103 protein-coding genes, 2 tRNA genes and 2 pseudogenes (2 of these 107 only partly in view) are annotated in these 115,343 nt (G+C 57.9%); 48 read left to right on the top strand and 59 right to left on the bottom strand.

Annotated features, from left to right (window positions below; all coding sequences use genetic code 11):
• Positions 1-1,030, bottom strand: partial view of a phosphate ABC transporter permease PstA gene (gene pstA / locus EDC28_RS06905; protein ID WP_123421089.1) — the 5' portion only. Its footprint begins 626 nt before the window's first position; only the first 1,030 of its 1,656 coding nucleotides appear in the window; it begins with the start codon at positions 1,028-1,030; its stop codon lies beyond the left edge, outside the window.
• A 17-nt stretch (positions 1,031-1,047) separates the two neighbouring features.
• Positions 1,048-3,267: an ABC transporter permease subunit gene (locus EDC28_RS06910; RefSeq protein ID WP_244946552.1), complete on the bottom strand. Its 2,220-nt coding sequence runs from the start codon at positions 3,265-3,267 to the stop codon at positions 1,048-1,050.
• Positions 3,268-3,398: 131 nt separating this feature from the next.
• On the opposite strand from EDC28_RS06910, the gene EDC28_RS06915 reads away from it, so the two are divergent.
• From EDC28_RS06915 to ppx, 3 genes are all read left to right on the top strand, one after another.
• Entirely contained in the window at positions 3,399-3,914 is a 516-nt protein-coding gene (locus EDC28_RS06915) for a glycine cleavage system transcriptional repressor (RefSeq protein WP_123421090.1), read from the top strand.
• A gap of 69 nt (positions 3,915-3,983) precedes the next feature.
• Complete coding sequence (gene ppk1 / locus EDC28_RS06920; protein WP_050657209.1) at positions 3,984-6,050, top strand: polyphosphate kinase 1; 2,067 nt, start codon at positions 3,984-3,986, stop codon at positions 6,048-6,050.
• Positions 6,047-7,540 (top strand): exopolyphosphatase, encoded by a 1,494-nt coding sequence (gene ppx / locus EDC28_RS06925; RefSeq protein ID WP_123421091.1) that lies wholly within the window; start codon positions 6,047-6,049, stop codon positions 7,538-7,540. The genes ppk1 and ppx overlap by 4 nt, the downstream gene beginning before the upstream one ends.
• 28 nt (positions 7,541-7,568) lie before the next feature.
• Here the strand turns inward: ppx and EDC28_RS06930 are convergent, their stop codons facing one another.
• Genes EDC28_RS06930 through EDC28_RS06940 form a run of 3 tightly spaced genes read right to left on the bottom strand, consistent with a single transcriptional unit; the run spans position 7,569 to position 10,112 of the window.
• Positions 7,569-8,618: a DUF2955 domain-containing protein gene (locus EDC28_RS06930; RefSeq protein WP_123421092.1), complete on the bottom strand. Its 1,050-nt coding sequence runs from the start codon at positions 8,616-8,618 to the stop codon at positions 7,569-7,571.
• Positions 8,608-9,675, bottom strand: a complete 1,068-nt coding sequence (locus tag EDC28_RS06935; RefSeq protein ID WP_050657206.1) for an HlyD family secretion protein — start codon at positions 9,673-9,675, stop codon at positions 8,608-8,610. Before EDC28_RS06935 ends, EDC28_RS06930 begins: the two co-directional genes overlap by 11 nt.
• A complete protein-coding gene (locus EDC28_RS06940) occupies positions 9,672-10,112 on the bottom strand; it encodes a MarR family transcriptional regulator (RefSeq protein WP_050657205.1) in 441 nt (146 codons plus the stop codon). The genes EDC28_RS06935 and EDC28_RS06940 overlap by 4 nt, the downstream gene beginning before the upstream one ends.
• A 142-nt stretch (positions 10,113-10,254) precedes the next feature.
• Between EDC28_RS06940 and EDC28_RS06945 the strand changes: the two genes are divergently transcribed.
• Positions 10,255-11,025, top strand: coding sequence for an arylamine N-acetyltransferase family protein (locus EDC28_RS06945; RefSeq protein ID WP_123421093.1), 771 nt, complete (start codon positions 10,255-10,257; stop codon positions 11,023-11,025).
• Between the two features lie 25 nt (positions 11,026-11,050).
• Here the strand turns inward: EDC28_RS06945 and EDC28_RS06950 are convergent, their stop codons facing one another.
• From EDC28_RS06950 to EDC28_RS06970, 5 genes are all read right to left on the bottom strand, one after another.
• Positions 11,051-12,022: a PstS family phosphate ABC transporter substrate-binding protein gene (locus tag EDC28_RS06950; protein ID WP_050657203.1), complete on the bottom strand. Its 972-nt coding sequence runs from the start codon at positions 12,020-12,022 to the stop codon at positions 11,051-11,053.
• A 72-nt stretch (positions 12,023-12,094) separates the two neighbouring features.
• Positions 12,095-13,411: a phosphate regulon sensor histidine kinase PhoR gene (gene phoR, locus EDC28_RS06955; RefSeq protein ID WP_123421094.1), complete on the bottom strand. Its 1,317-nt coding sequence runs from the start codon at positions 13,409-13,411 to the stop codon at positions 12,095-12,097.
• 3 nt (positions 13,412-13,414) lie between these two features.
• Positions 13,415-14,104 (bottom strand): phosphate regulon transcriptional regulator PhoB, encoded by a 690-nt coding sequence (phoB, locus tag EDC28_RS06960; RefSeq protein WP_050657201.1) that lies wholly within the window; start codon positions 14,102-14,104, stop codon positions 13,415-13,417.
• Between the two features lie 247 nt (positions 14,105-14,351).
• The gene (locus EDC28_RS06965; protein WP_050657200.1) at positions 14,352-15,341 is read right to left on the bottom strand and encodes a porin; all 990 of its coding nucleotides are present in this window, start codon (positions 15,339-15,341) and stop codon (positions 14,352-14,354) included.
• Positions 15,342-15,527: 186 nt separating this feature from the next.
• The gene (locus EDC28_RS06970) at positions 15,528-16,067 is read right to left on the bottom strand and encodes an O-acetyl-ADP-ribose deacetylase (protein WP_083445693.1); all 540 of its coding nucleotides are present in this window, start codon (positions 16,065-16,067) and stop codon (positions 15,528-15,530) included.
• 148 nt (positions 16,068-16,215) lie between these two features.
• Between EDC28_RS06970 and tal the strand changes: the two genes are divergently transcribed.
• The 3 genes from tal (at position 16,216) to EDC28_RS06985 (ending at position 19,133) form a co-directional block, all read left to right on the top strand.
• A complete protein-coding gene (gene tal / locus EDC28_RS06975) occupies positions 16,216-17,166 on the top strand; it encodes a transaldolase (RefSeq protein WP_050657199.1) in 951 nt (316 codons plus the stop codon).
• Positions 17,167-17,207: 41 nt separating this feature from the next.
• A complete protein-coding gene (pgi, locus tag EDC28_RS06980) occupies positions 17,208-18,860 on the top strand; it encodes a glucose-6-phosphate isomerase (protein WP_123421095.1) in 1,653 nt (550 codons plus the stop codon).
• Positions 18,861-18,944: 84 nt separating this feature from the next.
• Complete coding sequence (locus tag EDC28_RS06985; protein WP_050657197.1) at positions 18,945-19,133, top strand: DUF3545 family protein; 189 nt, start codon at positions 18,945-18,947, stop codon at positions 19,131-19,133.
• Between the two features lie 46 nt (positions 19,134-19,179).
• Here EDC28_RS06985 and EDC28_RS06990 read toward each other — a convergent pair whose 3' ends face one another.
• Together EDC28_RS06990 and ung are read right to left on the bottom strand one after the other, a co-directional pair.
• Complete coding sequence (locus EDC28_RS06990; RefSeq protein ID WP_050657196.1) at positions 19,180-19,713, bottom strand: hemerythrin domain-containing protein; 534 nt, start codon at positions 19,711-19,713, stop codon at positions 19,180-19,182.
• Positions 19,714-19,773: 60 nt separating this feature from the next.
• Positions 19,774-20,436: a uracil-DNA glycosylase gene (gene ung / locus EDC28_RS06995; RefSeq protein WP_123421096.1), complete on the bottom strand. Its 663-nt coding sequence runs from the start codon at positions 20,434-20,436 to the stop codon at positions 19,774-19,776.
• 71 nt (positions 20,437-20,507) lie between these two features.
• Here ung and aceK point away from each other — a divergent pair, with 71 nt between their 5' ends.
• The gene (gene aceK, locus EDC28_RS07000) at positions 20,508-22,136 is read left to right on the top strand and encodes a bifunctional isocitrate dehydrogenase kinase/phosphatase (protein ID WP_170164053.1); all 1,629 of its coding nucleotides are present in this window, start codon (positions 20,508-20,510) and stop codon (positions 22,134-22,136) included.
• 44 nt (positions 22,137-22,180) lie between these two features.
• Positions 22,181-23,800, top strand: a complete 1,620-nt coding sequence (locus EDC28_RS07005; protein WP_280530826.1) for an alkaline phosphatase — start codon at positions 22,181-22,183, stop codon at positions 23,798-23,800.
• On the opposite strand, the gene EDC28_RS07010 is transcribed toward EDC28_RS07005, so the two are convergent.
• Entirely contained in the window at positions 23,762-24,427 is a 666-nt protein-coding gene (locus tag EDC28_RS07010; RefSeq protein WP_244946553.1) for a tRNA/rRNA methyltransferase, read from the bottom strand. The two genes, EDC28_RS07005 and EDC28_RS07010, sit on opposite strands and share 39 nt — an antisense overlap.
• A 79-nt stretch (positions 24,428-24,506) precedes the next feature.
• On the opposite strand from EDC28_RS07010, the gene EDC28_RS07015 reads away from it, so the two are divergent.
• Positions 24,507-24,770: a late competence development ComFB family protein gene (locus EDC28_RS07015; protein ID WP_050657192.1), complete on the top strand. Its 264-nt coding sequence runs from the start codon at positions 24,507-24,509 to the stop codon at positions 24,768-24,770.
• Here the strand turns inward: EDC28_RS07015 and EDC28_RS07020 are convergent.
• Positions 24,764-25,468, bottom strand: a complete 705-nt coding sequence (locus EDC28_RS07020; RefSeq protein WP_123421099.1) for a substrate-binding periplasmic protein — start codon at positions 25,466-25,468, stop codon at positions 24,764-24,766. The genes EDC28_RS07015 and EDC28_RS07020 overlap by 7 nt on opposite strands.
• A gap of 146 nt (positions 25,469-25,614) precedes the next feature.
• Positions 25,615-25,699: transfer RNA gene (locus tag EDC28_RS07025), tRNA-Leu, on the bottom strand.
• Between the two features lie 98 nt (positions 25,700-25,797).
• Here EDC28_RS07025 and EDC28_RS07030 point away from each other — a divergent pair.
• Positions 25,798-26,259, top strand: a complete 462-nt coding sequence (locus EDC28_RS07030; protein ID WP_123421100.1) for an RDD family protein — start codon at positions 25,798-25,800, stop codon at positions 26,257-26,259.
• A gap of 44 nt (positions 26,260-26,303) precedes the next feature.
• Here EDC28_RS07030 and lptG read toward each other — a convergent pair whose 3' ends face one another.
• Complete coding sequence (gene lptG, locus EDC28_RS07035; protein ID WP_050657189.1) at positions 26,304-27,365, bottom strand: LPS export ABC transporter permease LptG; 1,062 nt, start codon at positions 27,363-27,365, stop codon at positions 26,304-26,306.
• Positions 27,362-28,453: an LPS export ABC transporter permease LptF gene (gene lptF, locus EDC28_RS07040; protein WP_123421101.1), complete on the bottom strand. Its 1,092-nt coding sequence runs from the start codon at positions 28,451-28,453 to the stop codon at positions 27,362-27,364. Before lptF ends, lptG begins: the two co-directional genes overlap by 4 nt.
• Positions 28,454-28,685: 232 nt before the next feature.
• On the opposite strand from lptF, the gene pepA reads away from it, so the two are divergent.
• From pepA to EDC28_RS07060, 4 genes are all read left to right on the top strand, one after another.
• Entirely contained in the window at positions 28,686-30,194 is a 1,509-nt protein-coding gene (gene pepA, locus EDC28_RS07045; RefSeq protein WP_050657187.1) for a leucyl aminopeptidase, read from the top strand.
• A gap of 59 nt (positions 30,195-30,253) precedes the next feature.
• Positions 30,254-30,697, top strand: coding sequence for a DNA polymerase III subunit chi (locus EDC28_RS07050; RefSeq protein ID WP_050657186.1), 444 nt, complete (start codon positions 30,254-30,256; stop codon positions 30,695-30,697).
• A 14-nt stretch (positions 30,698-30,711) separates the two neighbouring features.
• Positions 30,712-33,561 carry a valine--tRNA ligase gene (locus tag EDC28_RS07055; RefSeq protein ID WP_123421102.1) on the top strand — a complete coding sequence of 950 codons (2,850 nt, stop codon included), beginning with the start codon at positions 30,712-30,714 and terminating at the stop codon, positions 33,559-33,561.
• Positions 33,562-33,725: 164 nt separating this feature from the next.
• Complete coding sequence (locus EDC28_RS07060) at positions 33,726-35,594, top strand: putative bifunctional diguanylate cyclase/phosphodiesterase (protein ID WP_123421103.1); 1,869 nt, start codon at positions 33,726-33,728, stop codon at positions 35,592-35,594.
• Between the two features lie 26 nt (positions 35,595-35,620).
• Here EDC28_RS07060 and EDC28_RS07065 read toward each other — a convergent pair whose 3' ends face one another.
• The gene (locus EDC28_RS07065) at positions 35,621-35,938 is read right to left on the bottom strand and encodes a DMT family transporter (RefSeq protein WP_123421104.1); all 318 of its coding nucleotides are present in this window, start codon (positions 35,936-35,938) and stop codon (positions 35,621-35,623) included.
• A gap of 80 nt (positions 35,939-36,018) precedes the next feature.
• Between EDC28_RS07065 and EDC28_RS07070 the strand changes: the two genes are divergently transcribed.
• The 5 genes from EDC28_RS07070 (at position 36,019) to EDC28_RS07090 (ending at position 42,644) form a co-directional block, all read left to right on the top strand.
• The gene (locus tag EDC28_RS07070; protein ID WP_123421105.1) at positions 36,019-36,516 is read left to right on the top strand and encodes a MarR family winged helix-turn-helix transcriptional regulator; all 498 of its coding nucleotides are present in this window, start codon (positions 36,019-36,021) and stop codon (positions 36,514-36,516) included.
• A 169-nt stretch (positions 36,517-36,685) separates the two neighbouring features.
• Positions 36,686-38,542: a methyl-accepting chemotaxis protein gene (locus tag EDC28_RS07075; RefSeq protein WP_170164054.1), complete on the top strand. Its 1,857-nt coding sequence runs from the start codon at positions 36,686-36,688 to the stop codon at positions 38,540-38,542.
• 64 nt (positions 38,543-38,606) lie between these two features.
• Complete coding sequence (locus EDC28_RS07080) at positions 38,607-39,794, top strand: MFS transporter (protein ID WP_123421107.1); 1,188 nt, start codon at positions 38,607-38,609, stop codon at positions 39,792-39,794.
• 209 nt (positions 39,795-40,003) lie between these two features.
• Complete coding sequence (locus EDC28_RS07085) at positions 40,004-40,498, top strand: (2Fe-2S)-binding protein (protein ID WP_123421108.1); 495 nt, start codon at positions 40,004-40,006, stop codon at positions 40,496-40,498.
• The gene (locus tag EDC28_RS07090) at positions 40,482-42,644 is read left to right on the top strand and encodes a xanthine dehydrogenase family protein molybdopterin-binding subunit (protein ID WP_123421109.1); all 2,163 of its coding nucleotides are present in this window, start codon (positions 40,482-40,484) and stop codon (positions 42,642-42,644) included. The genes EDC28_RS07085 and EDC28_RS07090 overlap by 17 nt, the downstream gene beginning before the upstream one ends.
• A 566-nt stretch (positions 42,645-43,210) precedes the next feature.
• Here EDC28_RS07090 and EDC28_RS07095 read toward each other — a convergent pair.
• The 17 genes and pseudogenes from EDC28_RS07095 to EDC28_RS07180 all read right to left on the bottom strand — a co-directional run.
• Positions 43,211-43,327: pseudogene (locus EDC28_RS07095) on the bottom strand (IS3 family transposase); the annotation flags it as partial.
• A gap of 117 nt (positions 43,328-43,444) precedes the next feature.
• Entirely contained in the window at positions 43,445-43,747 is a 303-nt protein-coding gene (locus tag EDC28_RS07100; RefSeq protein ID WP_123421110.1) for a hypothetical protein, read from the bottom strand.
• Entirely contained in the window at positions 43,744-44,700 is a 957-nt protein-coding gene (locus EDC28_RS20290) for an RHS repeat-associated core domain-containing protein (protein ID WP_280530827.1), read from the bottom strand. The genes EDC28_RS07100 and EDC28_RS20290 overlap by 4 nt, the downstream gene beginning before the upstream one ends.
• Positions 44,701-45,081: 381 nt before the next feature.
• A complete protein-coding gene (locus EDC28_RS07110) occupies positions 45,082-45,621 on the bottom strand; it encodes a hypothetical protein (RefSeq protein WP_123421111.1) in 540 nt (179 codons plus the stop codon).
• 9 nt (positions 45,622-45,630) lie between these two features.
• Positions 45,631-46,599: an RHS repeat-associated core domain-containing protein gene (locus tag EDC28_RS20295; RefSeq protein WP_280530828.1), complete on the bottom strand. Its 969-nt coding sequence runs from the start codon at positions 46,597-46,599 to the stop codon at positions 45,631-45,633.
• A 216-nt stretch (positions 46,600-46,815) separates the two neighbouring features.
• Entirely contained in the window at positions 46,816-47,229 is a 414-nt protein-coding gene (locus EDC28_RS07120) for a hypothetical protein (RefSeq protein WP_123421112.1), read from the bottom strand.
• Positions 47,230-47,231: 2 nt separating this feature from the next.
• The gene (locus EDC28_RS20300) at positions 47,232-48,188 is read right to left on the bottom strand and encodes an RHS repeat-associated core domain-containing protein (RefSeq protein WP_280530829.1); all 957 of its coding nucleotides are present in this window, start codon (positions 48,186-48,188) and stop codon (positions 47,232-47,234) included.
• 390 nt (positions 48,189-48,578) lie between these two features.
• On the bottom strand, positions 48,579-48,956 hold the full coding sequence (locus tag EDC28_RS07130) for a hypothetical protein (protein WP_123421113.1): 378 nt from the start codon (positions 48,954-48,956) through the stop codon (positions 48,579-48,581).
• Positions 48,957-48,981: 25 nt separating this feature from the next.
• Positions 48,982-49,515 (bottom strand): hypothetical protein, encoded by a 534-nt coding sequence (locus EDC28_RS07135; protein ID WP_123421114.1) that lies wholly within the window; start codon positions 49,513-49,515, stop codon positions 48,982-48,984.
• A gap of 56 nt (positions 49,516-49,571) precedes the next feature.
• Positions 49,572-50,546 carry an IS481 family transposase gene (locus tag EDC28_RS07140; protein ID WP_123421115.1) on the bottom strand — a complete coding sequence of 325 codons (975 nt, stop codon included), beginning with the start codon at positions 50,544-50,546 and terminating at the stop codon, positions 49,572-49,574.
• 323 nt (positions 50,547-50,869) lie between these two features.
• Positions 50,870-51,489: pseudogene (locus tag EDC28_RS20305) on the bottom strand (transposase); the annotation flags it as partial.
• A gap of 46 nt (positions 51,490-51,535) precedes the next feature.
• Complete coding sequence (locus tag EDC28_RS07155; protein WP_123421117.1) at positions 51,536-53,299, bottom strand: ABC transporter ATP-binding protein; 1,764 nt, start codon at positions 53,297-53,299, stop codon at positions 51,536-51,538.
• Complete coding sequence (locus EDC28_RS07160) at positions 53,283-54,437, bottom strand: cytochrome P450 (RefSeq protein ID WP_123421118.1); 1,155 nt, start codon at positions 54,435-54,437, stop codon at positions 53,283-53,285. The genes EDC28_RS07155 and EDC28_RS07160 overlap by 17 nt, the downstream gene beginning before the upstream one ends.
• A gap of 2 nt (positions 54,438-54,439) precedes the next feature.
• A complete protein-coding gene (locus tag EDC28_RS07165; RefSeq protein ID WP_123421119.1) occupies positions 54,440-55,660 on the bottom strand; it encodes a cytochrome P450 in 1,221 nt (406 codons plus the stop codon).
• Positions 55,661-56,557: 897 nt separating this feature from the next.
• Positions 56,558-56,947 carry a ribonuclease E inhibitor RraB gene (rraB, locus tag EDC28_RS07170; RefSeq protein WP_123421120.1) on the bottom strand — a complete coding sequence of 130 codons (390 nt, stop codon included), beginning with the start codon at positions 56,945-56,947 and terminating at the stop codon, positions 56,558-56,560.
• Positions 56,948-56,995: 48 nt separating this feature from the next.
• On the bottom strand, positions 56,996-57,718 hold the full coding sequence (locus tag EDC28_RS07175; protein WP_123421121.1) for a 1-acylglycerol-3-phosphate O-acyltransferase: 723 nt from the start codon (positions 57,716-57,718) through the stop codon (positions 56,996-56,998).
• Between the two features lie 77 nt (positions 57,719-57,795).
• Positions 57,796-58,818, bottom strand: coding sequence for a glycosyltransferase family 9 protein (locus EDC28_RS07180; protein WP_123421122.1), 1,023 nt, complete (start codon positions 58,816-58,818; stop codon positions 57,796-57,798).
• Positions 58,819-58,898: 80 nt separating this feature from the next.
• On the opposite strand from EDC28_RS07180, the gene EDC28_RS07185 reads away from it, so the two are divergent.
• On the top strand, positions 58,899-59,621 hold the full coding sequence (locus EDC28_RS07185; RefSeq protein ID WP_123421123.1) for a 3-deoxy-D-manno-octulosonic acid kinase: 723 nt from the start codon (positions 58,899-58,901) through the stop codon (positions 59,619-59,621).
• Between the two features lie 13 nt (positions 59,622-59,634).
• On the opposite strand, the gene parC is transcribed toward EDC28_RS07185, so the two are convergent.
• The 7 genes from parC to nudF are packed head-to-tail and all read right to left on the bottom strand — an operon-like array spanning position 59,635 to position 68,358.
• Entirely contained in the window at positions 59,635-61,929 is a 2,295-nt protein-coding gene (gene parC / locus EDC28_RS07190; RefSeq protein ID WP_123421124.1) for a DNA topoisomerase IV subunit A, read from the bottom strand.
• Positions 61,930-61,958: 29 nt separating this feature from the next.
• On the bottom strand, positions 61,959-64,004 hold the full coding sequence (locus EDC28_RS07195; protein WP_123421125.1) for a putative bifunctional diguanylate cyclase/phosphodiesterase: 2,046 nt from the start codon (positions 64,002-64,004) through the stop codon (positions 61,959-61,961).
• On the bottom strand, positions 64,001-65,890 hold the full coding sequence (gene parE, locus EDC28_RS07200) for a DNA topoisomerase IV subunit B (RefSeq protein WP_050657168.1): 1,890 nt from the start codon (positions 65,888-65,890) through the stop codon (positions 64,001-64,003). Before parE ends, EDC28_RS07195 begins: the two co-directional genes overlap by 4 nt.
• 55 nt (positions 65,891-65,945) lie before the next feature.
• The gene (locus EDC28_RS07205; protein WP_170164056.1) at positions 65,946-66,515 is read right to left on the bottom strand and encodes a YqiA/YcfP family alpha/beta fold hydrolase; all 570 of its coding nucleotides are present in this window, start codon (positions 66,513-66,515) and stop codon (positions 65,946-65,948) included.
• Positions 66,515-67,300 carry a 3',5'-cyclic-AMP phosphodiesterase gene (cpdA, locus tag EDC28_RS07210; RefSeq protein ID WP_123421127.1) on the bottom strand — a complete coding sequence of 262 codons (786 nt, stop codon included), beginning with the start codon at positions 67,298-67,300 and terminating at the stop codon, positions 66,515-66,517. The genes EDC28_RS07205 and cpdA overlap by 1 nt, the downstream gene beginning before the upstream one ends.
• Before the next feature lie 9 nt (positions 67,301-67,309).
• Positions 67,310-67,756: a DUF1249 domain-containing protein gene (locus tag EDC28_RS07215; protein ID WP_050657165.1), complete on the bottom strand. Its 447-nt coding sequence runs from the start codon at positions 67,754-67,756 to the stop codon at positions 67,310-67,312.
• Positions 67,747-68,358 carry an ADP-ribose diphosphatase gene (nudF, locus tag EDC28_RS07220; RefSeq protein WP_123421128.1) on the bottom strand — a complete coding sequence of 204 codons (612 nt, stop codon included), beginning with the start codon at positions 68,356-68,358 and terminating at the stop codon, positions 67,747-67,749. Before nudF ends, EDC28_RS07215 begins: the two co-directional genes overlap by 10 nt.
• 181 nt (positions 68,359-68,539) lie before the next feature.
• Between nudF and tolC the strand changes: the two genes are divergently transcribed.
• Positions 68,540-69,925, top strand: coding sequence for an outer membrane channel protein TolC (tolC, locus tag EDC28_RS07225; protein ID WP_050657163.1), 1,386 nt, complete (start codon positions 68,540-68,542; stop codon positions 69,923-69,925).
• Positions 69,926-69,966: 41 nt separating this feature from the next.
• Here tolC and waaA read toward each other — a convergent pair whose 3' ends face one another.
• The gene (waaA, locus tag EDC28_RS07230; RefSeq protein WP_123421129.1) at positions 69,967-71,208 is read right to left on the bottom strand and encodes a lipid IV(A) 3-deoxy-D-manno-octulosonic acid transferase; all 1,242 of its coding nucleotides are present in this window, start codon (positions 71,206-71,208) and stop codon (positions 69,967-69,969) included.
• Positions 71,205-72,629 (bottom strand): bifunctional D-glycero-beta-D-manno-heptose-7-phosphate kinase/D-glycero-beta-D-manno-heptose 1-phosphate adenylyltransferase HldE, encoded by a 1,425-nt coding sequence (gene hldE / locus EDC28_RS07235; RefSeq protein WP_050657161.1) that lies wholly within the window; start codon positions 72,627-72,629, stop codon positions 71,205-71,207. Before hldE ends, waaA begins: the two co-directional genes overlap by 4 nt.
• 120 nt (positions 72,630-72,749) lie before the next feature.
• On the opposite strand from hldE, the gene lpxL reads away from it, so the two are divergent.
• Positions 72,750-73,685, top strand: coding sequence for an LpxL/LpxP family Kdo(2)-lipid IV(A) lauroyl/palmitoleoyl acyltransferase (gene lpxL / locus EDC28_RS07240; protein WP_123421130.1), 936 nt, complete (start codon positions 72,750-72,752; stop codon positions 73,683-73,685).
• Here the strand turns inward: lpxL and glnE are convergent.
• Positions 73,679-76,513, bottom strand: coding sequence for a bifunctional [glutamate--ammonia ligase]-adenylyl-L-tyrosine phosphorylase/[glutamate--ammonia-ligase] adenylyltransferase (gene glnE / locus EDC28_RS07245; RefSeq protein ID WP_123421131.1), 2,835 nt, complete (start codon positions 76,511-76,513; stop codon positions 73,679-73,681). The genes lpxL and glnE overlap by 7 nt on opposite strands.
• Before the next feature lie 58 nt (positions 76,514-76,571).
• Between glnE and EDC28_RS07250 the strand changes: the two genes are divergently transcribed.
• The 4 genes from EDC28_RS07250 to EDC28_RS07265 are packed head-to-tail and all read left to right on the top strand — an operon-like array spanning position 76,572 to position 78,723.
• Positions 76,572-77,009 carry a YjfI family protein gene (locus EDC28_RS07250; RefSeq protein WP_123421132.1) on the top strand — a complete coding sequence of 146 codons (438 nt, stop codon included), beginning with the start codon at positions 76,572-76,574 and terminating at the stop codon, positions 77,007-77,009.
• Entirely contained in the window at positions 77,006-77,572 is a 567-nt protein-coding gene (locus tag EDC28_RS07255; protein WP_123421133.1) for a hypothetical protein, read from the top strand. The genes EDC28_RS07250 and EDC28_RS07255 overlap by 4 nt, the downstream gene beginning before the upstream one ends.
• Positions 77,565-77,897 carry a hypothetical protein gene (locus EDC28_RS07260; RefSeq protein ID WP_050657157.1) on the top strand — a complete coding sequence of 111 codons (333 nt, stop codon included), beginning with the start codon at positions 77,565-77,567 and terminating at the stop codon, positions 77,895-77,897. Before EDC28_RS07255 ends, EDC28_RS07260 begins: the two co-directional genes overlap by 8 nt.
• Before the next feature lies 1 nt (position 77,898).
• Positions 77,899-78,723, top strand: a complete 825-nt coding sequence (locus EDC28_RS07265) for an ion transporter (protein ID WP_123421134.1) — start codon at positions 77,899-77,901, stop codon at positions 78,721-78,723.
• Here EDC28_RS07265 and EDC28_RS07270 read toward each other — a convergent pair.
• Complete coding sequence (locus tag EDC28_RS07270; protein WP_123421135.1) at positions 78,641-80,131, bottom strand: CYTH domain-containing protein; 1,491 nt, start codon at positions 80,129-80,131, stop codon at positions 78,641-78,643. The genes EDC28_RS07265 and EDC28_RS07270 overlap by 83 nt on opposite strands.
• 151 nt (positions 80,132-80,282) lie before the next feature.
• On the opposite strand from EDC28_RS07270, the gene EDC28_RS07275 reads away from it, so the two are divergent.
• The 5 genes from EDC28_RS07275 to EDC28_RS07295 all read left to right on the top strand — a co-directional run bounded on the left by EDC28_RS07275 (position 80,283) and on the right by EDC28_RS07295 (position 87,505).
• On the top strand, positions 80,283-80,963 hold the full coding sequence (locus EDC28_RS07275) for a TIGR00153 family protein (RefSeq protein WP_050657154.1): 681 nt from the start codon (positions 80,283-80,285) through the stop codon (positions 80,961-80,963).
• A 12-nt stretch (positions 80,964-80,975) separates the two neighbouring features.
• Positions 80,976-82,244, top strand: a complete 1,269-nt coding sequence (locus tag EDC28_RS07280; RefSeq protein WP_050657153.1) for an inorganic phosphate transporter — start codon at positions 80,976-80,978, stop codon at positions 82,242-82,244.
• A gap of 81 nt (positions 82,245-82,325) precedes the next feature.
• Positions 82,326-82,892, top strand: a complete 567-nt coding sequence (locus EDC28_RS07285; RefSeq protein WP_050657152.1) for a TIGR04211 family SH3 domain-containing protein — start codon at positions 82,326-82,328, stop codon at positions 82,890-82,892.
• A gap of 467 nt (positions 82,893-83,359) precedes the next feature.
• The gene (putA, locus tag EDC28_RS07290; protein WP_123421136.1) at positions 83,360-86,521 is read left to right on the top strand and encodes a bifunctional proline dehydrogenase/L-glutamate gamma-semialdehyde dehydrogenase PutA; all 3,162 of its coding nucleotides are present in this window, start codon (positions 83,360-83,362) and stop codon (positions 86,519-86,521) included.
• Positions 86,522-86,707: 186 nt separating this feature from the next.
• Positions 86,708-87,505 (top strand): phosphatase PAP2 family protein, encoded by a 798-nt coding sequence (locus EDC28_RS07295; RefSeq protein ID WP_244946557.1) that lies wholly within the window; start codon positions 86,708-86,710, stop codon positions 87,503-87,505.
• A 5-nt stretch (positions 87,506-87,510) separates the two neighbouring features.
• Here the strand turns inward: EDC28_RS07295 and EDC28_RS07300 are convergent, their stop codons facing one another.
• Together EDC28_RS07300 and EDC28_RS07305 are read right to left on the bottom strand one after the other, a co-directional pair.
• Positions 87,511-88,107 carry a general secretion pathway protein GspB gene (locus tag EDC28_RS07300; RefSeq protein WP_123421137.1) on the bottom strand — a complete coding sequence of 199 codons (597 nt, stop codon included), beginning with the start codon at positions 88,105-88,107 and terminating at the stop codon, positions 87,511-87,513.
• On the bottom strand, positions 88,104-89,666 hold the full coding sequence (locus tag EDC28_RS07305) for an ExeA family protein (protein WP_123421138.1): 1,563 nt from the start codon (positions 89,664-89,666) through the stop codon (positions 88,104-88,106). The genes EDC28_RS07300 and EDC28_RS07305 overlap by 4 nt, the downstream gene beginning before the upstream one ends.
• Before the next feature lie 89 nt (positions 89,667-89,755).
• Between EDC28_RS07305 and EDC28_RS07310 the strand changes: the two genes are divergently transcribed.
• A complete protein-coding gene (locus EDC28_RS07310) occupies positions 89,756-91,000 on the top strand; it encodes a multifunctional CCA addition/repair protein (protein ID WP_123421139.1) in 1,245 nt (414 codons plus the stop codon).
• Here the strand turns inward: EDC28_RS07310 and EDC28_RS07315 are convergent.
• The 3 genes from EDC28_RS07315 to folB are packed head-to-tail and all read right to left on the bottom strand — an operon-like array spanning position 90,962 to position 92,598.
• Positions 90,962-91,762, bottom strand: coding sequence for an undecaprenyl-diphosphate phosphatase (locus EDC28_RS07315; protein WP_123421140.1), 801 nt, complete (start codon positions 91,760-91,762; stop codon positions 90,962-90,964). The genes EDC28_RS07310 and EDC28_RS07315 overlap by 39 nt on opposite strands.
• A 3-nt stretch (positions 91,763-91,765) precedes the next feature.
• On the bottom strand, positions 91,766-92,248 hold the full coding sequence (folK, locus tag EDC28_RS07320) for a 2-amino-4-hydroxy-6-hydroxymethyldihydropteridine diphosphokinase (protein WP_123421141.1): 483 nt from the start codon (positions 92,246-92,248) through the stop codon (positions 91,766-91,768).
• Complete coding sequence (gene folB / locus EDC28_RS07325) at positions 92,245-92,598, bottom strand: dihydroneopterin aldolase (protein WP_050657145.1); 354 nt, start codon at positions 92,596-92,598, stop codon at positions 92,245-92,247. The genes folK and folB overlap by 4 nt, the downstream gene beginning before the upstream one ends.
• A 108-nt stretch (positions 92,599-92,706) precedes the next feature.
• Between folB and plsY the strand changes: the two genes are divergently transcribed.
• On the top strand, positions 92,707-93,309 hold the full coding sequence (plsY, locus tag EDC28_RS07330) for a glycerol-3-phosphate 1-O-acyltransferase PlsY (protein ID WP_123421142.1): 603 nt from the start codon (positions 92,707-92,709) through the stop codon (positions 93,307-93,309).
• Positions 93,310-93,354: 45 nt separating this feature from the next.
• Here plsY and tsaD read toward each other — a convergent pair whose 3' ends face one another.
• Positions 93,355-94,371 (bottom strand): tRNA (adenosine(37)-N6)-threonylcarbamoyltransferase complex transferase subunit TsaD, encoded by a 1,017-nt coding sequence (tsaD, locus tag EDC28_RS07335; protein ID WP_050657143.1) that lies wholly within the window; start codon positions 94,369-94,371, stop codon positions 93,355-93,357.
• A gap of 181 nt (positions 94,372-94,552) precedes the next feature.
• Between tsaD and rpsU the strand changes: the two genes are divergently transcribed.
• The 4 genes from rpsU to rpoD all read left to right on the top strand — a co-directional run bounded on the left by rpsU (position 94,553) and on the right by rpoD (position 98,988).
• Positions 94,553-94,768 carry a 30S ribosomal protein S21 gene (gene rpsU / locus EDC28_RS07340; RefSeq protein WP_008485630.1) on the top strand — a complete coding sequence of 72 codons (216 nt, stop codon included), beginning with the start codon at positions 94,553-94,555 and terminating at the stop codon, positions 94,766-94,768.
• Between the two features lie 24 nt (positions 94,769-94,792).
• Positions 94,793-95,239, top strand: a complete 447-nt coding sequence (locus EDC28_RS07345) for a GatB/YqeY domain-containing protein (protein ID WP_050657142.1) — start codon at positions 94,793-94,795, stop codon at positions 95,237-95,239.
• A gap of 69 nt (positions 95,240-95,308) precedes the next feature.
• A complete protein-coding gene (dnaG, locus tag EDC28_RS07350; protein WP_050657141.1) occupies positions 95,309-97,060 on the top strand; it encodes a DNA primase in 1,752 nt (583 codons plus the stop codon).
• A gap of 92 nt (positions 97,061-97,152) precedes the next feature.
• A complete protein-coding gene (gene rpoD, locus EDC28_RS07355) occupies positions 97,153-98,988 on the top strand; it encodes an RNA polymerase sigma factor RpoD (RefSeq protein ID WP_050657140.1) in 1,836 nt (611 codons plus the stop codon).
• 41 nt (positions 98,989-99,029) lie between these two features.
• Here the strand turns inward: rpoD and EDC28_RS07360 are convergent, their stop codons facing one another.
• From EDC28_RS07360 to EDC28_RS07370, 3 genes are read right to left on the bottom strand one after another with little or no spacing between them, the layout of a single operon-like run.
• Entirely contained in the window at positions 99,030-99,353 is a 324-nt protein-coding gene (locus tag EDC28_RS07360; RefSeq protein WP_050657139.1) for a cupin domain-containing protein, read from the bottom strand.
• Positions 99,350-100,240 carry a LysO family transporter gene (locus tag EDC28_RS07365; protein ID WP_123421143.1) on the bottom strand — a complete coding sequence of 297 codons (891 nt, stop codon included), beginning with the start codon at positions 100,238-100,240 and terminating at the stop codon, positions 99,350-99,352. Before EDC28_RS07365 ends, EDC28_RS07360 begins: the two co-directional genes overlap by 4 nt.
• Before the next feature lie 44 nt (positions 100,241-100,284).
• Complete coding sequence (locus EDC28_RS07370) at positions 100,285-100,488, bottom strand: hypothetical protein (protein ID WP_050657137.1); 204 nt, start codon at positions 100,486-100,488, stop codon at positions 100,285-100,287.
• Positions 100,489-100,673: 185 nt separating this feature from the next.
• On the opposite strand from EDC28_RS07370, the gene EDC28_RS07375 reads away from it, so the two are divergent.
• From EDC28_RS07375 to EDC28_RS07390, 4 genes are all read left to right on the top strand, one after another.
• Positions 100,674-100,750: transfer RNA gene (locus tag EDC28_RS07375), tRNA-Ile, on the top strand.
• A 482-nt stretch (positions 100,751-101,232) separates the two neighbouring features.
• Positions 101,233-102,105 (top strand): LysR family transcriptional regulator, encoded by an 873-nt coding sequence (locus EDC28_RS07380; protein WP_123421144.1) that lies wholly within the window; start codon positions 101,233-101,235, stop codon positions 102,103-102,105.
• A 197-nt stretch (positions 102,106-102,302) separates the two neighbouring features.
• On the top strand, positions 102,303-102,989 hold the full coding sequence (locus EDC28_RS07385; protein ID WP_050657135.1) for a hydrolase: 687 nt from the start codon (positions 102,303-102,305) through the stop codon (positions 102,987-102,989).
• A gap of 114 nt (positions 102,990-103,103) precedes the next feature.
• Positions 103,104-104,738 carry an MFS transporter gene (locus EDC28_RS07390; RefSeq protein WP_211355721.1) on the top strand — a complete coding sequence of 545 codons (1,635 nt, stop codon included), beginning with the start codon at positions 103,104-103,106 and terminating at the stop codon, positions 104,736-104,738.
• A 25-nt stretch (positions 104,739-104,763) separates the two neighbouring features.
• Here the strand turns inward: EDC28_RS07390 and EDC28_RS07395 are convergent, their stop codons facing one another.
• On the bottom strand, positions 104,764-105,807 hold the full coding sequence (locus tag EDC28_RS07395) for an NAD(P)H-dependent flavin oxidoreductase (RefSeq protein WP_123421146.1): 1,044 nt from the start codon (positions 105,805-105,807) through the stop codon (positions 104,764-104,766).
• A 90-nt stretch (positions 105,808-105,897) separates the two neighbouring features.
• On the opposite strand from EDC28_RS07395, the gene acuR reads away from it, so the two are divergent.
• From acuR to EDC28_RS07425, 6 genes are all read left to right on the top strand, one after another.
• A complete protein-coding gene (gene acuR, locus EDC28_RS07400) occupies positions 105,898-106,539 on the top strand; it encodes an acrylate utilization transcriptional regulator AcuR (protein WP_123421147.1) in 642 nt (213 codons plus the stop codon).
• 1 nt (position 106,540) lies between these two features.
• Positions 106,541-107,524: an acrylyl-CoA reductase (NADPH) gene (gene acuI, locus EDC28_RS07405; RefSeq protein ID WP_123421148.1), complete on the top strand. Its 984-nt coding sequence runs from the start codon at positions 106,541-106,543 to the stop codon at positions 107,522-107,524.
• An 80-nt stretch (positions 107,525-107,604) separates the two neighbouring features.
• A complete protein-coding gene (gene tmpT / locus EDC28_RS07410) occupies positions 107,605-108,240 on the top strand; it encodes a thiopurine S-methyltransferase (RefSeq protein ID WP_123421149.1) in 636 nt (211 codons plus the stop codon).
• 146 nt (positions 108,241-108,386) lie between these two features.
• Positions 108,387-109,187: an SDR family NAD(P)-dependent oxidoreductase gene (locus tag EDC28_RS07415; protein ID WP_123421150.1), complete on the top strand. Its 801-nt coding sequence runs from the start codon at positions 108,387-108,389 to the stop codon at positions 109,185-109,187.
• A gap of 28 nt (positions 109,188-109,215) precedes the next feature.
• Positions 109,216-109,980, top strand: coding sequence for an SDR family oxidoreductase (locus tag EDC28_RS07420; RefSeq protein ID WP_123421151.1), 765 nt, complete (start codon positions 109,216-109,218; stop codon positions 109,978-109,980).
• A gap of 79 nt (positions 109,981-110,059) precedes the next feature.
• A complete protein-coding gene (locus tag EDC28_RS07425; RefSeq protein ID WP_123421152.1) occupies positions 110,060-111,019 on the top strand; it encodes a GlxA family transcriptional regulator in 960 nt (319 codons plus the stop codon).
• Positions 111,020-111,057: 38 nt separating this feature from the next.
• On the opposite strand, the gene fusA is transcribed toward EDC28_RS07425, so the two are convergent.
• The 3 genes from fusA to EDC28_RS07440 all read right to left on the bottom strand — a co-directional run.
• Positions 111,058-113,151 (bottom strand): elongation factor G, encoded by a 2,094-nt coding sequence (gene fusA, locus EDC28_RS07430; protein WP_123421153.1) that lies wholly within the window; start codon positions 113,149-113,151, stop codon positions 111,058-111,060.
• 276 nt (positions 113,152-113,427) lie between these two features.
• Entirely contained in the window at positions 113,428-114,216 is a 789-nt protein-coding gene (gene dsbG / locus EDC28_RS07435) for a thiol:disulfide interchange protein DsbG (RefSeq protein ID WP_050657125.1), read from the bottom strand.
• 170 nt (positions 114,217-114,386) lie between these two features.
• A protein-coding gene (locus EDC28_RS07440) for a hypothetical protein (protein ID WP_123421154.1) crosses the window boundary here: on the bottom strand, positions 114,387-115,343 show its 3' portion. Its footprint extends 663 nt past the window's final position; only the last 957 of its 1,620 coding nucleotides appear in the window; the start codon falls outside the window, past its right edge; it ends in the stop codon at positions 114,387-114,389.

The following is a 115,343-nucleotide window of genomic DNA, read 5'->3' on the forward strand; positions in this document are numbered from 1 at the left end:
CAATACGGATGATTTTGGTGGCGAGGTTTTTGCCGGCGTATTCGTGCAAGTAAATGGCGGCAATGACCCCAAAGGGGGTGACGATAATCGACATCAGCAGCACCATGAACACGGTGCCAAAGATGGCCGGGAACACCCCGCCTTCGGTGTTGGCCTCGCGAGGCGCGTCAGAAACAAAATGCCAGAGCCCGCTGAAGTAGCGGCCAATCTTTTGGCCGGTAGACATGTCGTTGGGGTAGGTTACGCCCAGCACCTTGGCCAGCGGCAGGCGCACCGATTTGCCGCCCATCATCTGCACCGTCACAAAGCTCTTGTCCATGGCGCCGCGAAGGGCAAACAGGGACTTTTCCATGCCCTGATATTGCTGGTGCAGCGCGTCGCGAGCACGGGCGAGCTCGGCTTTGGCGCTGTCATCGAGCTTGCCGTCAAGCACCAGGCGCCGCTCTTTTAAGCGCAGCTTTTCCAACTCGAAGTTCACCCGGCCAATATCGCGGCTTTGCAGGGTTTGGGCCTCGGCGCGTAGCGCATCGACCTTGGCAATCTCATCGGCCAGAGCCGCCTTCAGTGGCTCGCCAGAAATGGTCTTACCATTAATGTCCAGCTGCTCGACAAAGCCATAGAAGTTGCCGTTTTCTTCGCGCTCCAATACCGCAATGCCCTTGGGGTGGCTCTGGGTGATGACGTCCGGCGCCAGCAGGGTGCGAAAATCCAGGCCCAACTGGTCACGGTTACCGGTTTTGATGAGATAACGGGTCACATCAGCGTCAGGGGCAAGGCCCTCAAGCTTGATGCCGCTGTTGCGAAGGCGCTCCACCGGCACCTGCTCACGGTCATAAATCTCCCCTATCACCTGCTGGGCGTTGCCGTCAGCTTGGCGCACTTCGAACTGGTACACATCGGCAGGCCAGAAGTAGGTCAAGCCACGCCAGGCGATAAGCAGCAGCAGCCCGATCACCGAGATAAGGCTGATGCTGACAGCCCCGGCGGTCATCCAGATCCACGGCGAGCCTGATTTGAACCATGTCTTCATACCGGTCCTCTCGACGGTCATAGCGAGCTGTAGCGTTCACGCAGCCGCTGGCGGATAAACTCCGCTACGGTGTTGAACAAAAAGGTAAAGATAAAGAGCACGAAGGCGGCCAGGAACAGCACCCGGTAATGGGAGCTGCCCACTTCCGACTCGCCCATCTCCACGGCGATGTTGGCCGACAAGGTACGCATGCCCTCAAAGATGTTCCAGTCCATGACCGGGGTATTGCCGGTAGCCATCAGTACTATCATGGTCTCGCCCACGGCGCGGCCAAGGCCCATCATCACCGCCGAGAAAATACCGGGGCTGGCGGTAAGCAGCACCACCCGAGTCAGGGTCTGCCAGGGTGTGGCGCCAAGGGCCAGCGAGCCTTGCGTCAGATGCTTGGGCACCGAGAACACCGCGTCTTCGGCGATGGTGAAAATGGTAGGAATAACCGCAAAGCCCATGGCAATACCCACCACCAGGGCGTTGCGTTGGTCAAAGTCCATGCCCAGCACATTGGTGAGATAAAGGCGGGTGTCGCCCCCAAACAGCCAGTGTTCCAGCACCGGGCTGAGCGCCATGGTGCCGTAGCCCACCAACACCAGCGGCGGCACCAGCACCAGGGCATGCCAGCCTTCAGGCACCTTGTGGCGAAGCTTTTTAGGCAAGCGCTGCCACAGCACCGCCACCAGCAGCATGGTAAGCGGCAGCATAATCAACAGCGCAACGATGCCCGGCAGGTGCTCTTCCACCAGCGGCGCCAGCCAAAGGCCGGCCAAAAAGCCGAGGATAACCGTCGGCAGCGCTTCCATGATCTCCACCGTCGGCTTGATAAAGCGGCGCATGCCACCGGACATGAAATAGGCGGTGTAGATGGCGCCCGCCAATGCCAGAGGCGTGGCGAACAGCATGGCGTAAAAGGCGGCCTTGATGGTGCCAAAGGCCAGGGGGGCAAGGCTCAACTTGGGCTCAAAATCGTCAGAGCCAGAGGTGGACTGCCAGACGTAATCCGGGGCTTGATACCCCTCGTACCACACCTTTTGCCACAGCGCCTTGAAGCTCACTTCCGGGTGCTGGTTGTCCACCTTGAAAAAATGCATTTTTTTATCGTCGCTTACCAGCAGGCCGTTGGCCCGAGGCGCGTAAGCCATATCACCGGCGGCGCCCGGCAGGGTGAGATCGGCCAGCTCCACCTCAGAGGTGGCATGAAAAAGCGCCACCTTGCCCTGGCTACCCGCTGCCACAAAACCCTTGCGATTAAACTCCCCCGCCAGCGCCATCACCGGCTGGCCCAGCTTGAAGTCACGAATATGGGCAAAATGTCGGCCGTTGCTCCCGACCACCTCAAACCACTGGCTGATGGTGCCGTTACGGGTACCGGCCAAAATGGAGTTGGCGCCGGACAAAAACGCCAGGGCCGTTACCGGATTTTTGGCATCGGCCAAATCCAGTACCTGAGTCAGAGAGGCGTGCTCGGGGTCGCGAATGTCGTAAACCACCAGCTGCGAGCCGGCTAGGGCGTAAATCTGGCGAAGGTTGGGGTTTACCCGCAGCGCGCTCAGCACCCGGCCATCGGTGGCCAGCTCAAGGCGGCTTTGCTGCCATTCCTTTTCGCCGGTCAAAAAGTTTTCTTCGGCGCTGAGGCGCGTTAACCACAACCGGCCGGTATCGCCAAGGGCGAGGATCACGGCGCCGTCAGAGCGGTATTCAAAGCCCAGGGCTTTTATGGTGCGCCCGGCCGGCAGCACCTCGATGGCATCTTCTCCAAGGGGGTACGCCAAGGCTGGCGTGGTTTGCCGGCCCTTGTCGCCATAGCTGACGTTAAAACTGGGCTTGATAACCATTACGCTGTTGCCGCCGGTGGCAACGGCGTAGCTTTGCTGTACCGGCAAAGTGGCGGCAATGGCCGACACCCTGCCGCCCAAATTGAAGGCTTTGAGGGCTTTACCCGCCTCAGCGCCTTTGACGGCAAAAAAATCCACTTCGCCGGTATCGCTGATACGGTAGCCAAGGCTGTTTTGCTCATCCAAGCCCAGCGCCAAGGTACGGCCAGCACCTTGCTGCCAACTGGCGTCCTGGGTGATTTCGGCGCCTTTGAACAGCGGCAAAATCACGTAAAGCAGGTAAAAGAAGATCAACAACAAGGCAACCAACACCATGACGCCGCCCAGAGTCACGCCATACTTGGCAAGGCGGTCTTTGATAAGACGCCTGCGATTGGCTGACAAGTGCACTGATTGCGCCTGCGACATGGTTACCTCAGGGGAAAAGTGAAGAGCGGAATTATATGGAAGTTTTATGACAGTTACGTTACAAGCCGCTGCCTTTACATAGGGGTGAGTAACTGCTAATCCTTTTTATAACAGTAACATAAGGAATACTTATGCGACACTTGGCTTTGTGTGTTTTCGGTCCCGACAAGCCTGGGATCGTCGAAAAGTTGTCCAGGCTGGTATTTGAGCACCAGGGCAGCTGGTTTGGCGCCAGCCTGGCCCACCTGGCAGGCCGTTTTGCCGGTATTGTCGATGTCAAAATCCCTGAGGAGCATTACATCGCCTTTGCCGCTGCGCTTCAGGATATTGAAGATCTGGATATCCGCATTGCCGAAGGTGGCCTGCTGCCGTCGGCCAGCGCCGATAGCCATGACTGCCAGCTGAGCCTGGTGGCCAATGACCGCACCGGCATCGTCCATGAACTGACCAGCACCCTGTCCAGACTCGGGGTCAATATTGAAGAGATGACCACCAAGTGCCGCCCGGCCCACAATTACGGTGAGCTTTTTATTGCCAAGGCCCGGCTGCGGGTGCCCAAAGATGTGACCCACGAGCAGATCCGCGAGTTGCTGGAAGCCTGCGGCGACGACTGGATGCTGGAGCTGGATGAGCCAAGTGTCACATAACCGTCATATTGGGGACTCCCCTGCCCTCTAGAATGCGGGCAGTCACCAACCTTCAGGGATTTGCTGTTGATGAGCGCTGTCGCCCCCTTTTTTGAAAAAGAACTGTCCTGGCTGTCATTTAATGAACGGGTATTGCAGGAGGCGGCAGACAAGTCGGTTCCCATTGTTGAGCGGATCCGCTTTTTGGGGATCTACTCCAACAACATGGATGAATTCTTCCGGGTGCGGGTAGCCGATGTGCGCCGCCGCGCCCAGCTTCATGAAGAAACCGGCCAAGACCCTGACGCTCTGGTGTTGCTGGCCAAAATTCAGCAAAAGGTGATGGCGCTGCAAAGCCGTTTTGACGAGCTTTACCACGAATGCATGATGGCCCTGGCCCGCTACCACATCGTGCTGGTGAACGAAAAGCAGCTCACCGACGCCCAAAAAGCCTGGGTGGACGACTACTTCCAGCAAAAGATTTTGCGCCACGTGGCCCCCATCATCATCCAAAAAGGGGTGGACCTGGTGGTCAGCCTCAAAGACGACGCCACCTACCTGGTGGTGGACATCAAAAACGGCGACGACAGCCAATACGCCATGGTGGAAGTGCCCGCTACCTCAGTGCCCCGTTTCGTCAAGGTGCCCGACGACAGCCCCCGCCAGCGCACCACCCTCATCTTGCTCGACAACATCTTGCGCCTTTGCCTGACCCAGGTATTTAAGGGCTTCTTCGAATTCGACAGCCTCGCGGCCTACTCCATGAAGATGACCCGCGACGCTGACTACGAGCTGGAAGACGAAATATCCCTGAGCCTTTTGGAGCAAACCAGCCTTGGCCTCAAGCAGCGCCTTACCGCCGAGCCGGTGCGCTTGGTGTACGACCGGGAAATGCCGCAACCGATGCTGGACATGCTGGTAAAGGAGCTTGGCATCTCCAACCTCGACGCCATGGTGCCGGGGGGGCGCTACCATAACTTCAAGGATTTCATCGCTTTCCCCAATGTGGGCCGCAAGTACCTTGAAAGCGACAAGCTGCCGCCGCTTACCAGCCGCGCCTTTGCCAAGCACAATACGGTGTTCGACGCCATCAGCGCCGGCGATGTGCTGGTCTACTACCCCTATTACAAGTTCCGCCACTTTACCGAGTTTGTCCGCCAGGCCGCTTTTGACCCCAAGGTTAAAACCATTCGCATCAACTTCTATCGCCTGGCCCGCAATTCGCGCATCGTCCAATCCCTTATCGACGCGGTCAACAACGGCAAACAGGTGCTGGCAGTGATTGAACTCAGAGCCCGCTTTGACGAAGCGGCCAATATCGAGTGGGCCCGCAAAATGACCGAAGCCGGCATTCGGGTGGCCTTTGGTATTCCGAGCCTGAAAGTGCACTGCAAACTGTGCGTGGTAGGGCGGGAAGAAAACGGCGAGATAAAGCGCTACGCCCATATCGGTACCGGCAACTTCCACGAGAAAACCGCCAAGATCTACACCGATTACAGCCTGTTCACCACTCACCCGGAGCTGACCCAAGAAGCCGAGAACGTCTTCGACTTCATCATCAATTCCTACAAAAGGTTCAAGTTCAATCATCTCCTGGTGTCGCCGGTAAACGCCCGGCGGCGGCTGCTGGCCCTTATCGACCAGGAGATAGACAACGCCAAGAAGGGGCTGCCTGCGTCCATTACCTTCAAGATAAATAACCTGGTGGACAAAGAGATCAACCAACGTCTCTACCACGCCGGCCAGAGCGGAGTGAAAGTGCGGCTGATTGTGCGCGGCATGTGTTCGCTGCGCCCAGGGGTGCCGGGGCTGTCGGAGAACATCCAGGCCATCAGCATTGTTGGCCGCTTCCTCGAACACCCTCGGGTAATGGTGTTTCACAACAACGGCCAGCCCCAGGTGTTTATCAGCTCGGCCGACTTGATGACCCGTAACCTCGACCACCGGGTTGAAGTAGGCACACCCATTCTTGACCCGGTGCTCAGGGACCGTATTCTCGACATGCTTGCCTTACATTTTCGTGACACCACCAAGGCACGGGTCCTGGACATGGACCAACAGAACCAGTACGTGCGGCGCGGCAATCGCCGTAAACTGCAATCCCAGGTGGCCATTTACGAATACCTTAAGCGTGTCGAAGAAGGAGACAACATTTGACCGAAGAGCAGGAAGTGCCGCTGGTTTGCGTGGATTTAGGGTCGAACTCCTTCCATCTACTAAAAGCCAGCCACTTTAAGGGCGCCTTTCGCATCCTCAACAAAGCCAAGGAGCGGGTGCGCCTTGCCGAAGGCTTAAGCGACAACTACGAACTGACCGACGCCGCCATGGCCAGGGGCCTCGATTGCCTGGCCAAGTTTCGCGAAATCATCGGCAACCTGCCGGCCAGCCGGGTCCGCACCGTGGCCACCTACACCCTGCGCCGTGCCTCCAACGGCGACGCCTTTTTAAAAGCCGCCAAGGCCGTGTACCCCTACCCCATCGAGGTGATCTCCGGGGCCGAGGAAGCGCGGCTTATCTATCACGGTGTTTCGCACACCCAGCCGGGCAACGACAGCCGCTTGGTGATGGATATCGGCGGCGGCTCCACCGAATTTATCATCGGCCGTGGCCTTGAAACCCGGCGCCTGGCCAGCCTTGGCATGGGCTGCGTCAGTTTCCAGCAGCGCTATTTTGAAGGCGGTAAACTCAGCGACTCGGCCTTCAATAAAGCCGAAACCGCCGCCGCCCAAGAGCTGGAGACCATCGAGCAAAGCTACAAGGATGAGGGCTGGCAACAGGCCATTGGCTGCTCTGGCACCATCAAGGCGGTGCAGGCCTGCATCCAGGCCAAGTGGCCGGGGGAAAGCGCCATCACCCTGAAAAAGCTCAAGGCGCTGCGTAAGATTTGCCAGCAGGCGGGCGATGTTGCCAAGCTCAAGCTGCCAGCGGTAAACGACGAGCGCATTCAGGTGTTCCCGGCCGGCCTTGCCATCCTGATTGCCTCCTTCAAGGCCCTTAGCATCGAGGCGCTAACCTTCTCCGATGCCGCCCTTCGTGAAGGGCTGATGTTCCAAATGGCGCCAGGGGCCGGCCATCTGGACCCAAGGGACAGAACCACCCTCGCCCTTGCCGCCCAATACCATGTAGACCGGCCCCAGGCGATGCGGGTGCGCAGCAAGGCCACCAGGCTCTTTAGCCAAGTGAAAAAAGACCGCGAGCTTGAAGCCCTGCTGGGCTGGGCCGCCGAGCTGCACGAGGTGGGGCTGCAAATCAACTTTCACGGCATTCAGCGCCACTCTGCCTACATCCTTGAAAACAGCGACCTTATCGGCTTTAACCAGGAGCAGCAGCTACTGCTGGCGACCCTGGTGCGCTATTCCCGAAAAGGCCTCAAGCAGTTTGCCCTGCCCCGCTTCAACCTCTTTAACGACCAGGATGCGATGCTGATGCTAAGGGTGCTGCGCCTGTCGATACTGCTGCATCGGCGCCGCCAAAACCTGCGCCTGCCGGAGCTGACACTGAGCCTCACCGATGACAAAACCCTGGTGCTGAGCTGCCCGGCCATCTGGCTTAAACGCCATGAATTGGTGAGCGCCGACTTACACCAAGAAGTGCTCTACCAGGCCCAGGCCGGTTGGCCACTGGTGATAGACGCCAAGGGCGCTTAAAAAACAAAGCCGGCCATTGCCGGCTTTGTTAATTGCGGGTGAGGTTAAAGCGGTTTAGCAGCCCATCGAGCAAATAGGCGAAGATCATCAGCACCGCCAGGGCACATACCACCGAGGTCAAGCGATAAGCAGTGCCATAAAGGATGTCTTTATCGGGCTGCATATACTGGCCAAAGAGGATGCCTACTGTGGTCAGGGCGCCAAAGCCAAGGCCGGAGCCGGCACGCTCTACTAGGTGCAGCCTGGCCACCATCAGCACGGTGATAAACATGGCCACCGTCACCAGCAGCAGGTGGCTGATAAGGTCGTACATCAACAGCTGCATCACAATCGCCAGGGCGCAGCCATAGGCGACACCTTTACAACGCTTCCAGGCCGCAATCAACGTGCCTTGATAGGTCATGGGAAAAAGCACCAGCATGGTGGCCACCTGGGCCGACAACGAATCTTTAAGATCCAGGGTTTGGAACACCATGAACGACAAGGTGCCAAGAATGGCGCCCATAAAGGTGCGGTGATTTATCTGTGAGGGGGTCAGAGCCTGCCGAGGCGGCATGGGCGCCGGCTCACCTTCGGGGATAAGCCAATAAAGCACTGCGGCCAGCACCACCGACAATATCGAGGCCAGGATGGTGGAAGCCACCATATCCATGATGTTGGTGTCTACGTAGCTCGAAAAGTGCAGCAGCGTCGACAAGGTTACCAGGCCGGTGGCCCCCAGCAAGAAATAGGGGGTACTGGCCATCAAGCGAAAGTGAAAGCAGTAAACCGCAAACACGCCCATGGTCATCAGCACCGGATAGGGCTCAAAGAAGGTGTAAAGAAACCACACCTCCGCCACATTCATAAAGGCACCAATCACAAACTGGGCGGCGATAAGGCGGTCAAACTTGGGCAACATCCCCAGCAGCAGCATCGGGAAGACGGTAAAGAACACCCCATAGGGCCAGCCCATCAGCTTGCAGATGAAAAAGCCGCCGCAACTGCCAAAAGCGATGCGCAGCAACCGGCGCTGCTCGGCGCGGGTTAGCTGGCTTGAGGCGGCGGCAGTCTCTGCCGCCATCGGCTTAGTAGACATAATGGAGCAGGCTCACGATGTTCATTTGCAGCTTTCCAACCCAGCGCAGCAGGCCGCTGTCGGTGCCGGTCAGCATCACCGTGGCGCGCGAGCCGGTGACCAAGGATTGAGGCAGCTTGTTGTCATCGAGCTTCACGTAGATACGGATGCGCTGGGCATCGCGCACCCAGCGGTCGCTGTCGTCGGGTTGGGCCAATTGGCCATTGGGCGACAGCTGGCCCTTTGCAACACCGAGGTCGCGGCTGCTGAGCACCGCCGGGAAAACCTTGCCCGGCAAGGCGTCAAAGACCACCCAGGCCGGCGCATCGGCAGCGACGTCCTTGAGGGTTTTTTCTCGAAAATCGGCAGCAATGCGCTCACGGCCGGTTACCACTAGCGACAACAAAGACTGCTTGGCCTGGGCCTGAATACCGGACACCAGTTGCAGGTTGGATACCACGCCGTCTTCCGGGGCCCGCACCTCGGTGCGAGATAAGTCCAGCCGCGCTTGGTCCAGTTGATTCTGGGCCTGTTGCAGGCGCAGGTTCTGATCGCCTTCGCCGCCCAGATCGATAGCGATGGCCCGGCGTTTTTCCTGGGCGGCCAACAGCTGCGCGGCAGCGGCGTCCACATCAGTGGCCGCTTGGTCTACCTGTTGCTGGCTAACCAGTTTGCGCTGATGCAAGGCGCGCAGCCGTTTGAGTTCACGGCGCTTTTCAAGATCTTCAGCTTTAGCCTCGGTAATGGCGGCATCGGCCTGGGCCAGCTGCGCCTTGAGGTTGTCGTTGGTTTGCTGGGCTTCGCGCAGCGCCAGCTCAGCTTTTTGCACCGCTAGCTGGTAATCGCTCGGGTCGATGCGAAACAGCAGATCGCCGGCTTTGACGGCCTGGTTATTGGTGACATCCACTTCCACCACTTCCCCTGCCACCCTGGGCGCAATGGTCAGCACCGGGCGCTGCACCATGGCATGGGGGGTCATGGGGATGGCCATATCGGCCATCAATACATAAGCAAGCACCAGCAGGAACACCACGCCAGCGCGGCGCATCCAACGGTTAAAATGCTTATCGGCGGTCATGATTTTTCTCCTTCGAGCACGGCTTGGGCATTGCCAATAACAACTTCGAGCATCTGGTGCATGGCTAGGCGCTGTTCACTGGAGAGGCCTTTGAGCAGCAGCTCCCGGCCCTCGGCAGCCACCAGCTCCATTTTGCCCAGCAGCTCTTTACCGGCAGGGGTAAACCAAACGGTGCGGCAGCGGGCGTCATCGGGGGAGGGGCGACGCGCAATCAGGCCGGCTTCTTCAAGCTGCCCAAGGGTGCGCACCAAAGAGGGCTGCTCAACCCCAACGTTGGCCGCCAGCACCGTCTGGGTGCAGCCTTCGCCAACCTTGTCCAGTACCAGCAGCGTGACCCAGCGGGTCTGAGTGAGGCCCAGCTCCGCCATGTAGCGGTCCACCACGGTGCGCCAGATAAGGCCGGCGCGGTTCATCAGCCAACCGAGGTTACGTTCCATAGCCCACTCCAATTGTTTAGCATGCTAAGAATAATAGCATATAGTTAGCAGGCTAAACAATTAGTCAATATGAAACTAAAAAACCGGAACAATCCGAGCCGGGCAAAGCCATTATCATCATGGGGTTAGCGAAGGAGGCCTGATGCTCACACCCACCCAATTACAGCGCTACGTGGCCCGGCTGGGAGTTAGCCCACGCTCATCCTTGGCCGAGCTGCAGCTGGCGCACCTCTATGCCCTGCCCTTTGAGAACCTGGATATCACCTTCAAAAGGCCCATAGTGCTGAGCCATGAGGCCATCCTTGCCAAGCTGCTTGATGAACACCGTGGCGGCTTTTGCTACGAGCTCAACTACGGCTTTTATTGCCTGCTGCTGAGCCTCGGCTTTGAAGCCACCTTGATACAAGCCAGGGTCTTTAATCCAAGCGGCACGCCGGGCACCGACTTCGACCATTTGCTGCTTAAGGTAAAAGAAGGCAGCAAAACGCTGCTGGCCGACGTGGGCTTTGGTGACAGCTTCTTAGCGCCGTTAACGCTCGCCACTGGTGAGCAACAGGACAGGGCCGGCGTTTTTACACTCACCGCCCAACAAGGAAAATGGCTGATGCAAAGAGAAGGTAAAGCCGAGCTGCTGATAGACCCAACGCCCCGGCAACTTCAGGCGTTTCAAGCCATGGCCGACTGGCACCAAAGCGCCGAGGCCTCGCCTTTTACTCGCAAGAGCATTTGCTCAAAGGCAACCGCCACTGGCCGCATTAGCCTGAGTGACAACACCTTGCTGGTGACAAAAGACAAGACACGCCAGCAATGGCCCATTAACAACGAGGGCCAGTACCGCCAACTGCTGGCAGAGCACTTTGGTATCACGCTGCCCTTTGCCGACATCGCCCAGTGGCTGGCCAAGTGGCATTAAAAAAGCCGGGCAAGCCCGGCTTTTCTTACTCGATACCGAGCTTGGTTAATTCCCGCTTGGCAACGACAGCTGGCAGCGGTACGTAACCGTCTTTTTCCACCACTTGCTGGCCGGTCTTGGACAGCACCATTTTCACAAACTCGGCCTGCATTGGATCCAGGGGTTTGTTGGGGTGCTTGTTGACGTAGATATAAAGGAAGCGCGACAGCGGATAGGCCCCTTTAACGGCATTTTGCGGGGTGGCGTCAATGTAGGTTTTACCGCCATCTTTGGACAGCGGCACGGTGCGCACCCCGGAGGTTTTATAACCGATACCGGAGTAACCGATGCCGTTAAGGGAGGTGCTGACCGACTGTACCACTGAGGCAGAGCCGGGCTGCTCGTTCACCGAGCTTTTGAAATCGCCCTTACAGAGCGCTTCTTCCTTGAAGTAACCGTAGGTGCCAGACACCGAGTTACGGCCATAGAGCTGGATGTCCCGCGCGGCCCAGTCGCCGGTCAGGCCCAGTTGGCCCCAACGGTCGATAGTGCCTTCGCCGCAGCGCAGGGTTGAAGAAAACACCCCGTCCACCTGCTCCATGGTCATCCCCTTGATGGGGTTGTCTTTATTGACGTAAACCGCCAGGGCATCAATAGCCACCCGGATCTCGGTAGGCTTGTAGCCATAGCGCTTTTCAAAGGCTTCAATCTCACCCGATTTCATCTGCCGGCTCATGGGGCCGAACTGGGCGGTGCCTTCGGTCAACGCTGGCGGCGCCGTGGAGGAACCGGCAGCCTGGATTTGAATATTGACGTTGGGGTACTGACGCTTGAACTCTTCAGCCCAGAAGGTCATCAGGTTAGCCAGGGTATCGGAGCCCACTGACGACAGATTGCCGGAGATCCCGGACACCTTTTTATAGTCAGGCAGGTTGCGGTCCACGGCGGCAGCAGCGGACAGCGCGAAAGTGCTCAGGGCGGCAAACCCGATAACGCCAACCAGTTGCTTGATTTTCATAGCATCGCTCCTTTGAAGCGGTGTTAATAAAACGTTACCCGTGCAGTATCTGGCGCCTCAATGACACTTAGGTTACCCATTGATGACGCTCTGATGACCACTCACCAGGTCTTTGGGAATATCGAACCAGAAGGTGCTGCCCTTACCCAAAGTGGAGCGGATCTCCAGCCTGGAGCGATGGCGGCTCAGTACGTGCTTAACAATAGACAACCCCAGGCCCGAACCACCGGTATTGCGACTACGGGCCTTATCCACCCGATAGAAACGCTCGGTGATGCGCAGAATATGCTCAGGGGCGATGCCGTCACCGGTATCGGTAACGGAAAAGCGGGCGCGGCCGTCAGGCAGCTTTTTCCAGCTCACCTCGATATTGCCGCCAGCCGGCGTGTAATGAATGGCATTGGCCACCAGGTTGGCAAAGGCCGAGGTCATCTGTTCGCTGTCACCCTGCATGTGCAGGTTGTCGATATCAAAGCGAATGCTGTGCTGCTTATCGCTGTTGAGCGCCTGGCTGTCAGACTCCAGCTTGTGCATCAATGCCGGCACGTCCACATCACGGGGGGTTTCGGTTTCGCCGCGAGCTTCAAGGCGCGACAAAGCCAGCAGCTGCTCAACCAGGCTGTACATGCGCCCTACCTGGTCGGTCATCATCTTGTGGGGTTTGCCCCAGGGGCCGGCATCGAGGCGCGGATCGTCGCCGATCATCTCCAGATACCCACGCAGTACCGTCAGCGGCGTACGCAGCTCATGAGAAACGTTGGCCACAAAATCGCGGCGCATCTGCTCCAATTGCTGCAGGCGGGTCACGTCCCTTGCCACCATCAGGGTTTCGTTGGCGGTATAAGGAATGACGCGGACCTCGACACTGGCCATGGGCTGGGCCGGTGACGGAATAATAAGGGGCTCCTGAAACTGCTGCTTCTTGATATAGGCAACAAATTCCGGGCGGCGCAGCAGGTTGTCGATACGCTGGCCGTTATCGTCAGGCCAACGCACGCCGAGAATATGGGTGGCCAACTTGTTGCACCAGACAATCTCGCGCTCTTCGTTGATCACCACCACCGCGTCAGGCAGGGCTTCGGTACCTTCCCGAAAGCGCTTGAGCAGGCGGCCAAGCTCCTTGCGGCGCTTGAGGTTTTTGCGCTGCAAAAAGTAGACGCCATCAAAGGCGAACTGCCAGGTGCCACTGCCCCTTGGCGGCGTAAACTGGCGGCCGTCCCAAAGCCAGCGCACCAGCAAAAACAGCTGCCAGTAATGCCACAGCACCAGCGCCAGGGCGCCGACGAGCAAAACCAGCAAGGGGGCGCCAACCACCACCCCCACCACGGCCAAAATGGACCCGTACAGCAGCAGGGTCCAGGCAAGACGCCACCAGGAAAAATGGTGCATTAATTACACCCGGCTGGAGAAGCGATAACCGGCGCCGCGTACCGTCTGTACCAGGCGGTCGTGGCCGTGGTTCTCCAACGCTTTACGCAGCCGGCGGATATGCACGTCAACGGTGCGGTCTTCCACATAAACGTTGGTGCCCCAAACGTTGTCCAAGAGCTGCTCACGACTGTACACCCGCTCCGGGTGGGTCATGAAGAAATGCAGCAGCTTGAATTCGGTGGGGCCCATGTCGACGGAGTCTTCATGAGCGGTAACGCGGTGGGATACCGGGTCCAGGCGCAGCCCCTGCACTTCAATGACATCGTCCACGTTGGTGGGTGAAGTGCGGCGCATCACGGCTTTGATCCGCGCCATCAGTTCCTTGGGCGAGAAAGGCTTGGTGATGTAATCATCAGCGCCCACTTCCAGGCCGCGCACCTTGTCTTCTTCTTCACCGCGGGCGGTGATCATGATGATGGGGATCTGACGGGTGTATTCGTTCTGCTTCATGGTTTTGGCCAGTTGCAGGCCGGACCCACCGGGCAGCATCCAGTCCAGCAGCACCAGATCAGGATAGGGCTCCTGAAGCCTGGCCTGGGCCATGGGCAGATCTTCAGCTTCAACCGGCTGATAGCCGTTTTGATCGAGGATAAAGGCCAGCATCTCCCTGATCGGAGCCTCGTCCTCAACTATCAATACACGTCGTGCCATGGGATGATCTCTACTCATTGCAATCGGCTGACATTATTGTGAACTATTGTGACACTTTTATGACCCGATAGCGGCATCGGACCTCTTTAATGCATTTAAGCCACTGATAAATTTAAAAAAGCAGCACATCGCCACAAAACGACAACTCGCCGTTTTTTTGTTCATCAGCACTTAAGCACGGTTAGGGTCCACGGAAAAACGCTAATAAAAAAGGAGGCTTTCGCCTCCTTCTTCATACCGGGGGAGCTTAGAACTTCTGTTCGATGCCCACAGCCAGGTAGTCAGCATCTTCAGCGCCGGATACGGCGGAGAATTTGGTGTAGAAGCCGAATACTTTGGTGGTGTTACCCAGTTTGTAATCGATACCAGCAGAAACGGCGTCTTTGTAAGAAGTGGAGCCCAGGTCATGCAGGTCAGAATCTTGGTACTGCACTTTGAAGGTGGCTTTGTTCAGCTCATAAGCGGCGCTGACCATGAAACCATCGTAGTCTTGGCTGCTGTCGGCAGATTTCTCGCCGCGCTGATACATACCGCCCAGAACGAAATCACCAATCTTGCCTTGAACAGTGGCGCGGGTGGTGTCCCAGCCGGCTACGTCGTTGTCATAGGCCACAGAAGCGAAGTAAGGGGCCTTTTTGAATTTGGCGTCACCGTACATCAGGGCCAGAGAGGCGCCGGACTTGTACTTGGTGCCGTCAGGGCCGTCGCCGTCAACGCGTTGGTCGTCGTTGTCTTGACCAATGTAGGTGATACCGGCTTGGAACAGGCCAATGGAAGGCGTCATATAGGTGATGGAGTCACCCATACGGTTTTCGCCTTTGAACAGGGTCTTGATGTCGCCGTCCAGGTCGTTGAACTGGTCAACGTTGCCTTGAGACTGCTTGAGCATGGTGTCGTTACGGCCTACCAGGGCGGTACCGAAGCTGCCTTTGAGACCTACAAAGGTGTTACGGGCTTTGAACTGGTCTTCGGAGCTGTTGGCGTGGGATTGGTCAGTGGCGTTCACTTCCCATTCCATTTGGTAAACGGCTTCCAGGTCGTCGCTCAGGGCAGCGGCACCTTTCACACCGAAGCGGGAAGCGTTGCTTTTCAGCTCGGTTTGAGAATCGCCTTTGTCGACGTTTTCGAAAGTGACATTCAGTTTACCGTATACGGAAACCGGTACGTCGGCAGCAACGGCGGAACCGGCGAAACCCAGCAGCATGGAAGCAGCAACAGCAGACTTTACAAAGTTCATTTTCTTACCCCAGAAAAGTGTAAAAACACTAAAAAATGCCTCTCGGCGAACGGTGGGCATCTTGGCAAAGCTTTGTGACAGTTTTATTGCTCAAACGGGGCAGAATCGAAAAAATCGCAAACGTTTTTCTAACAGCCCGCGAGTGACGCAGGCTGGGAGGGAGAACAGCAAGGCAGGAAAAGGTTTTTAGGCTATTTGCTGAAGGTTGGCGACACATTGCTGCCAGATACCCGCCTGTTCGGCATCAAAACCCACCAGCCAGATTTGTTTGGACAGCACACATTGCTCAAGGGCGACGTTCAATGCCGTTACCGCCACCTCTGCCGCTTTTCTCGCGGGATATCCATAAACGCCACAACTGATGGCCGGAAAAGCAATGCTGACAATGCCTTCACGGTCAGCCAGCAACAGGCTGTTTTGGTAACATTGCGCCAGCAACTTGGCTTCGTTGTCGCCGCCGCCATGCCAAACCGGGCCCACGGTATGCACCACATACTGACTGGGCAGGTTGAAGCCGGGGCTTAACTTGGCCTCGCCGGTGTTGCAGCCACCCAGGCCGGCACAGTACTGTTTGAGGTCAGGCCCGGCGGCCTTGTGAATGGCGCCATCGACGCCACCTCCCCCCAGCAGGCTGGGATTGGCGGCGTTAACGATGGCATCAACGGGTAATTGGGTAATGTCCCCTTGCCAGACCCGCATAAAAAAAGTGACGTTGCTCGATTTCATTTATTCTCATCCGACCAGTTTAATGAGAAAGCGTTTTCGCCATTTTTATCAGCTGAAATTCTGTCTTACCCTAGCTAAGCTGATTTTTCCAGTTGCCAAAAACGACCTTTTGTAAGAAATTTTCATACATTCCAAGACAGAGGGAAGCATGTCCAATCAATTAGTTCAGCTCAGCGCCTTTACCACCATAGTGGCAGATACCGGCGAAATCGATGCCATCCGCCGCTATGCGCCCCAGGATGCGACCACCAACCCGTCGCTTATCCTCAAGGCGGCCGGTCTGGACGAATACCAGCACTTGGTAACGGATGCCCTCGAGTATGCCCGCGCCCTGGGTGGCGACCAAGCCACGGTAGTAGACAACGCCATGGACAAACTGGCGGTCAACTTCGGGGTTGCCATCCTCGGTATTATCCCTGGCCGCATCTCCACCGAAGTGGATGCCCGCCTCTCCTTCGATACCCAAGGCACCATCGACAAAGCACACAAGCTGATAGCGCTCTACAAGGATGCCGGCATCGAAAAAGACCGCATCCTCATTAAAGTCGCCGCCACCTGGGAAGGTATTCGCGCCGCCGAAGTGCTGGAGCAAGAAGGCATCAACTGTAACCTGACCCTGCTGTTCTCCTTTGCCCAGGCCCGCGCCTGCGCCGAAGCCGGTGTGTACCTGATCTCCCCCTTTGTTGGCCGCATCCTCGACTGGTACAAGGCCAGCACCGGCAAAGACTACGGCGCCGAGGACGACCCGGGCGTGGTATCGGTCAGCCGCATCTACGACTACTTCAAAACCCACGGCTACGGCACCGTGGTGATGGGCGCCTCTTTCCGTAATACCGGGGAAATTCTGGCCCTGGCCGGTTGCGACCGCCTGACCATAGGCCCGGCCCTGCTTGAGCAGCTCGAGCAGAGCGAAGAACCTATCAGCCGCCGCCTGGAACCAGGCACTGAGCGCCAGCCGCGGCCGCAGCCCCTGACCGAAGCCCAATACCGCTGGCAGCACAACGAAGATGCCATGGCGGTGGAGAAACTCTCCGAGGGCATCCGCAAATTTGCCGAGGACCAGCAAAAGCTGGAAGCCTTACTGTTGAAAAAGCTTTGAAGCAAAAAGGGGCGTTAAGCCCCTTACTTTTAGAGGACGCCATGACCGGATTGACCCGTTACCCCAGCAATGACGCACTGGCCAGCCATCTTCACAACCTGCCGGATCTCAAAAGCCTGTTTGCCGCCGACCCTAAACGCGGCGAAACCTTCTCCCTGAGCGCTGCCGGCCTGACCCTCGATTACAGCAAAAACCATCTGACCAGCGAGACCCTGGCCCTCTTTGAAAAGCTGGCTGAAGAGGCGGGCCTTGGGGACAAAATCCAGGCCATGTTCAGTGGTGCCCTTATCAACCACACCGAGGGGCGCGCTGTGCTGCACACCGCCCTTCGCGGCAGCGTGGATGACAGCGTTATCAGCGAAGGCAGCCAGGTCGCCCAAGAGGTGGCCGCTACCCTGGCGCGCATGGCCCGCTTTGTTGAAGCCATCTACAGCGGCCAGTTGCTGGGCTTTACCGGCAAGGCCATTACCGATGTGGTGAGTATCGGTATCGGCGGCTCCTTTCTTGGCCCCAAAATCGTCACCGAGGCGTTAAAGCCGTTCTGGCAGCACAAGGTGAAAGTGCACTATGTGGCCAATATCGACGGCGCTGCCCTTAGCGGCAAACTGGCGGACCTTGACCCTCAAACCACCCTCTTTATTACCGCCTCCAAGTCCTTCGGCACCCAGGAAACCCTCACCAACAGCGAAAGCGCCCGGGATTGGCTTAAAGCCGCCGGCGCCGACTTTAGCGACCTTGCCAAGCACTTTGTGGCGGTCACCGCCAACGTGCCCAAGGCCGAGGCCTTTGGCATCAGCGCCGACAACTGTTTTCCCATGTGGGATTGGGTAGGTGGCCGCTATTCGCTGTGGTCGGCCATCGGCCTGCCCATCGCGCTTGCTATTGGCATGGACAACTTCAAGGCGCTGCTCGGCGGTGCCAACGCCATGGACCAGCACTTTAAAACGGCGCCGCTTAAACAAAACATGCCGATGCTGCTGGCCCTGACCGGCATTGCCTATATCAACTATTTTGGCGCCACCTCCCATGTGCTGCTGCCCTACGATCACGGCCTACGCGCCCTGCCCGGCTACGTGCAGCAGCTGGACATGGAGTCCAATGGCAAGAGCTGCCACAACGATGCCAGCGCCATTGAGCATCTCACCGGGCCTGTTATCTGGGGCGCCGAGGGGACCAACGGCCAGCACGCCTTCCACCAGTTATTGCACCAGGGCAAACAGCTCATTCCGGCCGATTTTATCCTGCCGCTGACCAGCCATTACCCTCTTGGCCGCCACCACGCCATGCTGGCCTCAAATTGCTTTGCCCAAAGCCAAGCGCTGATGGAAGGCAAAAGCCTCGATAAAGCCAAGCAAGAACTGGCTGCCAACGGCCTTGGCGAGGCAGAAATTGCAAAACTGGCGCCCCATAAGGTGATGCCGGGCAACCGCCCCTCCAACACCTTGCTGATGGACAGTGTCAGCCCCGCTACCCTGGGGGCCCTTATCGCCCTTTATGAGCATAAGGTATTGGTTCAAGGGATCTTTTGGGATCTGAACTCCTTTGACCAATGGGGGGTTGAGCTGGGTAAAGTGCTGGGTAATGAGGTGCTTAGCCGCCTGGAAGACGACAGCGCGCTACTGGATCTGGATAGCTCCACCAATGCCCTCATTGCCCGTTTCCGGGCCTTGGCCGCAAAAAGGCGTGAGGGATAACACAACTGCAACAAAAGTGTTTTACTTTTGGCCCGTGCGTGGTAATTAATTGGTCGTCAACAACGCCTTAAAACGGGAGTTTCCATGGAAGATATTCAGGATCTGCAGTTGGCTCTTACCGGTGGGAAGCGTGATGCCAAAGGCCGTGGCGCAAGCAACAAGAAACGGCGATGGCGCGAGATCGAAGACCTCAAAGAGAAATACCGTTTAAAGCGCGAACTCGAAGAAATCGACTGGAACAGCGACTATTCCCTTGACCGCATCGATCTTTAAGTAAAACCCAAACAGCAAAAAGCCCGGCCAGTGCCGGGCTTTTTATTTACTCTTCTTCTTCCTGCTTCAGGCGCTCCCAAAGCGCCCGGTGATCGGCCCTGACCTCGGCGCCAAACAGCGGATCCTTTTGGGCCTTTTCTTCAAGCGTGGTGGCCAGTTGCCGCCAATCGGCTTCAGACAACTCGCCCGCCAACAGCGGGAACAGCTTTTCTTCCTCAAAGGCCAGGTGGGCGCGCTGCTCGCAGACAAAATCCTCCAAGGCGCGCAGCATTTCGTCGCAGGGAACAACGGCGTCCATCAGCACCATCTCTACCCGCTGGCCAAGGCATTGGGTGGCCTCATCCAGTTTGCGGTGCTGGCCGGTCAGCTCGGCCTTGAGCTTGTCGTTATCAATCTTGCCGACCAACTCGTCTTCCTCACTGTGATGCACGCCATCAACATAGTGGTGAAGATAGTCCAGCACATCTTTGAGCAGGTCATAACGCACCTCCTGGCCGGCACGAATGGCCGCCGCTTTGGCGTCCAAGAGCGCCAACAAACGGCGGATGCGATGATGGTCCTGGCGAAGCAAATCCAACATGGGCACAACCTCCTAACGGCTCCCCTAAGGATAGACCCGCCAGGGCCCAAACGCGCCGGCTCAGCTTTGCCAGTCGATGGGTTCAAGGCCCTGGCGCATCAAGATGGCATTGGCCTGGGAGAAGTGCCGGCAGCCAAGAAATCCGCGGTGGGCCGACAGCGGCGACGGGTGCGGCGCACTCAGCACGTGGTGGCGCTGGCGGTCGATCATGGCGCCCTTTTTCTGGGCGTGGCTGCCCCACAGCAAAAATACCAGCCCCTGGCGCTGCTCGTTAAGGGCCGCTATCACGGCGTCGGTAAAGGTTTCCCAGCCCCAGCCGGCGTGGGAGTGGGCATTGCCATCCTGCACCGTGAGCACCGTATTGAGCAGCAGCACCCCTTGCTGGGCCCAGCATTCGAGGTTGCCATGCTCAGGAATGCGGTAGCCGGGAATATCCCCTGCCAGCTCTTTGAACATGTTCTTAAGGGAAGGGGGCGGGGCAATGCCGTCTTTGACCGAAAAACACAGGCCGTGGGCCTGGCCAGGGCCGTGGTAAGGGTCCTGGCCGAGGATAACCACCCGCACCTTGTCAAATTCGGTGTAACGAAAGGCGTTGAAGACCTCGTCTTTTGGGGGATAGATCACTTGGCCGGCGTCCCTGGCTGCCTGTACTCTGGACATCACTGCCTGGAAGTAAGGCTTTTGCTTCTCGCCACCGATGATGTCGCTCCATTCTTTACTCATGGCTCGGCTCCTGTCTCGTTGTGGCGCACATGCTGCCCAAGCTGTCCCCCTGGCGCAAGAAAAGGATGCCAATGAACCCCATCAGTCACACCTTTGGCGCTTACTGGCAGGATTTTCTGCACTTGACCGGCAAAGCCAGCCTCTGTTTTGCCGAGGCCGATTGGCAGGGATTGCAGCAGCTAAGCCGGGCCCGCTTCGAGCGCCATGACGATATCGTTGGCCAGTTGGTGGCGAGCCTAAACGGCAGCCTGCTGGACTGGCCAGCCCTGAAAACAGATTTTGTCGAGTCGCTCAAAGACCACCCGGCCAGGGAGTTGGCGCTGACCTTTTTCAACTCGGTCTACGCCAGATTGCAACCGGGCATGCCTCGACCCTTTAACGGCCGCGAGTTGGCCAAAGTGGCCACCCGGCCTTACCTTCGCCTGCCGATGCAGGGGAATTTAACCGATGTGATGCAAAGGGTGCTGGAAAGCGCCAGCCTGCCGCTACCCATACGCTATCTAGCCAACCAAGCCACCAAGCTTGCCCAGGCGCTAAAGCCGGCTCTTAATCCCCACGACTACCCCTTGCACCTGGACCTGCTCACCGAGCCTTTTTACCGCAACAAGGGATGCTACCTGGTGGGCTGCCTTAACACCGACCAGATGGCGGTACCCTTTGCCATCGCCTTTTTGCAAAAAGACGGCGCCCTCAAAGTGGATGCCCTGCTCCTGCAACGCGATCACCTGTCAGTGCTGTTCGGCTTTGCCCGCTCCGATTTTTTAAGCCTGAGCCCGGCGCCGTCAGCGCAAATCGCCTTTTTAGAAACCCTAATGCCTCACAAGCCGCATTCGGAGCTTTACAATGCCCTGGGCTACTACAAGCACGGTAAAACCCTGCTGGTTACCGAGCTGGAAGATGCCTTGGCCCGCAAGGGCCGCTTTATCACCGCGCCGGGGATACCGGGCCTGGTGATGATGGTGTTTACCCTCGAAGGCCAGGATTTAGTGTTCAAGGTGATCCGCGACCAATTTGGGGATTCCAAAAAAGTCACCCCCCAGCAGGTGGTGGAGCGTTACCACCTGGTGCAGCGCCACGACCGGGTGGGCCGCATGGCAGACACCCAGGAGTTTATCGACCTGCGCCTGCCGCTGGCGCATTTTGACCAGGCTCCCCTGCAAGAGCTGTTGGCCACCTGCGCCGGGCGGGCCCGGATAGAAGGCGACATGCTGCACCTGAGCCACTGTTTTACCGAGCGGCGCATGACCCCCATGAACCTCGCCCTGAAAGAACGCAGCGGCGAATGCAAAGCCATCCTTCGTGAATACGGCCACGCCTTAAAGGACATCGCCACCGCCGGTATTTTCCCCGGTGACATGCTCTTTAAAAACTTCGGGGTCACCCGCCACGGCCGGGTGATTTTCTACGACTACGACGAGCTGTGCCCCTTAGGCGACGTGACTTTTAGAGCTATCCCCAAAAGCGAGTACGAGCAGGATATGCTGAGCGCTGAGCCTTGGTACCCGGTCAACGAAGGGGATGTGTTTCCAGAGGAGTTCCGGCATTTTCTGTGCGCCCGCCAGGACGCGGCCGAGGTATTGGGCCAGGAATTTGCCGAGCTGTTCACTCCCGATTTCTGGTTAAAAGCGCAGGAAAATGCCAAAAAGGGGCAACTGGAAGATTTCTTCCCCTACCCTCAGGCCCTTCGCTTCCCAGGTTAAGTTCCTGCTAGACTGGCCAGATAAAACATCCAAGAGACAAGAAGATGCGTTATTTCATCGCGCTGCTCGCCGCCCTGCTAACGACCCAGCTGCAAGCCAAAGAGCCACGCAATATCATCATCATGATTGGCGATGGCATGGGCCCGGCCTACACCACCGGCTATCGCTACTTTGCCGACGACCCCACCACCCCCAAGGTGGAATCCACCGTCTTCGACCAGATGCTGACCGGCATGGCCAGCACCTACCCTGACGAGCCCGACACCGTGGTCACCGACTCGGCCGCGGCCGCCACCGCCCTTGCCACCGGCCATAAAACCTACAACGGCGCCATTGCCGTTGACCGCCAGAAAGTGGCGCTGTCTTCCATCATGGACATGGCCAAACGGCTGGGCAAAAGCACCGGCATCGCGGTGACTTCGCAGATCAACCACGCCACCCCGGCAGCGTTTTTGGTGCACAACGAAAACCGCTCCAACTACAACGCCATTGCCGATGCCTATTTTGACGACCGCATCGACGGCAAATTTCGCGCCGACGTGATGTTTGGCGGCGGCACCCAGTACTTCAAGCGCCCCGACCGCGATCTGGTGGCCGAATTTGAAGCCGCCGGCTACCACTTTGCCAGCGACAGCGCCAGCCTTGCCGCCCTCAGCCAAGGGCCGGCGCTGGGGCTGTTTGCCGATGTGGGCCTGCCAAGCGCCATCGACGACACCCAGGGTCCGCGCCTCGATGCCATGACCGCCAAAGCGGTGGAGCTTCTAAACCAGAACCCCAAGGGGTTTGTGTTGATGGTGGAAGGCAGCCAGATTGACTGGGCCGGGCACAGCAACGACATCGTCACCGCCATGCACGAGATGAAGGACTTTGCCAAGGCCATCCGCTGGGCCAAGGACTTTGCCGACAGCCGGGACGATACCCTGGTGGTGGTCACCGCCGACCATTCAACCGGTGGCCTGACCCTGGGCGCCGCTGGCAAGTACCAGTGGCGCGCCGATTTTCTGAGAAAGATCCCCAACTCTCCGGGGGTGATAGCGGCCCGCCTGGCGCAAGAATCCGAACCGGCAAAGGCCCTGCCGGCGCTGCTGGGCTTTAACCCCTCCAAAGATGAAACCAGCAACTTGATGGACGCCATGAGCGATGGCCAGGAAGCGCTGGTCAGCGCCATCAAATCCCTTATCGACAAGCGCAGCCTCACCGGCTGGACCACCTCCGGCCACACCGCAGTCGATGTGCCCATCTTCGCTGACGGGGTCGACAAAGACCGCTTTGACGGCTTTATGGATAACACCGAAATTGCCAAGCGGCTCTTTGCCCTGCTGCAACCGGGTGAGCAGCTGATTGGCCAGTTCCAGACCCCGCCAGCGCCAAAAGCCGAAGCCACCAAGGCTCCGGTTGTTGCTACTCCGGCTCCCGCCGCGCCCACGGCCATGCCGCTGCCAAGCACGCCCAAGGCGCAAAGCCCGGCGCCCAAAGCAGACCTGCCAGCGGCCAAGCCGCAAGCAGCACCAGCACCAGCACCAGCACCAGCACCCAAGGACATGCCAGTAAAAGACGAAACGGCGCAACCCGCAGCGCCGGTGTCGGCCGCCGAAGCAACTCCCACCGAGCCCCCTAAAGCCGCCTCAGAGCAGCTTGTTGAGGATAAACAGCAGCAGCTTTAAGTCCCGCTCACCGGCCCGGTGCAGGCTTTCTAATGCCCACTGGGCCGGTATCTCTTCGCCGCCGATATCGGCCTTGGCCAGCACCGCTTCCAGCCGCTGGCGCGCGGTAGCCAACAAGCCGTCGTCCACCTCTGCCGCTTGGGTTTGCTCGGGCAGCTGCTGCAGGCTGTAGGCGTAGAGCATCACCGCCTGGCCAAGATTCAGCGATGGCTGGGTTTGGGATAGAGGCAGGTAAGAGCGCAGCTGGCATTGCTCCAGCTCGTCGTTGGCCAGCCCAGACTCCTCGCAACCAAACACCACCGCCATTCTGGCCACGGCCCCTTGCTGGCGAAGGGCCTGGCTTTTTAGCTCTTGTGGGGTCAGGTATTGGTGCTTGCCGCTTCGCATTCGCGCCGTGGTGCCCACCGCCAGGGTGCAATCGACCAGGGCTTCGCTCAGGGTGTCAAAATCGCGGGCATGGCTTATCAGCTCCTGAGCACCGTGGGCAACCCACTGGGCCTGGGGTTCGAGGTGAGCCTTGGAGCCGACAATGCGCAGATCGCCAAAGCCCATGGTCTTCATGGCTCTGGCCGCCGCACCGATGTTCTCCGGGCGGGCCGGGCGAACCAACACAAAACAAATATCCATCACGCCTCCTTTAGGGCCCCAAAGCTTAATGATTTGCCGGGCACTAAACTAGAGAGAACCACAAGGGGAGTACGCCGCCATGCACCTGAGCGAAGATATTCATAACCTGATGGAACGTATGCTGACCGAAGAACTGACCCAACATCCTCCCGCCATCGGCTCCGAGCAGCTGGCAGACCTTTGCTGCCTGGTTCTCAACAAAGTGCCGCCCCGCTATGTGCGGCACGACGTAGACAACGCCTACTTCACCACCGAGCAGGAAAAGCAGCAGCTTGAGCGCAAGATAAGGGTGGCCATCACTGAGTCGCTGGATTTTCTCACCAGTGGCGACGTGCGCTACTGAGCCTGGGCCAGGGCCTTGAGGCCGCGGTTGAGGATGGCCTGCCAGCGCTGGCCCCGGTCGCCGCGACGAAAATTGACGTAAAGGGCTTTTTTTTCCAGCAGTTGGGGGGAAGCGACCAGCGCCTCTTTGAAGGGCGCCAACTTTTCATCGTGCTCCAGCCAGTAGGCCATGACCTTAAGATCCACCACGGCGCCATCAACCCGGCCGTAGGCCAGTTTCAACAGGTTCTGGCGGTCTGAATCGGCTTGGTCAACCGGTTGCAGGCCTTGCTCCACCGCGTTGTCAAAAAGCGCAGTGTTAAGGTAATCGCGCACCACCCCGATACGGTACTTGTACAGGTCTGCCTGGCGCTTCCAAACAAGAGGGTGGGCCTTTCGATAGGCGATCCCTAAAGGCCCGTACCCCACCACATCGGAACTGATAAAGATCTGATCTCGCTCGCCGTCATGGTATTCGGGGCCATAGGCCACGTAATCGGAGTCTTGATTGACCAATAGCAAAGCCCGTTGCCAAGGCAAGAAGGTAACCTGCAGTTGGTGCCCCTGGGTTGCCAGCGCCGCCCGCAGTTTACTGATCACAGTGCCCTGGCCAGGCAGTTTGCTGCCGGCATAGGGCGGCCATTCCAGGCTGGCCATCTTCATGACATCGGCTTGGGCCAGGGAGCAGGCGAACAGCAGCACAACAATCAGCAAACGCATGGCGGCATTCCTCGGCAAGAGATCTTCAAACTAACCGAAGAAAAAAAGTAAATGAAGTGTAAAGATGTTATGAAGGCATCTTCTGAAGACGTTCTGAAACGAAAAAAGCTCCCTTAGGAGCTTTTTCTAATTACTTGATAATCAAGTGGTGCCTAGGGCCGGACTCGAACCGGCACGGTTTTACCCGGCTGATTTTGAATCAGCTGCGTCTACCAATTTCGCCACCCAGGCAGGTGCAGGGCATTATACGCATTTAGTCTCGCCTTGCAAGCCTTCTTGAATTGGCGAAATTTGCTACAATTCTAAGCGCTTAGCTATCGGAGCACACCATGAAGGGCCACTTTCCAAGAGCCTCGTTCGGGCGTCGTCTGGCCGCCCTCTGTTATGACTACCTGCTGGCCTGCGCCGTGTTTATGCTGGCCCACTTCTTGGGCTTTGCGCTGCTGGCGCTGGCCATCCAGCTCTTCCCTGCCCTGCTGGACGGTTACCCCGACCAAGCAAGCTTCATGCGCGACCAGCCGCTCTACAGTCTTTACCTGCTGTTGTGCGTACTCGGCTTTTTTTTGTGGTTCTGGACCCACGGCGGCCAAACCCTTGGCATGCGCGCCTGGCGCCTTAAACTGCAAAGCCAGCAAGGTGGGCCGGTGAGCCTTAAGCAAGCGCTGCTTAGGGCCCTGTGCGCGCTATTGGGCGCAGGCACCCTAGGGGTGCTGCTTGGTTCGCGGCGCCTGGCGCTGCAAGACAGGGCCAGCCACACCGAAGTGGTGCTGGTGGATACCCCAAAGCCATAACTCGCGGGCAGCAAAAAGGGCGCTTTACGCGCCCTTTTTTGGGTTTATGCCGGCCTTCGCAGCAAATACACCGAAATGCCGATAAACAGCAGCCCCGGCAATATCGCTCCCAGCAGCGGCGGCACCTCGTATACCAGGCTCAAAGGCCCGAAGATCTCGCTTAACAGGAAGAAGCTAAAGCCTGCGATGATGCCAAGGATGATACGGGCGCCCATGGGCACGGTGCGTAGTGGCCCAAACACGAAAGAACAGGCCAGCAGCAGCATCACAGCGAGGTTCAGCGGCGCAAAAATCTTGCGCCAAAACGCCAGCTTATAGCGAGATCCGTCCTGCTTGTTGGCCACCAGATATTCCACGTATTGGGTAAGACCGCGCAGAGACAAGGCTTCGGGTTTGACCGTGACCACACCGAGCTTTTCCGGGGTCAGGTCAGATTTGAGCATCATGGTGGGCCGCGAATCGACCCGGGTGCTGTCTTTATCTATCCAGGTTTCCTGCACCTGGCTAAGCTCCCAGCCGTTTTTAATCCAGCGGGCATGGTCAGCATGCAGCAGCCGTTTCAGTTGCAGGCCGTCAAACTCATACAGGGTGACATCGCCAATTTCGTCGGCCTCCAGCAACTGCTGGATATGCACAAAGCGGTTGCCGTCCCGCGCCCACAGGCCATTGGAATCGGACAGCAAGGTACCCCCCGACATGGCTTGGGTGCGCATGTCCCGGGCGTAACGCTCTGCCCCCGGCGCCACAAACTCGCTCAGCAACACCACCATTATCATCAGCAGGAACATGGTCTTCATGGCCGAGGCGATGATGTTGAACTTGGACATGCCGGAGGCCTGCATCACCGTCAGCTCGGAGTTGCTGGCCATCATGCCAAGACCAATAAGACCGCCCAGCAGCACCCCCATGGGGAAGAACACTTCGAGGTCGCGCGGCATGGAAAACAGCACAAAGATGCCGGCATCGGCCGTGTCATAAAGGCCGCGGCCCACGTATTTGAGCTGGTCGACAAACTTGATAAGCCCAGACAACCCCACCAGTACCGCCAGGCACAGCAAGGTGGTGGTGAGGATCACCCGGCCAATGTACAAATCGATAATTTTCATCGGCTACCCCTCAGCCAGCCACGAATGCGGGTGCCGAGGGTTCGGCCCTTGATGATAAGTGCTATGCCGATAAAGAGTGCACTGGCGTGGATCCACCAAAGCCCCAGGACAATGGGAATTTTACCGTCTTCAAGCGCCCTGTTACCGGCAAGCAGCAACAGCAGATACCCCAGGAACAGGCCAAGGGCGGGCAGCATTTTGGCAAATTTGCCCTGGCGCGGCCCGGTCTGGGCCATAGGCACGGCAATCAAGGACAACAGCAGCACCGCGATAGGCAGTGCCATGCGCCACTGCAGCTCGGCACGGGCATCCACCGAATCGTCTTTGAGCAGCTCGCCAAGAGGCAGCGCCGAGAGTTTACGGTTGCGCTTTTGCACTTCCTGGTCACCAATCTGCATCTTGTAGAGGCCAAAATGCACTTCCTGCAGCGCCGCCTGCCCGGCTTCCCCCTCGTAGCGATAACCCTGGTTGAGCTCCATGGTGTCCATGCCCTTGTCGTTCTGAGACACCACGCCACCTTCGGCCATCAGTACCGAGGGGGAATCGCCAGGACCAGGCAGTTGAGCCACAAACACTTTGTCCAGGTGGCCATCGTCGATGTTTTCGATAAACACCACCGCCCTGTTGTTGGCGGTGCGCTGAAAGCGCCCTTCCTGCAAGGTGGCCAGGCCGCTGCTGGAATGGGCCTTTTCCACCATTTGGTATTCCTGCTCTTTGGCCCAGGGAGCAAACCAGAGGGTGATGGAAGCGGCAATCAAGCTGAACACCAGGGCCACGGTCAGGGTAACCCGCGCTACGTACCACTCGGAGATGCCGCAGGCGTGCAGCACCGTCATTTCATGTTCGGAGTACATCCGGCTGTGGGCCATCAGGATGCCGATAAAGACCGACAACGGCATCACCATCACCAGCAACGACGGCAGGTGCAGGCCGATAACCTGAGCCACGATGGTGCCGGGAATGTCGCCGTCGGCGGCGTCGGAGAGCACCGAGACAAACTCCCGGCTGACGAAGATGGCCATCAGCACCAGCAGCACGGCGATGGTGGACTTGAATGCTTCAGCGAAGAGGTAACGGAAAACTATCAAGAGAATGCCCTGTTTTCGCGAATATTTGCTGTTTTACTAAAATCCGGCCAAATCTTGGAGCTAACACTTGTTTTTGCAAGTTTAAGTAGCTTTAATCGACCTATCAGGCTTTTTGACAAGTCCTGGCGGATAAAATTTCAGGCGTTAACGGGCCCTTTCGTCCCGCTAAATCAATTGCCTGCATTATCCATAGATCCGCCGCCCTTGTCTTTAATGACTCTTAGGAGTGTGCATGGAATTTAGCGTAAAAAGTGGTAGCCCGGAAAAACAGCGCAGCGCCTGCATTGTGGTCGGAGTCTACGAACCCCGCCGCCTTTCCCCCGTTGCCGAACAGCTCGATCGCATCAGCGACGGCTACATCTCCAACTTGCTGCGCCGTGGCGACCTTGAAGGAAAGGTAGGCCAGACCCTGCTGCTGCACCATGTCCCAGGCGTCCTTTCCGAACGGGTGCTGCTGATTGGCTGTGGTAAAGAGCGGGAATTGGACGAGCGCCAGTATCGCCAAATTGTTCAAAAAACCATTTCCACCCTTAACGATACCGGCTCCATGGAAGCGGTGTGTTTCCTGACCGAGCTGCACGTTAAGGGCCGCGACACCTACTGGAAGGTGCGCCAAGCCGTAGAAGCCACCGAAAGCAGCCTCTACAGCTTTACCCAGCTTAAATCCAAGAAGGAAGAACCCCGCCGCCCCCTTCGCAAGCTGACCTTCAACGTGCCGACCCGCCGCGAGCTCTCTTTGGGCGAGAAGGCCATTCGTCACGGCCTGGGCATCACCAAAGGCATGGCCATGTGCCGCAACGTGGCCAACATGCCGCCCAACATCTGTAACCCGGCTTACCTGGCAGAGTCGGCCAAGGAACTGGCCAAGGAACACAGTAAGCTGGCCATCGAAGTGGTGGGCGAAGCGCAGATGGCCGAGATTGGCATGCACTCCTACCTGGCGGTAGGCCGCGGCAGTGCCAACGAATCAATGATGACCATCATGCGCTACAACGGCGCCCCTGACGCCTCTGCCAAACCCATAGTGCTGGTAGGCAAGGGCCTGACCTTCGATGCCGGCGGTATCTCCATCAAGCCCGCCGATGGCATGGACGAGATGAAGTACGACATGGGCGGCGCTGCCGGCGTGCTGGGCACCATGACCGCCCTGGCCGAGCTGGATTTGCCGCTGAACGTGATTGGCGTGCTGGCCGGCTGTGAAAACATGCCCGACGCCAACGCTTATCGCCCCGGCGACATCCTCACCACCCTTTCCGGCCAGACCGTCGAAGTGCTCAACACCGACGCCGAAGGCCGCCTGGTGCTGTGCGACGTGCTTACCTATGTAGAGCGCTTCGAGCCAGAGTGCGTGATTGACACCGCCACCCTCACCGGTGCCTGTGTGATTGCCCTGGGTAAGGTGGCCTCCGGTTTGATGTCTACCCACAATCCGCTGGCCCATGAGCTTATCAACGCCTCCGAGCAATCCGGCGACAAAGCCTGGCGCCTGCCGCTTTTTGACGAGTACCAAGAGCAGCTGGAAAGCCCCTTTGCCGACATGGCCAACATCGGTGGCCGCCCGGCCGGTGCCATCACCGCCGGCGCCTTCCTGAGCCGCTTTACCAAGAAGTACAACTGGGCTCACCTCGATATCGCCGGCACCGCCTGGGTATCGGGCAAGAACAAAGGCTCTACCGGTCGCCCGGTACCGCTTTTGACCCAGTTCCTCTTGAACCGCGCCGGTGAAAAGCCCGAAGATTAAGGGCAATCCCACGGAACCAAGGGCAGCTCTGACTGCCCTTTTTCCTTTTTGGAGTCTCTATGGCTGATGTCACTTTTTGCTCCCTGCCGGACGATAACCTGGTGGAATTTGCCTGCCAGGTGGCCGCGCATTTTTACCAATTGCGCCAACCGGTGCTGATCACCTGCCAGGACAAGGCCCAGGCCGACGCCGTTGACGAAGCGCTGTGGGTAAAGGAGCCGGCGTCCTTTGTGCCCCATAACCTGGCTGACGAAGGCCCCAAAAGCGGCTCACCGGTGGCCATTTACTGGCCCGAAGCGCCCGCCCCCAGAGGCCGTGCGGTGTTGATTAATCTCCATGAAGCCATCCCCCATGTTGCGGTACAATGTGCGCAAATTTTTGAGGCCGTGCCAAACAGCGAGGCACTCAAGGTGGCGGCGCGAACCCGGTTTCGCAGCTACCAACAACAGGGCGCAGCCCCTAAGCACTTGTCACTCGCGGACTTTTTGGCGCAAACCCACTGAGATACAGCAAAACCATGGATAAGACTTACAATCCTTCCGCCATCGAAGAGGCGCTCTACCAGGCCTGGGAAGAAAAAGGCTATTTCAAACCCAGCGGTGCGGCCGGCGCCGACAGCTACTGCATCATGATCCCGCCGCCCAACGTCACCGGCAGCCTGCACATGGGTCATGCATTCCAGCAGACCATCATGGACGCCCTCACCCGCTACCAGCGCATGCAGGGTAAAAATGCTCTCTGGCAAGTGGGCACCGACCATGCCGGTATCGCCACCCAGATGGTGGTGGAGCGTAAACTGGCCGCCGAAGGTGCGCCTGACCGCCACGCCCTTGGCCGCGACAAGTTCATCGACAAAATCTGGCAGTGGAAGGAAGAGTCCGGCGGCACCATCACCCGCCAGATGCGCCGCCTGGGTAATTCCGTGGATTGGGAGCGTGAGCGCTTCACCATGGACGAAGGCCTGTCCAATGCGGTGCTGGAAGTCTTTGTACGCCTGTACGAAGACGACCTTATCTACCGCGGCAAGCGCCTGGTGAACTGGGACCCGAAACTGCACACCGCCATTTCCGACCTGGAAGTAGAAAACAAAGAGCAAAAGGGCCACATGTGGCACCTGCGCTACCCGCTGGCTGACGGCGCCAAGACCGCTGAAGGCAAAGACTATCTGGTGGTGGCCACTACCCGCCCCGAGACCATGCTGGGTGATACCGGTGTCGCCGTTAACCCCGAAGATCCGCGCTACAAGGACCTTATCGGCAAGTTTATCGAGCTGCCGCTGGTAGGGCGCCGCATTCCCATCGTTGGCGACGAACACGCCGACATGGAAAAGGGCACCGGTTGCGTGAAGATCACCCCGGCCCACGACTTTAACGACTACGAAGTCGGCAAGCGCCACGGCCTGCCCATGGTCAATATCCTGACCCTGGACGCCCATATCCGGGTTGAGGCCGAATGCGTGCACACCGACGGCACCGCCAACACCGAGATGGATGGCTCCATTCCGGCCGAGTTCCAGGGCCTAGAGCGCTTTGCCGCCCGTAAGGCCATCGTCGCCAAGTTTGACGCCCTGGGCCTTCTGGAAAAAGTCGACGACCACAACCTCTCGGTGCCTTACGGCGACCGTGGCGGCGTGGTTATCGAGCCCATGCTCACCGATCAGTGGTACGTGCGGGTCGCCCCACTGGCCAAACCCGCTATCGAAGCGGTGGAAGACGGCCGTATCCAGTTTGTGCCCAAGCAGTACGAGAACATGTACTTTGCCTGGATGCGCGACATCCAAGACTGGTGCATCAGCCGCCAGCTGTGGTGGGGCCACCGCATTCCCGCCTGGTACGACGAAACCGGCAAGGTTTATGTGGGCCGTAGCGAAGACGAAGTGCGTGCCAAACACAACCTCGGCAGCGAGGTGGTGCTCAAGCAAGACAACGACGTGCTGGACACCTGGTTCAGCTCGGCCCTTTGGACCTTCTCCACCCTGGGCTGGCCCGAGAAGCTCGAAGACCTCAAAGTCTTCCACCCCACCGACGTGCTGGTGACCGGCTTTGACATCATCTTCTTCTGGGTGGCGCGCATGATCATGATGACCATGCATTTCATCAAGAACGACGATGGCACGCCACAGGTACCCTTCAAGACCGTGTATGTGACCGGCCTTATTCGCGACGACGAAGGCCAGAAGATGTCCAAATCCAAGGGCAACGTCATCGATCCCTTGGACATGATTGACGGCATCAGCCTGCCCGAACTTCTGGAAAAGCGTACCGGCAACATGATGCAGCCGCAGTTGGCCGAGAAGATTGCCAAGCGCACCGAAACCCAGTTCCCCGAGGGTATCGTTGCCCACGGCACCGACGCCCTGCGCTTTACCCTGGCGGCCCTGGCCTCTACCGGCCGCGACATCAACTGGGACATGCGCCGCCTGGAAGGCTACCGCAACTTCTGCAACAAGTTGTGGAACGCCAGCCGCTTTGTGCTGATGAACACCGAAGACAAAGACTGCGGCTTTAACGGCGGCGAGCTGGAGCTGAGCCTGGCCGACCGCTGGGTGCTGGGCCAATTTGAAGAAACCGTCAAAGCGGTGCGCCAAGCCATGGACAGCTACCGCTTCGACTTGGCCGCCAACACCCTGTATGAGTTCACCTGGAACCAGTTCTGCGACTGGTACCTCGAGCTCACCAAGCCGGTGCTGTTCAAAGGCTCAGAAGCCCAGCAGCGCGGCACTCGCCACACCCTGGTGACGGTACTGGAAGCGCTGCTGCGGCTGATGCACCCGGTCATGCCTTACATCACCGAGACCATCTGGCAGCGAGTCAAAGTGCTGGCCGGCATCGATGGCGACACCATCATGCTCCAGCCCTACCCCGAATTTGACGCCGCCAAGGTTAACGCCGATGCCATGGCCGATTTGGAGTGGGTGAAGCAATTTATCGTCGCCATTCGCAACATCCGCGCCGAGATGGACATTGCCCCAAGCAAGCTCCTCGAAGTGTTGCTGGTGAATGTGTCTGAGACCGACCAGCGCCGCCTGGAAGAGAACCTGAGCTTCCTCACCAACATGGCCAAGCTTGAGTCCATCACCGTGGCAAGCGGCGAGCTGCCCCCCACCGTTACCCAACTGGTGGGCGCCATGGAAGTGCGTATTCCCATGGCAGGCCTGATTGACAAGGACGCGGAGCTTGCCCGCCTTGCCAAGCAGCTTGAAAAGGTGGAGCAAGAGCGTGGCCGGGTGGCCGGTAAGCTGGGTAATGAAGGTTTCGTGGCCAAGGCCCCGGAAGCGGTAATTGCCAAAGAGCGTGAAAAGCTCGCCGAGCTTGAGGAAACCCAGGCCAAACTCAAGGCCCAATACGCCAGTATCGAGGCGCTCTAAGCAAATTAAGGCCCGGCTGATAGCACCGGGCCTTTTTATTCGCCATCAGAAATGGCTACATTAATGTAACGACAATAATACTGAGGACGGCCGTGGCCAACACGGATACCTTGCTTGAACACCTTCCTTGTCCTTTAGCCTGGCTGGAACCGGGCGGGACTCTATTGGGTTTCAACCCAGCCTTTGCCGATCTGGTTGAAGACCCACAGCACTTTTTTACCCAAGGCGCCGGCAGCCACTGGCTGGCAAAATGCCAGGACAGCCACTTTTGGCGCGACGCCCTGCCCGGCAAAGGGTTGATGCGGGTGCATGTCAGCCACCTGCCCGACAGCAAGGCCTTTCTCTTTTTTGTCCAACCGGTGGTGGACTTGCACGGCTCGGTGCTGGATCTGCTGGCCCACCCCATTTTCATTCAGTGCCCCGACGGCAGCCTTTTGGCCAGCAACAACAGCTTTGCCAATTTCATGGGCTCCGAGCGCAGCGCCCTTATTGGCCTTGAGGCCAGCCGACTTTTTGGCGGCGACGGCCAGCAAGGTATCGACAGTGGCCGCGAACAGCTGCTTAAAGAAGGCACCCTTGAGCCCATTAAGGTCAGCCGCCCTGATGGCAAAATTTGGTGGATCCAAAAGCGCCTGATCACCCAGAACGACCAGCACCTGGCCATTATCAGCGAGATGTGGGACATCACCCGTCAGCTGCAAATGGAAGCCGAACTCTCTGCCATGCAGTCAGCGGACAAGCTCACCGGTTTGATGTCACGCGACGAGTTTTTGCATCAGCTCGACGAACAGCTCCATGTGGCCAAACGCATCCAGATGAAACTGGGGTTGATGCTGCTGGATCTGAAAAGCTTCCAGCAGATCAACGACGACTTTGGCCACCAGGTGGGGGATTCGCTGCTAAGAGCCGTAGCCCAGCGCATTCAGCAAACCTTGCGGGAAACCGACATCCTGGCCCGCCAAGAAGGCGACCGCTTTGCCATCATGGCGGTGCACCTTAAAAACTCCGAGGCCATGGCCCAGGTGCACCACAAGCTGGCACTGGCCTTTGAGCAACCTTTTGAAATAGACGGTAAACCGGTGCCGATGGGCTTTCGGGCCGGGGTGGCCATTTACCCGGACGATGCCGACAACGCCAACAGCCTCTTTAACAACGCCGAGCTAACCCTGCACCAGCTCAAACGTGATGGCGGCGATGTGCGTTTTTACGACGAGCGCATCGATGCCATGGTGCGCCTGACCCGCGAGTTGGGTAAGGATCTGCGCGGCGCCACCGAGCGGGGCGAGTTTTTCCTGCGCTACCAGCCCATTGTCAGCGCCTACGGCAATAAATTGTTGGGGGTGGAAACCCTGGTCCGCTGGGAACACCCCCAGCACGGCACCCTAGTTCCCCAGGAGTTTGTCTATATCGCCGAGCATGTGGGGCTGATTAACGAACTGGGCGAACACGTGCTGGCAATGCTGACCCGCGATTTGCACCAGTGGCTGGATTACGGGGTCTACAACCTGTGCCTGACCGTGAACATCTCGCCGCAGCAGTTAAAGGGCCAAGGGCTTTTTGACAAGACCCGTGAATTGCTGGCCCAGCTTGGCGGCGCCGATCAGTTCACTCTGGAGCTGGAGCTTAACGAAGCGGCCATTCACAACGATGGCCAGCGCTATGCCCAGCAGCTCCATGAACTGAAAAAAATGGGCCTTAGGCTCTCTATCGACGAGTTCGGCTCCATCAACGGCGCCCTCAATAACCTCACCAAGCTGCCCATCGACACCATCAAGATTGACCGGCACTTTATCGCCAAGTTGGGTAAAGATCCCGATGCCGAGACCCTGGTCAAAGCCATTTTGCGACTGGGTAAGGACTTGGGTATTCGCACCAGCGCCGTGGGAGTTGAAGAGCTGGACCAGCTTAACTTCCTGCGTAACGAGCACTGCGATCAAGTGCAAGGCTTTGCGGTATCCGAGCCCATGGGCAGTGAAGACTTCATCACCTGGTACCACAACTTCAACCTGGTACGAGGCGGCATTCAGCCATAAAAAACGGGAGCATCGGCTCCCGTTTTTTATGACACCAGCTTAAGCCCCACCAGGGACACCACCAGCAGGGTTAAAAAGCCCATCCGCGCCAAGGTGGCCGGATCGTTGAAAAAGCACACCCCCACCAGCGCCGTGCCCAGCGCGCCGATGCCGGTCCAGATGGCATAAGCGGTGCCTACCGGAATGTGCGCCATGGCCTTGGTCAGGCAGTAAAAGCTGGCCGCCCCCAAAGCGATAAACGCCGCCGTAGCCCAGTGCCGGGTAAAGCCCTCGGACAACTTCAGGCAGCTGGCAAAGCCCACTTCAAAGACACCGGCCAAAACAAGAAACCCCCAGGGACCCATAGACACCTCCAACTATCTTCCCAGAAAGATATTTCGCCGTGATAGTATCTTCCTGGAAAGATAAACTCAAGGAGTCTTCCATGGCCCGTGCCCGCGCCGCGTTAAGCGAACTCAAGGACAACTGGCAGAACCATTGGCCCCAGGCCTGCGACAAGGCTGGCGAGCTGGTGGCCGCGCTCTATCGCCTGCAGGAGTATTTCGCCGAGCTCGACGGCGCCGTGTTTGCCCGCTTTAGTCTGCAACCGGCCGAGTTTGAAGTGCTGGCAACCCTGCGCTCGGTAGGCGGCGAACATTGCCTGAGCCCCACCGAGCTTTACCGCTTGATGCTGGTGTCCTCCGGCGGCATGACCAAAATCTTGCTGCGCATGGAAGATAAAGCCCTGATAAGCCGCCCCGCCAACCCCGATGACGGCCGCTCCAAGCGGGTGAAACTCACCGATAAAGGCCTGGCTTTGGTGGAGAGTTGCAACCAGGCCTTGCTGGCTGCCGAAGCCCAAAGCTGCGCTGGCCTTGGCGGGCACCTCCCGGCCCTTAGCCGGCAATTGCAGGACTGGCTTGGCAAATTAGAAAAGCGTTAACCGTCACCAAACTGTCACCTAAGTGTCATCGAGATAACCAGCCTGGCCGCCACAATACGCTCCCGGATGGGTCATGTTCAGACCCTGATAGCAGTTCAAGGGAGTCTTTCGGCCTATGGCTATCCTGCCCACGAGACTTTTCACGCCGTTTGCCCGCCTTGGGCGCCTGGTGCCGAAACTATCCATAACCCAGAAAGTGATGCTGGGTTTTCTGCTGCTGGTACTGTGCCTGCTGGCCAGCAGCCTGGTGACCTTATTGGCAGGGCAACAAATTCGCACCCAAATTCAGGCCATGACCACCAAGGCCACCCCGCTGGTGCTGCAAACCAGCCAACTGTCGGTTGTGCTGCTCAACGCCGACCGCCAGTTAAAGGCGGTGCCGGGTAGCACCGACCCCCATATCGCCATTACCACCATGAACAACTTTGGCGATCTCAAGGCGAGCTTCCACGACACCCTCGATAAGCTCAAAATCCTGGCTAAAGACTCCAAGGACGTATTGGGCCTGCTCGAACCCCTCGCCACCATGGACCAAGACTACTTTGCCCTGGGCCAGGAGCTTGGCGACAAACAGCAGGCGCTGCTCAAGGCCCAGGAGGACATTAATAACGCTCGCCAGCAGTGGCGCCAGGCCCTGCAAGGCGCCAAGCTGGCAAGCGAAATCGCCATCCAGGAAAACATCGACGAAGTGCTGGCTGCCACCGACAGCTTTGCTATCAACAGGCCCAAACAGGCTTTGGATACACTGCTCGCCGGTAACAGCGCCCTGGCGGGCGATGCCCAGCAGCTGATGGATGCCAAAGAGCAGTACCTGACTTTAAAAGACGAAGTGGCCGCCCTTGCCGACCAGACCAGCGGCACCATCGATTACGCCATCGCCGTGATGGGCACCGTCGACCAAACCGCCCATGACCGGGTCGACAGCGGCGCTGCGACCGTCAATCGCTCATTGAGCTTGAGCTTCTGGCTGACCTTGCTGGCCCTTGGCATTTCCTTGCTGCTGGCGGCATTGGTGGCCTGGAGCGTGTACCGCTCCATCAAAAAGCCGCTGGCCGAGCTGTTGTCGGTACAAAGGGCGGCAGCCCGTGGCGATATCACCCAAGAAGTGGCCTTTACCAGCCATAACGAGTTTGGCCTGCTCTCGGCCAGCACCAACCAACTGCTAAGCCACCTTCGCCAGCTGATAAGCCAGCTCAGCGACGGAGCCCGCCAGTTGGGCGAGGTGTCGCAACTGAACCGCGACCAATCCCTTGAGACCCGCCAGGCCCTGGAGCTGCAACGGCGCCAAACCCAGCAGGTCACCACCGCCATGACAGAGATGGAAAAAGCAGTGCAGGAAGTGGCCCAGTCCACCGCCCGTACCTTAAGCCGGGTGATGGAGATGGACAATGCGGTCGGCCAGGGCCAAAAACTGGTGAACGGCAGCAGCGATGCCAGCCACAGCCTGGCTCAGCGCCTGGACAACACCGGCAAGGCCATTGACGACGCGCACAATTATTCCCAGCAGATAGGCAGCGTGCTGGATGTTATTCAAGGAGTGGCGGAGCAGACCAACCTGCTGGCCCTGAACGCCGCCATCGAGGCGGCCCGAGCCGGCGACCATGGCCGCGGCTTTGCGGTGGTGGCCAGTGAAGTCAGAGGCCTTGCCCAGCAAACCTCCGAATCGGCCAAGACCATTCACGGCATGATTGACAGCCTGCAGCAAAGCACCCGCCAGGCAGTCTCCCTGATGAAAGACAGCCAGCAGCAGATGGAAAAGGGGCTGGAACAAAACAGCCGGGCCGCCGAGGCCATGGGGCAGATCCGCGCCCTTATCAGCGATGTCACCGCCAACAGCGAGCACATTGCCTCTGCCGCCACCCAGCAGCAGGCCACCACCGAAGACATCGCCCAGAGCCTCAGCCAAATCGCCCACATCACCGAGCAAAACCACCAGGGCGTGGCGGCGTTCAGTGATTCGAGCCAACGTATCGAAGAGCTTATCCAAGCCCAGGAAGAGTTGGTCAGGCACTTTCAGCACCGCTGAGCGCTTGGGCCGGCAGCGGGGATTTTGGTAGCATAAGCGGTTTTCTCCCCTCCCCGAGCGCAGTATGAGTCAAGCACAGAGCATTCAGGTCCGGCCCCAGGGCACGGGCCTGGCCGAGTTTTCCCTGGCCGTTGGCGGCCTTGCCATCGGCACTGGCGAGTTCGCCGCCATGGGCATCTTGCCAAACCTGGCCCAAGGCATTGGCGTGGATATTCCCACCGCCGGCCACACCATCAGCGCCTATGCCCTGGGCGTGGTGGTAGGGGCGCCGCTCTTTGCCATCCTGGGCGCCCGTATGCCAAGGCGCATGCTGCTGGTGCTGCTGATGTCCATCTTTGCCTTCGGTAACCTGCTGAGCGCCGCCATGAGCCAGTACCTGCCGCTCATTGCCGCTCGTTTCGTGGCGGGCCTACCCCACGGCGCCTACTTTGGGGTGGCCTCGTTGGTGGCCGCTTCCATCGTCCCCCACAGCCAGCGCGCCTCGGCGGTAGGCCGGGTGATGCTCGGGCTCAGCACCGCCAATGTCATTGGCGTGCCCCTTGCCACCTGGGCAGGCCAATGGCTGGGTTGGCGCAGCCTGTTTGTGATAGTAGGGGCCTTGGCAGTGCTGACCGCAGTGATGGTGAGGCTATTTGTGCCACGGGTGGCGGTGGCCGAGGGCGCCAGTGTGCGCAACGAACTGAGCGCCTTTAAAGAAGGGCAAATTTGGCTGACCCTGCTGGCCGCATCTGTAGGCTTTGGCGGTATCTTTGCAGTGTACAGCTACATCACCCCCACCCTCACCGAGGTCACCGGCATCCAAGAAAGCACCGTGCCCTGGCTGCTGTCCCTGTTTGGCCTTGGCAACATTGCCGGCAATATCTTTGGCGGTAAACTGGCTGACCGCTCCCTCAAAGGCACCATTCTCGGCTCCTTTATCTGGAGCGCCGTGGCACTGGGACTCTATGTGTTTGCCGCAAAAGCGCTGTGGAGCGCGGCGCTGCTGGTGTTTTGTATCGGCTGCAGTGTGGCGGTGGTGCCAGCCATGCAAACCCGGCTGATGGACGTGGGCAAAAAGGCCCAGACCCTGTCGGCCGCCCTTAACCATTCGGCCTTTAACATCGGCAATGCCAATGGCGCTTGGCTCGGCGGCCTTGCCATCAGCGCCGGCCTTGGCTGGACCGCCACCGGCTGGGTAGGCGCCCTGCTTGCCCTGGGAGGGCTGTTGATTATCTGGCTGGCCTTTGCCATTGAAAAGCGCAGCAACCCTTGAAAAAAGGCCGTCATCGACGGCCTTTTTGTTAACGAAATTAACTTTACCGCTCGGCCCCAACCGTTGGCCGAAGGGCGCTGTCGGCCAGCCAAACCTTGTGTGATGCTTATTTGAACAACGGCTTTGCCCGCCATACAGCCATAACCACATCCTAAGGCGGGCGCCTTTACCAGCGCGGGGCCCCCTCGCAACCACTCAAGGAGGACGCCGTGGCGTATCAACTTAAGATAAATGGTCAACAGCTTCAGGCCGACGTCGACGCTGACACCCCGCTGCTGTGGGTCCTGAGGGACACCCTCGATATGAAGGGCACCAAGTTCGGCTGCGGCATGTCGCTGTGCGGCGCCTGCACCGTGCATCTTAACGGCAATCCCATCCGTAGCTGCGTGACCCCGGTGGCGGCGGTGGGCGATGGCGCTGTTACCACGGTGGAGGGCATCGGTGACGACGAGCTTGGCCAGCGCATTCAACGCACCTGGAAGAGCCTTGACGTGCCCCAGTGCGGCTATTGCCAGGCCGGGCAGATGATGAGTGCCCTCGCCCTGCTGCGCCAGCATCCCAAACCCACCGACGAACAAATCGACATCGGCATGGGCATGAACCTGTGCCGCTGCAGCACCTACCTTCGTATTCGCCAGGCCATCCACCAGGTAGCCGGTGAACTGGCGCCAGCAAAGGAGAGCGAAGATGCAGCCCATAGCTGAGCAAGGTTTGTCACGGCGCGCCTTTTTAAAGGCGGGGGCTGCCCTTGGCGGCGGCCTGATGGTAAGCCTCTACCTGCCGCCCCTGGCCGCCGCCGGCGCGCCGCAAAAAGCGGCCCTTAACGCTTATATCAGCATCACCCCGGATGGCATGGTCGAAATCATGTCGGTGGCGCCGGAGATAGGCCAAGGGATTAAAACCTCGCTGCCAATGATCATCGCCGATGAACTGGACGCCGACTGGGCCAAGGTCAAAGTGCAGCAAGCGCCATTGGCACCAGAGATTTACGGGCGCCAATCCGCCGGCGGCAGCCGCAGCATGCCCACCCATTTTGACGAGCACCGCCGTATCGGCGCCACCGCCAGGCAGATGCTCAAAGCCGCTGCCGCCAAGCGCTGGCAGGTACCGGTTGCGCAGTGCCATACCGAGCCAGGTGAGGTTGTCCACCAAGCCACGGGCCGCCGCCTGGGTTATGGCCAGTTAGCCAGTGACGCCGCCGCCATGGCGGTGCCAGAGAAGGTAGCTCTTAAAAAACCAGGGGAATTTCGCCTTATCGGCCAATTCACCCCTGGGGTAGACAACGACGACATCGTCAACGGCCGGCCGCTGTTTGGTATCGATGTCACCCTGCCCGGCATGCTCTACGCCGTTTACCAAAAGGGCCCGGTATTCGGGGCCAAAGTGAAAAGCGCCAACCTGGCCGAGTTGCGGCAAATGCCGGGGGTAAAAAAAGCCTTTGTTATTGAAGGAGACGGCGACTTTTATGGCCTGCAAGGCGGGGTAGCCATAGTGGCAAGCAGCTGGTGGCAAGCGCAAAAGGCCCGCCGCGCCCTCAAGGTTGAATGGCATCAAACCCCGGGAGACAACCAAAGCAGCAGCGACTTTGACCGCCAGGCCCAGGCGCTTTGGCAAAAGCCGCCGCAACAAGCCATTGCCCGGCAAGGCGATGTCGTCAAGGCGCTGCGCGAGGCCAGCCTGGTGGTTGAAGCCGATTATCAATATCCCTTCGTTGCCCACGGCCAGCTCGAGCCCATCAACTGCACCGCCCACTGGCAGGGCGGCAAACTGACCTTTTGGGCACCAACCCAAAACCCGGCCGGTGGCCGCCAGCAAGTGGCCAAGGTGCTGGGTATGGCCGAGAGCGACATCACAGTGAACGTGACCCGCATGGGGGGCGGTTTTGGCCGGCGCCTTTTTAACGACTACATGGCCGAAGCCGGCTGGATAGCCCGCGCCCTTGATGGTGCCCCGGTGAAATTGCTGTGGTCCCGCGAGGATGATTTTCAGCACGATTACTACCGCCCAGGCGGCTATCACCGCTTCAAGGCAGCCCTTAACCAGGCCGGAGAGCTAACAGCGCTGAGTGATCACTTTGTCAGCTTCGCCAGTCAAGGCCAGCCGCTGCTGGCCGCCAGCATGGGCGATAACCAGTTCCCGGCTGGTTTTGTCGATAACCTGCGCTATGACAGCTCTCTTATCGAGGCCCAGATCCCCACCGGCTGGCTGCGGGCACCGTCCAGTAACGCCCTGGCCTGGGTGTTTCAGTCCATCCTTGATGAGGCGGCCCATGCCGCCGGTAAAGATCCACTGGCTTTTCAAATGGCGCTGCTGGCGCGCCCGGCCAAGGGCAATACCAGCTTCAACGCCACGCGGATGCAAAGCGTGTTAAAGGCGGTTGCCGAGCGCAGTAGCTGGGGCCGTAAACCGGCTGAGGGCCGGGGCCTTGGGTTTGGCTGCTATTTCAGTCACGCCGGTTACTTTGCCGAAGTGGTGGAGGCCAGCGTTAGCGACGGCCAGGTGGTAGTGCACAAGGTGTGGGCGGTAGGAGACGTTGGCGAGTTTATCGTTAACCCCAGCGGCGCCATGCAGCAGGCTCAGGGCGCCATCATCGAGGGGCTAAGCCAGGCGCTTTACCAGCAGGTGCCGATTGAGGGGGGCGCGCAAGTGAGTAACTTCCATCAGCACCGGTTGATGAGCATGCCCCAGGTGCCAGAAATTGACGTGCATTTCCTGCCCTCAAGTTACCCTACCACCGGCCTGGGGGAGCCGGCGCTGCCGCCGGTGTTACCAGCCCTATGTAACGCCCTCTTTGCCGCCACCGGTAAACGCATCCGCCGCTTGCCCATCGACCCCGGGCAATTGAGCTAGTCCTCTGAAAAAGGCCGTCAATGACGGCCTTTTTTATACCAAGGTATTAACAGCACACCACTGGATATAACAATGCCCAACCCCACGTATGACAGACAACCAGGCTTACCCCTTATAGGATTGATTCAACACTGGATGTTAAGGGCTCCAGCGTTTTCAGAGACATTCTTTGCTGCTTGTCTCATCTGCCCCTGCGACGCCCCTCGGGTTGCCACGGACGTTGATTGGTTATCACTTATCCGCATTTCCATCAGGTCTTGGTCGTTTTCCATCTCGACGCCTGGCTTCTCCCCCGAGCCAGGTTTTTTTTGCCCAAAATTTGCCACCTCAAACCAAACGTCTCACTCATGGCGGCCATTTCCCGAAAAGCAATAAATGGCGTTTTTATGCCCCAGAGCCGAGTTCCGCACAAAGCACCCTGAATATGTGCCAAGCCGTTTTCTTTTTGAGCAATCCTTGTCTTTACTCAGTTGCGATGTGAAGGAACGGGCGCAGTAGGCGCAAGACCTGCCCGCCAACAATGACAACCTGTAAATCGCCCCGGATTTCCTAGACACTTTCCAGGCCAGTAAATGTCGCTTCTCAAACTCTACCTGTGACGACTGGTTGTTGAAGCCATGCTGGCGTTTTGCTTTGTAAAACATCTCGATATAGTCGAACACATCAGCGCGAGCGGCCTGACGGCGCTGCCCTCCCACATACACCCCGCTGACCGCCCCTGCGCAGCTCTACTGGTTTAGGCTGTGTGGGGCGCTGACTTTGCTCAAAATTTCCGCACGGCCCCTGATTTCACAAAAAAACTAAACGCCAGGAACGTTTGACAAATAATAATAAGGACCATTTACCTTGAATTCTACGTCTTCAATAGTTAAACCCAACAATTCATCCTTTTTTATCACAACGGATGTGTCAGAGTCATAGAGATTGTCTGATTTTATCAGATAGACATCCGTTCTTTCTTTTATGAATGAAATCTCATCCTTTAGCATGGTGAGAGCCTCTTCTCTATCTACACTCTCTGAGTCAACAATATCTGTTAGAATATCCCAGATACCGCTTTCTTCATGTGCCCCGGTAACAATTGCTTCTTTTACGCCACTCATAAATCTGGATTCCCATGCAGTGGAATTCTAACCTTTTCATTTCCCTGAGTGAGCTTTATATACGGCCCACCATGCATATCCTTACCGCCATCATAACCACGATTAATTTGAAAACTATTCCCCTTCCCATCGAAGTAACGGATGCCATTCCCATCCTTTAACGGCTTTTTAGTCCAGCCCATATCCAAATATTTCTTGTCAGCTATCCGCTCCACCTCCGAAAGCTTCGCTCCTCGAAGACTTCCTACATCGTCTAGTGAACGGATAACACCTTTAGCCCCTCTCATTCCCGCAACTTTCGCTACGCCTTTCTCTGTTAGACCCACAACCCCTTCAGCTAAGGCCCTGGCACCAGTGACAGCAATAACCCCATCTGTCGCGGCAGCTCCTTCGGAGCCGAAATAATTGCTCACTGGAGTAAACGGCTGCACAGGTTCAATAGGATCAACTATACCTGCTAGATCGGTAAAATTAAGAACAAGGTTTAATGCATCCACTCCCATATTAGCAACATTATTACCGACTCCAGAGAAAAATGACTGCCATATATCTCCAGTAGTTAGGTTATGAACAGGGATTATACTATTGGCGCTACCACCTGTTCCAACTCCCATGTTTTGCGCGATTTCTCCCTGCCCTTGCAAATCACTCGTTTGTTTAGGAAGTTGAGTTAGTCTCGAAGACTTTGGAGAGGCCCCATTGCTCACTGGCCCCTTTTTCTTACCTTGGGGGTCCTTACCGTCGGAGTTGATGTAAGCCACTTGGCAACCGGCAGCATCATGCCCTTTGACGTTGGTACCTGTTGAGCAATACCCCGTCGGATCAGTGCCTGCCAAGGGGTTATTCATCACATAGCTGTAGGGATTGATGCTCTGGGTGCTGGTGGGGCTTTGGATCAGCGGGTCCACACTTAAGAACCGGCCCAGGTTGTAGTCGTACACCCGGCCGTTCATATGAACTTGTCGAGATTAGGGCAACGCCACATTGTGAAAGACTCAAACAGGGTGATTTGCTTTAGAAACCTGCACAACTGCGCAAGATAAACCAGCACAGCCGTCCATCCTGTGCAGCACCGCCACTTGACGGCGCTGCCCTCGCCCGCACAGCCTGCTGGCCAGCCCTGCACACTTCTACGGGTTTAGGTGCGCAGTACGCTGGTGGCCCGGTTCATCAAAAACATCCACAAAGCCGGCGAGACTTCTATCCTGAATTACGTACAGTCATCGCTGATTGGTCTGCTCAAGACCATCCCCTGCACGAGCGTGGAGGGATTATGCCACCAAGGGGCAATCCTCTCTGCGCAGCGCTAATTGAGAATAGAGTTTTTCTTACTTTCATAAACTAGGCTTCCCATCAATTACGCTACATGCTCCATCATAAAGCGTAATTACATTCTTAGAAATCAAGGTAATATACTTGTGGGACCCGTCAACAAATCTATACTCGAAAGGAATGACAAATAAACTAATGATATATTCATCATTTAAACCAATTTCGTACTTCCTCACTAAGTCCAAACGAAAAGTGTATATCTTTCCAGGTGAAAATTTGAAAATACCTTTACCATTACTAATGGGATGAACAGGTTTCAGTCTGGCTTTCTCTATGGATGTAATCTCGCCTCTTCTTAACTTTGATTCACTTTCTTTGCTTAGCACGATGTATGAATTCCAAGAAAAATCTCCGTCTATTCCTAAAGCTCCATAGTCAAGGCTAATGTCAGAGTCATAATTATTAGTCAAAGAAATTGTTGGTTTATCACCATCACATCCCATTTCTACAGAGAATGGATATATTAAATCTTCGTCTGCCTTAATACCCAGTGAAATTGTAAGAAAGACAAAAATCATTCCTTTTTTAATCAATGAGCTCATTTATAATCCTCACCTTTTAAAGGTATAATCGTCACCTTTAATAGCATTAACGAATTGGTAAACATTTCTCTTGAGAACATCTCTAGAAACATTCTGAGACCTCCAATAAGGATAAGTTCCATCTCCCTCTCGCCCGATACGAGAGAGCTGCACTAGATTTTGCCGATTCACACCAAAATTACTAAAGCCATTCTGGTCATGATTAAGTCCAATTTTATGACCAACCTCATGCAACACTGTATAACCTATATTGTAATGTTCACTATGTCTAAAAAATGCGTCAGAAAGTCCAATCCCCTGAGAAGTTGACTCACCATAGTCGCCAGCGTTATCTGCAACTTTATAGCGATAAAAATAAGATCTGTTATCGAGAAGTCCATTCATAAAGGTAATTGCCCCCCTGAACTGCTCAATCAGGTCCTTAGCGGCCTCACCAAAGTCATCTCTACCATAACCGTACATGAATGCCAGTCTACTGTATCCGTCAGATTCAGGAGAAGACAATGCTTCTACTGTTGATTTCGCTTCACCTATATGGCGATTTAGTTTTTCCTGTATTACGCTCCAATCACTATCACTAACAGGTGACCTGAGTTTAGGATCACTTTCTCCCCCCTCTCCAAACTTCGCAGCTGAACCTTTCTCCGCGACTTGCTTTTGTCCACCTATTTCACTCGTTTGTTTAGGAAGTTGAGTTAGGCTCGAAGGCTTTGGAGAGGCCCCATTGCTCACTGGCCCCTTTTTCTTACCTTGGGGGTCCTTACCGTCGGAGTTGATGTAAGCCACTTGGCAACCGGCAGCATCATGCCCTTTGACGTTAGTACCTGTTGAGCAATACCCCGTCGGATCTGTGCCTGCCAAGGGGTTATTCATCACATAGCTATAAGGGTTGATGCTCTGGGTGCTGGTGGGACTTTGGATCATCGGATCTACGCTCAGGAAACGGCCCAGGTTGTAGTCGTACACCCGGCCGTTCATATGAACTTGTCGAGATTAGGGCAACGCCACATTGTGAAAGACTCAAACAGGGTGATTTGCTTTAGAAACCTGCACAACTGCGCAAGATAAACCAGCACAGCCGTCCATCCTGTGCAGCACCGTCACTTGACGGCGCTGCCCCCAACCACACAGCCTGCTGGCCACGCTTGCGCAGCTCAGCTGGTTTGAACTACGCAGGGTGCTGAAAATTAGCAATCAAGTAGATCGCTGATCTCTCTGCTGTAAGCTCAATGCCATTTTCAGTAATTCTTCGCTTGGATGGAATATAGAGTAATAGTCAGAATCTAACTTCTGCTTTAGCCAAATCACCAAGTCATCTTTCTCCTGAGGCGCATCGCTCCAGCCAAGAGCCTTTCCAAGATAGAAAATATTAATTATTCTTCTTTCGGAAAGGGCATTTGGCAATTCACCATCAACTTTAACTAACAAATTGACATAGAAACTATCACTCATATTATCTTGTTCGAAAGAAAGCGCTATACTATCCCCCTCAACCATGACACTCTCATGCATCCACTCTCCATATGTCTCACTGGAGACGCGTAGTTTATATTTAGCCACAAGCTCGCCAAACAATAACGTAATGAAATCGATAAGTTTGTAAGACATAGTCACTCCTTAAGCCTCGCTCCTACCCTTAAGCTATAACTTCTTTTCCTTGTTTCATCTCTTTCGAGTTTATAAAAATCACTTGGGTTTCTAATGCGGGTAGGGTCGTAACCTACATCATATATAATCATATCTCTATCCATAACGCTATTTATCCATTGACGGTTAAACTCAAGAGAACTGGGCATGTCATTTTTGGGAAGAAGCCCTTTAGGCCATACATCTGTTATCACTTCAACATTCATTCCCGAGCGCTTTAAAGCATTTACCATTACAGAGGCCCTTTTCTGAGTCTCTCCAATTACCGCAACGGGCATTTTATTTCTATTATCAAGATCCGAATCAATTCTCATTTTTCCAAGAGCTTCATCTTCACCTTCATTAAGGCTTTTTGAATATACCGCCGCAGCGATCGCAGCCCAAACAGGGTTAAAAGTCAGCACATTTTCCGCAGCTCCACTCGCAGCAGTTTCTGCTATCGCAGCGGTAGCTGAGGCGGCGCGACTAAGTGGAAGGGCTAAGGTGGTCGCTGCCAATGCATCTTTTTGATTTAAAGTACCTGAGCTGCTCCCTTCACTATTCTGTCCAGCTCCTCCCTGCTGCGCGATTTGCTTTTGTCCACCTATTTCATTCGTGGTGACCTGTGCTTTGGATAAGGCTGATACCGCTGAAGAGACCCCATTGGATATCACCTGGACCACAGCCTGCTGTTGCTTGCGCGTCCCTCCCGTGAGATGGATCTTAAGGGTGCCGCCATCCTGTGTCGTAGTTGCCTTCACATTGCTACAAATATGCGACCCTGTAGCAGCCGCGCAATATCCCGTCGGATCTGTGCCTGCCAGGGGGTTGTTCATCACATAGCTATAGGGATTGATGCTCTGGGTGCTGGTGGGGCTTTGGATCAGCGGGTCCACACTTAAGAACCGGCCCAGGTTGTAGTCGTACACCCGGCCGTTCATATGAACTTGTCGAGATTAGGGCAACGCCACATTGTGAAAGACTCAAACAGGGTGATTTGCTTTAGAAACCAGCTCAACTGCGCAAGATAAACCAGCACAGCCGTCCATTCCGTGCAGCACCGTCAGTTGACGGCGCTGCCCTCCCTCCCCCCCCTCGCTGGCCGCCCCTGCGCAGCTCTACTGGTGTGGGCTACATGGAGTGCTGGTGGAATTATCCATTTTTTGCAATAAACGGCAGAAGAAATTGTGGTATGGCATACTTTGTACGGACACAGATTAGAACGCGAAGGGTCAGCTGACTACGCTTTCAGCCAATAGTCCCCTGCAAGCCTAGCCCCCTCATTACTTGGGTTTATATAACTATCTTAGATATGCTTCTCCATTCATATGTTAGAACTGACTACAGGAAATCAATCTACGAACTAATGTTTTATCAGCCGCCCTATCCAATTCTAGCCAATAAAAGGACATTCTTTCTCTGACTTCAGTGTTATCGAAAAAGAACTTCCTTGCTCGATCTAGTTGAACGTCATTAATAATATCCAAGTCGCTGGCTTCTTCGATCGAACTTATCAACAACAATGAGAGTGCACTTTGTAACTCAAAATCTAAACCTTTAGACTCGAGAGCATTAAGGATCTCATCTATTTTTTTGGGATCGGCCAATTCAAATTCCCAATCTTGCTCTTTACCTGTGGCAGGAAGACCCAATAGTCGGTTGATAAAAATTTCGGCATTCGCAGTCGGACCATAAAACTCTCTAGACATAATCAAAGCTCCGGATACGCTGTTTTTACGCCTTTACCACTTGGTACAAGACGTATAGTCGATGCTGGGGAAAAGTACCATCAGGCATAATCATGCGAGCAGGAAACCCCTTTGGTGAAGGTACCGACATCGGCCCATTTTTTAATTTCACCAGATTATCTTGAATTAGTTTCGCTGCAGCTTGGTTATCTAAAAACTGCCCCATAGGCTTCCCGGATCCTGCAGCGCGTTTCATTAAAAACTCCGTCGCATCTTCTCCATGACTCGTAAATGTGTGACCGAACTTTGATTTGGACAGTATTATTACATTCCCAGCATCATCTGAGACTGCAGCCCCTCTCATTCCAGCAACTTTCGCTACGCCTTTCTCTGTTAGACCCACAACCCCTTCAGCTAAGGCCCTGGCACCAGTGACAGCAATAACCCCATCTGTCGCGGCAGCTCCTTCGGAGCCGAAATAATTGCTCACTGGAGTAAACGGCTGCACAGGTTCAATAGAATCAACTATACCTGCTAGATCTGTAAAATTAAGAACAAGGTTTAATGCATCCACTCCCATATTAGCAACATTATTACCGACTCCAGAGAAAAATGACTGCCATATATCTCCAGTAGTTAGGTGTCAGGTCCCGAACGATTGACTGGTCTTATCCGAAATAACGCGGGTGACTCTTGGTAATACGCTTTGAGCTTATCCAGCGGTGTCATATGACTCAACGCTTTCTGTGGAATGAATTGATTGTATAGCCGCTGGTAGCGCTCAAGGGTGGCCGCCAAATCCTCGGCTGATGCGAAACGGTTTTCTTTCAGCAACACGGCGATACGGCCATTGAAACGCTCAACCATGCCGTTGGTCTGCGGGTGGCGAGGTTTGATGAGGCGGTGCTCTATCTGTTGGTCGGCACACACTTGGTCAAACCCATGCTCGCCAGTGGGCTCCCGCTGGCCGGTGGCGCAGAAGCGGTCAGTGAACTCCTTGCCGTTGTCGGTCAGCACGATACGCACTTTGAAGGGGGCCTGGCGGGTAAGATGGCTCAGGAAGCGGCTGGCCGAAGCAGCGGTCTTGTCTTTCATAACCTCCAGGTACACCCAGCGGGTGGCCCGGTCAATGGCGACAAACAGGTATTTGCGGCGCGTTTCATCGGGCATCTGCGGCAGGTATTTCACGTCGACATGGACGTAGCCAGGTTCGTAGTCCTTGAACGACTTGGGGGATGACTTGGGCTCGGTGTCCGGCAGCAGCGCCTTGAGGTTGCCGACGCCGTTACGGCGCAAACAACGGTCCAGTGCCGACCGGGATAGCTCAGGGAAGATGAAGCGACGCACCACGGTCAGCAAGTCGTCGAGCGGCAAGAGCAGTGTCTTACGCAGCTCGACGATAAGCCATTCCTGTACCGGGTTGAGATGGGTTTGCAGGTTGTGGGCGGTGTGCGACCGGTCCTGCGCGCTATCGCGGTGCTTCCAGCGCCGGATGGTGGTTTCAGACACCCCCAGCTCCTTGGCCAAGGCCGCGACCGACTGGGTCGATTGTTGGATGTATTGTCGGACCTTGGGCGTGGTGGCCGCGTTAGCGTGCAATTTGATGTTCAACGAGCTGTTCCCTGAGTTGGTCAATAAAGCGTTCTAACCATCGGCATGATTTAAGCAGACGATGGCTACGGTTTTCTAACCAATCATCAGGGACCCAGCAGTTATATAAGAGCAAATCCGTTTACTCACTTTTATTCATCCTAGTTAAGTTGCAGCACTCGTCTGGCTGAGTAAGTTTAAAGAGACCGCATAAAGCCCACGAAAGGTGTAACGCATAAGTTACATTTAAGATAATAACTTCACTAGCATTATTTCGAATTAAGCCAGTTAATTGGATCGCTCAGGGGCATTGTTTCCTAAATCCGACAAGGAAACGCAGGCCCTTAAAGGGTTGGCCGCCCTTTAAGGGCCTGGCGAACTGGCATACCTAAGGTCAGCATTTTGTTCATGACCTTAACCCCGGCCAAAGCCTCTACCACTTGGCCATTGAAGTCGCGCAGATCCAGCTTCGGACTGATGAGCTGCTTGTATCGCGACATGGCTGTTTCCGTTTTTAAGCGTTGGTAATAGCCGCTTTCCCTTTCCCTTTCCTACTCGGCCAGTTGCTCGGCTTTCAGCGTCGCCACAGCCTCGTTCCTCGGATGCCCTTCCTCCCAGAGCCCAGCTGTTTTGCGGGGCGGGATACTGGCTTTGGCGCCTTTTTTTTGCAGCTGCCGCTGGCAGGCTTTGCTGTCGTAAACCCCGTCGGCGCTGACTTGTTCGATACGGCGGCGCAGTGGATTGAGCAGTCCGGGCAGTACCTCGCTATAACCGACGTTTTCTAGGCTGACTTCGGCGGCGATAGCCTCATGGGTCTGCGCATCTGCGGCCCGGTGGTGATATCAATCACCAGGTGGGCAACGGGGCCCTTGCTAGGCAGGCGATAGTGAATCTTGACCGTCTTGGCACGTTTGCTGATGCAGCTGTAACTGGGCAAGGTCAGCGGTAGCTCCATCAATTGGAACCGGGGAAAAGATCAGAGGCACTGCAAAAGTGCTTCGGCTCAGGCATTAACTCTGGGCTGCCAACAAGGTTTGATACAGTCCTTCTTGGCGAGCCAACTCATCATGGGAGCCTGCTTGCCCAATTTTACCGTCGTCCAATACGTAGATGACATCAGCGTGGCGAAGACTACTCAGGCGATGGCTGATCATCAGCACGGTACGTCCTTCTAAAAGCGGGGCCATATTGGCCAGCAAACGTTGCTCGGTCACCGCATCAAGAGCTGACATAGCTTCGTCCAAAATCACCATCGGTGCCGGGCTCAGCATCATACGTGCCAGCATCAATCTTTGACGCTGCCCTCCCGACAATCGGATCCCGCCACGGCCAACCTGGGTATTCAGCCCCTGCGCCATAGCAGCCACCAGTTCTTCTAACTCAGCCAGCTTTAACACCTGCCACAGTTGATTGTCAGCAACTGCTGGCCCCCCGGCGGTTAGATTGTCGCGGATAGATGCGTTGAAAAACACCGGTTGCTGGACCAATGTCACGGCTTGTTCCCGCAGAGAATGGCGGCCGATATCCTCAATGGGTGCCCCATCCAGAAGGATGTGCCCCCCTTGATGGGGGTAAAGACCCAGAATGAGGTTAACCAAGGTTGACTTCCCTCCTCCGGAAAGAGCCACCAGACCAATTTTTTGCCCCGGTTCTAAGGTCATGGAAACTCGGTCAAGCACCTTGGTCTGTCCAGGGTAAGCAAACGACAGCTCCTCTAGACGAATGTGCATGGGTCCGGAGCGGCCCGCCATACCGGCCTCTTCATCTTCAACCGGCATCGCCATGATTTCATTAAGCCTCGCTCTGGCAGCCTCAGCCTGGTGATAGGCATACTGCATGCCCAGTAGCTCCTGAAGCGGCGTCATCATGAACCAAAGATAGGCAAAAACGGCAAACATCTGACCGATACTGAGGTCGGAAAACAGCACTGTCAGCATTGCCAAGGTACGGAAAATATCAAAGCCTATCATGTATACCGCATGGGTCAGTTGGTATACCGCTTCACTCTTCCATCGCGCATCGGTGGCTCGCCGCCGCAATTGCCTAATAAGCCAAACCACTCGAGGGAAGAACCCCCTTTCCTGACGGTTGGCCTTTATTTGCACAACGGCGTCCAGCGTTTCAACCATCCCCTGCTGCATATCTTCAAAGGCTTGGTTTTCCTGCTGTTTAAGTGCACCAACCTGCTTACCCAACATGCGGGCCAAGATGATCATGGCCGGATTGAGCAACAATAAGACCAGCGCTAATTGCCAATGAATACAGAGTAAAATAGCCAATACACCAGCCAGGGTCAGCACATTGATAACCAGCCGGGAAAGGGCTGGCCCAATGAAATGATCCAAAGTCTCTACATCCATCGTCAGCCGAGAAGAAACCGCTGCCGTTCCCAGGTTTTCATAAGCTGACAGCTCAGCACGAGACAATTGCCTAACCAGCCGTACCCGTAATTGGCTTGATACCGCTTTAGCTATCCGGCTGAATAAGTTGGTCTGACAGACATCCGCGGCAAGACCGATAAGGCGCATCACCACCACCACAGCCAACAACACCAGAATAATAAAAACAGGGCTCAGCAGGTTTGCCGGGAAAAGTTTACCAAGTAATGCACTGACCCAACCTGGCTTATGTAGCAGCACTTCATCCACCAGCACCGGCATCATCAGCGGCAAAGGCACACTCAACAAGACAGACAGCAAGGCAAAACCATGTGCTGCTATCAAGGTGCGACGGTGTCTTAGCAGTTGTCTGCCAATGTCATGCCAGCTGAGCATGGTTGTGTTCCGTCTTGGCTGAGAGAGTCAACGTAAAAGATGGGGGAGCCAATGCCGCCTGGGCAAGAGGGCGCTCGCCTGAGTATTCGCAGGAGAGATGGTAATTTCCCAAAATGATATCCAGAAGCTCGGAAACCAACTCCAGAGTCAAATTGGATGCCACGCACTTATGTTCCCCCCACCCAAAGGCAAGTAAACGCTGGCGATTGCTATTATCCTGCCAGCGCTCCGGTAAGAAGCGGTCGGCGTCAGGCCAGTGCTTGGGGTTTCGTTGAACAGAGTAGGGGCATGCGATCACCACGCTGTTGTTGCTGACCTTATGGCCCGAAGGCAATTGATGGTCCTTTGCAGGCATCCTGGCCAGATTCCAGGCCACAGGCCAAAGTCGCAGCGCCTCAAGCACTAGCCACTGGGAAGGAAGTTTAGCTTTTTCGGGGGCTTCGCTGACCAGATGCAGACACCAGCTCAGGCAAAAACCCAGAGAACCGGTAGTGGCAAAAAGAAAAGACAGAAAAATATCTGCAAGTTCGGTATCGCTGATCCCGTGGTCCGCAGCTCCAACTAAAGCGGACATTACATCCTGACACTCCACCAGTCCTCGGCGTCGCGCGCGGATCTCCTTTTTTAACAGCCGATAGTTGCGCTGGCGATATAGCCAGCGACGCCAGCCTCCGTGCTCAAGCCGTTTGCCGGATAGCACTGAGCGATGAACGATTTCATCAAGACAATTTTTTAGGGTTTTATCACCCCGAGCATCCAACAATGCCGGCTCGAAAAGTGAGAACATAAACAAGTTGGAGATATCCGGCCAACTGTGCCGTCCCTGTAACTGCTCCTTGACCCTTTCTGGTAGCAGCCGCCTTGTTGCATTAAGGTGCTGTTGAAGAAACTTTACAGCTCCTCTGGCCATGTCCACCTGACGGCTGCGCGGCTGTAACAAGCCTCGACTGGTAAAAAAGAAATCAGAGTGAGGGTGATAATTTTCATCTTTGTTGGCCAGCACGGCCTTAGCATCGTCTAGGTCGGTCAGGTAATAATTTTGTTCAGGAAATTCAATAATGTCACTTCCGGCATCCAGTCCCAGGTCCAGAAAATGATAAGGGTCTTTAAAAAGGGCATCTGAAGGTTCAAATTTCACGGCTATTGACTCTCCGTCCTAGGGACCACCTTTCCTTTGAAATCCATCGGAGTCGGTAAGGCCGTCATCACAATATGGGGGCGACTTCGTTCATCAACCTCAATAGAAAAATCCTTGGTTAATAGGTATCCGAGCAGCAACATCTGCACCGTACCCAACTGTGCCCCTACACAATGCTTGGGCGCCCAGCCAAAAGGCACATAAGTACCAGATACCAATTGTTGGCGCTCAAGCCACCGCTCTGGTTTAAAGATGTCAGGATCCGGCCAGTATTGAGGATTACGATGAATAAAGTAGGGGCTCATAATCACACTGGCATCTAAAGACATCTGCTGGCCAGCGACATCCAAAGCCTTACGGGCATTTCGAAAAACAACAGGTACATTCCACATACGCAGGACTTCACGAACAAAGGCCATCAAATCACTTGAAACTGTCATGGGAGACTGACAGAAGTCGTCAATACTGACCCCATCCAATTGCTCACGAATACGCACCATCCATTCAGGACGACGAGAAAGTTCGAAGGCCAAGCACCCAAGAGCTGCCCCGGGAGGACCGTTAACGGCGGTGTGTACCGTTACCATGGCGTCTACCGCTCTATCCATTCCCAGCCGCGGCAAAAGTTGTACAACGGTTTGCAATAAATCTGGCCGCTGCTCTTCTTTACTGCGTCGCTTAATTGCTCGGCGAAACACAGAAGCCGCGCGCATACTGCGCCAAGCCATCAGCCAGCGTTGGCGAGCAGACACAGACGTTTTTTCTGCCAGTAAAAATGATAACTTATTCTTTTGGTCGGCTTCGATAAGTTGACGTTCTTCGCCAGAGAGATCATTTACTAGTGAGGGTAATAAGCTGCCAACCGTCATCCATTGAATAAGATCAGAAAAGTCAGTTTCGGCCTCCAAAGACGCCACTTCCCAGAAATGGCTCATCCTCTCATACAGCTCTTTCAAGGCAGGCGCCGTGTTCTGATTTTTCAGCACATCTATCCAACCCGATCGGATCTCTTGCCAGCTCACCACTGATGAGCTACGCCTGCGTAAAATATCGATAAGCCGATCAGGTAAAGTCAGGTCTTGATAGTTTTTTTGACTAAACTCTTTGGCCGCCGTAGCTGAGAAAATACAATGTGTATTAGGCCCAAGCGAGAAATTTTCGTCACCGCTATGACAGCGTTTCTTTAATGCAGTTATATCTTCATTTTCTTTTGGCAGCGTCATAAGTAATGCTCAGTAAAAGGATAAAATGGGCGCCAAATCAATTGGCACCCATTGGCTTCTTAAACCATGCTATTACATGTGATGATAAAGCATCCAAAACCAGCTAGGGTTTTTGCTATAGCACACGGCTTGATTACGCAGACCGAGGGTGCGCATTACAGCGTTTTTCATTTTCTTCATAACGAACGTCTCCATGTATGATAAGAAAGTACCTACAATCCAACGGTACCGATTCACTCTATCTCAACCATTTAATTTGTCCAACAATAAAATCTTGCAAAACAAAAAATAAAATTGAGTTAGAATTAGGAATAAAACACCCACTTCACAATTAGCAAGTGTTAACTAAATTAGAAATCTAAAGCCTATCAGCACAATAATATAAAACTACCACCAACACTCATTGTCAGAGTAAAACCTTGGTAAAAATAGATGGTCATGAGTATCTCTGTCGTTCAGGCAGCAGTATTTAGTTTTTATCATGCTACTACTTACATGTGATGGTACATCACCCAACGCCAGCTATTGGGATAGCCTCGACCACCACAACCTAATGCACTAGAACGCAGGCCAAGCTTACGCAGAACGGCATTCTTCATTTTCTTCATCGTTAACATCTCCATGTTATTGCTTAATAAAATAAGCACCGACTTCAAAACAAGTGCCAGTTCACGCTACCCCCTAAAACCGAGCTATTCAACAGTAAAAAAATACAGGTACTACAAAAATGTTACCTCGGTCAAAAATAAGAATTAACTGATGTAACATCAGCTCCCTCCTTACTTTGCAAAAAGCCCTATTTAACTGGCGTTGATGGCGGATAGATACGAACAAGGCTTAGCTTTAACTGCCAACAAAAAAGCCGGCTTACGCCGGCCTTTTTTGTGAGATGAGAGGTTACTCGTCTTCGTCTTCTTCTTCGTAGTCTTCGTCGACTTCTTCACCGAAGTAGGTGCCCCAGCCGTCGTAGTCGACGCCGAAGCGGTCGGCGAGCTTCATCAGGGTGTCGGTGTCTTCGTTGAGTTCTTCGAGCACCAGCGGGCCTTCGCGGACGGCGTCGAAGCAGAACAGGATATTGCGCCCTTCGCGCATTTCTTCGGCATCGGTAACGTCAAAGCCCAGTTTGAACACCTCTACCGCCAGCTTCTCCAATTTGTCGAAATTGGCGCAGGCAAAGTGGTGTTCCACCACGAATTCGTCATTCAGATCGGCACCGTCTTCAATGAGGGTATCGACAATATCCTGGTTGTCCTGATGTTGGGCTTCCAGGCGGGCGGCAAGGGACATAACGACCTCCAATAGCAAGTGGCGATAGCCTAGCACGAAATGGTGTTGTTACTCGCTGCCCTTTTGGGCCACGGCGCCATTGAGTTCGCCAAGGGTCTGGCTCATCAGTTGGTAGCAGCGCTCGGTCAGTTCCCGGGCATCACTTTTATTCAGATTTTGGGTCTCGATGACAGGCAGGTAACGCACCACCACCTCGCCGTTATTCCACTTGTTCAGGCGAATATTATCGAGGCTCGATACGGCGATGGGCACAATGGGTACGCCAGCGGCGATGGCGGTGTGAAAGGCGCCGGTTTTAAAGGGCAGCAGGCCGCGGCCATAGCTGCGGGTGCCTTCAGGGAACAGCCATACCGACAGATGCTCTTCGCGGATGCGCTTGGCGGTCTGGTCGATGGTGCCTTTGGCCTTGGAGCTGTTCTTGCGGTCAATGAGGATATTGCCGGTCAGCCAGTAAAGGGGGCCGAAAAAGGGGATCCACACCAGGCTTTTTTTACCCACGGTAACGGTGCCGGGGCGCACCGCTTTGGAGGCGGTAAACAGATCCCAGGTACTTTGGTGGTTACCGATGAAAACGGCGTTGCCCTTGGGCAGATGCTCACTTCCTTCCACCTTGATTTTGATGCCCAGCATCGGCGCAAAAGACGCAAACAGGTGTGAAAAGCGGTAAACGTGGTTGGCATGGAAGGGCCGGAGCAGGCAGAACAGTGAGCCCAGCACACAAACCAGCAGGAAGAAAACGGCCAACAACAGCAGACGTAACAAGGCGAGCATGGCGATACCTGTTTATAGAGCGGCTGGCATTATAACGGCTGCGCCCGGTAGCGCACCTCCGATCAGCGAACAATTGTTCACTTAATCAATAAGGGCTTGAGCCGGCCTATTACTTCGTCGACGCCGATACCGGCCATCAGGTGGTCGCCCTTGGCCCGTTGGCCCCAGGGCAGCTCGGTCCAGGGCTTGGCGGTTTGGGCAAGGATATTGGCGTCGTAGCGATTCACCACCAGTTTTTGGTGGTTGTAAGGGCCGGTGCGCCGGGGGTTAGAGTGGGCATAGAGCCCCACTGTGGGCACCTTCTGGCTAGACGCCATATGGGTTGGGCCAGTGTCGGGGGCCAGTACCGCACTGGCGCGCCCTAAAATCGCCCACAAGGTTTTAAGGTCGGTCTGGCCGGTGAGGTTGACCAGCTTCTCGCTGGCTTCTTCCTCTATGGCTTTGCCTAGGGCCAGCTCAGCCGGCGCCGGGCCGCCACAAAGCAGCACCCGAATGCCCTCGCCCACCGCCCAGTCGGCCACCGCCGCGTAACGCTCGGCTAGCCAGGCCCGCTGGGGCTTGGAGGCGCTGTGGCAAATCACCAGGGTCTTTTTGCCGTCGGGAATGAGTTCCTTGGCCTTTTCCAGCGCCTGCTGCGGCACCGGCAATTGCCAGTTGGGCCTGGGGTCGTCAATGCCGAGGTAACGGGCAAATTCGAGGAAGTTATCCAGTACATGGTACCCCTCGGGCCTGGCGATGCTTTCGCGGGTAAAAAGCCACTGGCCTTCCCCGGCGCGGCTGCGGTCAAAACCGATGCGCCGCTCGGCCTTGATACCGGTGCTGAGCAAGGAAGCGCGCAGGGCAATTTGCATGTGCAGCAAGGCGTCAAAACGGCGGCCTTTAAGCTGCTGCCATACCGCCTTCATGCCTTTGAAACCGGCCTTTTTGTCAAATACCACCAGCTCCACACCATCAAGACCCGCCATCAACTGCGCTTCTGCCTTACCCAATACCCAGGTAATGGCGCACTCGGGCCAACGGGCTTTAAGCACATTGACCAGGGCCAGGGCATGGCAGACATCACCGATAGCGGAAAGGCGCAGGATACAGACGGATTTCATGGGGGCTCCCTAAAGACGCGGCCATTATGCAGGGCTAAATTGCTGATGTACAATGGCCGCCTGCGTTTTTGAGGGCCTTTATGGACAGCCAACACCAGCTCTGGAGCCGCCGCCATTTTCTGCTGCACGACAGGGCGCTGATGCCCCTGGCCGGGCCCGACGAATTCTCCCCCAAATACTGGCAGGACCGAGACGCCGTCACCGGCACCTCCAATGGCCGCGGCACTACCTACTTTGTTCGCCAAGACCAGCAAAACTGGGTGCTGCGCCACTACCGCCGTGGCGGCATGGTGGGCAAGCTGGTCAAAGACAGCTACCTCTACACCGGTATCGAGCGCACCCGCCCGGTGGCCGAATTTCGGCTGCTGGCCAAGCTCCACCAAATGGGGCTGCCGGTACCCAAACCGGTGGCGGCCCATGTGGAGCGCCTTGGTATCCGTTATCGCGGCGACATCCTTATCGAGCAAATACCTGGCGCCCGGGATTTAGTGGCCTGGCTCAAAGAAAAGGCGCTCTCAGCTCAGCAGTGGCAAGCCGTCGGTGCGCTGGTGCGCCGCTTTCACGATGCCGGGGTCTATCATGCTGACCTCAACGCCCACAACATCCTGATGGCAGAAGATGGCCAGCTGTGGCTTATCGATTTTGATCGCGGCACCTGCCGGGCCGATGGGGTCTGGAAGGAAGACAACCTGGCAAGGCTGCTGCGCTCCTTTAACAAAGAGCAAGGCAAGCTGCCCGGCTTTCACTGGCAAGCCCAGCAAGACTGGCAGGCCCTGATGGCCGGTTACGAAAAAGGCGCCTGACGGCGCCTTTTTTTTACTCTTCTTCCGAACCCTGCGGCTCGCTCTGGCTGCTGCCAGGGGCGCTCACTTGTACCTCGTCTACCCGTTGCAGGCCACGGGGCAGCTTGGCGCCGCGGCGGCCTCGCTCACCCAGGTAGTGCTCGAGATCGTCGGGCTTGAGGGTCAGCTTGCGCTTGCCGGCATAGGCCACCAGGCTGTCGCCGGGGCGCAGCACGGTCAGCTGGCGCACCACTTCTTCGCGGCTGGCGGCCCGGGCCGAGGGAATGGAGATGATCTTATTGCCCTTGCCCTTGGCCAGCGCCGGTAAATCGGCCAGCGGGAACAGCAACATCCGCCCCTCGTTGGTGATAGCCAAGACCCTGGCATCTTCGGCAGCCTTGCCGATGGCCACCGGCGGCAGCAACTTGGCGCCGGTGGGCAGGCTCACCAGTGCCTTACCGGCTTTTTGGCGACTGACCATGTCGCTGAATTTGCAGACAAAACCGTAACCAGCGTCGGAGGCCATCAAGAACAGGTCGTTATCCTCGCCCAGCAACACCTGGTCGAAGGTCTCCCCTGCCACCGGGTTAAAGCGGGTGGTCAGCGGCTCGCCCTGAGAACGGGCCGACGGCAGCGCAAAGGCGTCGCAGGCAAAGCTGCGCCCGGAGCTGTCGATAAACACTACCGGCTGGTTGCTCTTGCCGCGCGCCGCCGCCTTGAAGCCGTCGCCGGATTTGTAACTTAAATTCTCGGGCTCGATGTCGTGGCCCTTGGCGGTGCGGGCCCAGCCATTGGTGGAGAGCACCACGGTCACCGCTTCGGTGGGCATCAGCTCTTTTTCGCTAAGGGCCTTGGCTTCGCTGCGCACCACCAGTGGTGAGCGGCGGTCGTCACCGTAGGTTTTGGCGTCCGCTTCCAGTTCTTTCTTGATAAGGGCCTTGAGTGCCTTTTCAGAGCCCAGCAGGCGGTTCAGCTCGTCACGCTCTTTGGCCAGCTCATCCTGCTCGCCGCGGATTTTCATCTCTTCGAGCTTGGCCAAGTGGCGCAGTTTCAGCTCAAGGATGGCTTCGGCCTGGGTAGCGGAGAGGCCAAAGCGGGTCATCAGCGCCGGCTTTGGCTGGTCTTCGGTGCGGATGATGTGAATGACGTCATCGATATTGAGAAAGGCAATCAACAGGCCGGCCAGCACATGCAGGCGGGCTTCCACTTTGTCAAGGCGATATTGCAGGCGGCGGGTTACCACCCCGGTGCGATATTGCAGCCATTCGCCCAGCATCACATTGAGCGGTTTGACCTGGGGCCGGCCATCGAGGCCGATGACGTTGAGGTTGACCCGGTAGCTCTTCTCAAGGTCGGTGGTGGCAAAAAGGTGCGCCATCACCGCGTCCAAATCGACCCGGTTGGACTTGGGCACGATCACCAGCCGCACCGGGTTTTCGTGGTCGGACTCATCGCGAAGGTCGGCCACCATCGGCAGCTTCTTGGCCTGCATCTGGGCAGCGATTTGTTCCAAAATTTTGCCGGAGCTGGCCTGGTGCGGCAGCGCCGTGACCACCACTTCGCCGTCGGCCACTTCATACTTGGCGCGCATCTTCACGCTGCCACGGCCGGTCTCGTAGAGTTTTTTAAGGTCATCGCCGGGGGTGATTATCTCAGCCTCGGTGGGGTAATCAGGCCCCGGCACGAAACTCATCAGCTCTTCTACGGTGGCCTTGGGGTGGGCCAGCAGGTGCACACAGGCCGCCGTCAGCTCCCGCGCGTTATGGGGCGGAATATCGGTCGCCATGCCCACGGCAATGCCGGTGGTGCCGTTGATCAGCACATGAGGCAGGCGCGCCGGCAACACCGCCGGCTCGTCCAGGGTGCCGTCGAAGTTGGGTACCCAGTCCACCGTGCCCTGCCCCAGCTCAGACAGCAGCACCTCGGAGAATTTCGCCAGCCGCGATTCGGTGTAACGCATGGCGGCGAAGGATTTGGGGTCGTCCGGCGCCCCCCAGTTACCCTGGCCGTCTACCAGCGGGTAGCGGTAGGAAAAGGGCTGAGCCATCAGCACCATGGCTTCGTAGCAGGCGCTGTCGCCGTGGGGGTGGTATTTACCCAGCACGTCACCGACGGTACGGGCCGATTTCTTGTACTTGGCGGCCGCGCTCAGGCCCAGCTCGCTCATGGCATAGACGATGCGGCGCTGCACCGGCTTGAGGCCGTCACCCAGGTGCGGCAAGGCGCGGTCCTGGATAACGTACATGGAATAGTTCAAATAGGCCGATTCGGTGAAGCGGCGCAGGGGCATGCGTTCGATGCCGTCGAGACTCGCTGCGATGTCATCCATGGGCTTATCCGGTTATATTAATCAATAGGTTACGCTACGGCCATGTCGGGCCAGAGCACGTCTGCCGCCTGGGGCTTGCCGAACAGGTAGCCCTGCATGAAGCTGACCTGCAGGATATCCAGCAGCTCGGCCACTTCTTCGTCTTCGACAAATTCGGCAATGGTGCGGTAGCCAAAATGGCTGGCGATCTCCACCAGGGCGCGCACGAAAATGGAGTCGGCATCCTGGCTGGCAAGGCCGCGAATAAAGGAGCCGTCAATCTTGATGAAATCCACCGGCAGGGTCTTGAGGGTATGAAAGGACGAGTACCCTACCCCGAAGTCGTCCAGCGCAAAATGGCAACCAATGGCCTTGAGCTGCTGGATGGAACGGCGCGCCTGTTCGAGGTTGGTTAGCGCCGCCGTTTCGGTGATCTCGATAATCAGCTTGTGCGCCAGCTGCGACTTTTGCTGCAGTTCTTCGGCTATCTGGGCCATGGCGTCCAGCTCCCCAAAGGTCTTGGGCGAGAGGTTGACCGAGAACCGCACCCGGTCATCGACCGGCAGCCTTTCCATCAATGCCAGCAGGCTTCTAAAGACCCATAAGTCCAGCTCGGCGGTGCGGCCGGTCTGCTCGGCGGCGCGGATAAAATCCACCGGCGACACCCAGGCGCCGTCCCGGTCACGGGTGCGCAGCAAGGTCTCAAAATGGGCCACATCGCGGGTTTCGGTGTCAACGATGGGCTGGAAGTACAAACACAGGTTACTGGCGTTGATACCGTGCTTGGACTTTTCCAGCCAGTAAAGGTGGCGGCCAAGCTCTTGCTCGCTGCCCTGGCCGGTAGCCCGCACAAAGCGGTTCTTACCCAGCTCCTTGGCCTTGTACATGGCCACGTCCACCCGGGCCATCACTTCTTCGAGGTCGTCGCCGTCTTGTGGCAGCCGCGCCACACCAATGGAAACCGACGGCGAGTGCAGCTGGCCACCGCCGCTCACCCGCACTTCACGAAGGGCGCGAAACAGCTTGGCCAGCAGCGCTTCTTCACCGGCCTCAGAGAGCCCCGGAATAAGCACCGCAAACTCGTCGCCACCCACCCGGCACACACTGGCACTCTCAGGCATCAGTTGTTGTAGCACCTTAGCTACTCGCACCAAGAGGCGGTCGCCCACTTTATGGCCGGCCACGTCGTTGACGAATTTAAAGTCGTCGAGATCCATAAACAGCAGGGTCATCACCCGACGGCTTTTCAGATAGCCCTGCAGTTCGTTCTCAAAGCGGCGCCGGTTCATCAGGTTGGTGAGCACATCGTGGCTGGCCAGCCATTCCAGTTCGTCGGCGCGGCGCTGTAGCTGGCTTTCCATGTTCTCAAGCTGCAACGACATCTCTTCGAGGCGCTGGGCCAGCAAGGTGGGCTCGTCCAGCAGCTTTTGCTGGCGGCCGATGGCGCGCAGGCGAATACGAAAACCTTCGTAGGCACCGCGCGCCAAGAGCGGCAGGGCATCACTGATGGCGCTAAGCCGCTCCAAGGGGCGGCTTAGCAGCAAGTAAAAGAGCCCCAAACACACCAGCAACCCCAATAGGCCGGGGACAAGTGAGGTCAGCAGCGCCTGGTCTTTTTCGCCAAGAAGGGATTGGGCATCCAGCACTCCCAGCAACGTCAGATCGCCACTTTTTAGCATCGGGATATACCAATACCCACTCACATCACAAACCGCATGGCCAAGGCATTGGTGGCTAAGACGGGGCTTGATGTCAGCCGTGCTTTGCAGCACGGCCACACTGCCTTGGTCTTTGACCACCATCAGCGGCAGGTTGACCTGCTGGCTAAGGGCTCTTAAAGACAGTCGGCGCTCGCCGCTTTGCACCCGGCAGCCGTCGGCGCAATTTAAAGTAGCGTTGGCGTATTGCTGGCGGTCAAGGCGGTAGAGCACATCGCTCTGGGTGTACTGGCCGGCCATGTCGCGAATTTTGCCATAGAGGTTATCGAGGCTGCGCTGATGCACCGCCACAAAGCCGGCAAAAATAAGCACCAGCATGCAGAACACCGGCACCAGCAGCTGCCAGCGCAGGCTTAACATGGCACCTTGTGGTTTCACGCCAGCTCCGCCTGGTGGCCGTTGGCTTCGAGCCACTCTTTGCGATCGCCAGAGCGCTTCTTGGCCAGCAGCATGTCCATCAAGGCCAGGGTTTGTTCGGCGTCATCCACGGTCAGCTGCACCAAGCGGCGGGTGGCAGGGTCCATGGTGGTTTCGCGCAGTTGCAGCGGGTTCATCTCACCCAAGCCCTTAAAGCGGGTGACCTGCGGCTTACCGCGCCGGCCTTCACCGCTCAGGCGGTCGAGCACACCTTGCTTTTCTTGCTCATCAAGGGCGTAGAACACATCTTTGCCCAAGTCGATACGAAACAGCGGCGGCATGGCTACATAGACATGGCCGTTATCCACCAGCGGCCTAAAGTGGCGCAGGAACAGCGCGCACAGCAAGGTGGCAATGTGCAGGCCGTCAGAGTCGGCATCGGCGAGAATGCAGACCTTGCCGTAGCGAAGCCCGTCCATCGCCGCAGAATCCGGGTCCATGCCGATGGCCACCGAGATGTCGTGCACTTCCTGGCTGGCAAGGATCTCCCCGGAGTCCACTTCCCAGGTGTTGAGGATTTTACCGCGAAGCGGCATCACCGCCTGAAAATCCCGGTCGCGGGCCTGCTTGGCGCTGCCGCCGGCCGAGTCCCCTTCCACCAAAAATAGCTCGGTGCGGGCCGGATCGTCGCTGGTGCAATCGGTGAGTTTGCCCGGCAGGGCCGGGCCTGAGGTGACCTTCTTACGGGCCACCTTCTTGGCGCTGCGGGTACGGCGCTGAGCATTGGAGATAAAGTGCTCGGCCAGCATCTCCGCCACTTCGGTGTTGGAGTTCAGCCACAGGCTGAAGCTGTCCTTGACCACCCCGGACACAAAACTGGCGCACTGGCGCGAGGACAAGCGCTCTTTGGTCTGGCCGGCGAACTGCGGGTCCTGCATCTTGACGCTAAGCACGAAGGCGCAGCGCTCCCAGACATCTTCCGGGGTTAATTTCAGGCCACGGGGCAAAAGGTTACGAAATTCGCAAAACTCGCGCATGGCCTCCAGCAGCCCCTGACGCAAGCCATTAACGTGGGTACCGCCCTGGGCGGTGGGGATGAGGTTAACGTAGGATTCCTGGGTCAGCTCGCCGCCTTCATGCAGCCACAATACCGCCCAGTCCACCGCTTCGGTAGTCGCCGCCAGGCTGCCCACAAAAGGCGCCTCGGGGAGTTTGGGCCATTCGGCCACGGCGTCACTCAAGTAATCTTCCAGGCCCCGCTCGAAATGCCATTCAACGCTTTCTTTGTTGACCCTGTCGTCGAACTTGATGGTCAGTCCCGGGCACAGTACCGCCTTGGCTTTGAGAATGTGCTTGAGGCGATTGACCGAAAAGCGGGGCGAGTCAAAATAGCTGGTATCAGGCCAAAAACGCACCCGGGTGCCGGTGTTGCGCTTGCCGACGGTGCCCACCACGGTCAAGTCTTCGACTTTGGCGCCGTGTTCAAAAGCGATGGTGTATTCCTGGCCGTCGCGCTTGATGGCCACTTCCACCCGGCTGGACAGCGCGTTAACCACCGAAATGCCCACCCCGTGCAAACCGCCGGAGAACTGGTAGTTCTTGCTGGAAAACTTACCGCCAGCATGGAGTTTACAGAGGATCAGCTCCACCCCCGGCACGCCTTTTTCCGGGTGGATATCCACCGGCATACCGCGGCCGTCGTCGATGACCTCCAAAGACTGGTCTTCGTGCAGTATCACCTCCACCTTGCTGGCGTGCCCGGCCAGGGCTTCGTCGACGGAGTTGTCGATAACTTCCTGACCAAGGTGGTTGGGCCTGGTGGTGTCGGTGTACATGCCGGGGCGGCGTTTTACCGGTTCCAGGCCTTCGAGGACTTCCAGATCTTGTGAGGTGTACTGATTGCTCATGACAGGGCTAATTAAGCTGAGTTAGAGGCAATGGTCTTCATTGCCAGAAAACTTGTCAACACAAGTCTAAAAAGGCGGCCATCTGGCCCAGGTGCTTATCCAGGTCAGTAAAGGCATGGTCGCCGCCGGCTTCAATGGTCTGGCGCGCCCCTTGGTAGTGGTCGCGGGCCTGGCGCCAGTCGAGTACTTCATCCCCTTCTTTTTGCAACAGCCACAATCGCTCGGGGTGGCTGAGCACCGGTACAAAAAGGGCCAACAATTCGGCCATGTGCCGGTGGCTAACCTCAAAGGTTTCGCCGGTATAGGGGTTGACCTGGGGGCCGAGGTAATCGGCAAGCAGCTCAAAGGGCCGGACCGCCGGGTTCACCAGCACCGCTTTAAGACCATGGCGCTCGGCAAGATAGGTGGCATAAAAGCCGCCGAGGGAGCTGCCAATCAGGGCCTTGGGGCCGGGGTGGGCAGCGATGTCGGCGTCCAACAGGGCCATGGCGCTGGCCGGGGCAAAATGCAGGGTTGGCAACACCAGCTCAGTGCCGGGGCAATGTTTGGTTACATAATGGCTCACCACCCGAGCCTTGTCGGACTGGGGCGAAGAGTTGAAGCCGTGCAGGTAATAGAGCCGCATCAGTAGCCGCTGGCGTGTTTGTCCACCGCAAACTGCTCTGGCGCCACCCGCAGCACCCGGGTTTCAATGTTGCCGTCTGGCAGCAACTTGAGCTGGCGACAGCCTGGCCCTAGGGCGTCCACGGCAAAATCCTGGCTGTTGGGCATGAACTGCACACAGGTCGAAGGGGTAGCCAGCAGCCGGACATCTCCGGCCAGGCGGTCCACTTCCTGGTGGATGTGGCCAAAGAGTACGGCCTTGGCCTTGGGCAATTTCGCCATACGCGCCAGCAACGCCTCGCCGTTTTTCAGCTGGTGCTGGTCAAGCCAGGTCGAGCCGCAGGGCAAGGGGTGATGGTGCACCACCACCAGGGTGTGCAGGTCGTCGTTGGCCGCTTCGTCAATCAAGGCCAGTTCGGCGTCGGTCAACCAGCCGCTCACCTTGCCTGGGTCATGGGAATTGAGCAACAACACTTGCCAGTGCTTACTGCGCAAACGTTTTACGGGCTCGCCAAAAACAGCGTTCATGGCGGCAGGGTCGTCATGGTTGCCGGGAATAGCAAACCAGGGACGGCCAGCCAGTGCGTCTTTAAGCAACTGATAGGTTTGCGGCTGGTGATCCTGCGCCAGATCGCCGGTCAACAACCAGGCGTCAGCCCCCTCATCCAACAACTGCTGAGCCGCAGCAAAACTCTGCCAGGTGGGAATGCCCATCAGGGCGCCACTGTCGTCTTTAAAAAGATGGGGATCGGTCAGAACCCAAAAGCTCAGGATGTCCTTTTCAGGAACGAGGGTCTGCAGGTTCAAGTAAGGCCTCTATTGCAAGCTGGCAAGAAAATCTGAACTGCTCCTCCCGTCCTTGAGACACAGCTTGAGCCACTCGGTAAGAAACAGATTAACCTGCATTTTTTCGTCAGGGAGATGCATCTTATCATTGGGGTATGGGTAGCGGGGTGCCAGGCGTGAAAAGTGCTGGCTTGCGCACACTTCAGCCATCCGTACATCGTGGTAGAGACGCACCATCATCAGCGCCTTCAAATAATGCGGCAGCCCGCCCTGCTGTTCGATAGAGATGGTGGAGGTGTAAGGGAAATCTTCGTCCAGGCGCAGCCGATAACGCTGGCTGTGGCCAACCTGGTAGGACACGCTGTCACCCACGTTATTGAGCCGCCGCGCCAGCTTCATCAGCGCCGCATAGTTGTGCTCGCAGGTGGTGTGCAAGGCCCGCAAACTGGGCCGGTAGCCTTTCTTCTTTACCGCCATAAGGCGCGCAGTTCCTCAACATGGAGCGCCAGCCATTGCAGTCCTATGACACTGGCGGCGTTGTCTATTTGGCCTTGCTCCAACATGGCCAGGGCTTGTTGCCGGGGCAGGCGGCAAACGGCGATGTCTTCGCCTTCGTCATCCAGACCATGAATGCCTTGCGCCTTACTGGCGTCGACTTCCACGGCAAAGATATGCAAACGCTCGGTAGTCCCGCCTGGCGAGGCCAGGTAACTCAGCACCGGCTTGACGCGGCCGACGGTCAATCCCGATTCCTCGGCGGTTTCCCGCACCGCCACTTCTTCTGGCGACTCCCCTTCCTCTATGATCCCAGCCACCAGTTCGTAGAGCCAGGGGTCCTGGGATGTTGCCATGGCGCCAATGCGAAACTGGCGCAGCAGCACCACTTCGTCGGTGCGGGGATCGTAAGGCAGTGCCACGGCAGCATGACCCCGTTCGAACACTTCACGGGTCAGCCAAGGGCTCCAGCCGCCGTCGAATTTCCGGTGGCGCAAAACGTAGCGCATCATGGTAAAAAAGCCCCGGTAAAGCGGCTGTTTTTCCTTTATTTCGACATCGGCTGCGGTGAAATTCTGGTGCATGTGATCCCTCGTTCAGGCCGGCAGTTTGCGCGCTCCGCAACGAACTGTGATGCGAGTAACACATTGTTACCCGCAACCGTGCCCAATTTATAATCTGTTACACTTGCGACTTGATGTGAAATCAGTCCCTTAATTACTGTTCCAGCCATTGTCGCCGTTGCGGACATGAGGAAGCAAACGAATGAAGCGTACCCTTTTGAGTCTACTGGTCAGTGCCGGTTTTGTAGCACAAGCTCAGGCTGTAAATCTGGTAGAAGTGTATCAGCAGGCTCTGCAACATGACCCGGTATTGCAACAGGCCGATGCCCAGCGCAAAGTGGCCATGTCCGGGGTGGACATCAGCAAAGCCGATCTGTTGCCGCAGTTGACTGGTCAGCTCGATTATCAGTTCCAACCCAAATACGAATCCGTGACCAGCTCGGCCGATGCTAACGGTAACCTGGCCATGGTCAAACAAAAAGGCGACACCAAGTCCTGGGGCGCCACCCTGAACCTGCAACAGTTGATTTTCGACCGTGGTGTGTGGGTCAAGCTGGACCAAGCCGAAAAGACCGCTGCCCAGACTGAAGTCAGCTACGGCTCTGCCCGCCAGGACCTTATCAACCGTGTGGCCAACGCCTATTTTACCGTGCTGCAAGCCCAGGACACCCTGGCCTTCCGTAAAGCCGAGCAAAAAGCCATCGAGCGTCAGCTGGAGCAAACCAAGCAGCGTTTTGCCGTGGGCCTGACCGCCATCACCGATGTGCACGAAGCCCAGGCGCAATACGATGCCTCCGTTGCCAACGTGATCAACGCCCAGAACACCCTGGACAACAGCTACGAAGGCCTGACCGAGATCACCGGTGTTAACTACACCAACCTGGACGTGCTCAACACCAACAAGTTTGACCCCAACCTGCCACAGGGTGCGGTCAACGATTGGGTGAAACGCGCCGAGGACAACAACCTCAGCCTGCAAGCCCAGCGCATGAGCGTGGATATAGCCCGCGACCAAATCAAATATGCCCAGTCCGGCCACTACCCCACCGTCAACCTGACCGGCAGCTACGGCACCAGCAAGACCGACGTCAACCTGGACGAGCCGGTTAACCGCGACTTGGACCAGCCGTCACTGAACAATGCCAGCATCGGCATCGGTGTCAGCGTACCTATCTTCTCCGGTTTCCGTACCTCCAGCCAGGTCGAACAGGCCCAGAGCCAGTTCCTGATCAGCTCCGAGGAACTGGAGCGTATCCACCGCCAAGTGGTGCGTAACGTGCGCAACACCTACAACAACGTCAAAGCCAGCCTGTCGTCGGTAAAAGCCTACGAGCAGTCGGTCATTTCCAGCCAGTCTGCGCTGGAAGCCACCGAAGCCGGTTTTGAAGTGGGTACTCGTACCATCGTTGACGTACTCAACTCCAACCAGAACCTGTATCAGGCCAAACAGCAGCTGGCCCAGGCCCGCTACAACTTTATCCTGAACAACCTGGCCCTGAAGCAGTACGACGGCACCCTGGCCGATTCCGATCTGGACATGATCAACCGCATCCTGAGCCCGGCCGCCGAAGCGCCCAAGCCGCAATAACGGTTGCTTGAAAAGAAAAGGCCCTCAGATGAGGGCCTTTTTTATGCTAGCAGTTCGAGGCTGCGGCGGATGGCGCCGCTGTTGGCCTCCAGCACCTTGAGCCCAGCCTGGCCGGCGGCCTGGCGCTTGGCAGGGTCTGCAAAAAGGGCGGCAAGGGCCGGGGCCAGCTCGTTGGCGCTCACCACCTGGCAATTGCCGGCTGCCACCAGGGCGTCGGTGATGTCCTTGAAGTTAAAATACACCGGGCCGGTCAGGGTAGGCAGGGCAAAGGCCGCCGGCTCCAACAGGTTATGGCCGCCAACATTGACAAAAGAGCCCGCCACCACCGCCACCTGGGCGGCGGCCAGCAGGGTCATCATCTCGCCCATGGTGTCACAAAGATACACAGCGGTTGCCAGGCCAACCGGCTGCTCGCGGCTGCGCCGGGCCGCCTGCCAGTCTTGGCGCTCAAGGAGCTTAGCCACCTCATCAAAACGTTGCGGATGACGGGGCACCAACAGCAACAAGGCCTCGGGATACTGCTCCCGAAGGGCCTTGTGAGCGGCCAGCATCAGGGTGTCTTCCCCCTGGTGGGTAGAGGCCGCTATCCACACCGGCCGCTCGCCAAACCCTTCGGCGAGGGCCTGCCCGGCAGCGCGCTGCTCGTGGCTGACCTCCAAATCGAATTTCACCGAGCCGGTAACCGTCAGTTTGCTGGCTGGCAGGCCCAAGGCTTTAAAGCGCGCCGCCTCTTCAGCGGTTTGCGCCAGCACCTTATCCAGGCCCAGCATTAGGCCACGGGAGAGCCCTGCAAAACGGCGGTAGCGCTTGGCAGAGCTGGCCGACAAGCGGGCATTGACTAGCTTGACCGGGATATCACGGCGGCGGCAAAAGGCCAGCCAGTTAGGCCACAGCTCGGTCTCCATCACCCACAAGGCTTTGGGTTTAACCCGGCGAAAGAACAGCCACACGCAGGGCCAGAAATCATAAGGGGCATAGCAGTGAACGAGCTTGTCGCCAAAGGCGGCCTTGAGGCGGTCATAACCGGTGCGGGAGCTGGTGGTGAGCAGCAGCCGCGCCTTGGGGTATTGCAACCGCCAGGCCTTGATAAGGGCGATGGCGGCCATGGACTCGCCGACACTGACCGCGTGCACCCACAGGTCTACCTCGCCGATGCGCGGCCCAAAACCGAAGTGCTCAAAGGCGCGCCCTGCAAAATCCGGCTTACGCCCTGGCCAATACAGCCAGAGCACAATCAGCGGAAACAGGCATAGCAAAGCGAGGTTATAAAGGAAACGGCTCATTTGCTTTTAATGCGGTTGATGATGGCGGTGGTGGACACCCCGTCTTCAAACCCCAGCACCCGAACCTCGCCGCCGTTGGCAATCACTTCCTTACCACCGGCGATATCTTCCGGCTTGTAATCGCCGCCTTTGACCAAAAGATTGGGCAGCACTCGGGCGATAAGCCGCTGGGGGGTGTCTTCGCCGAAATCCACCACCCAGTCTACGGCGCCAAGGGCCGCCAACACCGCCATACGCCGCTCCAGGTTGTTGACCGGCCGGCCGTCGCCTTTGAGGCGGCGCACCGAGTCGTCGTTGTTGACCGCCACGATCAGCCGGTCGCCCTGGGCTCTGGCCTGCTGCAAGTAACTAACATGGCCGGCGTGAAGGATGTCAAAGCAGCCGTTGGTCATCACCACTTTTTCGCCGCGGCGCTGGGCATCGCGCACCGCCAGCACCAGTTGGTCTTCGCTCAGGGCGCCAAAGCCCAATTCGCGCTCCTGGCCCAAGATGGCGGCCAGCTCAACGGTGGAAACGGTGGAGGTACCCACTTTGCCCACCACAATACCGGCGGCAAGGTTGGCCAGGGCGCAAGATTCGGCCAGGGTGCAACCGGCAGAAAGGGCCGAGGCCAAGGTGGAGATCACGGTATCTCCGGCGCCGGTTACATCGAACACTTCCTTGGCGGTAGCCGGCAGATGCACCGGCGCCTGGCCTTTTTGCAGCAAGGTCATGCCGTGCTCGGAGCGAGTGACCAGCATGGCCTCCAGTTCAAAACGCTCGATAAGCTCCAGCCCTTTACTGACCAGGGTGTCTTCGTCAGCGCAGTGCCCCACCACCGCTTCAAACTCGCTGAGGTTGGGGGTGAGCAAGGTGGCGCCGCGGTAGCGGCCAAAATCGGTGCCTTTAGGGTCGACCAACACCGGCTTGCCGGCCAGCCGCGCTTCACTTATCAGATGCTCAACATCAGCCAAGGCGCCTTTGGCGTAATCGGACAGCACCACCACATCGCACTGGCCTAGGGCTTTGGCGAAAGGGGCGCGCAGCAGGGCGGCGTTTTCGGCGCTAAAGGCGTCTTCAAAATCGAGACGCAGCAGCTGCTGGTGGCGCGACAGCACCCGCAGCTTGGTGATGGTGGGGTGGGTGTCTACCGTTACCAGTTCGCTCTGTACCCCAACACCAGCCAGGCTGTCTTTGAGGGTCTGGGCCGGCTCGTCGTTACCCACTAGCCCTTGCAACAGGGTTTTGCCCCCCAGGGCCGCCACGTTCAGGGCCACGTTGGCAGCGCCACCGGGCCTGTCTTCACGCTGTTCTACCTTCACCACCGGCACCGGCGCTTCCGGGGAGATGCGCTTGGTGGCGCCATGCCAATAGCGGTCCAGCATCACATCACCGACCACCAGCACTTTGGCCTTTTCGAAAGCGGGCAAATTCAGTTTCATTGGGGGCTTGCTTCCTCTGACTCAGTTGGCGGCGATCTTACCATAGCAATTGCCCCCTACAGAGCCTTCCGCTTTGGGGTAAACTTGCCGCCTGTTGCTCGAAGGAAGGAGGCTCAGCCCTTGGCAATCAACAAAATCGAAGCCCCGCGTTTTTCCGCCCGGCTGCTCCATCCCCGCTACTGGCTTACCTGGCTGGGGGTGATAGTGATGTACCTGCTGTCCTGGCTGCCCTACCGGCTGCAGGTTGCCCTGGGTAAGGGCCTTGGCCGCCTTTTGGGAAAAATCTTGAAAAAGCGGGCGCGCATTGCCAAGCGCAACTTAGCGCTGTGCTTTCCCGAGCAAAGCGAAGACGAGCGCCAGCGGCTGCTGGTAGCCAACTTCGAGGCAACCGGGGTGGCGATGCTGGAAACCGGCATGGCCTGGTGGTGGCCCCAGTGGCGCATTAAAAAGCACATGCAGGTGGAGAACTTCCAATACGTGCAAGAAGTGCTGGACCGGGGCCAGGGCGTGATCCTGATGGCCATGCACTTTGTGACCCTGGAGATAGGCGCCCGGATGTTCGGCACCTTGCAGCCGGGGGTGGGCTTTTATCGCCCCCACAACAACGCGCTGATGGAGTACCTGCAATACCACGGCCGGGTGCGCTCCAATAAATACCTGGTGGACAAGCGCGATGTGCGCGGCATGGTTCAGGCCCTTCGCCAGGGCGATGTGGTGTGGTACGCCCCCGACCAGGACTACGGCCGCCGCCGCGCCGTGTTCGTGCCCTTTTTCGCGGTGCCGGACGCCGCCACCGTTACCGCCACCTCCATGTTTGCCAAACAGGGCAAGGCCAAAGTGGTGCCCTTCGTGCAGACCCGCCTGGCAGACGGCTCCGGCTACAAGCTGAGCTTCTCCCCGGCCCTTAATACCCTGCCAAGCGGCGACGAGGTGCAAGACACCAAGCTGGTGAACCATATCGTGGCCCGGGAGATTTTAAAGCAGCCGGAGCAATACATGTGGGTGCACCGGCGCTTTAAAACCCGCCCCAACGAGGACGACCCCTCCTACTACTGAGCCTCGCCCATTGTCTTATCCCAGAGCGCGCCCACAAAGGCGCGCTCTTCGCTAAAGCAGCTGTCTTCTACCAATCGGCCGCCTTCGTCCAGGCTCTGGCGATGCTGCTGTTGGCGAAGCGCCACGTAAATCTCGGCCAGGCGCTCGGCAGTGGCGTCATCTATCACTTGGCTTTGGCTGAGGGCCTCGAGCTGGCGGATGTTGTCGCTGTAGCGCAGCAGCGCCGGCTCGGCGCTCGCCAACAACCAGTACTGCACCAAAAACTCGATATCGGTAATGCCGCCCCTGCCCTGCTTGAGGTCAAAAAGGCCCTTGCCGGATTTATCCAGGTGGCCGCGCATCTTCTGGCGCATGGCCCGCACTTCTTCTTTGAGGGCTTGCGCGTCCCGCGCCTTGCCAAGGGCCTTGAGGCGAATACCGGCAAAACGCTCGCGAAGGGCGCTATCCCCCAGCACTGGCCGGGCCCTGACCAGCGCCTGATGCTCCCAAAGCCAGGCTTCGTTGAGCTGGTAATCTTCAAAGCTCTCCATGGTGCTCACCAACAATCCCGAGGCCCCCGAGGGGCGCAGCCGCATGTCGATTTCGTAGAGCACGCCGCTTAAGGTGCGGGCGGTGAGCCAGTGGCTGAGCCGCTGTACCAACTTAAAGAAGAACTCTTTGACGGTGATGGCCCTTGGCCCCGGGGTTTCGCTGTCGGCCTGCTCGGCGCCAAGGTCGGTTAAAAACACGATATCCAGATCCGAGCTGTAGCCCAGTTCTAGGCCGCCGAGCTTACCGTAGGCCACCACCAAGATACCGGGGTGCTCCGGGCTCAGCCCCGGCGGCTCGCCGTGGCGTTTAACCAAGTCTTGCCAGGCCAGGGGCAGACAAGCGGCCAACAGGGTTTCGGCCAGGATGCTCAAGTGATCGCTCACCTTCATCAACGGCAGCACCCCGGTGACATCGGCGGCGGCAATGCGCAGGGTTTGCGCCGCCTTGAACTGGCGCAGCGCCTCCATCTGCCCTTCCAAGTCCCCCGGCTCGATGCGCAGCATAAAGCGGCGCAGCTCTGAGCCGTAATCTTCCAGGGCCAGCGGCGCATAGAGGTGGCGCGGGTCGATAAGCTCGTCCAGCAAGATGGGCATCTGGGTGAGGCTGTCGCTGATAAAAGCGGACTCCCCCATCAGCTTAATAAGCTGGGCCCGGGCGCCGGGGTTTTCCACCAGCAGCTCCAGGTAGGCGGTGCGGCTGGCGATTTGTTCGAGCAGCTTGCCAAGGCGGCTTAGGGTGCGCACCCCTTGGGGTTGGTCTTTTAGGCCCAGCAGCAGTTGGGGCAGCAGTTTTTCGAGCTGTTTGCGGCCCCGCTCGCCCATGCTGCGCTTTTCAAGGCTGTCTTTGAGCGACACAAAAACAGTGGCCAGGGCCTCGGGCTCGGCCAGGCCCTCTTCGCTCAGGCTGCCGGCCACCTCGTCTACCGACCAGTCGGCCTCCATCAAGGAGCGCAGGCCGCCGGGGAGGTCGTCCTCGGGGTTGTCTTCGCTCACCACCTCCCGAAACAGGCTGTGCACCAGTTGCAGGTGGTGCTCAAGGCGGGCCATAAAGACGCCAAAACTGCCAAAGCCCTGCATGGCGGCAAGGCGGGCCTGGTTGAGAGCATCGTCTGGCAGGGTCTGGGTTTGCTCGTCGTTGATGGCTTGCAGGTTGTTCTCGCTGGTGCGAAGGAACAGATAAGCCTCGGCCAGCGCTTGGGCCTCAGTCTCGCTCATCACCCCCAGCCCCGGCAGCATGGCCAGGGCTGCCAGCAACGAAGGCGTACGCAGTTTGGGCTCGCGGCCGCCACGAATCAGCTGGAACACCTGCACCAGGAATTCCACCTCCCGGATCCCGCCCTGCCCCAGCTTGATGTTGCCCTTAAGGCCGCGGCGCCGCACTTCGGCCTCGATAAGCCGCTTCATATCGCGCAGCGAATGGATGGCCGAGTAGTCGAGGTAACGGCGATAGACAAAGGGCCGCAGCAGCTGCGACAGCTCCTCTTCATAGCCAAAGCCGCCGCCCATCAACCGCCCTTTGACCATGGCGTAGCGTTCCCACTCGCGGCCCTGGGACTGGTAGTAATCTTCCAGCGCGTCAAAGGACATCACCAGCGGCCCCGAATCACCAAAGGGGCGCAGGCGCATATCCACCCGGTAGACAAAGCCGTCGGTGGTGACCGCATCCAAAAGCGCGATCAGCCGCTGGCCAAGGCGGGCAAAAAACTCGTGGTTGTCTATCTCTTTGCGCCCGCCTTCGGTGACCCCGCTGCGGGGGTAGATGAAGATAAGGTCGATATCGGAAGAAAAGTTCAGCTCGCCGCCGCCCAGCTTGCCCATGCCCAGCACCAGCAGCGGCACCGCCTTGCCTTCGCTGTCCCGCGGGGTGCCCCGGCTTTGGCAAAGGTCTTGATACGCCCAGTTGCGGGCACAATCGATAAGCCCCTCAGCAAGCTTTGACAGCGCCGCCAGCCGCGCCTGTTCGCTGATGTCCTGGTTGGCCCCCAACAGCGCCAAAGCGCAGAGATAGCGGTGGCGAAAAAGCCGCAGCTCACGCTGCACCACCGATTCATTGGCACCTTCGTCCAAAGGCGGTTGCCAGGGGCCGTCCGCCAGGCTTTGCTCACTTTGGGCCAGCAGCCAGGGCAGCCAGTCGGGGTGGCGCAGCAGCTGGCTGAGCAAGAAGTCGGAACAGGCCAGGCCCTGGCGCAACCGCTCCAGGCGCGCCTCGTCCAGCCCTTCCAGGCAATGGGGGTGACGTTCGATAAGGTTGGTCAGGGCTTTGTCGGCCTGGCCGGTCAGGAGGTGCTCGGTAGACATATTATGTCAAATTTGGTAGACAAAGGACCTCAAGAGCATAAAACCCAAAGGCCCCTCTGTGCCAGCACCGCAGCCCGTTACCACCGATATTATCGCGCGCCACCTCAACGGCTTAGGCCGCGCCAGCCACACCGGCTACAGTTTTGACTGCCTGCCCATCAGTGGCGAGGTAGAGGTGTTGCAAATCGTGGTGCAGGGCCGCGAAGAGCTGCCGGTATTTTTGTCGGTGGCCGACGATCAAGTGCTGGTAATGAGCTTTTTGTGGGACGAAAGCGAAGTGCTGGCCGAGCGGCGCCTGGCCATGCTGGAGACCATGCTCGAGCTCAATATCCCCATGCCGCTGTCCGCTTTTGCCAAGATGGGCGAGCGCTTCGTGATCTTCGGGGCGCTGTCGGTGCATTCAAGCCTTTTTGATATCGAGCACGAGCTGGTGGTGCTGTCGGACAACACCCTGGACATCCTCGATGACATGAGCCACTTCCTGGAGGCGGTATGACGCTTTTAAAGGATCTGCTGGCCAGCGACATCAAGGGCGACGCCAAAAGCCTTAACCTGCAATTGGAAGACACCCGCCAGCGCCTGGCGCAGCTGCAAGACCAGGCTCCCCATTGGCAAGCCCGCCTGGACACCATCGCCAGCGACCACGCCCAGTGCCAGCAGGCGGCAGTGGAGCAGGAAGCGGCCCTTCGCGCGGTGCTGGCCAAAGGCGATATGGAAGCGGCCCAGCGCGGCGCCGAGCTGCTGGCCAACCTGGAAAACCAGTTATTGCTTATCGCCAGCCGCCGCCAGGCCATTGAAGAAGAACAGCGCCTTTACCGGCAATTGGAGCGGCAACTGGTGGACCTTCGCCGCCAGCTCAGCCTGGTAAGCGCCGCCCGGGAACTGGCCCGCATGCAGCACACCCTGGACCCGCTCCTTAAACGCCAGGGCACCAGCACAAAGGCTGCCCTCAAGGCCATTCGCCAGCGCGAAGCCCGCACCGATGCCGAGGCCAAAGTACCGGCCCCCAGCTCTGCCGCTACGGTATTGGCCCGACTCAAGGGATTGCCTGATGAGTAAGAAGCTGGAGCAAAAATGGGCCTCGTCCATTGCCGCCATGAAAGCGGTGCAGGTGGCCTTTGATCTGGACAGTAAGCTCCAGTACGCCATTCGCCTGGCCGCCCTTGAAGAAGGCCTGAGCCCGTCGGACCAAATTCGCGCCATGCTTGATCTCCCAGTCACCACCCGCCCCAAACGGCCTCGCCTGACCGTGACCTTAAGCGGCGACGACTACCTGCGCCTTGGCGAGCGTTACGGGCTGCTGCCGGACGATCAATTGGAAATTAAGAAAAGGGTCATGCAAGAATTGGCCGAACAGGCAGATGCGTTACTAAAGGACGACTAGCGTGAAACCCGAACTGAGGGTACTGGCCCCCACCCCCATCGAACTGGCGATGATGATCCTCTCGGTCGTGGCCGTGGCGGTGGTACTGGTGTTGCAGTTTGCGCCCCTCGACAGGGACGAGCGGGAATTGCTGCTGCTGATGGACACCGTCATCTGCGTGATATTCCTGACCCGCTTTGCCATTGGCCTGGTAAAGGCCCAGGACAAATGGGCCTATGTGCGTGCCCACTGGATAGATGTGCTGTCCAGTATCCCGGCGGTAGATGTGCTGCGCTACGGCAGGCTGTTCCAAGTGCTGCGGGTACTTAGGGTACTGCGCATGGCCAATCAGGTGATCCAGCAGCTGTTAAAAGAGAGTACCCATGCGGTGCTGGCCACCATATTGGTGACCCTGGTGGTGGTGATAGGAGGCAGCTCCATCGCCATTTTGCTGGCCGAGAGCAACAACCCCGCCTCCAATATCCACACCGCCGAAGACGCCATCTGGTGGTCGCTGGTGACTATTTCCACCGTCGGCTATGGCGATTACTACCCGGTCAGCACCGCCGGGCGCATCATCAGCGCCCTGGTGATCGTCACCGGGGTATCAATTTTCGGGGGATTGAGCGGTTTAATGGCGGCCCGGCTGACCCGCAGCGGCGAAACCGAAGAGCTGCACCACAGAACGGTGCAGCATAAGCTCGACAGTCTTGAGCAGCAGGTGCAATTGCTGAGCGAGCAGCTTGGCGCGCTCAGCGACCAACTCAAGGCCAGTAAATCGGCTGATCCAGCCCCAGCTGACGAGACTGATCCATCGCCACCACCAACGACTGGCGCTTGCGATTAAGCCAGGCTTCCAGCTGCTCTTCGTCCTCGTCGGACAAATCCAGGCGGCCAGCCAGCTGCCCCAGCCCTTCCAGGCGGCGCGCTTCTTCCAGACCGAACAGGAAATCCTGCCACAGCTCCAGCGCCGCCATGGCCAGGCCGTCCTGATAAAGGCCGGCGAAAGTGCGGCAGCACGTGAGGTAGCGCAGTACCCGCCCTTCCTGGTCCACATATTGCGCCAGACTCATACCCCGGGTCAGGTGCCGCTTGATGTCGGCAAAGGCCTTGGCAAGGTGGGTATCGGCAAACCATTTGATGGGTTTGTCGAGCTCGGCAAGAGCCGAGGCGTCAAGCTTTACTCGCCACTCTTTGAGCGCCACAAACTTCAGAGCTGAAAGTTTCAGGCGATTGGCGCGCTCGCCAGCCAGCAGCTGGGTAAAGAAGGCCAGGTTCGGCAGCACCTGTTGGCGGGCATTGGCCTGCTCCAAAAGCTCATCGCTGATGCTGAGCTTTCGAAAGCCGCTGCCTTTGCTGCCCAGCACCTTGGCAATGCGCACCTGGGCTTGGGCCTGGGCCAGCTGGTCGGCCAGCCATTGGCATTCTTGGCGCAGCTCGCTTGAGGCCTTGCGCGGCACCAGGCCGCCAAAGAGGCTCAATACCTGGCGCAAGTACTGCAAGGCCTCGCTGATGGCCAGCAATGCCTGCCAGCCCGGTTGCAGCAAAAACGCATCTTCGGCTTGCTGCCACTGGCTGATGGCGCAGGCCAGCGCTTGTTGCAGCACGTCGTCGTTGCTCATTTGCCGGTCAACAGCGGGCACCGGGGCATCCATGTCGAGACTGCCCTGGCCCTTGGCCAGCCAGTTGCCTCGCGCCGCCTTGGACAGGCCAAAGCACTGCACGCCGTCGCGCAGCAAGCCGCTGGCAAAATCAAACAGGGCTTTGAGGTCCTCGCCCTGCATTTCCAGCTCGAGCTCGCGGATCGGCAGGCAGCGCTCGCCGGCGCACACTTCGCCCTGGTCCCAGCAGAACTCCACCTGGCCGCTTGCCACCAGGGTTTTCTGGCGGGCAAAGTCGGTGGAGAACACCGGCACCAGCGCTTGCGCCAGGGCATTCAAATCGGTGCCCTGGGGCCAGACCTCGGCCGGGAAAGCGTGTAAGTCCGGCTTGTCGCCGTCGATGGGCAGGTTATATTCAGGTCTGGCAGAGAGCGCCGAGCCCGAATTGCCGGCCAGCTTGAGGGTTTGCTCCCGCTGGCCGTCCACTTCGCGGATGCGAAGGCCCATGCGCCAGCCGGCCAACAGACCGTCAGCGGTGTCAAAGTAGGTGTTTTTGAGGTGGCGACTGGCCGCCTCACCGAGAAGGGGCGCAAGCCAGCTGTCGGTGTCGACCTGGCTTGCTACGCGTAATTTAAGTTCAGTTTCGATGGCCATCGTGGCTTTTGGTTGACAGGTGTCGGGCTGATTATAACGGCCATAGCCGCAAAAAAAACGCCATTACCGTTTTATTACAGCAGACCTTTGCGCTATTCTTCGCGCCGCATTGGCCTGATGCCGACATTATCGTCAAATATGAGGGGCAACCATGCCTGCAAACAGTATCTTAGGTCTTTTCGCCAAATCGCCGATCCGGCCCCTGCAGCAACACATGGACAAGGTCCACGAGTGCTGCCAGAAATTGTTGCCATTCTTTGAGGCGGTCCTCGCCGACGACTGGCACCAAGCCGGGGAATTGCGCAACCTTATCAGCCAGCTTGAAAAAGAAGCCGACGCACTGAAGCGGGAGATCCGCCTGACGCTGCCGTCCGGCCTGTTCATGCCGGTTGAACGTACCGACCTGCTGGAACTGGTCAAAGAGCAAGACCGTATCGCCAACAAGGCCAAGGACATTGCCGGCCGGGTGCTGGGTCGTAAGCTCAAGATCCCTTCCATCTTCGCTGAAGAATTCGGCGCCTACCTTTCCCGTTGCCTGGACGCAACAGCGCTTGCCGCCAAGGCCATCAACGAACTGGACGAGTTACTCGAGACCGGTTTCCGTGGCCGAGAGGTTGAGCTGGTCAATCGGATGATCAACGAGCTCGATGACATCGAGCACGATACCGACGAGTTGCAGATCCGCCTGCGTCGCCAACTGCTGGCGATTGAGAAGGATCTGAACCCGATCGACGTCATGTTCCTTTACTCCATCCTCGAATGGGTTGGCGACCTGGCCGACCGAGCGGAGGGCGTGGGGTCACGCTTGGAGCTGCTCCTGGCGCGCAGCTAACAGGAAACAAACATGGATATCATCGCTAACTACGGTACCGTTCTGGTGCTGCTTGCGGCTTTTGTCGGCTTTTTGATGGCATGGGGTATTGGTGCCAACGACGTAGCCAACGCCATGGGTACCTCTGTGGGCACCCGTTCTCTGACCGTAAAACAAGCCATCATCATTGCCATGGTGTTCGAGTTTGCCGGGGCCTACCTGGCCGGCGGCGAAGTCACCTCCACCATTCGCAAGGGCATTATCGATTCCAGCGCCTTTGTCGGCCACGCCGACGTGTTGGTGCTGGGGATGATAGCTTCCCTGCTGGCTGCCGGGATCTGGCTGATTGTGGCGTCCCACTACGGCTGGCCGGTGTCCACCACCCACTCCATCATCGGTGCCATCATCGGCTTTGCCACCGTGGCCCTTGGCAGTGATGCGGTGCAGTGGGGCAAGACCCTGGGCATTGTCGGCTCCTGGATCATCACCCCCGCCATCTCCGGCCTGATTGCCTACTTTATCTTCGTCAGCGTGCAGCGCTTTATCTTCGACACCGAAGATCCGCTGAAAAACGCCAAGCGCTTCGTGCCGGTGTACATGTTCCTGACCGCTTTCGTCATCAGCCTGGTCACCCTGAAAAAGGGCTTGTCCCACATCGGCTTGCACTTGAGCAACGGCGAAGACTGGCTCTACTCCTTCCTTGCCTCTTTGGTGGTGATGATTGGCGGCTACCTCTTTATCGGCCGCAAGCAGTATAACCCCTCCGACGACAAGGACATGGGTTTTGCCAACGTTGAGAAGGTGTTCGCCATTCTGATGGTACTGACCGCCTGCGCCATGGCCTTTGCCCACGGCTCCAACGACGTGGCCAACGCCATTGGCCCGCTGTCGGCGGTGGTGAGCGTGGTGGAAGCGGGCGGCGTGATCGCCTCCAAATCCTCTATCGCCTGGTGGATCTTGCCCCTTGGCGGCTTCGGTATCGTACTGGGCCTGGCGGTGATGGGTAAAAAGGTGATGGCAACCGTCGGCACCGGCATTACCCATCTCACCCCCAGCCGCGGTTTTGCCGCCCAGTTTGCCACCGCCACCACTGTGGTACTGGCTTCAGGCACCGGCCTGCCCATCTCCACCACCCAAACCCTGGTAGGGGCCATCATGGGTGTGGGCCTGGCCCGCGGTATCGCTGCCCTTAACCTGTCGGTTATCCGCAACATCGTGGTGTCTTGGGTCGTTACCCTGCCGGCCGGGGCTTTGCTGTCCATCATCATCTTCTGGATCCTCGAAGCACTGATCCTCTCCTGAACATCAAAGGCCATGGCACTTGCCATGGCCTTTTTTGCTATCTAGGATTGTGCGGCGACTTTTATTCGGATAATCAACACAATGCTAAAGCGTGCGCTGCTTCTGCTGCTGGTTTTGACACCAGGGCTTTCCTTTGCCGATCCTGCCTACGTCAGTGAAGACGTTTATATTTTCCTGCACTCCGGTCCGTCCCGCGATTACCGCATCATCGGTTCAATCAACGCCGGTACCGAGCTCAAAGTGCTGGACCACAGCGGTGACTTCACCAAGGTGGAAGACGATCAGGGCCGTGACGGCTGGGTGGAAAGCCAGTTCGTAACCACCACCCCGTCGTTCAGGGTCACCATTCCCAAACTCCAGGCCTCCCTTAAGGCTGCCCAGGACAAAATCACCGAGCTGTCTTCCGGCCACGAGGCGCTTGCCAGCACCCTGGACAACCTCAAGCAGGACAAAGTGCAGCTGACCCAACAAGTGCAGGAACAACAGGCCACCATCAGCCAGTTGCAAAGCCAGGTGAAAGGCATGGACCAAAGCAACCTGATGCGTTGGTTCATGTATGGCGGCGGCGTGGCCGGTGCCGGTTTGCTGCTGGGGTTGGTGCTGCCGCACCTGGTGCCCCGCAAGAAACGCAAGGACATGTGGGTTTAATATATTGCCCCCAAATAAAAAGGCCGCGTATCGCGGCCTTTTTATTTGTATACCGAATGCAAACATTAAAATAAAAAACCAAAAAATACGCATTAAAACCCAAATATAACCACATCCACCAAAGCATCTTTCCTGCCATAACACCCGCCACAGGCGGCACTTGTCATTTTAGAGCCCACGCTCTAGTCATGCAGCCCCCCCGCATAGCCAACAAGCCTTATTTTTGCTGCCTTAACAGCACAATCATTCGCACTGTAAACAGTTAGCCATCAATGATAGAAGGGAGCGGTAAAGGGGCGTTTTGTGAGCCAATCTTCAGTGCTTTCACGCGCTGCTCAAATGCGGTGAAAAGGGGATTTTCATGCACCGTGTATATTGTATACTCTGCGCCGTCCTGCCCGCCGAGGGTGGAAATTTCATCAGCCTTTGGCTCACAACAGAGCCCTGTAGCAAAGGTGTCTAGCCCTATGTTCAATCCAAGCCAGGTGATTGCACCGGATTACCAGCTGCCCAGCCTCGATGTGCTGCGCCAAGCCATTACCGACAACTACGCGGTAGATGAAGAAAGCTACCTGACCGAGCTGTTAAAGCTGGTGCCAAGCGCCGAAGAGCAGGTACAGGCCACCTCCAAGGAAACCGAGCGGCTGGTGACCAAGATCCGTGCCCATCACGACAACGGCGACGGTATCCAGGCCTTCTTGCAGCAATACAGCCTGGACACCCAAGAAGGCATCATCCTGATGTGCCTGGCAGAGGCGCTGCTGCGCATTCCAGACCCTGACACCGCCGACGCCCTCATCAAGGACAAGCTGTCCGGCGCCGACTGGGCCAGGCACTTTAATCAGTCCGAATCTTTGCTGGTGAATGCTTCCACCTGGGGCCTGATGCTGACCGGCAAAGTGATCACCATGGACCGCCGCATCGACGGCAGCCCGGCAAGCCTCTTGAACCGCATGGTCAATCGCCTGGGCGAGCCGGTGGTGCGTAAGGCCATGTACGCGGCCATGAAGATCATGGGCAAGCAGTTCGTGCTGGGGCGCACCATCAAGGAAGCCCTGAAGAACTCGCAAAAGTCCCGTAAGCTGGGCTACACCCACTCCTACGACATGCTGGGCGAAGCGGCCCTGACCGCCAAGGACGCCCGAAAGTATTTTGACGACTACGCCAGCGCCATTGCCGCCCTGGGCAGCGCCGAATACGACGAAAGCAAAGCCCCCCGCCCCACCATCTCCATCAAGCTCTCGGCCCTGCACCCGCGCTACGACGTGCAGAACGTCGATAGGGTACGTACCGAGATGGTGGAGATTGTTCGCCAACTGGTCGAAAAAGCCCGCGCCGCCAACATCGGCCTGCAAATTGATGCCGAAGAAGCCGACCGCCTGGAGATCTCCCTGGATATCTTTGAAGCGGTCTATCGCAGCGATGCTGCCAAGGGCTGGGGCAATTTCGGCCTGGTGGTACAGGCCTTTTCCAAGCGTGCCCTGCCGGTACTGAACTGGCTGGCCCGCCTTGGCCAAGAGCAAGGGGACCTTATCCCGGTGCGACTGGTAAAAGGCGCTTACTGGGATACCGAGATCAAGCTGTGCCAGGCCGCCGGCCTCAGTGGCTACCCGGTTTATACCCGTAAAGCCAGCACCGACGCCTCCTACCTGGCCTGTGCCCGCTTCTTGCTGAGCGAGCACACCAAAGGCGTGATTTACCCGCAGTTTGCGTCCCACAACGCCCACACCGTCACCGCCATCAAGGCCATGGCCGCTGGCCGGCCTTTTGAATACCAGCGGCTGTGGGGCATGGGCGACGAGCTGTACGACACTGTGCTGGAAGAAAACCCCGGCCAGTCGGTCCGTATCTACGCGCCGGTGGGCAGCCACAAAGACTTGCTGCCCTACCTGGTGCGCCGCCTATTGGAAAACGGCGCCAACAGCTCCTTTGTACACAAGTTGGTGGACCCGAAAACCCCGGTCTCGAGCCTGGCCACCCACCCGCTGAAAACCCTGGCCGAGGCCCCGAGCCTGGCCAACCACAAAATTCCGATGCCCGCGGCCATTTACGGCACCCGCAAGAATTCCGGAGGCACCAACTTGCATATCCAGTCTGAAGCCAAGCCTTTCTTCGACGCCCTGGCGCCCTTTAAAAACCACCAATGGCAAGCCGGCCCCATTATCGGCGGCAAGGTACAAAGCGGCGAGCCGCAGCAGGTGGTATCGCCCCATAACCACAGCGATGTGGTAGGCACCGTCGGTTTTGCCGGCGCCGCCCAGGCCAAAGAAGCCATCACGCTGGCCAAGGCCGCCTTCCCGGCCTGGCGCAACAGCAACGTCGAAGTGCGGGCCAAGGCCCTGGAGACCTTCGCCGATGTGATGGAAGAGCACCAAGCTGAGCTGATCGCCCTGGTTGCCCGTGAAGCTGGCCGGATCCTGCAAGACGGCATCGACGAAGTGCGCGAAGCCGTGGATTTCTGCCGCTACTACGCCCAGCAGGCCCGCAAGATGTTCAACGGCGCCGAAGTGCTGCCCGGACCCACCGGCGAGCTCAACGAGCTGTACGTGCAAGGCAAGGGCGTGTTCGTTTGCATCAGCCCCTGGAACTTCCCGCTGGCCATCTTTGTTGGCCAGGTAGCGGCGGCCCTGGCCACCGGTAACACCGTGATTGCCAAGCCGGCCGAGCAAACCTGCCTAGTGGCGTTTCGCGCCATCGAATTGGCCCTCAAAGCGGGTGTGCCAAGCGACGTGCTGCACTTCCTGCCCGGTGACGGCGCCGGTGTCGGCGCAGCCCTGACCAGTGACGACCGTATCGCTGGCGTGGTGTTTACCGGCTCTACTGCTACCGCCAAAGCCATCAACAAGGCCCTGGCCGACCACGACGGTGCCATCAAGACCCTGATCGCCGAAACCGGTGGCCAGAACGCCATGATCGTCGACTCCACCGCCCTGCCCGAGCAGGTGGTGAACGATGTCATTGGCTCTTCCTTTACCTCCGCCGGCCAGCGCTGCTCAGCCCTTAGGGTCCTGTACGTGCAAGCCGACGTGGCCGACCGCATTCTGGAGCTGCTAAAAGGCGCCATGCAGGAGCTGGTGGTAGGGGACCCTTGGGATTACAAAACCGACATCGGCGCCGTTATCGACAACGATGCCAAGGCCCAGTTGGAAGCCCACCTCGAAGCGCTCAAAGACCTTGCCAAGCCCATCGCCACCACCCCCATGGGTGAAGCCACCCGCAACGGCTCTTTTGTCACCCCGACCGCGGTTGAAATAAGCAGCATCGACCAGCTGACCAAAGAGAATTTCGGCCCCATCCTGCACGTGGTGCGCTTCAAGGCCGACGAACTGGACAGCGTAATAGACGCCATCAACGCCACCGGCTATGGCCTGACCCTCGGCGTACACAGCCGCAACGAAGGCCTGGCCTTGGAAATCGCCGACAAGGCCAACGTGGGTAACTGCTACATCAACCGTAACCAGATAGGCGCCATGGTCGGCACCCAGCCCTTCGGCGGCCAGGGCCTGTCCGGCACCGGCCCCAAAGCCGGCGGCCCGCACTACCTGTTCCGGTTTGTCACCGAGAAGACCCGCACCAACAACATCACCGCCGTGGGTGGTAACGCCACCCTGCTGACCCTGGGCGACTAAGGGCGCAAGCAAGGCAAAAGCCGCAGCAACCGCTGCGGCTTTTTTATTTCAGCCCTCTTCACTCAGGGCGGTTATTACTGTCATGACCCCGGCATAGCGGTATATTTCAGGACGATGACAGCGCTCGTTCACACTCAAGACAGCCGCCTTAATAAAACATTAAGGTTTTGCCGTACTTGGTATTCGATGATGCGCCCTGCTCCTTTTGACGCCCACTGGCGTCTGCGTCCACTTTTGACGCTCAACATCCTTTCCCTGCTGCTGCTCGCTTCCTGGCTCTGGCCCGTTACTCGGGCTTTGTGGGACAACTTTGACGATCAGCTCTTTACCCTGCTCAACAGCCCCTTGCAGCATTCCCACTCCTACGCCCTGGTATGGGCGCTAGGTAGCATCAGGCCCATGGACATTGCCGTGGGCTTGGTAATGATGTGGTTTTTGGTGCGCCGGGATCTGGTATTTAGCGCCCTGCACCTTCGCAAGGCCCTGTTTGGCTTTTTAATTTTGCTGGCGCTGCTGCTGGTCACCCGGATGCTGTTCACCTCGGTGTCCTACAAGCTCGGCTGGGAGCACGCCAGCCCGTCGCTGATAGAATCTCACGCGGTGCGCCTGACCGAACTCTTCCCCGATTGGGAAAAGGTGGCCCTCAAAGACAGCGCCGGCCATAGCTTCCCGGGGGATCACGCCTCGGTGGTGCTGCTGTGGGCGCTCTTTTTAAGCTTCTTTGCCCGGGGCTGGAAGCTCGCCCTGGTGTGGGCCCTGACGGCACTTTTCATGCTGCCAAGGCTGGTGGCCGGAGCCCATTGGGGCTCGGATGATTTTGTCGGCGGGCTCTTTATCAGCCTGATGTCCATCGCCTGGGGCTGTTACACCCCCTTCCTGGCGCGGGCAGAGGCCTTGGTGGAGCGCCTGGCGGCGCCGCTGATGAACCGCCTTGGTAAGCTGCCGCTACTGACCCGCAGCCGGCTCTTTAACCCGCAGCCTTAACTCCGTTAATCGGCGGTCTTGGTATTGGCTGGCCCCTGGGCGCTGTTGTCCAGGGGCCAGTTGGTAAGGGCATTTAGCCAGATTATCTTGCCGTCAAAGCGCACCTTGGCGCTGTCCGGCCCTATCTCCAGCACATCAATCTGCTCATAGCTCTCCCCCTGGTGCAGTTTGCGGCCGTTAAATTTCACCCAGCGCTCAGAGGGATCAGAGGCGTAAAAATGCCCGGTGTAAAAGATATGGTCAGCCTTGATACCGCGAGATACAGGCGCGGCATCGTCCTTTAACACCGGCGCCGGAGCCGGCTTTTGGGCATTGATAAAGAAAGGGTCCTGGCTGATGGCCGGCTCTCGCACCCGCACCATGGGGGCGGTGGAGTCGTTGCTGGGCGCTGGCGCCCCCTTGGGGGTGATGGCCTTGGGCACAGTTAACACCGGCTCCAGGGCCGACAGACTCAGCCAGGACGCCAGCGCCAAGGCCAGCAGCACCACCAGGGTCAAGGCGCGGCGCCACCACAGGCGCGTGTCGGCGATAAAGCCCCCTTCAATAGCGGCAGGGGCTGGCTGCGGCTGGCGCCGGGCCAGGGCTTTGGCAAGCAGGCTCATAACACGGGTCCGGGCGCCCCTAGGGCGCGGTTAAGGCGTACCAGGGTGTTCTCGCCAGCCAGGCCATCGGCCTTGAGGCCCGACTGGCGCTGGAAGCTGCGCACCCGGTTTTGCATGGCGTCGTCATAACGCTGGGTATTTTGGGGCTGGTCGTGCAGCACCTGGCTTAAGGCGCCGTCGAGCCAAGCCACCAGATCGCCCTGATTACCGGGCACCAAGGCGTTGTCAAATTGCGGCGGTGGGCGCCACAGCAAAATGGCGTTGCCGCGATAATGCAGGTCTAGCCAATGGCTGGTCACCGACACCGTTTTGTTGCTGAGCACCAGTTGGTAATCCTTGCCGGCCTTGGTAAGAGCGGCAAAAAAGCGCTCGCCGCTGTCATCCAGCAGCTCCAGCACCGCCGGGCGGCCAAGGGCTACCAATTCCCGCCAGGGGCCTTCCTGGCGCAGGCAACGAAAGCCAAGGCGCTGGGCCTGGGTGCAGGGCTCGCCGTCCGGGGCCTGCATGCCCCAGGCGGCAAAAAGCGCGTCAAAGGCGGCCAGGGAAATACGGTCTCGGGCCGCCGGCACAATATCGGCAACGGCAGCCACATCAGCGCTGGCCTTGGTAGCGGGCGCCGCAACCGGTGCGCTTGGGGCCGGCCCACTGTGCTGGCCTTGCTGCATCCAGGGATAGGCGGCCATGGCACCGGCTCCTGCCAGGGCCAATAGCGCCCAGGGCCACCAAGGCATGGGACTTTTGGCCGGGCGCAGCTCCTGGCCAATGATCTCCCGAGCCGCTTCGTCCATCATTCGCGCGTCTACTTTGTCTTGCTGGGCGCCGTAGGCCCCCATCATGGCCCTGTCGCACAGCAGGTTCATCAGCCGCGGAATGCCGCCGCTGTGTTTGTGCAGGCGGCTGACAGCGGCGCGGGTAAAAAGCGGACGCTCACGCCCGGCAATGCGCAGGCGGTGCAGCACATACTGGGCGCAGTCCTTGCGGCTTAGCGGCAGCAGGTGGTAGCGGGCGGTAATGCGCTGCGAGAGCTGGCGAAGCTCCTGGCGGCGCAGTAGCTGATTAAGCTCGGGCTGGCCGATAAGGATGATTTTCAGAAGCTTTTGGGTATCGGTTTCAAGGTTGGTCAAGAGCCTGAGCTGTTCGAGTACCGACACCTTGAGGTGCTGGGCTTCGTCCACCAGCAGCACCGTTTGCCGACCTTGCTGGTGGTTTTGCAGCAAGAATGCCTGAATCACGTCGGTCAACTGCTTGAGGCTCGGCTGCTCGGGATAGGGGATCTTGAGCTCGTCGCACAAGGTGGCCAGCAGCTCGCTTTCGGTGAGCATGGGGTTGAGCACGAAGGCAAGATCAGTCAGTTCGGGCAGCTCTTTGAGCAGGCGGCGCGACACCGTGGTTTTGCCGGTGCCCACTTCCCCGGTCAGCAGCACAAAGCCGCCGGTATCGCGCAGGCCAAACTTCAAATGCGCCAGGGCCTCGCGGTGGCGCTCGCTCATATAAAGGAAGTGTGGGTTCGGCGCGATGGAGAACGGGTTTTCCGTCAGCCCAAAGAAAGATTCGTACATGGCTCGTCTGTTGTGCAGTTTTCCGCCCATATGGTTACGCGCCAGTGCTGCTTTGGCAAGGTATAATGGCCGCTCAAGCAGGAGGATTTGTGAACTGTTATCTGGTTGGCGGCGCTGTCCGCGATGAGCTGTTGGGTTTTGAGGTCCATGACCGCGATTGGGTGGTGGTAGGCGAAACGATCGAGGCCATGAAAAAAAACGGCTTCGAGCAGGTTGGCCGGGATTTCCCGGTGTTCTTGCACCCCAAGACCCATGAAGAGTATGCCCTGGCCCGCACCGAGCGTAAAAAAGGCAGCGGCTATACCGGCTTTGAAGTGTCGGCCAGCCCCGATGTCACCTTGGAAGAAGACCTGATCCGCCGCGACTTGACCATCAACGCCATGGCCAAAGCCGAAGACGGCACCCTGATTGACCCTTACGGCGGCAAGCGCGACTTGGATAACCGGCTGCTGCGCCATGTCTCAGACGCTTTTGTCGAAGACCCTGTGCGGGTGCTGCGCCTGGCCCGTTTTGCCGCCCGCTTTGCCCATCTGGGCTTTACCGTGGCACCAGAGACCCAGGCACTGCTGCAAACCATGGCCGCTTCCGGCGAGCTGGACGCCCTGACCCCAGAGCGGGTGTGGAAGGAGCTGGAAAAGGCCCTTAACACCCCCTCGCCCCAGGTGTTTTTTGAGGTACTGCGCGCCTGTGGCGCCCTTGAAGTGCTGTTTGTGGAACTGGCCAACCTCTTTGGGGTGCCGGCCCCGGAAAAGTGGCACCCGGAGGTAGATACCGGCATTCACACCCTGCTGGTGCTGGCCCAGGCCGCCAAGCTCACCACTGACATCGAAGTGCGCTTTGCCGCCCTGTGCCACGACTTTGGCAAGGGTCTGACCCCGCCGGAAAAATGGCCCAGCCACCATGGTCATGGCCAGAGCGGCCTGCCCCTTATCAAAAGTTTTTGCGAGCGGTTTCGGGTGCCCAATGGCTGCCGGGATTTGGCGCTATTGGTCTCCGACCTCCACTGCCAGGTACACACCGCTTTTGAGCTGAGGGCCGCTACCCTTATCCGGCTCTTTGACAAGTTGGACGCCTGGCGAAAGCCCGAGCGGGTCGAAAAGCTGGTGCTGGCCTGCATTGCCGATATCCGCGGCCGCACCGGTTTTGAGCAGCACCCCTACCCCCAGGCCGACTGGGTCAGACGGTGCTTTAATGCGGCAAGAACGGTGGATGTAAAAGCCATAGTGGCGCAGGGCCTCAAAGGCCCTGCGGTAGGTGAGGCGGTAAACCGCGCCCGTATCGAGAAGGTGCAGGCCTTAAAAGACGCCGAGAAACACAAAAAGGCCGATGCCTAAGGCCAGGCGATACAGCACGAACGGCAACATACCAAGGCGCGACAAAATCTTTAAAAACCAGTGAATACAGGCCAGGGCGCTGGCAAAGGAAATGGCCGTACCCAGGGCAATTTCATTCCAATCGACCATAGCCCCGGCCTTGACCATCTTCAGGCCCTCGTAGCCACCCGCCATGACGATGACCGGAATGGACATCAAAAACGAAAAGCGCGCCGCCGCCACCCGATTCAGGCCCAGCATCAAGGCGGCGGTCATGGTCACCCCTGAGCGGGAGGTGCCAGGGATCAGCGCCAGCGCCTGGGCAAGGCCGATGAGGATGGCGTCTTTCCAACTGGCCTGATGCTCATCCTTATTGCCCTTGGCCCTGGCATCGCTCCACCACAGCAACAAGCCAAAGAGGATGGTGGTGCTGGCAATCACATAGGCCGAACGGCCGTATTGTTCGATGAGATCTGACGCCAAGAGCCCAAAGGCGCCAGCCGGGATGGTGGCCACGATGATTTGCCAGGCCAGGCGGCTGTCTTGGTCGCGCCGGCCGGTAAAAGACTGCACCCAGGCCACTAGCATGCGGCCCACGTCCTGGCGAAAATACCACACCACCGCCAACAAGGTGCCCACGTGCACCGCCACGTCAAAGCCCACGCCTTGGTCCTGCCAGCCCAGCAACTGGGACGGCAAAATCAGGTGGGCAGAGGATGAAATGGGCAAAAACTCAGTGAGGCCCTGCAATAACGCCAGGACAATAATTTCAATAAAACTCAAGACTTATTCCTCGAATGGCACTTTCCACAGGGGTTGGTTCTTGTCGAACCCCTGCCATAGGCTCTTGTAGCTGTGATTGGTTCCCGGCAAGCTTTCATCCGGTACCAGTTCGGCCAGGGGCCAGAGCACAAAGGCGAGTTTGAGGATATCGGGCCTTGGCAGCACGGTGGGTTCCAAGCAAACCCGGTCGCCGAAGGTCAAAAGGTCGATATCCAGGGTGCGGGGGGCGTATTTCTTGGCGTTCTCGGGGCGGCCGTGGGCAAATTCCACGTCTTTTATCCAGGCCAGCACGGCCTCTACTGGCCAGTCGGTCCAGGCCTTTACTGCCATGTTCAAAAAATTGGTGCCGTTAAACCCCACCGGCTCGGCCTCGAACACCGGCGAGCACTGAATATCGCCAAAGGCATCGCGCAGGGCCTTGAGCCCGGCCCGCAAATGCAGCTCCGGGGTGACATTGGAGCCGAGACTAAAGAGCATCGGCGTCATGCGCGGCGCTCGATGATCAGCCCCACATTGCGGGCATTGGGCACGGCGCCGGGTTTGGAGAGCTTCATCTTCAGCCAGCTGACGCCAAATTGGCTCAGCAACTGCTCGGCGATGCGCTCGGCCAGGGTCTCAATCAGTTCGAATTGGTGGGTTTCGGCAAATTGGCTAATAAAAGCGCTGATTTTCCCGTAACATAAGGCCTGACCGTAGTCATCGCCCCTGGCCGCGGCCTGAATGTCGGTAGCCAGTTCCAAGTCAAACACCAGCTTGCGCTTGTGGGTCTTTTCCCAGTCGAAAATACCAATGACGGCATAGACTTCCAGGCCTTCTATAAAAATGCGATCGGTCACAGGTCGGTTCTCGTTTAGGTGCCAGCCCTGTTAAGCTTTGGGCCTGCTGGTGTGACAACGGCAGCCGAGTTTACCTTATCGATTAAACGGAAAAAACTAAGCCCTATCATGATAGCCACTGCCGTACTGATGACCCTGCTTGCCTACCTGATGGGATCAGTCTCCAGTGCCGTGATCGTTTGCCGCCTCTTTGCCCTACCCGACCCGCGCCAGCACGGCTCCGGCAACCCCGGCGCCACCAATGTGTTGCGCCTGGGCGGCAAAGGCGCTGCCGCCATGGTGCTGGTAAGCGATGTGCTCAAGGGCACTATTCCGGTGTGGACCAGTTATTTCCTGGGTATCGAGGCCATCTGGCTAGGGGTTATCGCCATTGCCGCCTGCCTTGGCCATATCTTCCCCATTTTCTTTCATTTTCGTGGCGGTAAAGGCGTGGCAACCGCCTTTGGCGCCATGCTGCCCATTGGCTTGAGCCTCGCCGGGCTGCAAATTCTCACTTGGCTGCTGCTGGTGATTTTGACGCGGCTCTCTTCCCTGGCGGCCATTCTCACCGCCGGGCTGTCGCCGCTCTTTACCTGGTTTATCAAGCCAGCCTATGTGATCCCGGTGGCCATGTTGTCGCTGCTGATTATCATCCGCCACAAGGACAACCTGCGCCGCTTGTGGAACGGCACCGAGCCCAAGATGAAGTTTCGCCGCTCCAAGCCCCAATAAAGGTAAAAAGTGAGGAATAACAAAAGGCGGCCTGAGCCGCCTTTTTTAGTCGATGCTCGCCAGGGACTCGAGGGACCAGCGCGGCTGGGCTTTTACCCCCAATTCACGGCTGCCTTCTTTGGCCAGGCGCAGGGCACCTGCTAGCGCGATCATGGCGCCGTTGTCGGTGCAGAACTCGGGGCGGGCGTAAAACACCTCACCTTTTCTGCCAGCCATCAGCTTTTCCAGGGCGGCGCGCAGGCGCTTATTGGCACTGACACCACCGGCGATAACGATGCGGTTATAGCCGGTTTCCTTGAGCGCGCGGCGGCATTTGATAACCAGGGTATCCACCACCGCTTCTTCAAAGGCGCGGGCGATATCGGCCTGGGTCTGCGCGTCGTCCCCTTCGCTGCGAATAACATTAGCGGCGGCAGTTTTAAGGCCGGAGAAGCTAAAATCCAGGCCCGGCCTGTCGGTCATGGGCCGCGGAAAGGTAAAGCGCTCAGGATTGCCTTTTTCAGCCAGCATCGCCAAACGCGGGCCGCCGGGGTAATCAAGGCCCAAGAGCTTGGCGGTTTTATCAAAGGCTTCACCGGCAGCGTCATCGATAGACTCGCCAAGGATGCGGTATTTACCTATGCCCTCTACCGCCACCAACTGGGTGTGGCCACCGGAGACCAGCAACGCCACAAAAGGAAATTCGGGCGGGCGCTCTTCAAGCATGGGCGCCAGCAGGTGCCCTTCCATGTGGTGTACGCCAATGGCCGGAATGTTCCAGCCGTAAGCCAGGCTTTTACCTATGGTGGCCCCTACCAGCAAGGCGCCAACCAGCCCTGGGCCAGCGGTGTAAGCCACGCCGTCGAGGTCTTCACCGTTAAGCCCCACCTCGTGCAGCGCTTCTTTTATCAGTGGCAGGGTTTTACGCACATGGTCGCGAGACGCCAGCTCAGGCACCACACCGCCGTAATCGGCGTGCAGCTTTACCTGGCTATAGAGCCGGTGGGCCAGCAAGCCTTGCTCGGTGTCGTAGATGGCAATGCCGGTTTCGTCACAGGAGGTTTCGATACCTAAAACGCGCATGGGGAGCCTCGCAACCACAGGGGGCCGCTATCTTACCCATAGCCAGACCCCATCTCCACCTTTATGGTGACATATCGGCTTTACATTGCCCTTTGGGCTACGTTAGAATTCCGCACCATTTTTAGTCATATGTGGTCATTTTGCAGACCACCTAACCGTATAACCCCTGAGGTGATGGTACATGCCGGTAATCAAAGTACGTGAGAACGAACCTTTCGACGTAGCCCTGCGTCGTTTCAAGCGCTCCTGTGAAAAAGCAGGCGTGCTGGCCGAGTGCCGCAAGCGCGAATTCTACGAGAAGCCCACCACTGAGCGTAAGCGCAAGAAAGCTGCTGCCGTTAAGCGTCACGCCAAGAAACTGGCTCGCGAAAACGCTCGTCGCGTTCGTCTGTACTAATTCGTTCAGGCATCCGGAGCCGTTATGAGTCTCAGAGAGCAACTCACCGACGCGCAAAAAGATGCTATGCGTGCCAAGGACAAACCGCGCCTTGGCACGTTGCGCCTCGCCCTTTCCGCCATTAAACAGGTAGAAGTGGATGAGCGTCGCGAACTGAGTGACGACGATATCATTGCCATCATCACCAAGATGATTAAGCAACGCCGTGACTCCATCTCCCAGTATGAAGCTGCAGGCCGCCAAGAACTGGCCGATGCCGAAGCTGGCGAGATAACAGTTCTGCAGGATTTCCTGCCTAAGCAGCTCAGCAGCGACGAAGTCGCCGCGCTGATTGACCAAGCCATCAGCGAAACCGGTGCCAACGGCCCGGCGGACATGGGCAAGGTCATGGGGTGGCTCAAGCCCAAGCTGCAAGGCCGTGCCGAGATGGGCCCCATCAGCGGCCAGGTCAAGGCCAAATTAAGCGCCTGACAATTCTGATACGGGTGATAGGATAACTCCTTCACCCGATCCCTTATTTTTCGCGCTGGCTGGAGCATCATGGCTGGAACCATTCCCCGTGATTTCATCGACGATCTGTTGGCCAGAACCGACATCGTTGAGCTAGTCAGTAGCCGCGTCAAACTCAAGAAAGCCGGTAAGAACTACAGCGCTTGCTGCCCTTTTCACAGCGAAAAGACGCCGTCTTTCTCGGTCAGCCCGCAAAAACAGTTTTATTACTGTTTTGGCTGCGGTGCCAAAGGCGATGCCATCAAGTTTGTCGAAGAGTTCGACCGCATCAACTTTGCCGAAGCCGTCGAAGAGCTGGCCGCCATGCACGGCCTGGAAGTGCCCCGCGAAGCCCAGGGCCCGCAGCGTAATGCCAAGGCCCAGGAGCGCCGGGAAGATGCCTACGCCCTGATGCAAAGCATCCAGCACCAGTATTACCAGAATTTAAAAGAGCACCCGGCGGCAGTGGATTACCTCAAGGGCCGCGGTTTGTCGGGAGATATCGTCAAGCAGTTCGGTATCGGCTTTGTGCCCGACGAATGGGACAGCGTCCTGAAAAAGTTCGGCACCAGCTTTGAGCGCCAACAGCTGCTGATGGACACCGGCATGCTGGTGCAAAACGACAGCGGCCGCCGTTATGACCGCTTTCGTGACCGGGTCATGTTCCCCATTCGTGACCGCCGCGGCCGTACCATCGCCTTTGGTGGCCGGGTGCTGGGAGACGGCACCCCAAAATACTTAAACTCGCCGGAAACCCGTATCTACCACAAGGGCTCCGAGCTGTACGGCCTGTATGAAGCCCGCCAGGCGAACCGCGATTTGGAGCGGTTGGTGGTGGTGGAAGGTTATATGGACGTGGTGGCGCTGTTTCAGGCTGGCATCACCTATGCGGTGGCAAGCCTTGGCACCTCCACCACCAGCGACCAGCTCGAACTGCTGTTTCGCTCCAGCCCAGAAGTGATTTGCTGTTACGACGGTGACCGCGCTGGCCGCGAGGCGGCCTGGCGCGCCATGGAAAACGCCCTGCCGCTGCTGCGCGACGGCCGCACCTTGAAGTTTATTTTCTTGGCCGATGGCGAAGATCCCGACTCCATGGTGCGAAAAGAAGGCAAAGCCGCCTTTGAAGCGGCCTTGGCCGGTGCCCTGCCCTTGTCGCAGTTTCTGTTTCAGGAGTTGGAAAAAAGCATCGACATGAGCAGCCCTGACAGCCGCTCGCGCTTGGCAGAAAAGGCAGTGCCGCTACTCGATAGGCTGCCAGACTCGGTCTATCGGGTGATGCTGCGTGAAAACCTGGCCAAGCGCCTGGGGGTAGCCGAGGAACAATTAGAACGTTTTGTGGCCAAAACCCCTGCCAACGCGGCCGGGGCCGCCAACAAAGCCAGAGGCAAGGCTGGAAGGCCGCCACTGATGCGGCTGACCATCGCCATTTTGGTGCAACACCCGGCCTTGGCCAACGATTTACCTGATATGGATTTTCGTGCATTACGTCTGCCCGGGGCAGAGGTATTGGACGAAGCGGTGCGGGTTATAAAGGAAGGCAGTATCCCAACAACGGGTCAATTACTGCGCAGGCTTGAAAATAGCCAACATGCCCCCATCTATAACAAGCTGGCAGAACTTGACCTTTCTGCCGTCGAAGACAATCTGGCCCCGGAACTACTTGGCGCCGTTGAGCGCCTATTGAACGAATCGCTTGAGATTCGCTACCAAGAGCTTGTTGCCAAGCAAGACAGGAAACAGGCTACAGAAGAAGAAATTCAAGAACTTATGGCATTGATTTCGGCGAAGGCCGGGATTGATTGACACACAGACTGTGCTAGCAGTGAGCAGTACGACTCGCTATACTGTCGTATTCACTTTTTGGCATGGCTATTCAACCTGAGCGGATGATGTCTATGGAGCAAACCCCACAGTCGCAGCTTAAACTTCTGGTCGCTAAAGGTAAAGAACAGGGCTACCTGACTTATGCCGAAGTGAACGACCATCTGCCGGACGACATCGTCGATTCCGATCAGATAGAAGACATCATACAGATGATCAATGACATGGGTATCCAGGTGTTCGAAAGCGCACCTGACGCCGATACCCTGATGATGTCTGAAGATTCTACCGACGAAGATGCCGTCGAAGCTGCTGCCCAAGCTCTGGCCACCGTTGAAAGCGAACTGGGCCGCACTACCGACCCGGTGCGCATGTATATGCGCGAAATGGGTACCGTTGAACTGCTGACCCGTGAAGGCGAAATCGACATCGCCAAGCGTATCGAAGATGGTATCAACCAGGTACAGAGCTCCGTTGCCGAATACCCTGAAGCCATCACCTACCTGCTCGATCAATACGACCGAGTAGAAGCAGGCGAAGCGCGTCTGTCCGACATTATTGCCGGCTTCATCGATCCTAACGCTGTTGAAGATGCGGCACCGACCGCGACCCATGTCGGTTCTGAACTGACTCAGGATCAGCAGAACGAAGAGGAAGACGACGAGGAAGAAGAAGAGGACAACTCCGAGGACGACAACAGCCTCGACCCGGAGCTGGCCCGTGAAAAATTCGCCGCATTGCGCGCCCAGTACGAGACCGCCCGTGTTGCCATCAAGGCCAAGGGCCGTGCTTCTGACGAAGCCCGAGACGAAGTACTGAAACTGGCGGAGATCTTCAAAGAATTCCGTCTGGTGCCCAAGCAGTTTGACCGTCTGGTTGCCGAGATGCGCGACATGATGGACCGCGTCCGTACTCAGGAGCGGTTGATCATGAAACTGGCGGTGGACGATTCCAAAATGCCCCGCAAGGTGTTTATCAAAACCTTCCCGGGCAACGAGTCCAACATGGGCTGGCTGGACGGCCACCTGGAAGCGGCCAAGCCGTATTCCGACACCATGAAAGCCATCGAAGAAGATCTGCGCCGCTGCGTACAGAAGCTGCAACAGATCGAGCAGGAAACCGGCCTGACCATCGAGTCCATCAAGGACATCAACCGCCGCATGAGCATTGGCGAAGCCAAAGCCCGTCGTGCCAAGAAAGAGATGGTGGAAGCCAACTTGCGTCTGGTTATTTCTATCGCCAAGAAATACACCAACCGCGGCCTACAATTCCTGGATCTCATTCAGGAAGGCAACATCGGCCTGATGAAGGCGGTGGACAAGTTCGAATACCGTCGCGGCTACAAGTTCTCAACCTACGCCACTTGGTGGATCCGTCAGGCCATTACCCGCTCCATCGCGGACCAGGCCCGCACCATCCGTATCCCGGTGCACATGATTGAGACCATTAACAAGCTCAACCGTATTTCCCGCCAAATGCTGCAGGAAATGGGCCGCGAGCCCACCCCGGAAGAGCTGGCCATTCGCATGGCTATGCCGGAAGACAAAATCCGCAAGGTGCTGAAGATCGCCAAAGAGCCGATCTCCATGGAAACTCCCATCGGTGACGATGAAGATTCGCATCTGGGGGATTTCATCGAGGACAACACCCTCGAGCTGCCGGCGGACGCGGCCACCAGCGAAAGCCTCAAGTTTGCCACTCAGGAAGTGCTGTCCAGCCTCACCCCCCGTGAAGCCAAGGTACTGCGCATGCGGTTCGGTATCGATATGAACACCGACCACACCCTGGAAGAAGTGGGCAAGCAGTTTGACGTTACCCGTGAGCGTATCCGTCAAATCGAGGCCAAGGCCCTGCGTAAACTGCGCCACCCTTCTCGCTCCGAGATTTTGCGCAGCTTCCTCGACGAATAAGCTCAGCGCTTAACAAAAACGGCACCCTAGGGTGCCGTTTTTTATGGCAGGTAAAACACCGCCAACCAGATGGTGGGGGCGTCAGGGCAGGTCCAGTTCACCCTATGCTTGCAACCGGGCGGTAGCTCGATATAGTCGCCCGCCCCCAATCTCACGGCGCTGCCGTTTTCAAACCCCAGCTCCGCCTCGCCTGCCAGCACCAACACCCATTCCCCTTCGCTTTGCTCGTACCAAAAGCCGTCCGGCGAGCTTTGGCCGTGGGAGACAATACGCTCGACGCGCATATCGCTGCGCCTTAGCAGGGTTTCAAAGACTTCGCCGTCAAAGGCATCGGGCAGCGGCGTAAACAGGTTAGCTTTATTCATGCCAAGAGTATGGCCATCAATACCGGGGTTGCCAGGCTCAGCATAAAGCCCGAGACAATGGCCACCGGCACGGCGCTGGCGCCGCCACTTTTTTGGATAACCGGCAGGGAAAAATCCATGGCGGTAGCCCCGGCATAACCAATGGCCAGCGGCAAAGCCCGCTGCATCAGGGTGGGGATCAGGGCCAGGGCTACCAGTTCGCGGAAAAGGTCCACAAAGAAACTGGTGGCGCCCCACAGCGGCCCCAGAGCATCGCTCACCAGGATGCCCGACAAGCTGTACCAGCCAAAGCCGCTCACCACCCCCATGGCATGGCGCACCGGCAACCCTAGCCAAGGGGCCAGCAGGGCACCGGCCAGTAAAGTGCTGGCAAAGACTGTCAAAGCGATAAAGACGCCAAGGCGATTTAAGAACAGCTGGCGCAGGCTCATGCCGGCGGCGCGCAGCTGCATACCGATGAGCAGCAGCAGCAGGACCAGCGCAGCCTCGGAAAAAAGGTGGGCGTTAACGGGTAACACCAGGCCCAGCAAGGTACCTGCCGCCACAGTGCCAATCAGGATGCCAGAGTCCTTAAAGACGCTGGCCCAGGCAATGGGCTGGCGCTCCCCTTGTCGGCCATGGTCGTGAAAAAGCTTGGACAGTCCCCACAGCCCCAGCACATTGGCAGCGGTGATGGCAGCAAAGATACCGGCGGTGGTACCGGCCATTTTCATTAAAGCTGGCCCCAGGTTGTCGATAGCCGCCAACCCCATGCCCATGAAAAATAAGATGAAATAAACGAGGTAGCTGACAGCCTGGTTCACCCGGGCCATCCAGGATGCATTCAAAACAGGTACAGCGTAGCCCACCAGCAGGGGCACCAGGATCACAAGCAGGGAGGCAAACATGGATAACTCAGAGACGGCAATAAAGGCCGCAGGTTATCACCTTTTTACATGCTCAGCATGGCCCGGTGCGCTTGGCGCCGTAGGGTTCTGACACGCCCCTGCAAGCCAAGGGCAGCGCGTCCTGCCAGGCTGCCGGTGGCGGCTGCCATCAACGCCAGATTGCGCACTATCACCGACCCCAGCACCACCAGGGACAAAACCAGGGCAAAAGCCGCCTGCAGCGATGCCAAAACGAAACGGATAACCATGACCTTGTCTCCGGTCGAAAAACGATGCGCCTAGGATTACCGATTTGAATACACACATCTAACGGAGAAAACCGAACAGCATGTTCGCCATGCTTAATTCTTCGCCAAACCCTTCAATCCCTTGGGTTTTGGCCCGGTCAAGGTGATGACAAGCCAAGTCCAAACCCCTTATACTCCCCAGCCACGGCCCCTTAGCTCAGTTGGTTAGAGCAGTCGACTCATAATCGATTGGTCGCCTGTTCAAGTCAGGCAGGGGCCACCAGATACCAAAAGGGCTAGCCGGTTTTGCCGCTAGCCCTTTTTTGCGTTTGTGAGGCAGTATTGCCAAGCCTCTCTCAACATGCCAAGCTCGCTCCGGCAATCTTGCCATTCCAGTTCCCCCCGCATCCTCTATTCCAGGCACTCGTTTTTGCACGACCGGCCTATACCAAAGGCTTATCCCTGACCTTTTTTCAGTGCTGCTTCACCAGAGCAACGACCTTTTTCTCAACGGTATTTACGAAGCGCGATAACGGCTGAAAGCCTTGCCATTAGCGACTTCCAGCCACATTGACTGTTTTTAATGCCAGGGGCTTAAAACAGACATTTTTGGACCAAAAGGCGTTTTTTATACCTAGGCATAGTTTCTGCATTTTTGACGGTGTTTTAACTTTATACCAAGCGACATCAGTGGTTTGCCGCGCACTTTCAGAGGGTATTTTGCCCCTCGCTTATCAGTACATTGGCAAGAGTTCAGGAGGAATTATGGACAGGTTAACAGCTATGGAGTCCTTCCAGGCGGTGGTTGACGCCGGAAGTTTCAGTGGCGCTGCCCTGCGCCTGCATCTTTCCAAGGCCGTGGTCAGCAAGAGGGTCTCTTCCCTTGAACGCCACCTTGGGGTGCAGTTGCTGAACCGTAACACCCGCCAGGTGTGTGTCACCAGCCAAGGTGCGGCATTTTATAACTACTGCAGCAACATTGTTCGCGATTTCAACCAGGCCAGCGAGACCCTGCGCCAAGGCCAAGACAAACCCGAAGGTGAGCTGAAACTGGCCATTCCCCTGTGCGTTGCCAAGCTGCTGCAACCGATTTTGATGGATTTTATCAACCATTACCCCGATATCCATCTCAAGCTTCACCAAGCCAGCCGCCAGCTTAACCCCATTGCCGATGGCTATGACATGGCCTTATGTGTGGGCCGCCTAGATGATTGCAACCTAGTGGCCAGACGCCTGGCCAGCCTTGAGCGTTGCTTTTGCGCCTCACCGGCCTACGCCAAGGGCAAAAATGCCGTTATCGGCTTTGAACAACTCAAATTCCAACGCTTCCTGGCCCTGCGCCAAGAGCCCAAGTGGGAAGTCATGCAATCTCATGACAACAGCGCCCAGGAGCTGCCCACCGTTTTTACCGCCGACAGCTACGAAATGCTGATGGGCGCCGCGCTGGACGGCCAGGGCATTGCCTTGATGCCTCGCAGCCTCATCCAACCCTATCTGGACAGCGGCCAACTGGTTGAGCAACACCTGCCCACCCTTGAGCCTCTGCCCATCGAGATCTTCGCGGTGTGGCCACCCAACCTGGGTATGCCGGTACGCCAACGCCTACTGATTGAGCACCTCGTCGACAATCTGGGGTGATGACTTAAAACTACCCCAAATGATCACCCGAAAGGGTCTACCTTGTGGAGACAATCAGTCTCCACAAGGGTCGCTTAAAGACCGCTCCAATTACATTACACTGCTCAAAATCAAACGATAGTAACTATTACTATCACTATGAAAACTGATGCTTCTTCAAGCGACTAGGCATCAAACATCACTTAGGAGCAACACAAATGGCCGATCCCAAACTCGAAGTACTGACCCCTGATAATTGCCAAATGATCTTTATTGATCATCAGCCGCAAATGGCTTTTGGCGTCCAGTCTATCGACCGCCAAGTGCTCAAAAACAACACTGTCGCCCTGGCCAAGGCCGCCAAGGTGTTTGGTATTCCTACCATCATCACCACCGTTGAAACCGAAAGCTTCTCCGGCCACACCTATCCTGAGCTGCTGGACGTATTCCCTGACAACAAGCTGCTCGAGCGTACTTCCATGAACTCCTGGGACGACCAGAAAGTACGTGACGCCCTGGCTGCCAACGGCAAGAAGAAAGTGGTCGTTGCCGGCCTTTGGACCGAAGTGTGTAACAACAGCTTTGCCCTGTGCGCCATGCTCGAAGGCGATTACGAGATCTACATGGTGGCTGACGCCTCCGGCGGTACCTCCCTGGCCGCTCACGACTACGCCATGCAGCGCATGGTGCAAGCTGGCGTGGTGCCGGTAACCTGGCAACAGGTCATGCTGGAATGGCAACGTGACTGGGCCCACCGCGACACCTACGACGCCGTTATGGCCATCGTCAAGGAGCACTCTGGTGCCTACGGTATGGGCGTTGATTACGCTTACACCATGGTGCACGGCGCCCCTGAGCGTACCAAAGTCGAGCACCAGATCCTGGCTGCCGTACCGGCCAAGTAACAGTAAAAAAGGGGCCACCGGCCCCTTTTTTACTCAGCCATTTGGGACCCGGCCAGCGCCGGGCCTTGCCGTTTTAAGGCGAAGTGAGTTTTCGGCACAAGGATACACCCCGACATGTCTTCATCTCCCCCAACCTCTACCCAGGCCTCGCCATCGGCGATGGCGCCCTTTTCACATGCCAGTTTTACGGTACTGTGGCTGGCCACGGTGCTGTCCAACGTCGGCACCTGGATGCACGACGTAGGGGCTGGCTGGTTGATGAGCTCCATGGCACCATCGCCGCTGATGGTGGCCTTGGTGCAAACGGCCACCAGCCTGCCACTGTTCCTGTTTGCGCTGCCGGCCGGGGCACTGGCCGATATCCTCGATAAACGTAAATTACTGCTGTCGGTGCAATGTGTGCTGGCTGTTACCGCATTGTCTTTGGGTTACGTGGTGTACACCGGACTTATCACCCCCACCCTACTGCTGCTGTTTACCTTTGTGATGGGGGTAGGCGCCGCGCTGACGGCCCCGGCCTGGCAGGCCATAGTGCCAAGCCTGGTACCCAAGCCGGTACTGCAACAGGCAGTCGCTATCAACAGTGTGGGCATCAACATTAGCCGCGCCATTGGCCCTGCCCTTGGTGGCCTTATTATTGGCATCTCCGTGGCCATGCCATTTTTCAGTAACGGCCTGAGCTTTTTGATGGTGATCCTGGCACTGCTGTGGTGGAAGCCACCGCAAAAACCAGAACGCCTGTTGCCCAATGAAGATTTATGGGGCGCGGTAAGAGCCGGTGTGCGTTACGCGCTGCACAGTGCGCCCTTGAAGGCCACCATGGCCCGGGCCTTGGGCTTCTTCCTGTTTGCCAGTGCCTACTGGGCGCTGCTGCCGCTCATCGCCCGCACCGTGCTCAAAGGTGATGCCTCGCTGTACGGCATGATGATGGGAGCCGTTGGGGTTGGCGCGGTGTCTGGCGCCTTTATCATGCCCTATTTCAAAGCCAAGCTCGGCGCCGACAAACTGGTGGCCCTTGGCACCATCGGCACCGCCAGCGCGATGCTGATCCTCGCCGCCGGTTTTGGCCACCTGGTTGCCATCGCCGTCTGTTTGCTGGCCGGGGTATCCTGGATCTTTGTGCTTACCAGCCTTAACGTTTCGGCCCAGGTGGCGCTGCCCGAGTGGGTAAGGGCCAGAGGCCTTGCCATCTTCGTGACCGTGTTCTTCGGCGCCATGAGCGCTGGCAGTATTATCTGGGGTCAGCTCTCCACCAAGGTAGGCATTCCCATGGCACTGACCATCGCCGCCTGCGGCGCCTTGCTGGCCATTCCTCTTACCTGGCGCAACAAGTTACAAATGGGTGCGAGCCTCGACTTGGCGCCGTCCATGCACTGGCCAGAGCCGGTAGTGGAAGCCCAGGTGAATGAAGACCAAGGCCCGGTAATGATCACCGTCGAATACCTTATCGACCCGGCCAAAGGCGCCGATTTTTGCCGCGCCGCCCAAGACCTTCGCCGCCATCGCCAACGCGACGGCGCCTATGCCTGGGGATTGTTCGAAGATACCGCCAAGCCTGGCCGCTACCTGGAGTATTTTCTGGTGCAATCCTGGCTTGAACATCTTCGCCAACACCACAGGGCAACCCGCGCCGACCAAGACCTGCAAAAGAACATGCTGGCCTTTCACATTGGCGAGCAACCGCCATTGGTTGAGCACTTTGTGGCACCTAAACCGGTTATGCCCAAAGGCGCTAAAGAATCGACCTAAAAAAAGCGGCCTCAGGGCCGCTTTTTCATAACTCGCTCATCAATAGCGCGATCAGTTCGGCGGCCGGCAGGGCGCGGGCCAAAGGCGCCCCCTGCCCGGCCCATTGCACCGCAAAATCTTCGCTTCCGGCAGCCTTGGCGGCCGCTACCAGGGCTTTGCCGGCGTCATAGGCGATGGGGTAATCCGGCAGCGCGGGCGCTAAATCATCAAGCGGCTGGTAAAAGCGGTTAGGTAGGCCCCGGGCCGGGCGGCCGGAGATATTGCTGGTAATGGCGGTGTGCAGGGCGCGCTCGCTTTTCAGGGCGGCGCGGTAGGCGTCGTTAGCGGCCGATTCGGGGCAAAGAATAAAGGCGGTGCCCAACTGCACCCCTTGCGCGCCAAGCGCCATGGCGGCGCGAATACCGGCGCCATCCATAATGCCGCCAGCGGCAAACACCGGCAGCTGGCAGGTCTGAGCCAGCTGCCTGACCAGCGCCAGGGTGCCGATTTCGTCGTCATCAACAGGGTTAAATACGCCCCGGTGGCCGCCGGCTTCTACCCCTTGGGCAACGATGGCATCGATACCGGCCGCTTCAATCTGCTTGGCTTCCGCCAGGTTGGTGGCAGTGGCCAGCAAGGTGATGCCGGCCTTCTTCAGGGCGTCGATGGCCGTTTGCGGCGGCAGGCCAAAGTGAAAGCTCACCACCGCCGGCTTTTCTTCCAGCAGCATGGCGAGCATATCCTCGTCGCCTACAAAGCTTTGATAAATCTCGCTAATAGCCGTTGGCGCCTTGGCGCCCAATTCGCTAAAGAAGGGGGCCAGGTGCGCCAGCCAGGCCGCCTCACGCAGCGGGTCGGCCTGGGCCGGCTGGTGGCAAAACAGGTTGAGGTTAAAAGGCTTGTCGGTGAGTGCTCGTACCTCGGCGATTTGCGCCCTGGCCTGCTCGGCGGTGCTGGCACCGGCGCCAATGCTGCCAAGGCCGCCGGCGTTGGATACCGCCGCCGCCAGCCGGGCCGTCGACACCCCCACCATGGGCGCTTGGATAATGGGCACTGTCATACCGAGACGCGACAACAACTGGGACTTCATGGCACCTCCTGTTTGGCTTTCATGCCTGCCAGATAACCGGCAGGGCTTTTACCTTGCCATTTAATAGACGGTTAGTCTAAATTAATTTAGATGGAAAATACCAACCAACCCAAACGCCGGGGCCGCCCGCCCCGCCAGGACCGAAGCCCCGAGCAAATCAAAGCCGAACTGCTAAGGGCCGGTATCGAAACCTATACCAGCCAGGGGTTTAGCGCCACCGGCCTTGACGCCATCTTGCGTTCGGTAGCCGTGCCCAAAGGCTCCTTCTACTACTACTTTGCCAGCAAGGAGGCCTTTGGCCTGGCGGTGCTGGACAGCTACGACGCCTTCTTTTGCCACCTGCTGGATAAATGCCTGACCAACCCTGCCCGCCCGGCCCTTGCAAGGCTCACCGATTTTGCCGAACAGGCCAAAGCCGGCATGGCCAGGTACCACTTTGAGCGCGGCTGCCTAGTGGGCAACCTCGGCCAGGAGATCACCTTGTTGCCGGCGCCTTTTCGTGAGCGCCTAGAAGCGGTGCTGACCGGCTGGCAGCGCCGCCTGGCCCAGTGCCTGGAACGTGCCAAGGCAGAAGACGCCTTGGCCCAAAGCGCCGACACCCTGGAACTTGCCGCCTTTTTCTGGATAGGCTGGGAGGGCGCCGTACTGCGCGCTCGCCTAAGCCGCTCGGCGGCCCCTTTAGACACCTTTATCAACGGCTTTATGGCCGGCCTGCCCTACCAACGGAGTTAACATGTTCAACGCATTGGTTGTCGAAAAAGACCCGCAAGGTTACCGCTGCAATCTGCAAAGCCTGGACGAAAGCGCCCTGCCCCAAGGGGACGTGCAGGTGGATATCAGCCACAGCACCCTCAACTACAAAGACGCCCTGGCCATTTGTGGCACCAGCCCGGTGGTGCGCCGCTTTCCCATGGTGCCGGGCATCGACTTTGCAGGCACCGTCAGCCACAGCCAACACCCGGATTTCAAGGCCGGCGACAAGGTGGTGCTGAACGGCTGGGGGGTTGGCGAGCAGCACTGGGGCGGGCTTTCCCAAAAAGCCTCGGTGAGCGGCGACTGGCTGGTACCGCTGCCCGAGGCCTTTAATAGCCGCCAGGCTATGGCCATCGGCACCGCCGGTTACACCGCCATGCTTTGCATCCTGGCCCTTGAGCGCCATGGCCTAACCCCAAACAAGGGTGAAGTGCTGGTGACCGGCGCCAACGGCGGTGTGGGTAGCGTCGCCATCGCCCTTTTGGCCAAGCTCGGTTATCAGGTTACCGCCGCCACCGGCCGCCCGGCACTGGCCGAAGGCTTAAAGGCCCTTGGCGCCAGCCATATCATCGACAGGCGCGAGCTTAGCGAGCCCGGCAAGCCCCTGGCCAAAGAGCGTTTTGCTGCGGTGGTGGACTCGGTGGGCAGCCACACCCTCGCCAACGCCTGCGCCGCCACCCAAAGCGACGGCCTGGTGGCGGCTTGTGGTCTGGCCCAAGGCATGGATCTGCCCGCCACCGTGGCGCCCTTTATCCTGCGCGGGGTGAGCCTTTTAGGTATCAACAGCGTCACCCGCCCCAAAGCCGAGCGCCTGGTTGCCTGGCAGCGGCTGGCAAGGGACTTAGACCCTGCCAAGCTTGCCGCCATCACCGAAGAAATCACTCTTGGCGAAGCGATCAGCAAGGCTCAGGCCCTGCTCGATGGCAAGGTTCGTGGCCGGCTGGTGGTGGACGTAAACCGCTGACACTTTTTCTGCCACGCCTTAACCGCCGGGCGGCCTTAACTGGTAGCCTTGGCGGCTCTGACAATGTTTGCGAGGCCACCATGGAAGCAGATTTTTGGCACCAAAAATGGGCCAAAGGCGAGACCGGGTTTCACCAGAATGATGTCAACCCGCTGCTGGCCGCCCACTTTGACCAGGTTAAGCCCCCTGCCGGCAGCCGCCTGTTCGTGCCCCTTTGCGGCAAGACCCGCGACATCGCCTGGCTGCTGGCAAAAGGCTACCCAGTGGCTGGCGCCGAGCTGAGCGAGACCGCCGTCAAAGCGCTGTTTGACGACCTTAAACTGGCACCAACTGTGTCGCGCCACGGCGCCCTGAGTCACTACCAGGGGCCGATGCTGGATGTATGGGTGGGGGATATTTTCGCCCTCACCCCGGCGCTACTTGGCCAGGTGGACTGGGTGTACGACAGGGCCGCGCTGGTGGCCATGCCCGCTGCCATGCGCGCCGATTACGTTCGCCAGTTAAAGGCGCTGAGCGCTGGCGCCCCGCAGCTGCTGATCACCATGGAATACGACCAAAACGCGCTCAAGGGCCCGCCCTTTGCAGTAATGCCCCAAGAAGTGGCCAGCCACTACGGCGCCAGCCATCGGCTCACCCTGCTCACCCAAGAGCCCTTGGCCGGCGGCTTTAAAGGGGTCGAGGCCAGCGAAGCGCTCTGGCAACTTGCCAAGCCCTGATAAGAAAAGCCCGGCTAAGCCGGGCTTTTCTTGCTTCGGACACAAGATGTCTGAAATCCTGACCATAAACGACATTTCGGACATCCCACTCCCTCCTATGATGAAAGCCTGAACTGCACACACCGCATTTAATCAGGAGAAACATCATGAGTAACAAAGAGTTGGGAACTGCTGTCATCACTGGTGCCTCGTCCGGTATCGGCGCCATCTACGCCGACCGCCTGGCCAAACGTGGCTACAACCTGATCCTGGTTGCCCGCAGCCGCGACCGCCTCAATGCCCTGGCCAAACGCATCAGCGATGAGACCGGCCAAAGCGTCGAGGTGATAGCGGCCGATCTGGCCAACCCTGCCGACCTTCATGCCGTGGAAGACGCCCTGCGCCAGGACGCCAGCATTACCCTGCAGGTCAACAACGCCGGGGTCGGTACCCACACTCCGCTTCTTGATAGCGATATCGAGCAGATGGACAACATGATCGCCCTTAACGTCACCGCGCTGACCCGTCTCACCTACGCCGTTGCGCCGGGGCTCGCCAAGCGGGGCAAAGGCGCCATCATCAACATTTCTTCTATCGTCAGCATCGGCCCCGAGATCCTCAACGGCGTATACGGCGGCTCTAAAGCTTATGTCCATGCCTTCAGCACTTCGTTGCACCATGAGCTGGGCGGCAAAGGCGTGCAGGTGCAGGCAGTGCTGCCCGGCGCCACCGCCACCGATTTCTGGGCGACCGGCGGCCTGCCGGTAGAGCACCTTGACCCGCAAATCGTGATGAGCGCCGAGGCCATGGTGGATGCCGCGCTGGTGGGCTTTGACCGTAACGAGCGGGTGACCATTCCTTCCCTGCACGACGCCGCCCTGTGGGACGCCTATGAGCAGGCCCGCCAGGCCATGTTGCCAAACCTCGGCAGCAACAGCCCTGCCAGCCGTTACACCGACACTCACTGATTTTCTTAACTTATCGAGAGGCGCACTCATGAATATGTCAGGCAACACTATCTTTATCACCGGTGGCACCTCCGGCATTGGCCGGGCACTGGCCGAGCAATTCCACCAGGCCGGTAATCAGGTGATCATCTCCGGGCGCCGCAAGGCCTTGCTGCAAGAGGTCACCGCCGCCAACCCGGGAATGGACTATGTGGAACTGGACGTTACCGATCCGGCCCAGATAACGGCGGTGGCAAAAGATCTCATCACCCGTTACCCCAAGCTCAATGTGGTGCTGAACAACGCCGGTACCATGCCTTTTGATGACCCATCCAAAGGAGAGTTTGACGACGAGCAGCTGGTTACCATGGTGGATACCAACCTGCTGGGCCCGGCCCGCATCAGCGCCGCCTTTATCGAGCACCTCAAAACCCAGCCCCAGGCTTACCTTATCAACAACAGCTCGGTGCTGGCATTCCTGCCCCTGGCCAACAACGCCTTGTACTCGGCCACCAAGGCTGCCGTGCATTCCTACACCCTGTCCCAGCGTTTTGCCCTGCGAGACAGCTCGGTGCAGGTGATTGAGATAGCGCCGCCCTGGGTGGATACCGACCTGATTTACAAAAGCGGCGACCCGCGCGCCATGCCGCTGGACGCTTTTATCCGTGAAACCCTGGCTGGCCTTGCCGAGGGCAACATCGAGGTGCTGGTGCAAAGCATCGCCCCCATCCGCGATAACCCGGGCAGTAACGAACATGCGCTGATTAACCAGTTCAACCAGTCCCTGGTGGATAACCCCATCCCCTTGCAATAACCCGTTCTTGGCCACACAAGGTGGCCAAGGTTTTGCCCCTCGTATAGGGTGGTAGCAACTTGGCTCAGGAAAGACAGACATGCACAAGGTGGGTTTTATCGTCGAGCCGGGGTTTCAAATCCTCTCGCTCTCGGCCCAGGCGGTTTTTGAATATGCCAACAAGGTTGCCGGCGAGCCTTTCTACCAGATAAGCCTTTATTCCCTTGAAGGGGGCAGCGTTGCCTCGTCCCTGGGATTTGGAGTAGACACCCAACCCCTTGGCACAAGGGATGTGCAGGCCGATACCTGGATAGTTACCGGCGTAAACGACCCACTGAACCTGCCTGCCAGCCCGCAAACTTTGGTGTTTTTGCAGCGGGTCAGCGGCCAGACCCGGCGCCTGGCCGCCATCTGTACCGGCGCTTATTTTCTGGCCCAGGCCGGGCTGCTTGACGGGCGCCGCGCCACCACCCACTGGGCCTTAGCTGACATCATGCAACAGCAATTCCCCAAGATTGCTGTAGATGCCAACCGCATCTACATCAGCGACGGCCATATCTGGACTTCAGCCGGCATGACTGCTGGCCTGGATATGGCCCTGGCCATGGTGGAAAAAGACCTTGGCAACGATGTGGCACGCTCGGTGGCCCACAAGCTGGTGATGAATCAAAAACGGGCCGGCGGCCAAAGCCAGCATTCACAGATGCTGGCTCTTTCCCCAAAATCGGACCGCATTCAAAGCGCCCTCGATTACGCCCGCAACCACCTGCGCCAACCTTTGACGGTGGACGACTTGGCGGCAGCGGTGCATTTAAGTCCTCGCCAGTTCAGCCGTATTTTCAAGGAGGAAACCGGCAAGACACCGGCCAAAGGCATTGAGCTGCTGCGCCTGGAAGCGGCGCGGCTGATGATAGAAAAAAGCCGCCACAGCCTGGATGTGGTGGCCCGGGAGACCGGTTTTCGGGACCGGCGCCATATGCGGGAAGTGTTTGTGCGCAGTTTTGGCCTCTCGCCACAGTTGCTGCGTCAGCAGGCAAGGGCCGAGCCCATCGCCGGATAAAAAAAGGGGTAAGGGCTCTGCCCTTACCCCTTTTGGTTTTAGCCTTTCAGCACCTCATCCAGCACCTGCTGGGGCGCACCGGCATAGTGCTTGAACTCCATGCTGAAGGTGGCGCGGCCCTGGGTTAAGGAGCGCAGCGAGGTGGAATAGCCGAACATCTCCGACAATGGCACCAGCGCCTTGATTTGCTTGGTGCCGCCGGGAATATCGTCCATGCCCTGCATCACCCCGCGCCGGGAAGTGAGATCGCCAATCACGTTGCCCATAAACTCCTCGGGGGTCTCCACTTCCACGTCCATTATTGGCTCCAGCAGTACTGGTCTTGCCTTGCGCATACCGTCTTTAAAGGCCATGGAGGCGGCGGTACGGAACGCATTCTCGTTGGAGTCCACGTCGTGGTAGGAGCCGTCCACCAGGGTGACTTTGACATCCACCACCGGAAAGCCCGCCAGCACACCGGTGCCAAGGGTTTCCTGAATGCCTTTGTCTACCGCCGGGATGTATTCCCGCGGCACCACCCCGCCCTTGATGGCGTCCACAAACTGGTAGCCGCCACCTTCGGGTAAAGGCTCGATATTGAGCACCACATGGCCGTATTGGCCGCGCCCGCCCGATTGTTTGACAAACTTGCCTTCCACGTCGGCCACCGGCGCCTGGATGGTCTCGCGATACGCTACCTGCGGCTTACCAACGTTGGCCTCGACGCCGAACTCGCGGCGCATCCTGTCAACGATGATATCCAGGTGCAGCTCGCCCATACCGGCAATGATGGTCTGGCCCGATTCCTCGTCGGTATAGACCCGAAAGGACGGGTCTTCCTGGGCCAGGCGGCCAAGGGCCAAGCCCATTTTCTCCTGGTCGGTCTTGGTCTTGGGCTCGATGGCCTGGGCAATAACCGGCTCGGGGAAGGTCATTTTCTCAAGCACAATCAGTTTGTTGGGGTCACTTAGGGTGTCCCCCGTGGTAACGCTTTTGAGGCCCACGGCGGCGGCAATTTCCCCGGCGTGCACTTCTTTTATCTCCTGGCGGCTGTTGGCGTGCATCTGCAGGATGCGCCCCAAACGCTCGCGCTGGCCCTTGGTGGGGTTGAACACCGTGTCGCCGGTTTTGGCGACCCCGGAGTACACCCTAAAGAAGGTCAGCTGGCCGACAAAAGGGTCGGTCATGATTTTAAAGGCCAGCGCCGAGAAGGGCTCGTCGTCACTGGGGTGGCGCTCGGCTTCCACATCGTCCATGTCGTGGCCGTTGATGGCCGGCACGTCCAGCGGCGACGGCAGGTATTCCACCACCGCGTCCAAAAGCGCCTGCACGCCACGGTTTTTATAGGCGCTGCCCGCCAGCATCGGCACGATCTCATTGTTGATGGTGCGCGCCCTGAGCCCGGCTTTGATTTCGGCTTCACTAAGGGCCTCACCGGCCAGGTATTTGTCCAACAGCGCCGCCGAGCCTTCGGCAGCGGCCTCTACCATCTGCTCGCGCCAGTGCTCGGCATCGGCCAGCATCTCGGCAGGGATGTCCTGGTAGCTGAAAGTCACGCCCTGGCTGGCATCGTCCCAGTAGATGGCCTGCATCTTCACCAAGTCGATAACGCCATGAAACTCGTCCTCGGCCCCCAGGGGCAGTTGGATGGGCACGGCCTGGCCTTTTAGGCGCTCGGCTATCTGCTTTTGCACCCTTAAAAAGTTGGCACCGATGCGGTCCATCTTGTTGACAAAGGCAATGCGCGGCACCCGGTATTTATTGGCCTGGCGCCAGACGGTTTCTGATTGCGGCTGCACGCCGCCCACGGCGTCGTACACCATCACCGCGCCGTCCAGTACCCGCATGGAGCGCTCCACCTCGATGGTGAAATCCACGTGGCCGGGGGTGTCGATGATGTTGATGCGGTGCTCGGCAAAATTACCGGCCATGCCCTTCCACGCCGTGGTGGTGGCCGCCGAAGTAATGGTGATGCCGCGTTCCTGTTCCTGGGCCATCCAGTCCATGACGGCGGAGCCTTCGTGCACTTCGCCTATCTTGTGACTGATCCCGGTGTAAAACAGAATGCGCTCTGTGGTGGTGGTTTTACCGGCATCAATGTGAGCACTGATACCGATGTTCCTGTATCGCTCGATAGGGATCTTGCGGGTCATGGTATGTCTCCAGGTTAGGAATGCACGGTGCCAAGCTTTGAGTATTCTCCAGCCCGTGGCACGGCGCCTGCTTATTTGCAAAGCAGAAGGTATGCCTCTGTTTTTGCACTAACAACTGCCCATAACCGAAAGCTGCGTTGCCTTTTAGGGTAGTAATGGCTGCAAGCGGCGCCGCAGCTCACTTGGCGGGGTGTGAGGGTTTTACGCTATTGTCACTATCGTTTTAAAAGTCTTGCCAAACAGGTACAAAAAAGCCCGGCGCTGCCGGGCTTTGGGTTATTTGCCTTTGGGCATCGGGCCGCCCATCACCTCTTCCATCAGCGGCCCTTGCGGGGCGCCGGAGAGCAGGCCGATGGAGCCGTCCGGTTTTTGATAGAAGATGGCCGGGGTGGCGCTCAGGCCCAGCTCCTGCATCAGCTCGGCATTGGCCTGCACCTTGTCGTGGGCAGACTGGGGCACCTTGCTGGCATCCAGTTGGTTTTTGCCTTCGCCGCGGTAGTTTTGCTCGTGCTTGGCCAGCAGCGCCGCAGGATCTTTGGAAGCAAGAATAACCGCCGCTTCGTCCGGGCTGTTGCGGGTGATGATACCCACCATCACGTGGCGAATTTGTACCTTGCCGGCATCCACCCAGGGGCGGGCTTCCTTCCAGAATTTGTGGCAGTAGGGGCATTCCGGGTCGTCGAACATGTAGATGATGCGCGGCGCATCTTCCTTGCCGTCACGTACCCAGCCGCTTTCGGGGAGCTTTTTCCAGGCCGCTTCATTGCGGGGGCCGTTAACCAGTTTGTCCAGGGGCGCTGAGGTCAAGTCCTTGCCGTTTTCATCCAGCATATTACCCACTACCACATGCTTGCCGTCGGACGTGAGATACACCGCGATGGGCTGGCCCTGTACGGTACCGGCATAACCGGTGAGGCCGCCGGGGGCGGCAAAGGTGCCCACCACTTCCAGGCCGCGCTCGGTCAGGGCCTTAACGGGGGCTGGCAGTTCGCTGGTACTGGCCGCCATGGCCTGTCCCACAAAGAGGGCGGATAACAAGGCCACAGGGGCGCTTTTAAAGACCATACAGGCTCCTTTTGGTCGTCATGGCTGGCCAGGTTCGGGGCCAGGGCTTACCTCCAAGACCGTTGCCCGAGAGGTTTTATTGCAAAGCTGACTACTTTGCCCTAAACCCGGTCCACAAAAAAGCCGCACTATCGTGCGGCATTATCTGTCAGGCCCTTCGGGGCTGCTTTTTACTTGTCGGTATCCAAAGAACCGAGGATGGACCAGGCAAAATCGAGGCGCAGCACGCCGTCAAAAGTGGTGTCGTCCAGGCTCATGTAATAGTCGGTGCCGTAAGGCCGCTCCCGGTTGGCCCCGTTATTGGCCTGGTAGTCGGTGCTGGGGGAATACAGGGCCAGGTTGTGGCAGGTCATGCAGTTGGTTTGCACCCCGTACTGGTTCATCTGCACCGCGCTGGGCGACTTGGTCACGGCTTTCAAAATTTGGAATACGCCAGGGTCAAAGCCTGCTTCCAGGTGGGGGTTATAGGCGATAACCGACTCCCCTTCACTGGCGCCGCCGTTAATGGGCTGGGCCGGTGACACCATCTGATAGGCAAGGCTCATGGCGTAGTGGCCGGCGGCTTCATCCAGCTCCTTGGGCCGCAGCTTGGCAATGGCATCTGAGCTTGGCAGTTTCGGGCTGTTGGCATCGGCCGACCACCAGAAGGTTTGCCAGGCCCAGCGTTTTATCTCGCGGGTGGTGACATGCATGCCCACCAGAATGGCGATGTCCCCGGCCTTGGCGGTCAGCCCAAACTGGCTGTTGAGGTAAGCGGCGTCGTCCTTGCTGATGGTCTGGTGGATGAAGTTATTGAGATAAAAGGTATTGCTGGCGTTGGGGTTGGCGCAGGTCGGGTCGATGCTGTTGCCGCCCTTGCCGGTGCCTTTGACCGCCACATAAACGCAGTTAGCCCAATCACTTTCGGGGAAGGCGCGGGCCGGGTCTGGGGTGCCGGGCCAGCCGGGGAAGGTGTAGATACCGTCTACCACCTTGCTTTGGGTGATCACCTTATACACCGGCTTGATGGTGATGGCGTTGGCCGGGAAGTTGGGGATCTCCTTATAGCCCTCTTTGATGTAGTTCTTCAGGGTGCTGGCATAAAAGAGCTTGTTGGATACCGCATGACTGGACGCCGGCGGGTTGTA

It is taken from the genome of Gallaecimonas pentaromativorans (genome assembly GCF_003751625.1).
Lineage (GTDB): Bacteria > Pseudomonadota > Gammaproteobacteria > Enterobacterales > Gallaecimonadaceae > Gallaecimonas > Gallaecimonas pentaromativorans.

Coding starts and splice junctions, on each gene's coding strand:
- tmpT (WP_123421149.1), top strand. CDS start 107,605: ATGGAAGCAGATTTTTGGCACCAAAAATGGGCCAAAGGCGAGACCGGG.
- EDC28_RS07345 (WP_050657142.1), top strand. CDS start 94,793: ATGAGTCTCAGAGAGCAACTCACCGACGCGCAAAAAGATGCTATGCGT.
- EDC28_RS06945 (WP_123421093.1), top strand. CDS start 10,255: ATGCTCACACCCACCCAATTACAGCGCTACGTGGCCCGGCTGGGAGTT.
- nudF (WP_123421128.1), bottom strand. CDS start 68,358: ATGCACCAGAATTTCACCGCAGCCGATGTCGAAATAAAGGAAAAACAG.
- EDC28_RS07305 (WP_123421138.1), bottom strand. CDS start 89,666: ATGTACGAATCTTTCTTTGGGCTGACGGAAAACCCGTTCTCCATCGCG.
- EDC28_RS07395 (WP_123421146.1), bottom strand. CDS start 105,807: ATGAAGTCCCAGTTGTTGTCGCGTCTCGGTATGACAGTGCCCATTATC.
- tolC (WP_050657163.1), top strand. CDS start 68,540: ATGAAGCGTACCCTTTTGAGTCTACTGGTCAGTGCCGGTTTTGTAGCA.
- EDC28_RS07065 (WP_123421104.1), bottom strand. CDS start 35,938: ATGGGTCCCTGGGGGTTTCTTGTTTTGGCCGGTGTCTTTGAAGTGGGC.
- hldE (WP_050657161.1), bottom strand. CDS start 72,629: ATGAAACTGAATTTGCCCGCTTTCGAAAAGGCCAAAGTGCTGGTGGTC.
- EDC28_RS07205 (WP_170164056.1), bottom strand. CDS start 66,515: ATGCGGCTCTATTACCTGCACGGCTTCAACTCTTCGCCCCAGTCCGAC.
- ppk1 (WP_050657209.1), top strand. CDS start 3,984: ATGAGCGCTGTCGCCCCCTTTTTTGAAAAAGAACTGTCCTGGCTGTCA.
- EDC28_RS07215 (WP_050657165.1), bottom strand. CDS start 67,756: ATGGCGGTAAAGAAGAAAGGCTACCGGCCCAGTTTGCGGGCCTTGCAC.
- waaA (WP_123421129.1), bottom strand. CDS start 71,208: ATGAGCCGTTTCCTTTATAACCTCGCTTTGCTATGCCTGTTTCCGCTG.
- EDC28_RS07135 (WP_123421114.1), bottom strand. CDS start 49,515: ATGGGAGTGGATGCATTAAACCTTGTTCTTAATTTTACAGATCTAGCA.
- pepA (WP_050657187.1), top strand. CDS start 28,686: ATGGAATTTAGCGTAAAAAGTGGTAGCCCGGAAAAACAGCGCAGCGCC.
- EDC28_RS07295 (WP_244946557.1), top strand. CDS start 86,708: ATGATGCGCCCTGCTCCTTTTGACGCCCACTGGCGTCTGCGTCCACTT.
- EDC28_RS07270 (WP_123421135.1), bottom strand. CDS start 80,131: ATGGCCATCGAAACTGAACTTAAATTACGCGTAGCAAGCCAGGTCGAC.
- EDC28_RS07130 (WP_123421113.1), bottom strand. CDS start 48,956: ATGTCTAGAGAGTTTTATGGTCCGACTGCGAATGCCGAAATTTTTATC.
- putA (WP_123421136.1), top strand. CDS start 83,360: ATGTTCAATCCAAGCCAGGTGATTGCACCGGATTACCAGCTGCCCAGC.
- EDC28_RS07415 (WP_123421150.1), top strand. CDS start 108,387: ATGAGTAACAAAGAGTTGGGAACTGCTGTCATCACTGGTGCCTCGTCC.
- EDC28_RS07175 (WP_123421121.1), bottom strand. CDS start 57,718: ATGCTCGCCTTGTTACGTCTGCTGTTGTTGGCCGTTTTCTTCCTGCTG.
- EDC28_RS07165 (WP_123421119.1), bottom strand. CDS start 55,660: ATGACGCTGCCAAAAGAAAATGAAGATATAACTGCATTAAAGAAACGC.
- EDC28_RS07100 (WP_123421110.1), bottom strand. CDS start 43,747: ATGAGTGGCGTAAAAGAAGCAATTGTTACCGGGGCACATGAAGAAAGC.
- folK (WP_123421141.1), bottom strand. CDS start 92,248: ATGACGCCGATGCTCTTTAGTCTCGGCTCCAATGTCACCCCGGAGCTG.
- EDC28_RS07090 (WP_123421109.1), top strand. CDS start 40,482: ATGCAGCCCATAGCTGAGCAAGGTTTGTCACGGCGCGCCTTTTTAAAG.
- acuI (WP_123421148.1), top strand. CDS start 106,541: ATGTTCAACGCATTGGTTGTCGAAAAAGACCCGCAAGGTTACCGCTGC.
- rpoD (WP_050657140.1), top strand. CDS start 97,153: ATGGAGCAAACCCCACAGTCGCAGCTTAAACTTCTGGTCGCTAAAGGT.
- EDC28_RS07260 (WP_050657157.1), top strand. CDS start 77,565: ATGAGTAAGAAGCTGGAGCAAAAATGGGCCTCGTCCATTGCCGCCATG.
- EDC28_RS07360 (WP_050657139.1), bottom strand. CDS start 99,353: ATGAATAAAGCTAACCTGTTTACGCCGCTGCCCGATGCCTTTGACGGC.
- EDC28_RS07020 (WP_123421099.1), bottom strand. CDS start 25,468: ATGCGTTTGCTGATTGTTGTGCTGCTGTTCGCCTGCTCCCTGGCCCAA.
- EDC28_RS20290 (WP_280530827.1), bottom strand. CDS start 44,700: ATGAACGGCCGGGTGTACGACTACAACCTGGGCCGGTTCTTAAGTGTG.
- EDC28_RS07420 (WP_123421151.1), top strand. CDS start 109,216: ATGAATATGTCAGGCAACACTATCTTTATCACCGGTGGCACCTCCGGC.
- EDC28_RS06950 (WP_050657203.1), bottom strand. CDS start 12,022: ATGAAAATCAAGCAACTGGTTGGCGTTATCGGGTTTGCCGCCCTGAGC.
- pgi (WP_123421095.1), top strand. CDS start 17,208: ATGACCGGATTGACCCGTTACCCCAGCAATGACGCACTGGCCAGCCAT.
- EDC28_RS07015 (WP_050657192.1), top strand. CDS start 24,507: ATGCACCTGAGCGAAGATATTCATAACCTGATGGAACGTATGCTGACC.
- EDC28_RS07030 (WP_123421100.1), top strand. CDS start 25,798: ATGAAGGGCCACTTTCCAAGAGCCTCGTTCGGGCGTCGTCTGGCCGCC.
- EDC28_RS06910 (WP_244946552.1), bottom strand. CDS start 3,267: ATGTCGCAGGCGCAATCAGTGCACTTGTCAGCCAATCGCAGGCGTCTT.
- tsaD (WP_050657143.1), bottom strand. CDS start 94,371: ATGCGCGTTTTAGGTATCGAAACCTCCTGTGACGAAACCGGCATTGCC.
- EDC28_RS07070 (WP_123421105.1), top strand. CDS start 36,019: ATGGCCCGTGCCCGCGCCGCGTTAAGCGAACTCAAGGACAACTGGCAG.
- EDC28_RS07005 (WP_280530826.1), top strand. CDS start 22,181: ATGCGTTATTTCATCGCGCTGCTCGCCGCCCTGCTAACGACCCAGCTG.
- EDC28_RS07285 (WP_050657152.1), top strand. CDS start 82,326: ATGCTAAAGCGTGCGCTGCTTCTGCTGCTGGTTTTGACACCAGGGCTT.
- EDC28_RS07380 (WP_123421144.1), top strand. CDS start 101,233: ATGGACAGGTTAACAGCTATGGAGTCCTTCCAGGCGGTGGTTGACGCC.
- ung (WP_123421096.1), bottom strand. CDS start 20,436: ATGAGTAAAGAATGGAGCGACATCATCGGTGGCGAGAAGCAAAAGCCT.
- EDC28_RS06965 (WP_050657200.1), bottom strand. CDS start 15,341: ATGAACTTTGTAAAGTCTGCTGTTGCTGCTTCCATGCTGCTGGGTTTC.
- EDC28_RS07180 (WP_123421122.1), bottom strand. CDS start 58,818: ATGAAATCCGTCTGTATCCTGCGCCTTTCCGCTATCGGTGATGTCTGC.
- EDC28_RS07365 (WP_123421143.1), bottom strand. CDS start 100,240: ATGTTTGCCTCCCTGCTTGTGATCCTGGTGCCCCTGCTGGTGGGCTAC.
- EDC28_RS06935 (WP_050657206.1), bottom strand. CDS start 9,675: ATGACCGCCGATAAGCATTTTAACCGTTGGATGCGCCGCGCTGGCGTG.
- tal (WP_050657199.1), top strand. CDS start 16,216: ATGTCCAATCAATTAGTTCAGCTCAGCGCCTTTACCACCATAGTGGCA.
- rpsU (WP_008485630.1), top strand. CDS start 94,553: ATGCCGGTAATCAAAGTACGTGAGAACGAACCTTTCGACGTAGCCCTG.
- dnaG (WP_050657141.1), top strand. CDS start 95,309: ATGGCTGGAACCATTCCCCGTGATTTCATCGACGATCTGTTGGCCAGA.
- EDC28_RS07155 (WP_123421117.1), bottom strand. CDS start 53,299: ATGCTCAGCTGGCATGACATTGGCAGACAACTGCTAAGACACCGTCGC.
- EDC28_RS07255 (WP_123421133.1), top strand. CDS start 77,006: ATGACGCTTTTAAAGGATCTGCTGGCCAGCGACATCAAGGGCGACGCC.
- EDC28_RS07425 (WP_123421152.1), top strand. CDS start 110,060: ATGCACAAGGTGGGTTTTATCGTCGAGCCGGGGTTTCAAATCCTCTCG.
- parE (WP_050657168.1), bottom strand. CDS start 65,890: ATGAGCAATCAGTACACCTCACAAGATCTGGAAGTCCTCGAAGGCCTG.
- EDC28_RS20295 (WP_280530828.1), bottom strand. CDS start 46,599: ATGAACGGCCGGGTGTACGACTACAACCTGGGCCGTTTCCTGAGCGTA.
- EDC28_RS07010 (WP_244946553.1), bottom strand. CDS start 24,427: ATGGATATTTGTTTTGTGTTGGTTCGCCCGGCCCGCCCGGAGAACATC.
- EDC28_RS07300 (WP_123421137.1), bottom strand. CDS start 88,107: ATGAGCCTGCTTGCCAAAGCCCTGGCCCGGCGCCAGCCGCAGCCAGCC.
- EDC28_RS07280 (WP_050657153.1), top strand. CDS start 80,976: ATGGATATCATCGCTAACTACGGTACCGTTCTGGTGCTGCTTGCGGCT.
- fusA (WP_123421153.1), bottom strand. CDS start 113,151: ATGACCCGCAAGATCCCTATCGAGCGATACAGGAACATCGGTATCAGT.
- EDC28_RS07120 (WP_123421112.1), bottom strand. CDS start 47,229: ATGTCTTACAAACTTATCGATTTCATTACGTTATTGTTTGGCGAGCTT.
- EDC28_RS06970 (WP_083445693.1), bottom strand. CDS start 16,067: ATGAAATCGAGCAACGTCACTTTTTTTATGCGGGTCTGGCAAGGGGAC.
- phoB (WP_050657201.1), bottom strand. CDS start 14,104: ATGGCACGACGTGTATTGATAGTTGAGGACGAGGCTCCGATCAGGGAG.
- parC (WP_123421124.1), bottom strand. CDS start 61,929: ATGGATGACATCGCAGCGAGTCTCGACGGCATCGAACGCATGCCCCTG.
- aceK (WP_170164053.1), top strand. CDS start 20,508: ATGAACCCCATCAGTCACACCTTTGGCGCTTACTGGCAGGATTTTCTG.
- EDC28_RS06990 (WP_050657196.1), bottom strand. CDS start 19,713: ATGTTGGATTTGCTTCGCCAGGACCATCATCGCATCCGCCGTTTGTTG.
- EDC28_RS06985 (WP_050657197.1), top strand. CDS start 18,945: ATGGAAGATATTCAGGATCTGCAGTTGGCTCTTACCGGTGGGAAGCGT.
- EDC28_RS07385 (WP_050657135.1), top strand. CDS start 102,303: ATGGCCGATCCCAAACTCGAAGTACTGACCCCTGATAATTGCCAAATG.
- EDC28_RS07050 (WP_050657186.1), top strand. CDS start 30,254: ATGGCTGATGTCACTTTTTGCTCCCTGCCGGACGATAACCTGGTGGAA.
- EDC28_RS07390 (WP_211355721.1), top strand. CDS start 103,104: ATGTCTTCATCTCCCCCAACCTCTACCCAGGCCTCGCCATCGGCGATG.
- EDC28_RS07080 (WP_123421107.1), top strand. CDS start 38,607: ATGAGTCAAGCACAGAGCATTCAGGTCCGGCCCCAGGGCACGGGCCTG.
- EDC28_RS20300 (WP_280530829.1), bottom strand. CDS start 48,188: ATGAACGGCCGGGTGTACGACTACAACCTGGGCCGGTTCTTAAGTGTG.
- EDC28_RS06915 (WP_123421090.1), top strand. CDS start 3,399: ATGCGACACTTGGCTTTGTGTGTTTTCGGTCCCGACAAGCCTGGGATC.
- rraB (WP_123421120.1), bottom strand. CDS start 56,947: ATGTCCCTTGCCGCCCGCCTGGAAGCCCAACATCAGGACAACCAGGAT.
- lptG (WP_050657189.1), bottom strand. CDS start 27,365: ATGAAAATTATCGATTTGTACATTGGCCGGGTGATCCTCACCACCACC.
- glnE (WP_123421131.1), bottom strand. CDS start 76,513: ATGTCTACCGAGCACCTCCTGACCGGCCAGGCCGACAAAGCCCTGACC.
- acuR (WP_123421147.1), top strand. CDS start 105,898: ATGGAAAATACCAACCAACCCAAACGCCGGGGCCGCCCGCCCCGCCAG.
- EDC28_RS07055 (WP_123421102.1), top strand. CDS start 30,712: ATGGATAAGACTTACAATCCTTCCGCCATCGAAGAGGCGCTCTACCAG.
- EDC28_RS07370 (WP_050657137.1), bottom strand. CDS start 100,488: ATGGTTATCCGTTTCGTTTTGGCATCGCTGCAGGCGGCTTTTGCCCTG.
- EDC28_RS07110 (WP_123421111.1), bottom strand. CDS start 45,621: ATGAGCTCATTGATTAAAAAAGGAATGATTTTTGTCTTTCTTACAATT.
- EDC28_RS06930 (WP_123421092.1), bottom strand. CDS start 8,618: ATGTCTACTAAGCCGATGGCGGCAGAGACTGCCGCCGCCTCAAGCCAG.
- EDC28_RS07275 (WP_050657154.1), top strand. CDS start 80,283: ATGCCTGCAAACAGTATCTTAGGTCTTTTCGCCAAATCGCCGATCCGG.
- EDC28_RS06940 (WP_050657205.1), bottom strand. CDS start 10,112: ATGGAACGTAACCTCGGTTGGCTGATGAACCGCGCCGGCCTTATCTGG.
- dsbG (WP_050657125.1), bottom strand. CDS start 114,216: ATGGTCTTTAAAAGCGCCCCTGTGGCCTTGTTATCCGCCCTCTTTGTG.
- plsY (WP_123421142.1), top strand. CDS start 92,707: ATGATAGCCACTGCCGTACTGATGACCCTGCTTGCCTACCTGATGGGA.
- phoR (WP_123421094.1), bottom strand. CDS start 13,411: ATGCACCATTTTTCCTGGTGGCGTCTTGCCTGGACCCTGCTGCTGTAC.
- EDC28_RS07185 (WP_123421123.1), top strand. CDS start 58,899: ATGGACAGCCAACACCAGCTCTGGAGCCGCCGCCATTTTCTGCTGCAC.